General features: G+C 42.4%; 93 protein-coding genes and 2 pseudogenes. 38 read left to right on the top strand and 57 right to left on the bottom strand.

What is annotated here, in order from left to right; all coding sequences use genetic code 11:
• The 3 genes and pseudogenes from ACED29_RS14615 to ACED29_RS14605 form a co-directional block, all read left to right on the top strand.
• Positions 1-183, top strand: a pseudogene (locus ACED29_RS14615) (GNAT family N-acetyltransferase); the annotation flags it as partial.
• Positions 184-753: 570 nt separating this feature from the next.
• Positions 754-1,242, top strand: coding sequence for a GNAT family N-acetyltransferase (locus tag ACED29_RS14610; protein ID WP_371697956.1), 489 nt, complete (start codon positions 754-756; stop codon positions 1,240-1,242).
• Positions 1,243-1,292: 50 nt separating this feature from the next.
• Positions 1,293-1,748: a GNAT family N-acetyltransferase gene (locus ACED29_RS14605; RefSeq protein WP_371697954.1), complete on the top strand. Its 456-nt coding sequence runs from the start codon at positions 1,293-1,295 to the stop codon at positions 1,746-1,748.
• Between the two features lie 1,316 nt (positions 1,749-3,064).
• Here the strand turns inward: ACED29_RS14605 and ACED29_RS14600 are convergent.
• The 6 genes and pseudogenes from ACED29_RS14600 to ACED29_RS14575 all read right to left on the bottom strand — a co-directional run bounded on the left by ACED29_RS14600 (position 3,065) and on the right by ACED29_RS14575 (position 10,354).
• The gene (locus ACED29_RS14600) at positions 3,065-6,199 is read right to left on the bottom strand and encodes an efflux RND transporter permease subunit (RefSeq protein WP_182697689.1); all 3,135 of its coding nucleotides are present in this window, start codon (positions 6,197-6,199) and stop codon (positions 3,065-3,067) included.
• A gap of 12 nt (positions 6,200-6,211) precedes the next feature.
• Entirely contained in the window at positions 6,212-7,726 is a 1,515-nt protein-coding gene (locus tag ACED29_RS14595; RefSeq protein WP_371697953.1) for an efflux RND transporter periplasmic adaptor subunit, read from the bottom strand.
• Between the two features lie 214 nt (positions 7,727-7,940).
• A pseudogene (locus ACED29_RS14590) lies at positions 7,941-8,160 on the bottom strand (heavy metal-binding domain-containing protein); the annotation flags it as partial.
• 105 nt (positions 8,161-8,265) lie between these two features.
• On the bottom strand, positions 8,266-8,634 hold the full coding sequence (locus ACED29_RS14585; protein ID WP_124017393.1) for a hypothetical protein: 369 nt from the start codon (positions 8,632-8,634) through the stop codon (positions 8,266-8,268).
• A 248-nt stretch (positions 8,635-8,882) separates the two neighbouring features.
• A complete protein-coding gene (locus ACED29_RS14580) occupies positions 8,883-9,608 on the bottom strand; it encodes a hypothetical protein (protein ID WP_371697952.1) in 726 nt (241 codons plus the stop codon).
• Complete coding sequence (locus ACED29_RS14575; RefSeq protein WP_371697951.1) at positions 9,608-10,354, bottom strand: PepSY domain-containing protein; 747 nt, start codon at positions 10,352-10,354, stop codon at positions 9,608-9,610. Before ACED29_RS14575 ends, ACED29_RS14580 begins: the two co-directional genes overlap by 1 nt.
• A gap of 525 nt (positions 10,355-10,879) precedes the next feature.
• On the opposite strand from ACED29_RS14575, the gene ACED29_RS14570 reads away from it, so the two are divergent.
• Positions 10,880-11,443 carry a NapC/NirT family cytochrome c gene (locus ACED29_RS14570; RefSeq protein WP_124017396.1) on the top strand — a complete coding sequence of 188 codons (564 nt, stop codon included), beginning with the start codon at positions 10,880-10,882 and terminating at the stop codon, positions 11,441-11,443.
• Positions 11,444-11,523: 80 nt separating this feature from the next.
• Here the strand turns inward: ACED29_RS14570 and ACED29_RS14565 are convergent, their stop codons facing one another.
• Together ACED29_RS14565 and rsmD are read right to left on the bottom strand one after the other, a co-directional pair.
• Complete coding sequence (locus tag ACED29_RS14565) at positions 11,524-11,823, bottom strand: hypothetical protein (RefSeq protein ID WP_371697950.1); 300 nt, start codon at positions 11,821-11,823, stop codon at positions 11,524-11,526.
• A 4-nt stretch (positions 11,824-11,827) separates the two neighbouring features.
• Positions 11,828-12,427, bottom strand: coding sequence for a 16S rRNA (guanine(966)-N(2))-methyltransferase RsmD (gene rsmD, locus ACED29_RS14560; RefSeq protein ID WP_273058949.1), 600 nt, complete (start codon positions 12,425-12,427; stop codon positions 11,828-11,830).
• Between the two features lie 181 nt (positions 12,428-12,608).
• Here rsmD and ftsY point away from each other — a divergent pair, with 181 nt between their 5' ends.
• From ftsY to rpoH, 4 genes are all read left to right on the top strand, one after another.
• Positions 12,609-14,321: a signal recognition particle-docking protein FtsY gene (gene ftsY / locus ACED29_RS14555; RefSeq protein ID WP_371697949.1), complete on the top strand. Its 1,713-nt coding sequence runs from the start codon at positions 12,609-12,611 to the stop codon at positions 14,319-14,321.
• A 3-nt stretch (positions 14,322-14,324) separates the two neighbouring features.
• Positions 14,325-15,011 carry a cell division ATP-binding protein FtsE gene (gene ftsE, locus ACED29_RS14550; RefSeq protein WP_124017400.1) on the top strand — a complete coding sequence of 229 codons (687 nt, stop codon included), beginning with the start codon at positions 14,325-14,327 and terminating at the stop codon, positions 15,009-15,011.
• Positions 15,008-15,973: a permease-like cell division protein FtsX gene (gene ftsX / locus ACED29_RS14545; RefSeq protein ID WP_124017401.1), complete on the top strand. Its 966-nt coding sequence runs from the start codon at positions 15,008-15,010 to the stop codon at positions 15,971-15,973. The genes ftsE and ftsX overlap by 4 nt, the downstream gene beginning before the upstream one ends.
• 263 nt (positions 15,974-16,236) lie before the next feature.
• Positions 16,237-17,094: an RNA polymerase sigma factor RpoH gene (gene rpoH / locus ACED29_RS14540; protein WP_124017402.1), complete on the top strand. Its 858-nt coding sequence runs from the start codon at positions 16,237-16,239 to the stop codon at positions 17,092-17,094.
• 159 nt (positions 17,095-17,253) lie between these two features.
• Here rpoH and menE read toward each other — a convergent pair whose 3' ends face one another.
• Genes menE through menD form a run of 4 tightly spaced genes read right to left on the bottom strand, consistent with a single transcriptional unit; the run spans position 17,254 to position 22,404 of the window.
• Complete coding sequence (gene menE / locus ACED29_RS14535) at positions 17,254-18,756, bottom strand: o-succinylbenzoate--CoA ligase (protein WP_371697948.1); 1,503 nt, start codon at positions 18,754-18,756, stop codon at positions 17,254-17,256.
• A gap of 2 nt (positions 18,757-18,758) precedes the next feature.
• Positions 18,759-19,853, bottom strand: coding sequence for an o-succinylbenzoate synthase (menC, locus tag ACED29_RS14530; protein ID WP_371697947.1), 1,095 nt, complete (start codon positions 19,851-19,853; stop codon positions 18,759-18,761).
• Positions 19,853-20,683 carry a 2-succinyl-6-hydroxy-2,4-cyclohexadiene-1-carboxylate synthase gene (gene menH / locus ACED29_RS14525; RefSeq protein ID WP_371697946.1) on the bottom strand — a complete coding sequence of 277 codons (831 nt, stop codon included), beginning with the start codon at positions 20,681-20,683 and terminating at the stop codon, positions 19,853-19,855. Before menH ends, menC begins: the two co-directional genes overlap by 1 nt.
• Complete coding sequence (gene menD, locus ACED29_RS14520; protein WP_347690449.1) at positions 20,665-22,404, bottom strand: 2-succinyl-5-enolpyruvyl-6-hydroxy-3-cyclohexene-1-carboxylic-acid synthase; 1,740 nt, start codon at positions 22,402-22,404, stop codon at positions 20,665-20,667. The genes menH and menD overlap by 19 nt, the downstream gene beginning before the upstream one ends.
• Before the next feature lie 223 nt (positions 22,405-22,627).
• Between menD and ACED29_RS14515 the strand changes: the two genes are divergently transcribed.
• Positions 22,628-23,461, top strand: coding sequence for an HDOD domain-containing protein (locus ACED29_RS14515; RefSeq protein WP_124017407.1), 834 nt, complete (start codon positions 22,628-22,630; stop codon positions 23,459-23,461).
• A 43-nt stretch (positions 23,462-23,504) separates the two neighbouring features.
• Here the strand turns inward: ACED29_RS14515 and ACED29_RS14510 are convergent, their stop codons facing one another.
• Positions 23,505-23,933: an Lrp/AsnC family transcriptional regulator gene (locus ACED29_RS14510; protein ID WP_124017408.1), complete on the bottom strand. Its 429-nt coding sequence runs from the start codon at positions 23,931-23,933 to the stop codon at positions 23,505-23,507.
• Between the two features lie 173 nt (positions 23,934-24,106).
• On the opposite strand from ACED29_RS14510, the gene yjeH reads away from it, so the two are divergent.
• Complete coding sequence (gene yjeH / locus ACED29_RS14505) at positions 24,107-25,390, top strand: L-methionine/branched-chain amino acid transporter (RefSeq protein ID WP_182697702.1); 1,284 nt, start codon at positions 24,107-24,109, stop codon at positions 25,388-25,390.
• Positions 25,391-25,401: 11 nt separating this feature from the next.
• Here the strand turns inward: yjeH and ACED29_RS14500 are convergent, their stop codons facing one another.
• Both ACED29_RS14500 and ACED29_RS14495 read right to left on the bottom strand, forming a co-directional pair.
• Positions 25,402-25,851 (bottom strand): TerB family tellurite resistance protein, encoded by a 450-nt coding sequence (locus ACED29_RS14500; protein WP_124017410.1) that lies wholly within the window; start codon positions 25,849-25,851, stop codon positions 25,402-25,404.
• A gap of 130 nt (positions 25,852-25,981) precedes the next feature.
• Positions 25,982-26,527 (bottom strand): DUF2780 domain-containing protein, encoded by a 546-nt coding sequence (locus tag ACED29_RS14495; protein ID WP_347690448.1) that lies wholly within the window; start codon positions 26,525-26,527, stop codon positions 25,982-25,984.
• Between the two features lie 169 nt (positions 26,528-26,696).
• On the opposite strand from ACED29_RS14495, the gene ACED29_RS14490 reads away from it, so the two are divergent.
• From ACED29_RS14490 to ACED29_RS14475, 4 genes are all read left to right on the top strand, one after another.
• Complete coding sequence (locus ACED29_RS14490; protein ID WP_124017412.1) at positions 26,697-27,419, top strand: hypothetical protein; 723 nt, start codon at positions 26,697-26,699, stop codon at positions 27,417-27,419.
• Positions 27,420-27,450: 31 nt separating this feature from the next.
• A complete protein-coding gene (locus ACED29_RS14485; RefSeq protein ID WP_124017413.1) occupies positions 27,451-28,899 on the top strand; it encodes a DUF4145 domain-containing protein in 1,449 nt (482 codons plus the stop codon).
• A 350-nt stretch (positions 28,900-29,249) separates the two neighbouring features.
• The gene (locus tag ACED29_RS14480; protein WP_259395618.1) at positions 29,250-29,534 is read left to right on the top strand and encodes a hypothetical protein; all 285 of its coding nucleotides are present in this window, start codon (positions 29,250-29,252) and stop codon (positions 29,532-29,534) included.
• 55 nt (positions 29,535-29,589) lie between these two features.
• Positions 29,590-31,866, top strand: coding sequence for a TonB-dependent receptor (locus ACED29_RS14475; protein ID WP_371697945.1), 2,277 nt, complete (start codon positions 29,590-29,592; stop codon positions 31,864-31,866).
• A gap of 272 nt (positions 31,867-32,138) precedes the next feature.
• On the opposite strand, the gene ACED29_RS14470 is transcribed toward ACED29_RS14475, so the two are convergent.
• Positions 32,139-32,477 carry a hypothetical protein gene (locus ACED29_RS14470; RefSeq protein WP_182723052.1) on the bottom strand — a complete coding sequence of 113 codons (339 nt, stop codon included), beginning with the start codon at positions 32,475-32,477 and terminating at the stop codon, positions 32,139-32,141.
• A gap of 200 nt (positions 32,478-32,677) precedes the next feature.
• Positions 32,678-33,661, bottom strand: coding sequence for a LysR family transcriptional regulator (locus ACED29_RS14465; protein ID WP_182697706.1), 984 nt, complete (start codon positions 33,659-33,661; stop codon positions 32,678-32,680).
• A 126-nt stretch (positions 33,662-33,787) separates the two neighbouring features.
• On the opposite strand from ACED29_RS14465, the gene ACED29_RS14460 reads away from it, so the two are divergent.
• Complete coding sequence (locus tag ACED29_RS14460; RefSeq protein ID WP_182723054.1) at positions 33,788-34,993, top strand: multidrug effflux MFS transporter; 1,206 nt, start codon at positions 33,788-33,790, stop codon at positions 34,991-34,993.
• 82 nt (positions 34,994-35,075) lie between these two features.
• Here ACED29_RS14460 and ACED29_RS14455 read toward each other — a convergent pair whose 3' ends face one another.
• Complete coding sequence (locus ACED29_RS14455; RefSeq protein ID WP_371697944.1) at positions 35,076-36,050, bottom strand: hypothetical protein; 975 nt, start codon at positions 36,048-36,050, stop codon at positions 35,076-35,078.
• A gap of 111 nt (positions 36,051-36,161) precedes the next feature.
• Here ACED29_RS14455 and ACED29_RS14450 point away from each other — a divergent pair, with 111 nt between their 5' ends.
• The 10 genes from ACED29_RS14450 to ACED29_RS14405 all read left to right on the top strand — a co-directional run bounded on the left by ACED29_RS14450 (position 36,162) and on the right by ACED29_RS14405 (position 45,704).
• Positions 36,162-36,773: a tRNA-uridine aminocarboxypropyltransferase gene (locus tag ACED29_RS14450; protein ID WP_371697943.1), complete on the top strand. Its 612-nt coding sequence runs from the start codon at positions 36,162-36,164 to the stop codon at positions 36,771-36,773.
• 5 nt (positions 36,774-36,778) lie between these two features.
• A complete protein-coding gene (locus ACED29_RS14445) occupies positions 36,779-37,162 on the top strand; it encodes a hypothetical protein (RefSeq protein WP_124017421.1) in 384 nt (127 codons plus the stop codon).
• 47 nt (positions 37,163-37,209) lie between these two features.
• Positions 37,210-37,839: a methyltransferase domain-containing protein gene (locus ACED29_RS14440; RefSeq protein WP_371697942.1), complete on the top strand. Its 630-nt coding sequence runs from the start codon at positions 37,210-37,212 to the stop codon at positions 37,837-37,839.
• Positions 37,840-37,925: 86 nt separating this feature from the next.
• On the top strand, positions 37,926-39,035 hold the full coding sequence (locus tag ACED29_RS14435) for a hypothetical protein (protein ID WP_371697941.1): 1,110 nt from the start codon (positions 37,926-37,928) through the stop codon (positions 39,033-39,035).
• Positions 39,036-39,095: 60 nt separating this feature from the next.
• Entirely contained in the window at positions 39,096-39,263 is a 168-nt protein-coding gene (locus ACED29_RS14430) for a hypothetical protein (protein WP_371697940.1), read from the top strand.
• A 58-nt stretch (positions 39,264-39,321) separates the two neighbouring features.
• Positions 39,322-40,605, top strand: coding sequence for a hypothetical protein (locus tag ACED29_RS14425; RefSeq protein ID WP_371697939.1), 1,284 nt, complete (start codon positions 39,322-39,324; stop codon positions 40,603-40,605).
• 132 nt (positions 40,606-40,737) lie between these two features.
• A complete protein-coding gene (locus tag ACED29_RS14420; RefSeq protein WP_371697938.1) occupies positions 40,738-42,051 on the top strand; it encodes an amidohydrolase in 1,314 nt (437 codons plus the stop codon).
• A 63-nt stretch (positions 42,052-42,114) separates the two neighbouring features.
• Complete coding sequence (locus tag ACED29_RS14415) at positions 42,115-43,428, top strand: M16 family metallopeptidase (RefSeq protein ID WP_371697955.1); 1,314 nt, start codon at positions 42,115-42,117, stop codon at positions 43,426-43,428.
• Positions 43,425-44,888, top strand: coding sequence for a M16 family metallopeptidase (locus tag ACED29_RS14410; protein ID WP_371697937.1), 1,464 nt, complete (start codon positions 43,425-43,427; stop codon positions 44,886-44,888). Before ACED29_RS14415 ends, ACED29_RS14410 begins: the two co-directional genes overlap by 4 nt.
• Before the next feature lie 252 nt (positions 44,889-45,140).
• Positions 45,141-45,704 carry a hypothetical protein gene (locus ACED29_RS14405; protein WP_371697936.1) on the top strand — a complete coding sequence of 188 codons (564 nt, stop codon included), beginning with the start codon at positions 45,141-45,143 and terminating at the stop codon, positions 45,702-45,704.
• Positions 45,705-45,725: 21 nt separating this feature from the next.
• Here the strand turns inward: ACED29_RS14405 and ACED29_RS14400 are convergent, their stop codons facing one another.
• The 3 genes from ACED29_RS14400 to ACED29_RS14390 all read right to left on the bottom strand — a co-directional run bounded on the left by ACED29_RS14400 (position 45,726) and on the right by ACED29_RS14390 (position 48,173).
• Entirely contained in the window at positions 45,726-46,061 is a 336-nt protein-coding gene (locus ACED29_RS14400) for a DUF2956 domain-containing protein (protein WP_371697935.1), read from the bottom strand.
• A complete protein-coding gene (trmL, locus tag ACED29_RS14395; RefSeq protein ID WP_124017428.1) occupies positions 46,061-46,525 on the bottom strand; it encodes a tRNA (uridine(34)/cytosine(34)/5-carboxymethylaminomethyluridine(34)-2'-O)-methyltransferase TrmL in 465 nt (154 codons plus the stop codon). Before trmL ends, ACED29_RS14400 begins: the two co-directional genes overlap by 1 nt.
• Before the next feature lie 256 nt (positions 46,526-46,781).
• Positions 46,782-48,173: a mechanosensitive ion channel domain-containing protein gene (locus tag ACED29_RS14390; protein WP_371697934.1), complete on the bottom strand. Its 1,392-nt coding sequence runs from the start codon at positions 48,171-48,173 to the stop codon at positions 46,782-46,784.
• Positions 48,174-48,488: 315 nt separating this feature from the next.
• Between ACED29_RS14390 and ACED29_RS14385 the strand changes: the two genes are divergently transcribed.
• A complete protein-coding gene (locus ACED29_RS14385; protein WP_124017430.1) occupies positions 48,489-48,647 on the top strand; it encodes a YqaE/Pmp3 family membrane protein in 159 nt (52 codons plus the stop codon).
• A 278-nt stretch (positions 48,648-48,925) separates the two neighbouring features.
• On the opposite strand, the gene ACED29_RS14380 is transcribed toward ACED29_RS14385, so the two are convergent.
• The 3 genes from ACED29_RS14380 to ACED29_RS14370 form a co-directional block, all read right to left on the bottom strand.
• The gene (locus ACED29_RS14380; RefSeq protein WP_182723064.1) at positions 48,926-50,320 is read right to left on the bottom strand and encodes an ATP-binding protein; all 1,395 of its coding nucleotides are present in this window, start codon (positions 50,318-50,320) and stop codon (positions 48,926-48,928) included.
• Positions 50,320-51,006, bottom strand: a complete 687-nt coding sequence (locus tag ACED29_RS14375) for a response regulator (RefSeq protein WP_124017432.1) — start codon at positions 51,004-51,006, stop codon at positions 50,320-50,322. Before ACED29_RS14375 ends, ACED29_RS14380 begins: the two co-directional genes overlap by 1 nt.
• Before the next feature lie 116 nt (positions 51,007-51,122).
• The gene (locus tag ACED29_RS14370; protein ID WP_371697933.1) at positions 51,123-52,550 is read right to left on the bottom strand and encodes a cytochrome C biosynthesis protein; all 1,428 of its coding nucleotides are present in this window, start codon (positions 52,548-52,550) and stop codon (positions 51,123-51,125) included.
• A gap of 276 nt (positions 52,551-52,826) precedes the next feature.
• On the opposite strand from ACED29_RS14370, the gene ACED29_RS14365 reads away from it, so the two are divergent.
• Both ACED29_RS14365 and ACED29_RS14360 read left to right on the top strand, forming a co-directional pair.
• Entirely contained in the window at positions 52,827-53,318 is a 492-nt protein-coding gene (locus ACED29_RS14365) for a Spy/CpxP family protein refolding chaperone (protein ID WP_371697932.1), read from the top strand.
• A gap of 223 nt (positions 53,319-53,541) precedes the next feature.
• Positions 53,542-54,411, top strand: a complete 870-nt coding sequence (locus ACED29_RS14360; RefSeq protein ID WP_182697718.1) for a cation diffusion facilitator family transporter — start codon at positions 53,542-53,544, stop codon at positions 54,409-54,411.
• Positions 54,412-54,493: 82 nt separating this feature from the next.
• Here ACED29_RS14360 and ACED29_RS14355 read toward each other — a convergent pair whose 3' ends face one another.
• Complete coding sequence (locus ACED29_RS14355; protein WP_182755927.1) at positions 54,494-55,006, bottom strand: gluconokinase; 513 nt, start codon at positions 55,004-55,006, stop codon at positions 54,494-54,496.
• Positions 55,007-55,143: 137 nt separating this feature from the next.
• Between ACED29_RS14355 and ACED29_RS14350 the strand changes: the two genes are divergently transcribed.
• Complete coding sequence (locus ACED29_RS14350; protein ID WP_371697931.1) at positions 55,144-56,520, top strand: GntP family permease; 1,377 nt, start codon at positions 55,144-55,146, stop codon at positions 56,518-56,520.
• 94 nt (positions 56,521-56,614) lie between these two features.
• Here the strand turns inward: ACED29_RS14350 and ACED29_RS14345 are convergent, their stop codons facing one another.
• The 6 genes from ACED29_RS14345 to typA form a co-directional block, all read right to left on the bottom strand.
• Positions 56,615-57,844 carry a diguanylate cyclase domain-containing protein gene (locus tag ACED29_RS14345; RefSeq protein WP_371697930.1) on the bottom strand — a complete coding sequence of 410 codons (1,230 nt, stop codon included), beginning with the start codon at positions 57,842-57,844 and terminating at the stop codon, positions 56,615-56,617.
• Between the two features lie 214 nt (positions 57,845-58,058).
• Positions 58,059-59,471: a nitrogen regulation protein NR(I) gene (gene glnG / locus ACED29_RS14340; RefSeq protein ID WP_124017439.1), complete on the bottom strand. Its 1,413-nt coding sequence runs from the start codon at positions 59,469-59,471 to the stop codon at positions 58,059-58,061.
• 36 nt (positions 59,472-59,507) lie between these two features.
• Positions 59,508-60,545, bottom strand: a complete 1,038-nt coding sequence (glnL, locus tag ACED29_RS14335; RefSeq protein ID WP_371697929.1) for a nitrogen regulation protein NR(II) — start codon at positions 60,543-60,545, stop codon at positions 59,508-59,510.
• Between the two features lie 139 nt (positions 60,546-60,684).
• The gene (locus tag ACED29_RS14330; protein ID WP_182742741.1) at positions 60,685-61,209 is read right to left on the bottom strand and encodes a DUF4124 domain-containing protein; all 525 of its coding nucleotides are present in this window, start codon (positions 61,207-61,209) and stop codon (positions 60,685-60,687) included.
• A 133-nt stretch (positions 61,210-61,342) separates the two neighbouring features.
• Positions 61,343-61,654 carry a pyrimidine/purine nucleoside phosphorylase gene (locus ACED29_RS14325; RefSeq protein WP_124017442.1) on the bottom strand — a complete coding sequence of 104 codons (312 nt, stop codon included), beginning with the start codon at positions 61,652-61,654 and terminating at the stop codon, positions 61,343-61,345.
• Positions 61,655-61,925: 271 nt separating this feature from the next.
• The gene (gene typA / locus ACED29_RS14320) at positions 61,926-63,737 is read right to left on the bottom strand and encodes a translational GTPase TypA (RefSeq protein WP_124017443.1); all 1,812 of its coding nucleotides are present in this window, start codon (positions 63,735-63,737) and stop codon (positions 61,926-61,928) included.
• A gap of 480 nt (positions 63,738-64,217) precedes the next feature.
• Between typA and glnA the strand changes: the two genes are divergently transcribed.
• Entirely contained in the window at positions 64,218-65,627 is a 1,410-nt protein-coding gene (gene glnA, locus ACED29_RS14315) for a glutamate--ammonia ligase (RefSeq protein WP_124017444.1), read from the top strand.
• 211 nt (positions 65,628-65,838) lie between these two features.
• Positions 65,839-66,309: an Lrp/AsnC family transcriptional regulator gene (locus ACED29_RS14310; protein WP_124017445.1), complete on the top strand. Its 471-nt coding sequence runs from the start codon at positions 65,839-65,841 to the stop codon at positions 66,307-66,309.
• A 114-nt stretch (positions 66,310-66,423) separates the two neighbouring features.
• Here ACED29_RS14310 and ACED29_RS14305 read toward each other — a convergent pair whose 3' ends face one another.
• The gene (locus ACED29_RS14305) at positions 66,424-67,071 is read right to left on the bottom strand and encodes a DUF2959 domain-containing protein (RefSeq protein WP_371697928.1); all 648 of its coding nucleotides are present in this window, start codon (positions 67,069-67,071) and stop codon (positions 66,424-66,426) included.
• 58 nt (positions 67,072-67,129) lie between these two features.
• Positions 67,130-67,354 (bottom strand): hypothetical protein, encoded by a 225-nt coding sequence (locus ACED29_RS14300; protein ID WP_011635820.1) that lies wholly within the window; start codon positions 67,352-67,354, stop codon positions 67,130-67,132.
• A gap of 105 nt (positions 67,355-67,459) precedes the next feature.
• Here ACED29_RS14300 and ACED29_RS14295 point away from each other — a divergent pair, with 105 nt between their 5' ends.
• The 7 genes from ACED29_RS14295 (at position 67,460) to ACED29_RS14265 (ending at position 73,941) form a co-directional block, all read left to right on the top strand.
• Positions 67,460-68,437 (top strand): virulence factor BrkB family protein, encoded by a 978-nt coding sequence (locus ACED29_RS14295; RefSeq protein WP_371697927.1) that lies wholly within the window; start codon positions 67,460-67,462, stop codon positions 68,435-68,437.
• A gap of 5 nt (positions 68,438-68,442) precedes the next feature.
• Positions 68,443-69,426: an alpha/beta fold hydrolase gene (locus tag ACED29_RS14290; RefSeq protein WP_371697926.1), complete on the top strand. Its 984-nt coding sequence runs from the start codon at positions 68,443-68,445 to the stop codon at positions 69,424-69,426.
• A 96-nt stretch (positions 69,427-69,522) separates the two neighbouring features.
• Positions 69,523-69,960, top strand: a complete 438-nt coding sequence (gene dtd, locus ACED29_RS14285) for a D-aminoacyl-tRNA deacylase (protein WP_124017449.1) — start codon at positions 69,523-69,525, stop codon at positions 69,958-69,960.
• Between the two features lie 46 nt (positions 69,961-70,006).
• Entirely contained in the window at positions 70,007-70,501 is a 495-nt protein-coding gene (locus ACED29_RS14280; RefSeq protein ID WP_124017450.1) for a thioesterase domain-containing protein, read from the top strand.
• A gap of 136 nt (positions 70,502-70,637) precedes the next feature.
• The gene (locus ACED29_RS14275; RefSeq protein ID WP_124017451.1) at positions 70,638-71,231 is read left to right on the top strand and encodes an FMN-dependent NADH-azoreductase; all 594 of its coding nucleotides are present in this window, start codon (positions 70,638-70,640) and stop codon (positions 71,229-71,231) included.
• Between the two features lie 587 nt (positions 71,232-71,818).
• On the top strand, positions 71,819-72,430 hold the full coding sequence (locus ACED29_RS14270; RefSeq protein WP_124017452.1) for an SCO family protein: 612 nt from the start codon (positions 71,819-71,821) through the stop codon (positions 72,428-72,430).
• Positions 72,431-72,438: 8 nt separating this feature from the next.
• Positions 72,439-73,941, top strand: a complete 1,503-nt coding sequence (locus ACED29_RS14265) for a methyl-accepting chemotaxis protein (protein ID WP_124017453.1) — start codon at positions 72,439-72,441, stop codon at positions 73,939-73,941.
• Between the two features lie 91 nt (positions 73,942-74,032).
• Here the strand turns inward: ACED29_RS14265 and ACED29_RS14260 are convergent, their stop codons facing one another.
• From ACED29_RS14260 to ACED29_RS14145, 24 genes are all read right to left on the bottom strand, one after another.
• On the bottom strand, positions 74,033-75,259 hold the full coding sequence (locus ACED29_RS14260; RefSeq protein WP_371697925.1) for a beta-ketoacyl-ACP synthase: 1,227 nt from the start codon (positions 75,257-75,259) through the stop codon (positions 74,033-74,035).
• Positions 75,256-75,981, bottom strand: coding sequence for a 3-ketoacyl-ACP reductase FabG2 (locus ACED29_RS14255; RefSeq protein ID WP_124017455.1), 726 nt, complete (start codon positions 75,979-75,981; stop codon positions 75,256-75,258). Before ACED29_RS14255 ends, ACED29_RS14260 begins: the two co-directional genes overlap by 4 nt.
• A 50-nt stretch (positions 75,982-76,031) precedes the next feature.
• On the bottom strand, positions 76,032-76,508 hold the full coding sequence (locus ACED29_RS14250) for a thioester dehydrase (RefSeq protein ID WP_371697924.1): 477 nt from the start codon (positions 76,506-76,508) through the stop codon (positions 76,032-76,034).
• A 31-nt stretch (positions 76,509-76,539) separates the two neighbouring features.
• A complete protein-coding gene (locus tag ACED29_RS14245) occupies positions 76,540-77,742 on the bottom strand; it encodes a beta-ketoacyl-[acyl-carrier-protein] synthase family protein (RefSeq protein ID WP_371697923.1) in 1,203 nt (400 codons plus the stop codon).
• 51 nt (positions 77,743-77,793) lie between these two features.
• Positions 77,794-78,414, bottom strand: coding sequence for a DUF3261 domain-containing protein (locus tag ACED29_RS14240; protein WP_371697922.1), 621 nt, complete (start codon positions 78,412-78,414; stop codon positions 77,794-77,796).
• Entirely contained in the window at positions 78,404-79,666 is a 1,263-nt protein-coding gene (locus ACED29_RS14235) for an NAD(P)/FAD-dependent oxidoreductase (RefSeq protein ID WP_371697921.1), read from the bottom strand. The genes ACED29_RS14240 and ACED29_RS14235 overlap by 11 nt, the downstream gene beginning before the upstream one ends.
• Positions 79,667-82,066, bottom strand: coding sequence for an MMPL family transporter (locus ACED29_RS14230; protein ID WP_371697920.1), 2,400 nt, complete (start codon positions 82,064-82,066; stop codon positions 79,667-79,669).
• A complete protein-coding gene (locus ACED29_RS14225) occupies positions 82,066-82,818 on the bottom strand; it encodes an outer membrane lipoprotein carrier protein LolA (RefSeq protein ID WP_371697919.1) in 753 nt (250 codons plus the stop codon). The genes ACED29_RS14230 and ACED29_RS14225 overlap by 1 nt, the downstream gene beginning before the upstream one ends.
• Positions 82,818-83,249 (bottom strand): thioesterase family protein, encoded by a 432-nt coding sequence (locus ACED29_RS14220; protein ID WP_124017462.1) that lies wholly within the window; start codon positions 83,247-83,249, stop codon positions 82,818-82,820. The genes ACED29_RS14225 and ACED29_RS14220 overlap by 1 nt, the downstream gene beginning before the upstream one ends.
• Positions 83,250-84,812 (bottom strand): histidine ammonia-lyase, encoded by a 1,563-nt coding sequence (gene hutH / locus ACED29_RS14215; RefSeq protein ID WP_371697918.1) that lies wholly within the window; start codon positions 84,810-84,812, stop codon positions 83,250-83,252. It lies immediately after the preceding gene.
• Positions 84,813-84,815: 3 nt separating this feature from the next.
• The gene (locus tag ACED29_RS14210; RefSeq protein WP_371697917.1) at positions 84,816-86,573 is read right to left on the bottom strand and encodes a glycosyltransferase; all 1,758 of its coding nucleotides are present in this window, start codon (positions 86,571-86,573) and stop codon (positions 84,816-84,818) included.
• Positions 86,570-86,959 carry a thioester dehydrase gene (locus tag ACED29_RS14205; protein ID WP_124017465.1) on the bottom strand — a complete coding sequence of 130 codons (390 nt, stop codon included), beginning with the start codon at positions 86,957-86,959 and terminating at the stop codon, positions 86,570-86,572. The genes ACED29_RS14210 and ACED29_RS14205 overlap by 4 nt, the downstream gene beginning before the upstream one ends.
• Entirely contained in the window at positions 86,952-88,319 is a 1,368-nt protein-coding gene (locus ACED29_RS14200) for an AMP-binding protein (protein WP_124017466.1), read from the bottom strand. Before ACED29_RS14200 ends, ACED29_RS14205 begins: the two co-directional genes overlap by 8 nt.
• Positions 88,312-88,863 (bottom strand): hypothetical protein, encoded by a 552-nt coding sequence (locus ACED29_RS14195; RefSeq protein ID WP_124017467.1) that lies wholly within the window; start codon positions 88,861-88,863, stop codon positions 88,312-88,314. Before ACED29_RS14195 ends, ACED29_RS14200 begins: the two co-directional genes overlap by 8 nt.
• Positions 88,863-89,111, bottom strand: a complete 249-nt coding sequence (locus ACED29_RS14190; protein WP_182697739.1) for an acyl carrier protein — start codon at positions 89,109-89,111, stop codon at positions 88,863-88,865. The genes ACED29_RS14195 and ACED29_RS14190 overlap by 1 nt, the downstream gene beginning before the upstream one ends.
• Positions 89,112-89,119: 8 nt before the next feature.
• Entirely contained in the window at positions 89,120-89,374 is a 255-nt protein-coding gene (locus ACED29_RS14185) for a phosphopantetheine-binding protein (protein ID WP_011635842.1), read from the bottom strand.
• A 27-nt stretch (positions 89,375-89,401) separates the two neighbouring features.
• Positions 89,402-90,253 (bottom strand): lysophospholipid acyltransferase family protein, encoded by an 852-nt coding sequence (locus ACED29_RS14180; protein ID WP_371697916.1) that lies wholly within the window; start codon positions 90,251-90,253, stop codon positions 89,402-89,404.
• Entirely contained in the window at positions 90,246-91,007 is a 762-nt protein-coding gene (locus tag ACED29_RS14175; RefSeq protein ID WP_371697915.1) for a beta-ketoacyl synthase chain length factor, read from the bottom strand. The genes ACED29_RS14180 and ACED29_RS14175 overlap by 8 nt, the downstream gene beginning before the upstream one ends.
• Positions 91,008-91,245: 238 nt before the next feature.
• A complete protein-coding gene (locus tag ACED29_RS14170) occupies positions 91,246-92,127 on the bottom strand; it encodes a DUF3014 domain-containing protein (protein ID WP_182697741.1) in 882 nt (293 codons plus the stop codon).
• Positions 92,128-92,396: 269 nt separating this feature from the next.
• Complete coding sequence (gene recG, locus ACED29_RS14165) at positions 92,397-94,472, bottom strand: ATP-dependent DNA helicase RecG (RefSeq protein ID WP_371697914.1); 2,076 nt, start codon at positions 94,470-94,472, stop codon at positions 92,397-92,399.
• 140 nt (positions 94,473-94,612) lie between these two features.
• On the bottom strand, positions 94,613-95,221 hold the full coding sequence (locus ACED29_RS14160; RefSeq protein WP_124017473.1) for a response regulator transcription factor: 609 nt from the start codon (positions 95,219-95,221) through the stop codon (positions 94,613-94,615).
• Positions 95,218-96,312, bottom strand: a complete 1,095-nt coding sequence (locus ACED29_RS14155; protein ID WP_371697913.1) for a sensor histidine kinase — start codon at positions 96,310-96,312, stop codon at positions 95,218-95,220. Before ACED29_RS14155 ends, ACED29_RS14160 begins: the two co-directional genes overlap by 4 nt.
• Positions 96,313-96,389: 77 nt before the next feature.
• Positions 96,390-97,070, bottom strand: coding sequence for a tetratricopeptide repeat protein (locus tag ACED29_RS14150; RefSeq protein ID WP_165870146.1), 681 nt, complete (start codon positions 97,068-97,070; stop codon positions 96,390-96,392).
• A gap of 220 nt (positions 97,071-97,290) precedes the next feature.
• Positions 97,291-98,220, bottom strand: a complete 930-nt coding sequence (locus ACED29_RS14145; RefSeq protein ID WP_182697746.1) for a calcium/sodium antiporter — start codon at positions 98,218-98,220, stop codon at positions 97,291-97,293.
• Positions 98,221-98,376: the final 156 nt, after the last annotated feature.

Here is a 98,376-nt window from a genome sequence, read left to right as displayed (position 1 = left end):
TTTCTAGAAGAGTTAGCTAAACATAATGGTCTCCAGTTGCTAAAGTTGGAGTCAACTTTAAATGCAGCACCTTTCTATCGCTCATGTGGTTTCGCTGGAGAAGAGATCTCTACCTATCATTCTCCAAGAGGTATTAGTTTGGATTGTATTCCAATGGAAAAGTCCTTGGGACAACTAGCATAAAAAAATGCGTCAACCCTATTTGCTATACACATGTTGTGCTGGCGACCGAACATCTGATTGCCATACATTTCCTAATTGCAAACGTTGTTTTTAGAGCGAAAAATCTAAAACGTTTCTGTCCAGCTACGGTTTAGAGTGACCGCACTAAGCAGTTATTGCCCAAAAATGAGTTATAGATTTATATCTATAAAGGTAAAACTAGTTGTATTCCCCATAAAAAATGCCACTTCCAATAGAATAGTCACAGGTTTGCTATAACACTTCAATTTTTACGGAAAGCCCTTGCCATTAGTTAGTCGTTAACGTTTAATCAAAAGTGTTAAGTAATAAACTTTTTAATTTTTACAGAGCTTACGCGTAATGGAAGTCGGGCGAGATCGCGAACGTTTATCGAGCAGCATTAGGTCATTTAACGAGCTTTCGAAGTTCGTTAAATCTCCATAGTTGGATGGTTTCTTGTTTTTTTGCTTGCAAGTTAAGCGTGGAGGTCAAAAAGTAATCACTCATGCGGTTGCCCAGATAATGGAAGGTCACCTCATTAATTTCACTAATATTGAGTATGGTACAAAAATGATAATTAGACATAGTCAGTTGTCCGATCTACAAGGGATAAAATCAATTTATGAGCAAGAACACGCTTATAGCGACACATTGCAACTGCCTTATCAATCTGACTATTTATGGACACAACGTCTAGCCAGCAGTTCAGATAACAACATCAATTTGGTGGCGGTGAAAGATGATGAAATTATTGGTCAAATATCTTTGGTAGTTATGGATAGGCCAAGGCGAAAGCATGTGGCCACATTTGGAATGGGTGTATCAAGCCTATATATAGGTATTGGAGTTGGCTCAAAACTTTTAGAGGCGGCCTTGGATCTAACCGATAACTGGTTAAATGTTACTAGGGTGGAGCTAGAGGTTTATATAGACAACAAATCTGCAATAAGTCTTTATAAAAAATTCGGATTTGAAATTGAAGGAACAAGTAAGAATTACGCCTTTAAAAATGGGAAATATGTCGATGCGCTATTTATGGCGCGCATCAATAAAAATTAATCGGGTCGCTTCGTAGAGAGAGTAATGCAGATTTTGAGTCTAGGTATACTATGATATATAAACTTGATAATTCTAATGACGACGTTGGTAATCAAATTTTTAAAGTTTTTCAAAACTCTTATAAAGTTGAAGCTCAGCTTATTAATGCTTGTAATTTCCCACCACTATCGCGAAGCATTAAAAATATAAAAAACTCAGGAACACTGTTTTATGGTTTTTATGAAAATGGATGTCTCGCAGGAGTCATAGAAGTTGTTGCAAAGGGTAAGCAATTAGAAATAGATAGTTTAACCGTTGATCCAAAGTATTTTAAAAAAGGGATCGCAGGTCAATTGATTAGTTATATTCTCGACTTATTTGAATTTACAGATGTAATTGTAGAAACTGCCGTTGCCAATGATCCAGCAATTAATTTATACAAGAAACATGGCTTTGTTGAGTTTAAACAATGGACACCAGCTCATGGCATTCGAAAAGTCGCAATGTCGTTGAAAAATGCTCTTTAACAAGCCATTCAAACAGGACTTTTCACAGTTGGCTAGGTTCCGCTTCGGTACACATTTTAGCCAACAATTATTTACCTCTTTGTGAGGCGTTACTGATAGAAATTTTAACCTGAAACTTACGAATTAGAATTAATGTTCTAACTCGAAAATGTCCATAAATGATTTAGATTCCTTGATTGAAAAAGCCTAAATTCAGCTTTGAACTTGAGGCCGTTGAAGCCTTTTTTATAAAAGAGTGCGTGAGCTGGCCCGCTAGCTTTCGTGGTACAGGTCGTTCCTTGGCATCCTGCCATCACGACATTCGTGAATCCATTCATATCAGATGTACCATCGGAAGCGATAGCATTTTCACTCTTTATTGCAAGATGGACCGAAGCCGTCTGCAAATGTAGGTCAAAGTTAAATCTGCCCCCCATGGCGACTTTTCGCAGCTGTTGTTTTGTAAAAAGCGAAAATGTTGCAGGGCAGCTGGGCTCATTCTTTTATAAAGAGTAAAGAGTAAAGAGGGAACAGCCGTTGGTTTCCTCTTGGTCTGGTGTGGGCTAAGCGCCACGACGTTAGCGGCCGTAGGCCATAAGTACAAGATATAAAATACTTTGTCATTCCGGCTCAAAAACATTGCCGGAATGACAAAGTATTTAGCCCGTGCAGTGTGGAACCTTGCGATCTTAAGCGTTAGTGATCGTAGGTCTATCTTAAATCCACTTTTGTCCAGAAATAAGTTAACTCATGTTCTTGTATAGCACTTTTACATAGCCATCAATGAAGTTGAATCGAAGAGATAAAATTCAGGTGTAGATAAGCTAGGGAGTATCCCAAATACGGATGTTTTGGTTGAGCCCACAAGGATGTGCTTGCGGCGTCTCACTGGATTATCTGCACTAAAGCCTGCGGCAGGTAATTAATAACATTGAATTAACGATTTAAAACAAACTAGTAAATATGAAATAGGTTGGGCATTACTCGGACGAAAGTTTAACTACCAGCCAATAATGGGCCACAAATAAGTTAGTTTTTTGGCGTAGAAATGGATAAGTAAACTCTGAACTTGAGGACTTTGTACTGCTCAACTAAATCCATAGACATCTTTTACTCTAAGGTAAAAAAGGCCTCAACCGGTTACGTTAAAGCCTAAACCTGCCTAATTTACATCGTCTTTGTCTGAGTTAATAATCGATTAAGCCGAATTTAAGTTCACCAAAGCAAGGCTTATACAACAATCCCCAAGCCATAAGATGACTTGGGGATTGTTTTTGCTGTAAATATTTCTGCTGTAAATATTTGTAGTCTATATCTACTTGGCGTTAACGTTTCCGCTATTGCTTAGGCAACTTGCGACCATATATCAGTAAGTAAATTGCGGGGATAACAAATAGCGATAATAGCGGCGCAGTCACCATACCGCCGACCATAGGTGCGGCAATTTTTTGCATGACTTCATTGCCAGTTCCGCTACCCCACATAATTGGCAGTAAACCAAAAAATATGGTGGCGACTGTCATGGCTTTAGGGCGAATTCGCATTACGGCACCCTCAACTAAGGCGGCAGTTAAATCCGCTCTACTGTGGTAGTTGCCGGCTTGTTTATAGGCCTTAATACTATTATTAAGATATACCTGCATTACTACGCCAAACTCCGCAGCAACCCCTGCGAGGGCAATCATACCGACCGATACCGCAACGGAAAAGTTAAAATCCAGCCCATAAAGTAGCCATGCACTACCTACCAATGAAAAAGGCAAACTTAGCATGATCACCGATGCTTGTATGACCGAATTAAATGTCATCATTAGCAGCATAAAAATCACCGCAATCATTAATGGGATCACCATTTTCATCTTAGCATCAACCCGCTGCATGTACTCGTATTGTCCCGCAAAGCTATAGTTGTAGCGCGGAGGCAGAGTAATTTGTTGCTTAAGTGCCTTTTCAGCCGCAACGATATATTCACCAATAGAAATGTCTTTGAGATCGACAAACACCCATGAGATCAGGCGGCCATTTTCACTGGCTAACATGGGGGCACCATCACTGATGTTGAGATCAGCTAAATAGCTTAAGGGTAAGTATTTCCCTGTTTTAGTCAGCACAGGTAAGTTTTTGAGTTTCTCGATATTATCTCGTAACTCTCGCGGGTAACGTATATTGATGGGATAGCGTTCTTGGCCTTGAATTGACTCACCAATGGTCATGCCACCAATAGCCATTTGCACTACATCTTGGATATCTTTTAAGGTCATGCCATAGCGTGCAGCATTTTTAAGATCTGGGGTAATATCAATATATCGCCCACCGCTACTGCGCTGCGAAAATGCTGACACTGTGCCAGGTAATTGGTTGACTACCGCCTCTATTTCAGCGCCAATACGTTGCAGTTCTTCGACATTCGAACCCGATATCTTTATGCCAACAGGTGTTCTCACCCCAGTAGATAACATATCGATACGAGTTTTAATCGGTTGCACCCAAGCATTGGTCATCCCTGGAATACGCACAGTTTTTTGCAGTTCTGCAATGATGCTTTCTAAGGTTACGCCATCACGCCATTCTGCAGTGGGTTTGAGCATAATAGTGGTTTCGAGCATGGTGAGCGGTGCAGGATCCGTTGCGGTAATGGCGCGGCCCACTTTGCCAAATACCCGTTTAACTTCGGGAACGGTTTTTATTAGTCGGTCGGTTTGCTGCAATATTTCTGCCGCTTTACCCGCGCTGACACTGGGCAATGTGGTTGGCATATAGAGCAGATCACCTTCTTCCAAGGTGGGCATAAATTCTGATCCCATCTGGCTTAATGGGTAGTAAGCACTGAATAGCACAATAATCGCCAATCCAATGGTGATTTTAGGGAAGTTCAGTACCCATTTTAGTAATGGCTGATAGATAGCAATCAATACCCGACTAATAGGGTTTTTACGCTCATCAGGGATTTTTCCGCGGACAAAATAGCCCATTAATACCGGAATTAAGGTGATTGCTAAGATTGCAGATGCGGCCATGGCAAAGGTTTTAGTAAAGGCCAGTGGATGGAATAAACGTCCTTCTTGCGCTTCAAGGGCAAATACTGGAGTAAAGCTTAATGTAATGATCAATAAGCTGAAGAACAGTGCTGGGCCGACCTCAATTGAGGCTTCTTTTACCAGTTGCCAGTGATCTTCTCCCTCAGGAGCCTTACCGTGTTTTTGACGATAATGTTCTAAATGTTTATGAGTATTTTCGACCATCACAATAGAGGCATCAACCACAGCACCAATAGCAATGGCAATGCCGCCTAAGCTCATAATGTTGGCATTGACTCCAATAATATTCATGGCGATAAAGCTGACTAAAATTGAAATAGGTAAGGTGATAATCGCCACTAAGGTTGAGCGGGCATGCAGTAAAAATAGTAGGCAAATAAGCCCAACTACGAGCATTTCTTCAAGCACTTTATGGGTAAGGTTATCGACTGAGCGCAAGATTAAGTCTGAGCGGTCATAAGTGGTGACTAACTCGACACCATCAGGTAGTCCATTACTGATTTGCTCGAGTTTTTTCTTCACATTATTAATGGTTTCAAGGGCATTTTCACCATAGCGCATTACGACAATGCCGCCGACGACTTCGCCTTTACCATCAAGTTCTGCAATGCCACGGCGCGCTGCCGGGCCGGTTCTTAATTGCGCGACATCTTTCATTAATACCGGCGTGCCGGTTTCGGACAAAATACCTAAGGGAATTTCAGCAAAGTCAGCAATGGTCTGGCGATAACCACTTGAGGTGATCATATATTCTGCTTCGGCCATTTCAATCACCGAGCCGCCAGTCGAACTATTGGAATTATCTAAGGCATTTTTAATGGTCATTAAGTCGATTTGATACAAAGCTAGCTTATGCGGGTCGACGACCACTTGATAAGTTTGTTCCATACCACCGACGGTAGCAACTTCAGATACTCCTGCAACACTTTGTAATTCAAGCTTTAAAAACCAATCTTGTAATGAACGTAATTGAGCTAAATCATATTGTCCGTTGCGATCGACTAAGGCGTATTGAAAAATCCAACCTACACCAGAAGCATCTGGCCCAATGCTTGGCGTAACGCCGGCAGGCAGTTGATCTTGGGTTTGAGACAAGTATTCTAATACCCGTGAACGTGCCCAATAAATGTCGGTGCCGTCTTCAAAAATGACGTACACAAATGAATCGCCAAACATTGAAAACCCACGCACCGTTTTAGCACCGGGCACGGCAAGCATGGCCGATGACAATGGATAGGTAATTTGATCTTCAACCAATTGCGGTGCTTGGCCTGGGTATGACGTTTTAACAATCACTTGCACATCGGATAAGTCGGGAAGCGCATCGAGTGGTGTCATGCGCATCGCTTGATAACCCACTAAGGCGATAACGGCCGTGAGTACCAACACCATAACGCGTTGTTTTATTGAAGCACTGATAATTTTTGCTAACATTGTTGTGCTCCTTTAGTGCTGGTGAGCATCTGTCGCAGTGGCGTTTATTGGCGCATTACTTAAACGCTGTAAACTGCCTTGAATACTGGCTTCTGAGTCCAATAAGAACTGCCCTGAAATAACCACTTTGTCATGTTCATTCAGTCCCTCTAAAATTTCGGCTCTACCGTCTGCCATCATACCAATTTTGACTGGCACCGAAGCAAAGCTGGTATCACTGCGCTGCACCACAATACGGTTCTCACGTCCGGTAAGAATCAGCGCTTCAGTTGGTACAGTGAGCACGTTATTTTTAGGCAAACCATATAAGGTCACATCCACTAAGCTACCGGGTCTAAGCTTGTCGTGATGATTATTCAGTTTGATCCGCACTCGCATTGCGCGGGTGACTGGGTCTAATTCGGGGTAGATGTAGTCAATGGTTGAGTCGATATCAAACAGTCCTTGCGCCGCGGCACTCACAGTGACTTTACGACCTTGTTGTAACCAATTTTGTTCGTTTTCAAACACATCTGCAATCACCCATACGCTGTCTAAATTAACGATTTCAAACAAGGTATCACCTGGCTGAATGTACATACCATCGCGAACGGTTAATTTACTGATAAAGCCATCTTGCGGAGCATAAAAAGGTACTTTAAAAATGGTTTCACCGGTTTTTTCTAAGTGCTTGATTACAGAGCTATCGACACCGAGTAGTTCTAAGCGTTTGCGTGCTTTGCGTAATAAACTACTGCCCCGTTTTGTATCTTGTTTAAGGTAGTCTTGTGCTTGGGAATAGTCGTCTTGGGCAGTGACCAGTTCGGGCGAGTACAGCTCATATAAAAGTTGGCCCTTTTTTATTTGTTGTCCCACGTTATTTACCGTTAGCGTTTCTATCCATCCGGTTGCGCGTGTATGCACATGGCCAATCGCATTTTGGTTATATTCTACTGTGCCTATGGTGTTAACTTGGCGAGATAAGCTCGTTCGTTCGACGACATGACTTCGCATGCCTAATGCCTGCTGCATGCCGCCAGATACACCGACCACAATTTCTTGGCTTGGGTCTGTCACGGTCACTTTTTCAAGGTTCATACCACAGATAGGGCAAGTTCCAGGTGCATCGGATATCACATGTGGATGCATAGGACAGACATATTTTACATTGGTGCTATCGCTCTGATTGGCTGTCGGCATTAATTTAGTTACTAATGCGGGTTCAGGTTGACTAAACACCTTATCTGCTTGGTTTTTTTCTACAGAAGCAGCACTTTGCATGTTTGCCATTGGCGCCTGAGTGTCGTCAACTGTGGATTCTTCTTCCTCCTCTTTGACGACGAGAAACATATTACAAATTGGACAGGTTCCCTCTTTATCACTGATCACTTCAGGGTGCATCGGGCAAGTATAGGTTTTACCAGCTTGTACCTGATGCTGGGCATGATCGTGCTCTGCGCCATAAACGACAGGTGATGTCATAGTAATAGGGATTATTACCCCAACAAACGCGCCTAGTAGCACACTAGAAAGTGGTAATTTCTTCATAACAACCTCGATATTCATCATGACGATACTGACGATCGTCATGATGAGAAACACTAAAAACAATTATATTGAACGTACGCAATGCACAAGGATAATCAATTAAACTTGTTTGCTATGCTTTGTTCTACTGGGATAGCGTTTTGCATGTTTGTCATCGGATGCTGCATGTTTGCCATTGGATGATGAGTGTCGCCAGCGCTGGACTCAGCTTGCTCCTCTTTGACGACGAGGAACATATTGCAGATGGGACAGCGTCCCTCTTTATCGCTGATCACTTCAGGGTGCATCGGGCAAGTATAGGTTTGACTGGCTTGCGACTGATGCTGGGTATGATCGTGCTCTGCGCCATAAGCAACAGGTGATGTGAGAGCTGCTGGGATGATGACACCAACGAATGCGCTTAATAGCACGCTAAAAAATGGTAACTTTTTCATAATAACCTCGATATTCATCATGATAATACTGACGATCGTCATGATGATAAACGCTAAAAAACAATAGTATTGACTGTGCTCAACGCACAAGAATGATCAATTGAATTAAGCGATAGGAGGGCGGAACGCAGGAGGGAAAGCGATTGATACACGGTTAACAACCATCGCAAGCGGTGCAGGATAGACCGGAATATTAAGCATCGCCAATGGCATATCAATTAGGTTAGCGGTAAACGAAATAGTCAAACAGTGGTTACAATCCGGACTACAAACACCGGAACCATTACAACAGCTGGTTTGCGGTAACGATGCAGCAATGGATTCATCCACATTATTGACAGCACTTGGCATATCATGGCAATTCTTCATTGCCCCGTGCGTCATAGTTGTTGTGGTGTTGTCAGTGTTAGCGGACATTTTTTGAGCCATTTCTGCATGGGCCATTGGCACCATCAAACTGTCATTAGTCAGCAACCCCTGTCCGACAAGTGCGAACAAAGTGATTATGATGATCCAATAGTTTGACTGCTTTGCTCTCATTTAGCCTTAACCAAGTCGTTTTATGGGGTTAGCTTAACAGACCTTTACTTCAGTAAACATCTTTCAAGTAATAACACATTATATTCATTAATCTGAAAATGATGATAACGCTTTTATGACCATTATCGTGTGATACACATTCCATTTCATTAATTTAGGGTCCACTTAGGTTTAAAACGGCATTATTTACCTTTTAGTTTGAGCCGATACCTGTTGCGCTTGAGCATATCAATCACCCAAATTAATCCACTGAAGGTTAACCATAAAGTGATAAATGCAAACATCATAATAGGGATGTTATTAAAACTGCCTTGATTGGTGTAATCCATAAAGTGCAGCATAAAAAATACATCGGCTAAACGTGTATGTTCATCACTGTGGCCGACGAGTCGACCCGACTGCGCTTCAATATACACGCTGGTGGTAATGTTATCGGCAAAGTTTATCTGCCAAGTGTCATTGTGCTGTTTTGGAAAGTCGTCTAATGGTGGGGTGAGTAAGCGAGTTGAACTGATTTCGGCCTCTCCAGAGTAGGACGCTTTGGCCAGCTGTTGTGCCAATGTGGTATCAATTACGACTGGGTTACCGTCATACGCATCAACTAAGGTGTAGTCATGGTTAAGATTATTGTATAAGCCTTTTTCATGGGTTAATAAGTAGTAAGGCTTACCTAATAAAGTCATGAGGTTCAGTGACACGCTAGGCTTAAATGTGGCCAAAATAGTGCTAGGTTCAAGCAAACGATGAGTTTCTATTACCACTTCAGTGTGAGTATCGTTAAGGTGGGTAAGACCTTGGGCTTTATTGTGATCCATGAGATTAAAATACAGGCCGCTGATTAACCATAGCAGTAACTGAATCCCTACAATGACAGATGCCCATTTATGCAGTTTTCTGACCCAAAGCATTAGGCAACCCCACTGTGTTTACGCTTACTCAACATAGGCTTGCGTTTGTTTTTAGTATGACGTAATACCCTGAAATACGTCAAGGTTAACCCGCTAACGGTAGCTAAAGTTGAGAACAGTGCTATCCAGAATAATAATTGATTATCGATTTCTTCAGCATCGCCATAATCCATCACATGAAAGCGAAACATCCAGTCGAATAAACGCCAAAATGCATGGCGCTTTGCTACTACTAATCCGCTGTCAGCAGAGATATAAATTGATGGTGCGGAAAAGTGGTCGAAATTAATTCGCCACGCAGGTAAGTGGCGAGCACTAAGTTCAAAAGGCGGATTATCGGTCAGTAAACTCACGTCGGTAATAGGCTCATTACCAAGGTAATAATATTGGGCTAATGCAATGGCTGTTGTTTGATTAAGTGGTGATAAACGTTCCCCGGTCTGGGCATTTAGCATTAGCTGCTGAGTTGCTGTTTTGGTCGGAATGGCAAAGCGGTATACGTCTTGTTGCATCAGTTTACCGACGCTTATTTGCTCTGCTTTAGGGTAAGTTTGTAACAGTTTTGCCAATGAATACTCTAGTTTATCGGGGTTGATTTTTGTCTGGGGGTTACTGATCAGCGAATCACCATGAATATAGTCAATATGCATAAACACCATATATGTACCTGTCACTGACCAAATAACGAACTGTAGTCCGAGAAAAAGCATTAGCCATTTATGGAGTGATCTTGCAGTTTTATGCATTCAAATTAACCTTATTATTTTTGTTGGTTTGGTTAAAAAGCGTTTTATGCGAGTCAATCAGGCTTAAATGACCATCGAGTTAGCATTAGCGATTAAGTGACTCATAGTTTGCAGCAATTTATGTTAATCGTGAAGCTAAACAAGTGCTGTCAACGGACGACAATAGCCGTACCTTTATCCAAGAAGATGTATTGACTTAAATTTGCTGTGGTTAATATTTTGCCTTAAGTGTTATCAGCCGCTAGCCAAGGGCGAAGGCTTATAGCCGTAGTCAAATTAGGTGGCTTTTAATTCATTTTTTCGCTCAGCATTATCTTTATTGACCGCTTGGTTAACTAAATTTAGTCATCGATATTTATTTCGGTCATGTATGTGCAAAAGTCGAGACCTAGCTCGCACTTTAGACATTTTTTAGATAAATAATTCTCAAAATAGCGACTAAAATCAATTTTATAATTTCGAATAATCCTAAACTAGACTTATAAATATTAGAAATTCCTTTTTTGCTATTACGGAGATTGAACAATGAACTGGCGTGCACTATTTAAACCAAGCGCGAAGTACTCGATTATTGCCCTTATAGTGGTTGGTGTAATAGTGGGTGTCGTAGGTTATTTCACAACACAACAAACTTTGCATGCAACAAGTACCGATGCTTTTTGTATGACATGTCACCGTGACCATTCGTTAAGAGATGAGGTTATGGCGTCAGCTCATGGTGGTGGTAGAGCCGGTGTCACAGTGCAATGTCAAGATTGTCATTTACCACATGGCCCATTTGATTATTTAGTTAAAAAAATTATTGTTTCTAAAGATTTAATTGGTTTAATGACCATTGATGGCTTTATGACGCAAGAATGGTTAGATGAAAACCGTAAAGAACAAGCTGATTTAGCATTAGAATACTTTCGCGGTAATGATTCAGCTAACTGTCGCCATTGCCACACTCGTATTTATGAAGATCAGCCAGATACGATGAAGAAAATGGCCGTAAGAATGCACAGTATGAACTTTAAAAAAGCACCAGAAGACAGAAAGACCTGTGTCGATTGTCATAAAGGTGTCGCGCATCCTTATCCTAAAAAGTAATGTGCCGATATTGTTAACTAAAAAACCTCGTTAAATAACGAGGTTTTTTTATACCAATGGTTCAGCTTCTCGCCGTTTGATTATTTGTTGATGCTGTTAATAAGCGGGTTAGAGTGCTGTGAATGATACTGCTCAAATAGCGCAAATACTCCCCAAAGCAAAATCGCCCGATAATGTGGCGCAGGCTTGTTGTTACGGGGATTTTTTAAGAATGTGATGAGTACTAGTAGCAGGTGCATCACCGCGGTAATGCAGGCTAATACATTAATAAAGAGCAAAACGTCTGCGCTGAAAATAAACCAGCCGTAAGCCACCAAACACCACATCGACAAAGTAGCCGTTTTACCAATAAGTACAATATCGTTTATTGATATCGGCATTGACTTAATCGGCCGATAATTCGGTATTGTTCGGCTGATATTGGTACAGTCGATAACATACTTGACCTGCCTTTTTTTCTTTTAAGGCAACCCAGGTTGCTGGCACATTGAATGAGGTCAATTCTGATTCGGTTTCGAGATAAATTTGTGCATTAGGATTTAACCATTGATGTTGCATCAATAACTCAATGGTGTTGTTTACTAAATCTTTACGAAACGGCGGATCGATAAACACCATATCAAATCCTGTTGTAGTGCCTTTTGCAAGTATTTGTAAACTATCGCCATTAATAACCTGTGCATTTTGGCATTGCAGGGTGGCAAGATTTTGTTTTAGCTGATTAGCCGCATTTTTTTGCAGTTCAATCATGGTTGCAAAGCTGGCATAACGGGATAAAGCTTCGAGGGATAATGCGCCACTGCCAGCGAAGCAATCAAGTACTCTGGCGCCACGAATATCGTTAGCAAGCCAATTAAATAAGGTCTCGCGCACACGATCGGTTGTTGGGCGTAAACCTTCAAGATCATGTATGGGTAGCTTTCGAGATCGCCATTGACCTGAAATAATCCGCACCTGACCGCTGCTGGTATTTTTTTTAGCCATCTCATCCTCGTGATTTTGCCTGAACAAAGAAAAAAGAAAGTGGTAGACTATGCCACAATCTGAACCGTCGTTATTTTATATCAAACTTGTGATTAAATGTGAGTATTCATCATTTTACTGGTTAGAGATGCAACAAACGGCTTCAACTGAATTTTTAAGCATATAAATACTGGTAGCAAACATGGCAAAGAAAGGTTTTTTTTCCTGGTTTCGTAAAGATAAGCCCGTCCCTGAAGGTGAAGATCAACAACAGCTTGATGTTGATAAACAGCATGACATTGCTACAGAGGCTACTGAACAACCCCAACATGCTGAGCTGCACAAGCAAGCCGATGACACCGCCCGTATAGAAGAAACCGAGCGACTGGAACTTGAGCGTATCGAACAAGAGCGCCTCGAGCATCAGCGTCTAGACAATGAACGCGCTGAGCAAGCTCGTATTGAGGCAGCTCGTATTGCTGCAGAACGTCAGGCCGCAGAAGTGTTAGCAGCCCAAAAGCTGGCAGCCGAACAGGCGGAGCAACAACGGCTTGAGCATGAGCAAGCAGAGCAGGCTCGAATTGAGGCTGATCGTATTGAGGCAGCACGTATTGCTGCAGAACGTCAGGCCGCAGAAGTGCTAGCAGCCCAAAAGCTGGCAACCGAGCAGGCGGAGCAACAACGGCTTGAGCATGAGCAAGCAGAGCAGGCTCGTATTGAGGCTGATCGTCTTGAGGCAGCTCGTATTGCAGCAGAACGTCAGGCCGCAGAAGTGTTAGCAGCCCAAAAGCTGGCAGCCGAACAGGCGGAGCAACAACGCCTTGAGCATGAGCAAGCAGAGCAGGCCCGTATTGAGGCCGAGCATATTGCTGCGCAAATCTTAGCTACTGAAGCGCTAGCCGCCGAGCAGTTAGTTGAACAACAGGCTCCAATAGAGTCGATTGCGTTAGAAGAACAAGATGAGCCTCAAGCTAAACCGCAGAAAGAAGGTATGTTTGCCCGTTTAAAGCGTGGCTTGATGCGCACCAGTGAAAATATCGGTTCAGGTTTCATTGGCTTTTTCCGCGGTAAAAAAATTGATGATGAGTTATTTGAAGAACTTGAAGAACAATTATTGATTGCCGATGTTGGCGTAGAAACGACGACTAAATTGATCAAAAGCCTCACCGAACATGCATCACGCAAACAACTTAAAAATGCCGAAGCACTTTATGATTTAATGCGTGAAGAAATGCAAAAAATGCTCGATCCGGTAGCCGTTCCTTTGGTTGCCGAAAATGCTAATGGCCCGTTTGTAATTTTAATGATTGGTGTCAACGGCGTGGGCAAAACCACCACCATAGGTAAGCTCGCTAAACAGTATCAAAGCCAAGGTAAATCTGTCATGTTAGCAGCGGGTGACACTTTCCGCGCAGCAGCGGTAGAGCAGTTACAAGTATGGGGGCAGCGCAATAATATTCCGGTAGTGGCACAACATACTGGTGCTGACAGTGCTTCAGTCATATTTGATGCCTTACAAGCTGCTAAAGCACGTAAAGTTGACGTATTGATCGCCGATACCGCTGGGCGTTTACAGAATAAAAGCCACTTAATGGAAGAGTTAAAAAAGGTGTTGCGAGTAATGAAAAAACTCGACCCTGATGCTCCCCATGAAGTGATGCTAACCTTAGATGCGAGTACCGGGCAGAATGCCATTAGCCAAGCGCAACTCTTTAAAGAAGCGGTTGGTGTGACCGGCATTACCATCAGTAAGTTAGATGGTACCGCCAAAGGTGGGGTTATTTTTGCGATTGCCGATAAATTTTCTATTCCGATCCGTCATATTGGTGTGGGTGAGCAAATTGATGATTTGCGTACCTTTAACGCCAATGATTTTATTGAAGCATTATTTAGTCAGGATAAAACGGACCAATAATATATGATCCAATTTGAGCAGGTCAGTAAAGTCTATTCAGGGGGCCAAAAAGCCCTTATGGATGTCAATTTTCATCTTCGACAAGGTGAAATGGCCTTTTTAACTGGCCATTCTGGTGCAGGTAAAAGCACTTTGCTCAAATTGATTACCGTGATTGAACGTGCCACGGCAGGTAAGGTGTCTATTAATGGGCATAATATTGCGAATGTAGGGCCGAAACATGTGCCCTATTTACGACGTAATATCGGCATGATTTTCCAAAATCATCACTTGCTGATGGATAAAACTGTCTTTGACAATATCGCCTTACCGTTAGTGATTGAAGGCTTTACCCATGGTGAAATTCGTAAGCGTGTCGCAGGTGCTCTCGACATGGTCGGTTTATATGGCAAAGAACGACATTTACCGATAATGCTGTCTGGTGGTGAGCAACAACGCGTCGGTATCGCGCGCGCTATCGTTAATAAGCCTCCTTTACTGCTAGCCGATGAACCTACGGGTAACTTGGACCCTAAATTATCGATGGATATTTTACGCTTATTTGAGGCCTTTAATGACTCAGGTACCAGCGTGCTTATTGCCACCCATGATTTAGGTCTTATCGCGCGCATGAAATACCGTACTTTTACGCTGCGTGAAGGACGAATGCTTGGTGGGGAACGTTCAGCTGCTGAGGAGAATATGCGATGAGTAAAAAACCGAGTATTACTCAAAGTAAATTACCCTTGAGTGGCCGAATAGTGATGTTTTTTATTCGTCATGTGCAGCAAGGCATGTCGAGTATGGGCGAACTTTGGCGCAACCCAGTATCATCTATTATGACCATGGCTGTATTGGGCGTGAGTTTAAGCTTACCGGCTGCACTGCAGGTATTGGTTAAAAATGCCGAAAATATCACTCAGTCTTGGAACAGTGCCGCAGAAATTTCATTGTTTATTAACAAAGGGCGCAGTGAACAATCTATTCAAAGTTTATTGTCGCGCATTAAAGCTTTTCGTGAAGTTGAATCAGTCACTTACATTAGTCGCGAGCAAGCACTAGAAGAGTTTCAGCGTTTATCTGGTTTTGGTGAGGCGCTGTCATATTTAGATGAAAACCCATTACCTGCTGTAGTTACGGTAACGCCCTCGCTTAAATACTCTAGTCCAACAGGCGCACGTGAGTTATTGGTAAAATTAGAACGCGAATCCGAAGTTGATTTTGGTCGTTTAGACATTGAATGGCTAGAACGTTTGCAAGCATTGCTTAAGTTACTTGAAAAAACCGTGTTAGCGATTGCCACTTTATTGGTACTCGCAGTGGTATTAGTGATTGGTAACACCATTCGTTTGGCGATCATGAATCGTCGAACCGAAATTGAAGTCATGAAACTCGTCGGCGCGACAGAAGCCTTTATCCAACGGCCATTTTTATATACTGGGATTTGGTATGGCGTGATAGGCGGGATTTTGGCGTGGCTGATTATTAATGTGTTAGTGTGGTATCTTGATGGTGCTTTAGCCGAGTTATTGGGTTTATACGGTAGTGAGTTAACGATTCAAGCATTAACATTTTCTGAGTTGATTAAGCTGGTATTACTGGCCTCATTTTTAGGCTGGTTGGGATCGTATTTGTCTGTACGTCAGCACTTACGTAGCATTGAACCGTCATAATAGCAGGCGTATAATTATCGGCAGCTGATAATAAATGAACCTTTGTTCACTTGCTTTGTGGCTACCTTGCGGTAAAAATGTTCACCTAGTTGAACCTTATTTGACATATGATGTCATATAGTTGATAGTTTATCGGCTAAATCGAGTGAGCCTCGTTTCTTTCTCAACTATAGTGTTGTTAGCTGATAGTGTTGTGAACTAACAGACTCGACTCATCGTATTGAGTTAGCTGAAATATATTTTTGAATGTAGTAGGAGAGCGAATGACTTATCAAACGCAATCAATGGCGCTGGCTGTACCACACAGCACTAGCAGTCTAGAAGCGTACATCCAGTCTGTGACCAGCATTAACATGTTGGATGCGGATACCGAGTACGACATCGCCAAGCGTTTACAAGAAAATGGCGATCTACATGCTGCAAAGCAACTAATTATGTCCCATCTTCGTTTTGTTGTGCATGTTGCCAAAGGTTACTCAGGATACGGTTTGCCGCAGGCTGACCTTATTCAAGAAGGTAATATTGGCTTGATGAAAGCGGTTAAACGCTTCGACCCTGATGTCGGGGTGCGTCTGGTGTCTTTTGCCGTGCATTGGATTAAAGCTGAAATTCATGAATACGTGTTGAAAAACTGGCGTATTGTGAAAGTTGCGACCACAAAAGCACAACGTAAGTTATTCTTTAATATTCGTAAATCTAAAAAACGTTTAGGTTGGTTTAGCGACGCTGAAGTGACTATGGTCGCGGAGAATTTGGGAGTATCGAAAGCTGACGTGACCGAAATGGAGTCGCGGATGGCAGCCCAAGATCCGGCTTTTGACTTAACCAATGACAGTGATGATGATAATCATGATTTTGCCCCAGCATTGTATCTAGAAGATCATTCTTCAGATTTGGCCGATCAGGTTGAACATGCTAATTGGGAAGCTGATTCTCAAGCACGTTTATTATCAGCTATCAAAACCTTAGATGAACGCAGTCAGCACATATTACGTGCGCGTTGGTTAGATGACAATAAAGTCACCTTGCAAGAGCTTGCATCGACTTATCAAGTGTCTGCTGAACGTATTAGACAGCTAGAAAAAAATGCTATGAACAAGCTTAAATCTTGCATGGAGTAATACTCCAGCCTGTTTGTTGCTCAATTAAAACCTGCTACGGCAGGTTTTTTTATGGCTAAAATTTGCAGTGTCGTTTACGCGGCATTATCTGTTGCAGGTAACGTGAGTCTAATAAACTGCTATGGCTGATAGCCACTTTGTTTAGGGTATCGCTATGAATTACTGCGCTGTTTTTGATGCGCTTATCTGCGGTTGAATTGCCGCAATAATGCTTTTTCTAGGCACTTTTAACCCACTTGAAACCACATTTTGTGGCCAGACAAAAAACTGCCTAGGACGCTTGAAGCGTGCCAGTGTTGATTCTACTAACTGACTCAGTTGCAAGTTGACAACGTCTATATCGATCGCCATTTTATTATGGTCACAATGGAGGTTATGGTTGCTCCCAACGTTATGGCTATTGTCTACTGCGCAATAATCAATAATAGCGCCAGGTAAGTGACCAAACGTCGCATCGGTTACTGCAAATACAATTGCCTGGGCAACATTAGGATGGCTTAATAACACAGCTTCAATTTGTTCTGGATGAATATTTTCACCGCCACAGATAAACATGTTATCCACTCGCCCTAAAATACTGAGCTGCCCTTCAGGATCTAATTGGCCCTTATCATTGGTACAAAACCAGCCTTGATCATCTAATGGTAAGGTTAACCCTTGCTCGGTTAAATAGCCTAAAAATAAACACTCACCTTTGACGTAAATAACGCCATCTTTCAAGCTAAGCTGTCTTGAAGGTAAAGGATACCCATGATGGCCTAATAAATTCGCTTTCGCTGTGGTAATTTGCGAACTCATTTCTGTCATACCATAGCTAGTGTAAGCATTAATGTTTTGCTGCTTTAGCGTCTCAATAAGTGCGGGTTCTATGACGCCACCACCTAAAAGTAAGGCGCTGACATTGGCAAATGCATCAGGTTGCTGTTGCAGTATCTGAATCGCTTGGGTGGGCACTAATGACACATGAGTAATATGGTTGTCAGTCAGTTGCTCAGCCAGTGGCTGTGCGGAATTTCGTAGCACAATGCAAGCGGCGGCTAAGGTGCAGCGATGAATAATGGCTAAACCACCAATGTGAAACAGTGGCAATGATAATAACCAAGTGTCAGATACCTTAAGAGCAATGAAACTCGCAGACCCTCTGGCGCTGCTCAGATGGTTGTTTAAACAATGGACCGCTGCTTTTGGTGGGCCACTTGAGCCAGAGGTGAGAATAATGTTTGAAGCTATATAGGGTGATATTTCAGCGTTGTGGCTTGCGCCTTGAGTTAAGGTTTTAGGCAGATCAATAACGAGCCAATGGCGGATTTTTATTAGCGTTTTTCTGGAGGGAGTATCGGTCCAGAGCCATTGCAGATCAAAGCGTTCAATAAGCTGATTGATCTGCATATCGGCAAATCTAGGCGACAGAGGTAAAAATACCCACCCAGCATCAACGCAGGCCCAATACAGACAGATCATCTCAATATTATTGTGGGATAAACATGCGACTATGTCGCCTTGCTTGACGCCTTGAGCTTGTAATTGTTGCCCTACATGATGGACTAAACCACTTAAGCGAGCGTAGTTGATCCGAGAGTTCACATCTTGGTCTAAAGTGGTGGCTTCAATGGCAATGGCGTTCGGGTAATTTAACCCTGCTTGATGCAAAGGTGACATCATGATTAATTCACCTTGTTTGAGTCACGAGCTTGGCCTATATGCATCAGCGGCTCTAGTACTTGCTCATTGAGTTGCGGTGATAGTTCTGATGTAGCCAACAGCAAGGGCTGCGTAAAGGCGCTTAATGTATCAAGGCCCGGTGACTCATCAGGGGTTAAAGCTTGGCTTACCAAGCGTAAGTCGTTAATGCCCATATTCGCTTCTAAGCTTGAGCTTAATATACAACGTACCCCCTCAATATGAGCTTGGCTTATCATATTTTGCAATTTCTCCAGCGAACCCAATAACATGGGTTTGATGATTAATGCGCCTAAACCGGGTTGTTGTAAGGCGACATCTAGATCAAACTGAGGCGAGTTGAGTGATTCATCAAGCGCATATTTAATCCCTAATTGGCGATATATCTGTCGATTATCGTTAGGGTTAATGCAAGGCTCTTCAATGTATTCAATTTTGTGTTTGGGTAAGCAAGCTAAAAAGTCGATAGCTTGTTCAAGACTAAAGCCTGCATTGGCATCTAAACGTAAAGTGACGTGCGGTGCGATAGCCAGTATTTGATACACAAATTGGATCTCGCTTGCCATGTCGGTTTGAGCCACTTTAACTTTAACGCTGTTTATGTCGCCTTGTGTTAGGAGCTTTTGGGTCATAACCTCGATTGACATACCATCATAAAGTAATGGAACTACAGCTGATTGTGTATCAGGATTATCGATGCGAATAGGCAATTTATGAGTTAGTTTTGCATCCAATAAGCTCAATGCAAATGCTAGCGATGGTAGCGACATCTGCTGGGCCATGTCATTTAATATCGCCAAGGGTTGATCAATTAAATTTGCTAACACATGCTGCAGTTGCCATTGCACCTCAGCAAGGGATTCTTGGCTAAACCCGCTGATAACTTGGCTATTAATGTCCAAGCCTGACAGTGGCGCGATTTCAACCCAAGCTGTTTGCTGGTTGTTGAGTTGGATCTCGAGCACCAAGCCTTTACGACAATCAATTCGTTGCTTACCTACAGGTAAATAAGGGGTAAGCTCAATTTGATACTGATACAGGCTACAACGGCTGATGGTTAAGTGGTCAAGTAACGACATTATTGCTCCTTTAAACCGGTTAACGGTTCTGGGCATAATAACGCCAGTAAGGTATCGGTAAATAAGTCAGGGTGCAGGCTGTGAATATTATGCCCTGCAGCATGCAAAGGCTTTAGCTGTAAGTGTTGAGCAGAATCGGCGAGTGAAGCCTGCCAATCGATAGCCACTTGTGCAAACTTTTTATCATCTACACCATAAATAAAATGACACGGGCAGTTAAGGCGATCAAGCACCGTTCGACAGTCTTGTTGCAAGCTCAGTGAGGTTGTTATAAAGCAATTAGCCAAGCGTTGAGGATCGTTAATCCGCCGTATAGCGATAAGTTGTTGTTTTTGATGTTTACTCAAGTCGCTAAAAACAGCTTGCTGATACCACAGGCTGAGAAAGTCCGTTATGGGTAAATACTTGAGTTTGTTCGCCCACAGGTTATCGCTTTGTGATCGAGCCGCTTGCTGCTGAGAGTCTTGCAAACCAGGATGAGCAGATTCTAGGGTTAAGCTTAAGAGTGAATCTGCAAAGTCATCGGCAATATGCAGTGCAATTCGCCCCCCAAGAGAATAGCCGAGTAAATGAAACTGCCTATAGCCCATGGCATGTATTTTACTGACGAGCAGCTTTGCAGCTTGGTGCAACCCCGGCGAGTCTAAAGTGTCGATATTCTCGCCATGACCAGGTAAATCAATACAAATACAATGAAAATATTGGCTTAAACGTGGCATTAAAATAGACCAGTCGTCTTTACTGCCCAAAAAACCATGCAGCATCAGTAATGCGGGTAATTGTGGTTGGCCAAAACGACGGATCATCACCATTAGTGTTGTTTCACCCATTGGTTGATTTGCGTTATTTGATCGCTCGCTTGAGTTGGGCTGACATTAACTTCAATGACTGACGCACAATTGAACTCAAAGGCTTCATGATAAGCCTGATTAAACGATTCAATGTCATCTGCTTGTCGATAAGCCAAACCAAACATGGCGGCACCATAGCCAAACTCTAAACCATGACTTAAGCGATAAAAATCATTACGCAGGCTTTCATTAGGCACAGGCAATAAATTAAAGATATTGCCGCCATCATTATTGAGAATAACCAGCACAAATGGTTGAGTCATTTGCTTTAATAATGCCAAGGAATTGAAATCATGCAAGCAAGACAAGTCGCCCATAACTAGGGTAGTTGGTGCATTTTTATCTGCAGCAATACCACAAGCGGTGGCAATTAAACCATCAATACCCGACGCGCCACGATTGGTATAAATTGCCGGTGTGTTAGTGGCAATTGGCGCATACATATCATAGAGGCGAATCGGTAAACTATTACCAATAAACAGTACATCTTGGTCTGTTTGCGCTAAAGCGATTGCACGTATCACTTGCGCTTCACCAAAGGTTGTATTGTCTATTTGTTGTTTCAGTAGCGACTCTAACGACTCATTTAGCGGTAATAATGCTAATGCCCAGTTGGCCTGTGATGAGCGTGGCCAAGGTAGCTGGCATACGGCTTGAACACTGGCTTGAAAAAAGTCTTTGGCTTGATGGGCCGGATCTAAACGATCGCTGTACTTACCTATTTGCCAATAGCTATGCCAATTTTGCTGGGCAATATATTGAATTAATCGTTTGGAAATAAAGCGCCCACCAAACACTAATATCCGCTCAGCTTGTTCAAGTTGTTTGTTGGCTTTAGCGTTTAATAATAACTGATCAACGTGACCAATTACCCCAGGATGCTGGCGCAATTGTGATTGCGCATCGACCAATACTGGCCAGCCTAACTTTTGCCCTAATGCGACGATTTGCTGAGCATTATCCTCTGGAGCTAAAGTTCCTACTATTATCACGCCTTTACCATGAACAAAGCGCATTAAAGTGTCGGTAGACGGTAACTCAGCACTGGCTGGACGAGCATAACGAGTCAGTGGCTTTGTGGTTTCAAACCATTGGTTTAAGGGCGCAAGATACGTTGATGTTGTTACACTAGCCGTTTTCTTCACATGAGCTAATGTGACCAATTCTGCGGGGTATAGAGGCTCGCGGTACATACAATTTATGTGTACTGGTTGATGCTGGTTGGCCACAGCGTGATCAATAGTACTCAGTAATGCACTCGCCGGATAACCCAGATCAGGCGTCGGTAAATTAACTTGCTTGGCGTATTGCGCAAATATGGCGGGCTGAATAATCGCTTGATTAGCACCGCAATCAATCAATTCAGGCGGTCTGTCACCCGATAAAATAATCAACGGCACATGGGTTAACCATGCTTCTACAATGGCCGGGTAAAGGTTTGCCACCGCAGTACCTGAAGTGGTAATGATGGCGACAGGCGCATTGCTGGCCTTTGCCAGTCCGAGGGCCATAAATCCTAATCCACGCTCATCAAAATGAATGTGGCGTGTCAGTAAGGTTTGACTCGCAGCGGCCAATGTTAACGGAGTAGAGCGAGAACCTGGTGCCATACAGACATGCTTAACTCCTAAGCGTGCCAGTTCCTCCAAGATCAATTGACCCCATAACAAATTCATATCGGCGCTGGTTTGTTGTTGCATATCGGCTCATATTACAAATAAATAATCGAATATTAGTGTAACGCTAAGTTAGCGTTACATCTAAGATTTAGTGCAGGTTTTTATCCAAAAATGACGAAAAAAATGCTTAACGTTTCAATCAAACAGCAGCCATATTCGGTCTTGTTTTATTTTTGTTGTACTACAGTTACTAATATGATTTAAATAAGACATTAAAAACAATAACAACAAGGACACTATAAATATGGAATCAGCGGCATTATTAAAACGAGTCGATGAATTACCCCGTTTACCTAAAGCGGTTAGTGAGCTGTTAGATGCGGTAAACAATGACAATAGCACGGTAAAAAGTATTTCTGCGAAAGTTGCTCAAGATCCTTTAATTAGTGCAAGGGTATTAAGACTCGCTAATTCTGCCCATTTTGGGCGAAGCCGCGAAGTAGGCAGTATAGATGAAGCCGTGATCCGCTTAGGCATGCAAACCTTACGAACCTTAGTTATTGCTTCTGCGGTAATTGGTGCCATTCCCAATGTTGATGGTGTTGACTTAGCTGATTTTTGGGGCGAGACATTTGAAGAGGCGCTATATGCGCAAGAAATGGCTAAGCGCTGTGGTGTTCCTCCAGATGAAGCCTTTACCTGCGCAATTTTACATAATATTGGCGATTTATTAATTGCTGTCGTTGAGCCTAAGATGTCAGCTAACATTCGACTCGCAGTGCAAGCGGGTGGGGATAAGCAGCAACTTGAAACCGAATTACTCGGTTTTGACTCTCCTGCTGTCGGGGCATTATTAGCTAAGACCTGGAAATTTACGCCATCATTGGTACAAGGCATTCAATATCAACGAGATCCGTTAGCGGCAAAACCTGCATCTAAACTTGCTTCGGTGATTTATTTATCGCACCAAGTCTTTCGTCACTGGGATGATGATCGAGATGAAGAATCGTTTACCGCTTGGTTAGCCGGAAAGGCCAATCATGAAGCGGGTATCATCAAGATGGATATGGATGGATTAGCCGACCGATTCGATGAATTACGCGGTAAGGGTTTAGAGATAGGTAAACAATTAGCCTAGTCACGACACTTAACTATTAAGCTCTGTTTATACAGAGCTTTTTTTATGCTTGATTGTTAATCCACTCGCTTAATACCACATGAGTTTTTATTTTGACTATGTCAGCCTGAGCATCGATAAATTCACGGATTTCATGCAATCGCTGCATTGAGTTAGCATGTACATAGACCAGTAAATCCATGTCTCCTGTGATGCCTTGGCAGGTAATCACTTCCGGTATTGTGGTAAAAATATGAATCACTTCAGCGCAACGGGCGCAACGATGCTGAATTTCAAAGTAGGCTGATACCCCTTGCTTTTGCGACTCACTCAGTAAAACCTGATAACCACGGATAACACCCGTTTGCTCCAACTTCTTGATTCGTTCTGTCACAGCGCTGCGCGATAAACTCACTTTTTCGGCAATAAACGAAATGCTCTGCCGAGCATTGAGGCGTAATTCGCTTACAATCGCTTTATCAAATTTATCCAATGATTTATATCTCAGTAATTGAGTACTATCGTTCTATTCTGTCATTATGATGGAAAGTTGTCACTTTTCCGTCATTATGTCGGTTTAGTAAAGCAACTTGAGCCAATTAACCCGCAGAATGTTTTGCTGTTTGGCCTTATAATGTCGCCACCTATTTCAGTAAGAATAAAATAATGAATCAAATGAATGCAACAATAGGCCGCTGGCAAGGTGCAGGCTTAATGGCCACCACTTTGTTAGGTACCGGGGTATTTATTTTACCGCAAATGACTATAGAGGTAGCGGGTTCAGCCTCATTATTAGCATGGTTACTCTTAACGGTAGCAATTATCCCTGTCGCATTAGTATTTGGTTTGTTAGCCAGTCGTTTTCCTCATGCTTCTGGTCCTGCTTACTTTATTGAAAAGGCATTTGGTGCAACCGCAGGAAGAACCATTGGACTGATCTTTTTATTAGTTATCCCCATTGGGGCACCTGCTGCAATTTTGATGACCTTTCAATTTTTAGAAGCACTGATATCAATATCAGGGCTAGGTCAATTAGTCGCAGAGTTATTGATTGTTGCTGTGTTATTGCTGCTCAATATTAAAGGTATTCAGGTGTCGGCAAAGTTACAGTTTATGCTGACACTATTGATTGTTGCGGTTGTGGCAATATTATTTGGAGCCAGTGGCTTAAATGTTGGGCAGCTAGAAAACTTTGCCCACAGTAGCCATCCGCAATTTAGTGGGGTGATGTTAGCCATGGGCATTGGTTTTTGGAGCTTTTTAGGCATCGAAGCAATGACGCATTTGGCCAGTGATTTTCGTCAGCCGGACAAAGATTTGCTACCTGCCATGATGATGGGCACGGTATTGGTAGGGGTTATTTACTTAGCCTGCACGTTTTTACTTCTCATGGTGCCAACAGAGGGTGCCGGCTTAGCCATGATATCGGCATTTGATTATTTATTATCAAACACTTTTCTCAGTGGATATGGCGCCTATATTATTGGTATTTTAGGCATAGCCAGCGGTTTAGCCACGGTCAATGTCTATGCTGCCAGTGCCGCCCGTTTATTGTGGAGTTTTAGTAAAGAAGGTATTTTGCCGCGCTATTTCGACAAGTTAAACCCACACGGAGTCCCTTTTAGAGCCTTGTTTGCGATTTTGGGCTCAATGGCGGTGGTGATTGTTGTTACCTATTTTAGCTCGCAAGAATTAGAAGACTTAATTGCATGGAGCAATGGCGTTTTTGTGATTATTTACTTACTGGCGATGTTGTCAGCGGCTAAATTACTCAGTAAACGATATTTGCCATTAGTTATTGCAGGTTGTGTGTTTTGTATTGGTTTGGGCATTGCCCTTGGCAGTAATATGATTTACGCCACGGTATTGGTGTTAGTGATTGCGCCGTTTATGTTTTGGCAAAAAGCCCATCTTACGCGTAAGTATTTAATGAGTAATACCCAAGGCTAATTGGCCATGACTTAACGTATTTCCATGGCGATATTGCGCATTTGAATCAGTTCACTGTGTTTTAAATACAGCAAATCAGCTGTGCGGCGAATAATTTGGTCTTCATATTGCGACAATTCACCATCGGCATAGGCTAATTTCCACATCGCAAGCAGTAGTTTCTGCTTATCTTCAACGCTAAACTGGCTATTGATCTCAGTGGTAAACTCAAATAATGAGGTGGCATTATGGCGGCTGAGTTTAGCTTCATTGATCAGTTCAGAGGCTTCATCTGCACTAATATGTAGTGTATTAACCAGCATTGCGGGTAGCAAAGCGGCTTCCGACGATGCCAAGTGTTCATCTGCATAGACAACTTCAAGCAACAGCGTTGCTGCAGCAAGATTGAGGTGTTTTACCTTGTCTTCTGGGCTACTTTCTTGAGTATGGGATTGGATAAAGTGCTTTAGTTTTGCGATCATAATTAGGCTGTCCAATATTACTGTTCATTTTGATGCTAGCAAAAATGATAATCCCAAGCGAATAGCTTGGGATTAAATTATGTTAACCCAAGTGTTGCTTGGGTTAACAAGTTAGGCTCTTGAAAGCAGGTTATAAGATTGAACCTAGACCTTTCATTAATAAATCCACTGTGCCTTCACCACCACTTTGCTGAAGATAGTTTTTAGCGATATCAACCATAGGTACAATGTAGTCTTTTGATATACCGAGTTTTTCAAAAGCATCATATACCATAGCGCTCCCTTTTAACGAAGAGCCTAAATTACCTGCTTTTGATAATAATCCCGACATACCATTATCCGATGATAGCGCAGGTACTGCAGCCATTAGCCCATCAGCATTGGGGATACTGTTGCTTAGCTGACTGAAATCATTGTTACCTAAATTGGTTTGGGCCAAATTAAGCAATGATCCTAATCCGCCTTCAGCTTGAGTTTGAGATAATCCAAGTTGCGACATAACGCTGCTCACTAATGCACTTGATTGCTCTGATGCTGCTGGCTGTGCAATGGCTTTAGCTTGTTCTGTTGCTGGTTTTTTAGTTATTTCAGTAACGTTATCCAACCAGCCTGCAGATGTCGGTGCCGAGAATATCAATACGGTAACCAGTACCGGTAATGCGGATGCTAATTTCATAGTGAGTGTCCTATCATGCCATTCAATGTCTAAACTTCGGGTCATTTTAGCCTGATTTACATAAATGCGACAGATGATCACGATTTTTGCTCATTAGACTTGTGCAAAATGCTTTTTTTTTGGGTATCCTAAGCGCAATATTTGTCGTTAATAGATTACTGGAACCCACATGTCATTGTTTGCAATTTTGACTGAAGCATTTAACTTTTTTCGAAACCACATCCGTCAGCTTGCCATACTGACATTGCCATTACTATTAATCCAAGTCGCTATCCAACTTTGGCTAGGTAATGAAATGATGCAGGCTGATGCTGAAAATCCACAATTTGGCGCAGTTCATGCTGCGGCAATGATGGTACTGTTGTTAGTATTTTCATTTTTAATTGCGGCTTTAACACTCTATTTAGAGCTACGCTCTCAAGGGCATGATCTTGCGCCGGGACAAATATTGAAGGCTAGCTTGCCATTTGTACCACCATTATTATTAGCTGGTGTATTTTCTGGCTTAGCCATTTTAGCGCCGGTAATGATTTTTGCTGCATTTGGTCCGTTGTGGTTAATTGGTTTATTAGTCAGCTTATATTTGTTTTCTCGGCTTGCATACGTCAACTTTATGGTGGTGGTTGAACGTTTAACGCCCCTTGAAGCGATTAAGAGCAGCTTTAAATTCAGTGGCCCTATCACGATTAAAACCATTGCAGTATTAATGCTATACGTGCCATTGTCTTTATTGGCTGGCATGTTTTCACAAGTCGCGATGCAAGTTGGCTTTCCACTGCAACTTATCGTAGAAGCGACTTTTTCATTCTTAGGTTTGTTTGTTAACATCGCATTGTTTAGATTGTATATGGTCAATCGTAAAACTGCGGATGCTGACATCACCGAGGGATAATAGCTTGTAGACACTCAAAAAGGAGAGACCATTGTTAAATGATATTGAGTTTATTGATGGTTTCTCTACTGAGCTTAGCGACGATTATCGTTTAGCCAAAAGTTATGTCCGTGATATTCCTACTCAAGCGCTAGTGTATATTCGCAGTTTTACCCATAAGCTCACTAGCCAACTCGCCATTCCCCATGGGCTTATTTTCACTAGCCCTAATTTGTACGACCGAATTGAACAATTACATCAAGCACGATTAATCGATCCGCCAGCTGTGCGCGCATTACATCGGCTTCGCAGTGACGGTAACCGTGGTGCCCATCCAGAAAAATACCATTTAACCCAAGCGCAACTCGTGACGATTGCAGAAAAGTCGATTGAGCATATTTTGCAATTGATTAAAAAACTGTACCCATTAGTACAGCAATCAGCACCTAGGTATCAATTTGACGCTTTTGACTCATTTGCTGGGCGTGATTTATGTTACCGCGCAGTGATGGATAACGACGCGCAAGCGCAGTATTTAGTTGGCATGTCTCTAAAAGCCAAAGGCTTAATGCTGCAAGAGCAGGAACAGGCTTTAGCCCAAGTATTACTGGCTCGTTCTACGTTTAATGATGTTGATTCAATGACAGAAAAAACATCAACGCGAAACTCTGCCGCGGACGCGTTTGCACAAGCGGGTTATTGGTTTGCTTTAGCATCCACTCAGGATCAAGCGGCATTATTTGAGCATGGTGTGAGCTTATTACATGGATATTGTGGTCATCCAAATCCAATTGAAGGTGAGCAACTTATTGCTAAGGCTGCCGAAAAAGGCATTGTCGAAGCACAAGCATTACTGGGGTTTTTCTATCTTGTTGGCAGCTCTCAATTTAGTGTTGATCTGATCCAAGCCGAGCGTTTATTAACCCTTGCCGCCAATGCTGAAAATGCTGAGGCCATGTCAAATCTTGGAGTGTTGTTTTATCAAACCCAACAATTTGAAGATGCATTTTTATGGGTGAATAAAGCCGCGAAAGCCGGATATTCTAATGCCCAATATCATTTAGCTTTGATGCTAGTCGAAGGGCTAGGATGCGATATAGACGTACCTGCAAGCCTGCAATGGATGAACGAAGCCGCTGAGCAAGGGCAGGTTGATGCCATGCTACATTGTGGCAGTGATATTTTGCACGATGACAATGCCAGCCAACAACAACGAACTAAGGCCGAACATTACTTACACCAGGCGATTAAGTACGGCCACAATGTGAGTGCAATGATAGAGTTAAGCGTGGCGCTAGCTGACGGTATTTTAGGCCGTATCGATGTAGTACAAGCCGCATATCTACTCACACTCGCTAGAACGCATGCTAATGAGGAACACCGACAAGTCATCGAGCCATTGTGGCAATCATTAGCCATGCAGATTGACAGTGTCATCGCACTCAACCCCACTGAAGAAGAGTTAATTACCTTGCAACAGGCCAAGAGCTTACTTCTGTAAGGTAAGTTGCTGGCGGGCATGATGCTTGAATATCATGGATGTTAATCCGTTAATCCTTTCAACGTTAACACTCTAGCTGCTGATATTACTCACACTACGCAGCTTAATACGCTGGCTAGATAGAGAAAGCCTTCAATGCTGTTATTTGTCTAGAGAGTGCTGAATCATTGTTAACTGAGCAGATTTTTAATGGAATGAGTATTAAATAAGTTTTGTTACTAAAAGCCACTAGACGACAGACTAAAAAATCAAGTAGGGTGAGAGCATAAATTAGGATCTATTAAATCAATCATTCGGATAATAATCCGATTAAGATGAATTTGACCCGTAGAATAATCATGACTCACTCAATGTTTCAGACTCACAAAAAGTGGCTATGGCTACTGCTCGGCGTATGGCTGATTGTAATACAATCATTCGCGCTGCTGCATTCTGCTGAGCACGGTCTGGAACATCAGCATACTCATTGTATTGTGTGCGATTTTGGTCATAACCTAAATGCCGGTCCATCATCTTTGCGCATGCCGCCGATGGGATTGCAACAGCCGGAATATATTGCGCATACACCTTATCAACAACCTAGCTTGTCGGTATTACGTCACTTCAATGTTCGTGCTCCTCCCAGCCTTTTTTAAGCAATATCACAATATAAAAATTTATAATTTTTTGCTTATCTAAAGGAAAGGCACAATGAAACTTGCATTATCTTCTATAGCGCTAGCAGTTGCTGGCGTATGTTCACCGGTTATGGCTGCGCAACTACAAGGCCAAGTCACCGACCCACAAGGCGCACCTATTGTTGGTGCTCAAGTCAGCATTGATGGTGGCCCTCGGACAATGACTAACTCACAAGGTCAGTATCAGTTAACCGTTGCCGATAATAGCCATGTGCATTTGCACGTAAGTGATGATAATTTTAAGCATGTTGATCAGGATTTGCAGATCACTACAGGTGTGATTAAACAGGATGTTTCACTCAAGCAGGCCATAATGGAAAATATCGTGGTCACTGCATCACCTCTTGCGCGTTCGGCACTCGAAAGTACCACACCAATAAGTGTACTTACCGAAGATCAGCTTAAACTTAATATCGAACCCACGCTCGGCGATACCCTAGAAAAACTCCCCGGTGTACAAGCTTCCCACTTTGGTGCTGGGGCCAGTCGTCCTATTATCCGTGGTATGGGCGGCCCTCGTGTGCAAGTACTTGAGAATGGTCTCTCTGTAGGTGACGCATCTACTGTATCTGCGGATCACGCAGTAACCACTGAAGCTGCATCGGCACAACAGATTGAAATTCTTCGCGGTCCTGGCACTTTGCTTTATGGTAACGGCGCAATTGGTGGCGTGGTCAATGTGGTCGATAAGCGATACCACGAGGCGCCTGTCGATGGCGTTTCAGGACAACTTGGTACTCGCTACGATACAGCCAGTAATGGTCGTACATTCAACGGCGATATTGATGGTGGCAATGGTCAGTTCAATTGGCATTTAGATGGTACTCATCGCGTTACCGATGATGTTGATATCCCTGGTAATGCAATTGTCGATATGCCCGAAACCCATGGCAAACTCGATAACAGTAGCTTAAAACTCGATGACTATGCTGCTGGTGTTGGTTATACCGCAGATACTGGATTTGTCAGCGTATCAGGTGCTCGAACCGAATCTAACTACGGTATTCCTGGACGCGGCGAGGCTGATGCTGCGGATATCACCATCGATTTAAAGAAAACTGCGTGGCAGTTACACAGCGGCTTATTAGACCCATTTGCTGGTTTTAGTAAGTTGCGTTTTGATGCTGGTTATACTGACTATCAACACTCAGAAGAAGAAGATGGCGTTGCAGGCACCACTTTCTTTAATAAACAAAGTGAGGCGCGCTTAAGCCTGAACAATAACCCTTGGGGTGAATGGCAAGGCACCATGGGATTGCATATGGTTCACCGTGACTTTTCTGTTGAGGGCGAGGAAGCGCTCACGCCAAACAGTAAAACAGATACTTTGGCAGCTTTTATTGTCCAGGAGCGTAAAGTCGGAGATTTTCGTTTTGAACTCGGTGGACGCATAGAACATTATCGCTTAGCGCCAGAGGGGATGATCTTAGAGACTATTAATGGTGAGCAAAACTATCAAGCTGAAGATTTAGTCGACAATGATTTGACCTTATCGGCAGGAATGGTTTGGGATTTCGCACCGTCGTACAATTTAGGTTTGTCCTTGACTCGAGCTCAGCGTTCTCCAACCGCCGAAGAGCTTTACAGCTTCGGACCTCATGATGCTACGCAAAGCTTTGAGATCGGTTCACAGTTTACCATTGTAAACGGTCAAATTATGACTGACAGTGGTAATAACGACAAAGAGATCGCGAATAATATCGACCTAACCTTACGTAAATTAGAGGGGGCATGGACTGGTTCATTAAGCATGGCTTATAACAGAGTGAACAATTTCTACTACGAGAAAAATACCGGTTTAATTGCCTCTGATATTGTTGGCGCTGATCCAGAAGGTGATTTACCTGTATATCAATTTACCCAAGGTGATGCTGAGTTATATTCACTTGAGGCTCAGGCCACTATCCCATTCAATGATAATTGGTCGTTAGATATGTTTAGTGATTACACTCGCGGCAAATTAGTTGATGGTGGTAATTTACCGCTCATGCCGCCTATGCGTATAGGCTCAACGTTAAACTATGATCAACAGCAATGGCACGCGGAAATTGCCGCGATTGGTTATGGTAAACAAACTGACACAGCAGAAAATGAAACTGAAACCGCAGGTTATGCTTTAGCAAATGCAGCGGTTACCTATCGTTTATACACGAATTCGGGTGATATGTTGCTTTATGTCAAAGGAAATAACCTATTGAATCAAGAGGCAAGACCACATACTTCATTACTTAAGGACTATGCTCCGCTAATGGGCCGTAACGTGATGTTTGGTGTCACTTATAACTTTTAGTCCTTACTGCTTGTATACAAAATTAACTTAATTCTAAAGCGAAGTCTCTGACTTCGCTTTATTTTTAAGTTTGCATTTTGATTTCTTCATCAGCGGCGCAAAGTCCGCTTGCTCACATTTGGGCTATCACGATATTCGCTTCGTGCTAAAGGACTGCTGCGTTTGGCAATTAGCGATAATCAAGATAACAGTTACGTCAACTTAGGCAGCAGTCATGTTAATCAATGATCGCAGCCGCTGATGGATCTTCACTACGCGCAACCTGCGGTTCGTTAATCTGCTTGATGCTCAAACGTACGTCCATTGCGTTGTGATTGATTGGGCTTAGCACGACTGAACATATCAGCGTATGGCGCTGTTTGTTCGCGCTGCACATCCGCACGGCCTTGGTAGATATCGCCTTGTTGGGATTGTGCTTGTTTTCTCTGCAATATTTTTTTACCTAGCAACTGTAAAGTAATAAAGCTTAATAAGCCTAACAACAATAAAAACGGTAATAACACTATGGTGGTCAATGCGATGGCAAACAGCATTAGTAATGTCAAAATAGGGTTCATGCTAGTGAACCTGTTTTTCAAATTGGCAGTGTGGAATGATTGATTAAATCTCATAGTAGCTCCTGGGTACACTTAGCCTGAAAATGGGGTCTAAAAAGGTTACCTATAAATCAGTAACGATGAATTAAAGTACAGTTTGCATTGCTGAGACATAATATGTCACGTTAAATTCGGTTAATGTTTACGCTTTGGCGCTCAACTATTTAAGGTAAATACTTGCTAATGACCCGCTTGAGCGGGATTGAGTAAAAGTATCAGTAATCATTTTTACTCATGTGTTGATTCGCGATAGCTCGTTCGACACTGTTGAAAATAATATTACGAAACCATTGATGCCCTGGTTCTTGGTTATTTCTTTCATGCCATAGAAACACATAAGCCATTGGCATAAATTCAAACGGTAAGGGAATAGAAACCAGTGAATAGAGTTTTTGAGCATGATGAGCAAAACTTGATGGCAAGGTAAAAATTAAATCAGTATTCGCGCAGACGCTGGCCGCACCATAAAAGTCTGGTACTGTAGTCGATAGATGACGATGTAAGCCTAAATTGGCCAGATGATAATCGAGAGCCCACCAATCGTTGCCTTCACATCTAACCTGAACATGAGACATGTTAAGGTAGTGAGCTTGATCCCATTGACCCGCTTTTACTTGCTGTAAAATAGGATGATCTTTACGCACTAGGCAAACTTGATGGTCGTTAAATAGTGTTTGTGATTCTATACCTTCGGGTACTTTTTCAATATTGACATCAGTTTGTGGATAAATATCTCTGCCAGCCAGGCCAAAATCGATTTGCCCTTGCTGTAGATCTTGCATAGATTTTTCGGTCCAGACATAAGAATCTAATTTTATTGAAGGTGCTTGTTGCAATAGTGGCCCGATAAAATAGGGGATTAAGGTTTCATAAGCACTTTCAACCATAGATAATGAGAATTGGCGGTTACTGGTCGCGGGGTAAAAAGTGGGAGGCTGGGTAAGTTGATATAAGTTTTGCAGCACTAATGGCAGTTGCTGTCTTAATGCATCTGCATGAGCCGTGGGCTTTAAACCGTGTGCTGTGCGTTGAAATAGTGGGTCATCTAATGTTTCTCGCAAACGATTTAAGCTTTTACTCACCGCCGATTGACTAACATGCAATCGATGAGCTGCTCGAGTAACACTTTGCTCCTCAAGTAATACTTGGAGAATGACTAATAGATTAAGGTCGACCCGAGCCAGATTGTCTAAATTCATGTGATATTCTCAAATGGAAATTCACTTTGGATTTTATATCATTTTCGTTCATACCTCCATTTGGCTTATTATAACGCCCTATTAAGGGTGACCTTTGTGCATTAAAAATTTAAGAGAAAGAAGTTTATGCGTCGTAACCTATTGCCACTGTTAATGTTTATGGTGCTATTAAGCCCATTAGCTATTGATATTTATCTGCCGTCTATGCCTGCAATGGCATTGGAATATGGTGTCTCTAACAGTGAAGTACAGTCCACCTTAGTGTTATTTTTATTTGCGATGGGTGTAGGGCAAATTTTAATTGGTCCACTCGCCGACCGTTTTGGTCGTAAACCTGTCGCGTTATTTGGGATTGTGCTTTATGGCATTAGCAGTTTATTGGGTGCTTACTCGGTTGAATTTGAATGGTTGCAGATTGCTCGAGTTTTTCAAGGGTTAGCCGCATGTTCAACCTCTATTGTGGTCTTTAGCGCGGTACGTGACTGCTATTCCCGCAAAGAAAGCGTGTCGATGTACAGTTATCTCAATGGTGCCATTTGTGTGGTGCCCGCGCTGGCTCCAACATTTGGTGGCTTATTAGCCTTACAGTTTGGCTGGCGTTCTACCTTCATTTTTATGGCTTTGTATGCCATTTTTGTGTTGTTTTTAGTGGGGTTCCGTTTCCCTGAAACGCGTCCATTAAATACCGACAGCACAGGACCTTTATACCGTTGGAGTCGTTATAAGCCGGTTATTGGTGACCCACATTTTATGTTTTATGCCAGTTGCTGCATGATCGCGATGGCATCGATATTATGTTACGTGTCGTACTCACCTGTGTGGATAATTGGTCACTTAGGCATCTCAGAATTAACCTTCAGTGGTCTGTTTGGCCTTAATGCTGCCATCAATATTGTCGCGTGTTTTGCCGCTCCAGTGTTGGTTAAGCGTATTGGGAATAGACCTGGCGTAGTGGTAGCTTTGTCGTTAATGCTGCTTGCTGCGGTTATTGAAGCAGCGGTTTACTTTGCCGGTCCACAAGCAGGCTTAGCCGCCGCAATAGCGTTTATGGCTCCGATGATGATTTTGTGTGTTGGCTTTGCTATTTTACTTGGCCCTGCAACCAGTATGGCATTGTCAGCTTTCGGTGAGAGAGCAGGTACTGCGACGGCTATGCTGGGATGTATTCAAATGAGTGGGGCATCAATACTGACGGCGTTGATCCAACTAACCGATATACCTGCGCCTTATGCAATCGCACTAGTGATGGGCGGTTTTAGTTCGGTATTACTGATTATTATGGCAATGAATCGCTTAAGTCATTTGCATCAAGAACAATTACAACACGATTAATTAAGCTTTAGTAACATCACCTTTAACCCGCAGAATGCTAACCACATTCCGCGGGTATTTTTTTGCCTCAATATGGTGAGACTTAAAAGCGGGCGTTAATTGCTACGCCAAAATTAGTTTCTGAATCACTATTATATTCACTATTCTCGAAATAATGTTCTAGCGAAAACTTAGCCGAGAACACATCTGAAAAATGCCAAAAATAGCGGGTGTTTACGGCAGTGATACTTTCAGTTTCATTGGGGCTGTAGTGAGTAGAATAGTCAATATCACGGAAGTTAATTTCGCCATCTATATTTATTCGGACGTAGCTCGCACCCACTGACCATGCTTTATTAATATACCAATCTGCCAACACAGCAACAGTATAATTGTCGTAATCATCGCTTCTTTTATCATCTTGCGCGATAACCTGGCCTAAGCTATCAATGTAGATTCCTGAAGTATTGTAGATATTTTGTTCTGCAATATAATGGTACTCACCAGTGATAAACACTCCAGTTGTTGATTTTAACGGGATAAAGTGCTCGTAGGTTAGACTGATAACATCAGTATCTTCGCTGGCATAATACTCAATTTCATAAAAATCTGATGTTACACTGTCAAGTTTAGATTCTGACTTTGTGCTGTAACCTAGGGTTAATGCAGAGTGGTCGGTAAAAAAAAAGCCCAAATTAACATCGTATATTGTGTCACTATCCATGACTCTGTAGATAGCGTCATTATCGAAATTAAGCTGATTTACCCCAGCGCCAACAAACCAGTTAGAGTCGAAAACATACTGGCCAGATATATTGTATAAATCTTGGAAGTCAATGGTGGCATAACGCGCTGAAATAGTTGAGCCTTGATTAAAGAACGCGGCTAATTCGTAGGGTTTTTCAGCTTGTTCAACCGCTTTAAAATAATAGTGATAATTGGCGTTAACTAGGCTATCCGCTTCACCTGATGAGTCTAAAAAACCGATTTCTGCTTCGTGATGGTAGGCATTATTTTGAGCGGCATAAACGGAACTTGTAGCAAATGCGAGCATTAATGCCACAGACATCTTTGTCATAGTTCTTGTCATAATTCCTGTCATAATAGTGGTTCTTCCTTGAGATGTTATGGTGTAAAGCCAAGCATATTGAACTTAACTTTACATGTTTGCAACAAGATAAGACAAAAAATGAGCAGAAGTTATTGTATATATTGCCAATACCCACAGTCGGCTTGCGTGTGTCATGCGATCAAACAGGTATCTTCAAATACCGAGGTAGTGGTGATGCAGCACCCATCTGAAGTGGGTCATGCTAAAAATACCGTGAGGTTATTGAAGCTGGTGATGCCGCAGATGAAAATTTACGTGGGTGAGGCTGCCACGGACTTTATTGAGCTGCAACATTATTTAGCTGCGCAAACGAAGCCGATTTATGTGGTTTACCCTAATGAGCACAGTCAAACTGTCGTCGAGGCTGGAGCGAGTGAGGCGGCGATTATTATTTTAGTTGACGGTACTTGGCGTAAAGCATACCGAATGTTGCAGCTCAATCCGTGGTTACTTAATTACCCTTCATTGCATCTAGAATGTGAAGATGAGTCGCAATATGTTATTCGCAAAGCGAAACGCAGCGACAGCCTGTCAACCCTCGAAGCGGCTGCCTACACTCTGGTTGCATTAAATCCTGCAGCAGACATTGCGCCAATATTTGCAGTGTTTAACGCAATGGTGCAACATAAGTTAACGGCTATGCCTGCTCTGGTTCGTGAGCGTTATAACGGCGATAAACTCAAAGGATAGACCATATGAAAAATCGGCTGATAGGCTCATTGATTTTGCTCGTTACTGCGAGTTCATTGGCGTTCGTTACCGTCGCAGCAGATAAGCCACATAAAAAAATGACTTTGGCTGAAAAGGGCGAGCAAGCACGTCAAGAGTCGGCTGAACTTGAACAAACACAATTGCAAAAAGCGCGTGAGGCTGCCAAAGCCACCGCGGAACGTGAACAAAAAGCATTGGCAAAAGTGCAGTCTAATGACTGGGAAGCACAACAGCTCGAAAAAGCCCGAGTCCAATCTGATGAGCGTTTAACCCGTCAGCAAAAGTATTTACAACAGGCGCAAGAGGCTGCAACTCAAACTCGCAAAATCCCTAAAGAAACCAGTATTGAGCCTGTTCAATCTGAATAGTGTGAGTGCGTTAATTATCTGTATTTGGCTTATTTTGGAGCATCCCTTTGTCGTCTTGTCCTTTATGTCACCATGACACCGTAGCTTTTCATCAAGATAAAAAAAGAGCTTATGTTCGTTGTCCGCAATGTTTTATGGTATCGGTTCCAACGGCGTTTTATTGGGATGAAGCCGCTGAGAAAGCTCACTACGATTGCCACCATAACGACTTTGCCGATGCGGGTTATCAACATTTTTTATCCCGCACCTTAACTCCGTTATTGACCCGCGTAAAACCAAATGCAAATGGATTAGATTTTGGTTGCGGCGAAGGGGCGGTATTAAGTCAAATGGCTGCAAAGCACGGTATTAACGTTGCTAATTATGATTTGTTTTATCACCCAGATACTCGAGTACTAAGTCAGCAGTATGATTTTGTCTGTTTAACCGAAGTGATTGAGCACATTGCCGATGCACAGGCGTTAGTCGAGCAATTAAGCCAATTAGTGCTCCCAGGTGGCATATTGGCCGTGATGACCAAGCGGGTGTCGGACCTTGAGGGATTTATCAACTGGCACTATAAAATCGACCCGACTCATATTAATTTTTACGCCCTAGAAACCTTTGAATGGATAGCGCGGCAACAAGGCTGGCAGCTTGAAGTGATCGACAGCGATGTAGTTTTTTTGAATAATTAGTCTAAAAATAAATGTTGACATTTGAATTAATGAAAGTAGGTTAAATAATAGTTAATGGATGACGAATTTAATTTAAAGGATATAACATGGTTGATGATAGTTCTGAACTGGCTTATTATAATATGAATTTCAAAAGCATTTTTTCATCTAAAATGAATGCTACTGAAATTGATGCCATTTCTCATTCTGCATTTGAAAACCGTGAATATCAAAAAGAAATTTTTAACAAAAGATTGTTTAATTATTCAGAGAATTTTACTCAAGGTGATTACTCTATTGAACCTGTTATGTCTGGATGGGATAAAGAATTAATCCTAGGTTATATAAACGAATATGGTGGTGTGTTGTGCGCACTCTTTCATTTTGGATCTCATAGGCATTTTTTTGTTGATGCTGCTAGTTTAAATATACCTACAGTAGCCCCTATAGCGGGTAAATCATATTATGATATGAAAGACTTGATTTCTAAAAGTTCAGTCGAACATGCAAGTAAAGTAAAGTTGCTGGAAGTTGAGGGCGATAAAGTCAGTTTAGATCTAATTCGTAGTTTAAAAGAAAAGAGAGTTGGCGGTATTTATGTTGACGGCAATATGGGTCCTGAATCTTTTTTAAACAATGACGGTTGTATTAGTGTAGTTTTTTTTGGAACTGAGCTATCTGTAAAGTCTGGAATAGCAAGGTTGTCATTATTGTTGAAGCTTCCTATATTGCCGGTTTTCTGTAATAGTATTGGTGGTCAAGGTTTTATTGAATTCGCCGACTTAATAAAACTAAAAGAATCATCTAAGACGAGAGCTGCATACATTAATGATGTAATGCAAACACTTTATTCATCATTAGAGTCAAAAGTTTCAAATTCACCGGAATCATGGGAATATGCACTATGCTTACATCGTTGGGTGATACCTAAGACAGATTCTGTTACACAGATATTAAGTGAAGAACCAGCTAAAATTAAATTTGTTAGAGAAAACTGGTCCGTTATCGTAAAGGGTGGCGAGTCGTATTGGTTTAATGCACTCACGACTAAAGGTGTTAAAGTTCCTGTTGAGTTAGAGGGTGTTTTTAAAATATTATCCGATAATAATTTTACTGATTGGTATCCATTAAGTTTAACGATAAAAAAGTTGGGTTATAATTCAATGGCGATATTGAATTCCTTAATTAAAAATGGTTTTATCAAAGTATTAGAATAATAATTAAGTGCAGTTGCACTTGTTAACCGGGTGAAAGCCCAATAAGAAAAGGAAAAACTTATGCAAAATAATAAGACTCTTGAAGAGTTCCAAATCTGTGAATTAGAAGATCGCGTCGAGTTTGGTTTGTGCGGCGGCGGCCACCCAGGTAGTCCAGGTGGCGAAGCGCCTGGATCTCCAGGTGGTGGTGGTTGTAGTGGTGTTGGTGATGAATGTATACCAAAATAATTTAAATTATTTTAATACCGTAACTTAAGTTACGGTATTTTACTGTAATGGGTTTATCATGAAGTTTTTATTAAATGCTGAAGTTGATTTTTTTCCATCACATGACTTAAGTAATAATCATCCTTGGTTATGTATTGTTGCCTCTGATGATGGGAAAGACTTTAGGTTTTCATTGCCACAGCATATATATAAATTTATTTTAAGCTTTGATAGCCCAACAGATATAGAGAGTTTAAAGTTAAGAGATGATTTTGATGGAGTTGATGAGGATGACTGGGGGAAATATAGTGTTCTGCTGCATGAGACTTTAGTTCCAAGGGGTATACTTTTATCTGAGAGTAATGGTTATTTAAAGCCTGCTTTGATAAAAGGTAAGCCTTTTTATATGCAAATGCAATTAAGAGTGTTTAATAAAAATGCCGTAAATAGTATATCTAACCCTTTGCAGTTTTTTTTTAATACTAAGTTTATTAGTACAGTGTCATTTTTGGCAATAATTACTCAGTTAATATTTTATTTTTATTATTTAAAGATTGATAGTAGCGTTTTTTATCTAACATCATCAGAACAAATTATGACAATTGCGTTAGTTGGCATTGGTTTGTTATGTCATGAGTTCGGCCATGCTGTAGCGGCATACAAATCTGGTTGTAGAAAAGTTGAAATAGGTGTGGGTTGGTATGTCATATTTTTTGTTTTTTATGCTGAGCTCTCAGAGTCCTGGCGGTTGAAAAGAAAAGAGCGATTGTTGATTGATTTTGGTGGGATTTATTTTCAGTTAATATTTACTGCTTTGCTAATAGCAATCGTATTTAAAAATGACTCCCCTATTATATTAAATGCAATACTGATGTTGAACATTTCTTTTTTATGGAATTTAAATCCTTTTTTTAGGATGGATGGATATTGGATTGTAAGTGACTTATTAAGTGTCGAAAATTTGAGGGGGAAATGCAGTAAAGAATTTGAGATATTTTTATATTCAGTAATTAACTACTGTTTTAGATTTGATGATAATCTACGTCATAGTTTTAATTATAAAGTTTTAATTTATTCTTGTATGGCTAATGCTTTCTTCTTTTTTATGGTTTATTCAATTTCAAATAGCTTTTTTTCTTACTATGCTACAGAAGTTTTTAACATGATTTCTATGTTTAGTTTCTCGCAGTTATTAGCCTTACCATTAATGGATGCGATTGTGCTAGTTTTTGGTGATTTATTTAAAGTGTTTTTTGTTGTCTTTGTTTTTATTTTTTCATTTAGTTTTATTAAATCATTTTTTCTTTTTATTCATCGATTATTTACGATGATTTTTAATAGTAATCCTCGAACTATTCCATAATCGAAAAGTATTGTATTAAGTACTTTGAATGGTAATAAATTGATACAATTGAAGCGTTATAAAATCTGTAAAGTATTTAACAAAATTGTCATTTCAAGGTAGTTTTGTTGTACTCATATAATAACCAATGGAATGGACATGCGCCTGACCTCTCTCGCTTTAGTATTTGCAAGCTTATTTGCCTCCAGTGTTTATAGTGCATCAACCGTAGCAAGTGTGCCCAATGCCGCAGAGTTAAGCGCTGAAGTTGAAAGTAAAGTGATTGCATGGCGCCGCGATTTTCACCAACATCCTGAATTATCTAACCGAGAGTTTCGTACCAGTGAAGTGATTGCAAAACACCTTAAGTCCTTGGGACTTGAAGTGCAAACCGGTATTGCCCATACCGGCGTGGTAGCGATACTCAAAGGCGGTAAGCCTGGGCCTTTAATTGCTTTACGTGCCGATATGGATGCCTTACCCGTAACTGAAGTCGTTGATTTGCCTTTTGCATCTAAAGTCACCGATACTTATCGCGGTCAAAAAGTTGGCGTCATGCACGCATGTGGTCATGATACTCATGTTGCCATGTTGATGGGCGTTGCCGACAATTTAGTTAAGGTAAAAGACAGTTTGGCTGGTGACGTAATGTTTATCTTTCAGCCTGCCGAAGAGGGTGCTCCAGAAGGTGAAGAAGGCGGCGCAGAGTTAATGCTCAAGCAAGGTTTATTCGCCAAGCGTAAACCCGATCAAGTCTTTGGAATGCACGTTACGTCGAGTATGCCCTCTGGCGTAATAGGCTTGCGTTCTGGCCCTGCGATGGCAAGTGAAGATTCATTTACGATTAAGGTTACTGGCAAGCAAACCCACGGCTCGCGTCCTTGGAGTGGTGTTGATCCTATTGTGGCATCAGCGCAAATTATTAACAGTGTGCAAACCATTATTAGTCGCCAAGTTGATATTACCAAAGCACCTGCAGTGGTGAGTTTTTGGGCCATTAATGGTGGAATTCGATCGAATATTATTCCCGATGAAGTAGAGCTCATCGGAACCATTCGTACCTTTGATCAACAGATGCGTGCCGACATTAAAGTTAAATTGGCCGAAGTGGCTGCTAATGCGGCTAAAACCCTAGGTGCTACGGCGGTAACTATTATCCAATCTGGTTACCCAGTAACCGTTAATAACCCAGAATTAGTCAGTAAAATGCGCCCTGTTATTGCTTCTGTGGTGGGTGACAATATGTTAATAGAGCCCGGGCTAATGACTGGCGCGGAAGACTTTTCGTATTATGCGCTGCAAACGCCGGGGATGTTCTTTTTCTTAGGTGTGACACCAGCGGACCAAGATATCAGTCAAGTTGCCAGCAACCACTCACCCGCATTTTATGTTGATGAAAGTGCCTTGAGAGTAGGTGTGCAAACCATGACGCAAGTTGCCTTAACCGCATTAAGCGTCGCACAATAAAACCCATTTTAGATAAACCTGTGGATGATAGCTCAAAAGGAGCGAGATATGACCCGTAAGATAATGGCGTTGCTGATGACGATAGGCGTACTGAGTGCGCCTGCCGTGTTAGCAACACAAGCTGAAGACATCAATAGCTTTACCTTAGACAATGGCATGAAGATTATGGTGCTGGAGGATAGCTCTATCCCTAATGCCAACATGTATATTTTTTGGAAAGTCGGTTCGCGTAATGAAGTGCCTGGCATTACTGGCATTTCACACTTTTTTGAACACATGATGTTTAACGGTTCTAAAAAGTTTGGCCCGAAAATGTTTGATCGCACAATGGAAGCTGCTGGTGGCGCGAATAATGCCTACACCACAGAAGACATGACAGTGTATACAGATTGGTTTCCTGCTAATGGTTTAGAAACCATTTTTGATTTAGAAGCTGATCGCATTGCCAACCTCGATATTAACTCTGAGATGGTAGAAAGCGAGCGTGGTGTGGTGCAGTCAGAGCGCACTACCGGGCTGGAAAACTCTAACTGGCGCACGATTCAAGAAGCGCTAAAAAGTGTTGCCTTTGCTGCACATCCATATAGCTGGTCAGTGATTGGTTATGAGTCTGATATTGCTGCTTGGACCTTAGAAGATTTACAGCAATACCATAAAACCTACTATGCCCCGAACAATGCGCTAGTGGTCATTACCGGTGATGTGAAGTTAGCTGAAGTGAAAGCATTAGCTAATCAGTATTTTGCGCCTATTCCTGCCCAAGCACCGCCAAAAGCAGTGCGTACTATTGAACCGCAACAGAATGGTGAACGCCGAGTCTTTGTTAAAAAAGAGTCTGTGAGCACACCAAACATTATGTTGGCTTACCATGTACCCGCAACTAGCCATGCTGACTACTATGCATTGGATTTGTTAGCGTCAATGCTCAGTGAAGGTAATAGCTCACGCTTTTATCAAGCCTTAGTCGACAAGCAATTAGCGGTTGCTGCCGAAACTTACATGCCGATGTCGTTCGACCCTAATTTATTTTATATTTTGGGTGTGGCGAATGCAGGCGTGAGCGCCGAGACGTTAGAGCAAGCCTTAATTGAGCAAATTAACCTTATTGCCACCCAGGGTGTGACTCAACAAGAGCTTGAAAAAGTCAAAAATATTAAGCTAATGGATTTTTACCGCACCATGGAAACCATTAACGGTAAAGCCAATACCTTAGGCACATACGAGCTGTATTTTGGGGATTACACCAAACTGTTTAATGCCCCAGAAGCGTATAACAAAGTGACTCCAGCTGACATCCAGCGTGTTGCACAAACCTATTTAATTAAAGCGAATCGAACTGTCGGTGTGCTCGCTGCGACTGAGGAGTCTGACAAATGAAAACTATAGCTCACACCCATATTAACCTATCGTTATCGGCCATCGCGTTAACTTGTAGTTTAGCCATAAGTGGTTGTGCGACTTCGCAGCAATCAACGGCCGATAGTGCCTCTACTAGTCCAAGCGCTGTCTCGGCGAGTTTTGTGATGCCAAGCTACCAATCTGTCACCCTAGATAATGGTTTAAAAGTGACCTTAATGGTACAAAAAGAAGTGCCACTAGTGACCATTGATGCCGTGGTTAAGGCCGGGGCGGTGAATGATCTTACCTCTGGTATGGCGTACATTACCTCACAAAGTTTAATGCTAGGTGCTGCGGGCCAATCTAAGGCAGACATAGAGCAGCAACTAGACTTTATGGGTGCCAGTATTGATACCAGTGCCGATCTAGAAGGCAGTTATATTCGTGCCAATATGATGAGCAAAGATGTCGATACCGTGCTCGCTATTTTTAGTCATGTATTACGTCAACCAGACTTTGATAGCGCCGAATTTGATAAGCTAAAACAACGTGAAATCGTCGGTTTGTCTCAACAAAAAGAAAGCCCTCGGGCCGTGATCGGGCGCTACTTCAATAAGTTAGTTTTTGGTGAACATCCTTATGCTAATCCGGTATCGGGTAATAGTGACACTATCGCTAAACTGTCTGTTGCAGAGTTACGCGCTTTTCATAAAGGCTACTATCAACCAAACAACATGACCATTAACGTGGTGGGTGATTTTGATGTCGCTGAGATGACCGCCAAGCTTAATAAAGCCTTTGGTGATTGGCAGACCACAGAAACTGTGGTTCAACCTGACTTAAGCCAAAACTTACCGACATTAACTCAGCCGCATGTATTGTTGGTCGACAAGCCTGATGCAATTGAAACCACTTTTTTAATTGGTGGCGTGGGTATTCGTTATGACAACCCAGATTATGTTGGCTTAACTGTCGTTAACACTATTTTAGGTGGTCGTTTTACCTCATGGTTAAATGATGAATTACGCGTCAATGCTGGTTTAACTTATGGTGCTCGTTCTGGTTTTAGCCCTTATGCGCAATCTGGCGTTTTTCAAATCAGTACGTTTACTAAATCATCAACAACAAAAGAAGCCATTGATTTAGCCTTAAAAACCTATGCTCGACTATGGGAAAAGGGCATTGATCAAACCACTTTAGATTCTGCTAAAGCCTATGTGAAAGGCCAGTTTCCACCTAAATATGAGACCAGTGGTCAATTAGCTGGTTTATTGTCTGACATGTACTTGTATGGTTTTAATGATGATTTTATTAATCAATTCCAAGCCAAGGTTGATGGGCTTACTGTTGCAGATACACAACGTTTGATTAAGCAATATTTCCCGCAACAAAACTTACAGTTTGTGTTGATTGGTAACGCTGACAACATTGCTGATGTTGCAGCGCAGTATGGTGAAGTCACTAAAGTCGACATCACAGCTACAGGCTTTGGCCAGTAGTTGCGAGTCAGTTAGTTAATTCGTAATATCCTATGATGGCTCACATAAGTGGGCCATTTTTTATGGATCTAACTGATAATGTGATTAAATTTAGACGCTAAACGTTAGCAGCTAAGTTCATCGAGTAAGTTCATTAACTCAATTCTTTGAGTCAATGAGATCGCTGCGCCTAAATAGAGGCCGATAGGGTTAGTTATATTGAGTTTGGATTGTTTGCGATGTGAAAGGATATGTTAATAAGAGGGGGGGTTGATGAGCGCAAAATATCGATCAATAATAGCGTTGACAGCGATCTTGTTACTAATGCATTCAACGGCCTCTTATGCAGGCAAAGTGACTTTAGATATATTTTGTAGTCAATTAGCTGGCGAGTGGCAGGGCAATGCAGCTAATCCTAATACAGTTGCTAACAAGGTAAGTACTTCGGTAATGTGTTCGGCTGATCAACGGAATTTATACATTAGTGTTAGCCGTGGTAGCCGCTTTTCAAACAGCGAGACCTGGTGGTTTAGACAACAAGAAGATCATATTTTATTGCTGTATGCCAATGGCGTCACCGACGATATATCACAACAGCTGACCCTGTATGAGCAAGCGGGCAGTTATTCATTTCTAGGTAAAGGTGAAATAAATCAGCGTCCTGCATTAGTGCAGTTACAGTTTGATCCCGTGATTGCTGATGCAGAACCGACAATAAAAGGCTGGCAGTGGCAGCAAAACGCCCATTATTTAGATGATGACAGTGATCAGTATCAGGTCATTAGAGCCATTAGTTTACTTAAACCGTCGGCAGAGGTTGCGCCGCCGACAGATTAGAAACTAATTTAAATCATTCAATTAGCGATAAAATAGATAAGCTGCAAATCCTGCCCAACTCAAGAGTAATAAGGCGGCTAACGACCATGTTAGAGGGTTGAATAGACTCTCTTGCTCATTGTAAGAAATATCCGCATCATCATTGCTTGGAATCGCATGTTTGTTTTTCTGTTGCTGTTTACGCGCTTTATCACGTTCCCGAGCTTTCGCTTTTTCACGTTTTTTGTATTCCGCTATCCCTTTTTCAATCCCCGCGGCAATCAGCTTAGTTTGTTCTTTAACTTGTCCAGGCTTTTGAGTGGCCTTGGCAATTGCTAAAGCATCATTTTGGGTTTCTGGGGATAGCGTTTTCTTCATTATTCAGCGCCTGCAAAATCCAGTTGACGCCATGCTTCGTAGCTAATGATGGCAACTGAATTTGATAAATTTAAACTACGACTATTGGCGGTCATTGGGATACGTAATCGCTGCCCCAGTGGGGTTGCATCAATAATATCCATTGGTAAGCCACGGGTTTCAGGGCCAAATAACAAGACATCATTTTCTTGGAAAGCAATTTGAGTATGAGGACGACTACCTTTAGTCGTACAGGCAATAATCCGTTTTCCTGCCATCGCCTCTAAAAACGCGGCATAGTCTTTATGGCGAGTGACGCTGGTCATATCGGAATAATCAAGTCCAGCGCGACGGAGTTTCTTTTCTTCGAGATCAAAACCCAATGGCTCAATCAAATGTAACTGTGAGCCATTGTTGGCACATAGACGAATGATATTTCCGGTATTTGGAGCAATTTCGGGTTCATAAAGGGCAATATGAAACATAGCAACCTTAGGTACGAAGCATAAAAAGAGGGACGAATTATACCTTAAGCAAGGTTTTTCTGCGAGACGTTATCAATGCCGACTTGGTGAAATGGGCGGTATAGCACGAATGATCATCCTTGATGAAGACTTGGCGCCAACTGTATTTGAGGCCGTCACAGCTAATTAAAGAACAGTTATTTATTGATACTTTAGCAGCCGATTTTACTGCTGTTATCGCCAATATTAGGCTGAATATAGGTTGTGAACATCGTTATTAGATAATATTAGCACCATTCTCTGGATCGCGAGATTGCGCTGCCTGTCGGCGTATATCATCAGTATCGCTGCTGATATCAACGCTCGCATCATCATGGACTTCATCGGATAACTCCGAAATCTTTTGCTCATTTGGTAAATTAGCTTGCTCCGTTATTGGTTGGCCACTTAACTGAGTTTGGTCTTGCTGATGTCTGCTGGAGACCAATTGTATCCCTTGAGGGAAAATGCGTTCGCGAGCATCATCTGGCATGCTGATTTTATTCGCTTCATAAGCGCGCACCAGTAAGCGCATTAAAATTGAAGCCACTTTTGGAACACTATGAGTTTCTGCATTAACCCAAAAATACACTTGCAGGTTAATAGTGGAAGAACCTAGGTTGGTTATCAGTACCTGCGGTTCAGGATCTGCTAGTACGCCGTGGTGAGCCATCATGATCTCCATGGCGATGTCCTGAGCCTTACGAATATTGGTATCGTAGCCAATACCAATCATAAAATTGCCCCGTATTCTTGGGTTTGCGGTCAGGTTTTTAATCACGTTTTTATAAATTGTGGCATTGGGAATTTGGATGTGGTTGCCATCGTAGTCGACTAACGTAGTGGCCCTTGCGGTGACTTTTTTTACAATGCCTAATTGACCTTCCACAGCAATGACGTCGCCTAATTTGAACGGGCGCTGGACACTGAGCAGTAAGCTGGAAATAAAGTTTTCGGCGATGTCTTTAAAGGCAAAACCTAAAATGAGACCTATTACCCCAGTGCTACTAATAATGGCAACGGCAAACTGAGTTAAGCCGGCGAGACGCAAAAAGATATACAGCCCTAATAATATGATCAGCATACTAAAGCTGCGCTGCATCACTAAACGAATAAGTTCACTCTGTGTGACCCAAGTTAAGGGCTGAATAAGCAGGCGAGCAATAGGGCGAGAAAGCCAAAAGAGTAGCAAAAATATTGCCAGTCCTAGGGCTAAGCTGGGCAAATACTGTAAGGTTTTGGCCCAAAACTGCCGTGCATCTTGCTGCAGAGGAGCTAAAGATAACGGCTCCATAGCGCGTAATTGAATATTATCTACAACCTGAGTCACACCAGGTAAGGCGGCGATGGTTTGCAGTATGCGTTCTTTACTGGCTTGCTCGGTGATGGAGCCATGCAGATTGACGACAGAGCCTTGTATTTCAATGTCGATTGCACTGCTTGGATCGTTAATTTGTATGAGTTGTTTCACCGTGTTGGGCGAGGGGGCTGCCTGGGCATAAGTAGGCGCAAAGCTGGTCAAGCAAACAAAAGTAGTGACTAAACTCCATAGGAGAATCCATCGACTTAATGTTGAGCATGAGCGGTGGTTGCAATGAGGAATGCTATTTAAAAAAAATCGACAAATCATAAGATTACCCGCAAGGTACAAGCCCGTCTTTATTCAATATTAGCAAATAATCGTCACCGACACCAAAGCTTGTAAGCGTTATCCGCTAATGTTTTTGCAGTATGCAAAAAGGGCTTTTTTCTACTAAAGGCATACTAATAAGTCAATATATGCGGTGTTGTCGTTGTTTAAAAAATGATGCTCATTAAGGGTAATAATAGCAACACTTGCAATAGTGGTCTGGTAATTGCGTTGTACTTTATGACCATCAATGCAAGTTAGTTAATACACGCTGGGGGGAACCGCTAACCTCAGTCATTCAAAATGGAGAATATCATGGATTTATTACGTATTATAATCGCAATTTTACTGCCGCCACTTGGGGTTTTTCTACAAGTAGGGCTAAGTAAAACCTTATTATTAAACATAATTTTAACCTTGCTAGGCTACATTCCAGGGATAGTTCACGCAGTATGGGTGATTGCTAAACGTTAGTAGCGGTCAAGATAAGTATGCCTAAAGGTTAAGCGGCTCAGGCTGCTTACATTAATCGGAAAATGTTGCCAGTTAAGGGTAATTTTTACCTAAATACATGCTTATCGTTGAATTGCTTTTCTATTAAATGTTTACAACGTTAATTTAGCTGTGTCGTTTTATGAAACTGAGCTGTTATTGATGTTTGCTTGTTCCCTGCGTGTGCAGGGGTTTTAGATAATGCCATTATTCAGGACGATAAGCATGCACAGGTGAAGTTGTTGCCTTTATTAGCTAGCCTAATTTACCGGTAAACTGATACTCAGTTTAAGGCCTTGGCGCTTGCCCGTCGGGCCAATCAGATTTTCTGCCACTATGCTGCCCTGATGTAGCGTAATGGCAGCTTGGGTGATTGCCAAGCCTAATCCCCAACCGCCACTTTTTCTGTCTCTTGCGGTATCTGGGCGATAGAAAGGTTTAAAAATAGCTTCAAGCTCTTTGGGGTCGATACCAGGACCGTCATCTTCAACTGTAATGAGTATATGTTTACCCGCCTGGACCGCACTGATGGTTATTTGACTGTTGGCATAGCAAATTGCATTACGCAGCAGATTTTCTATGGCGCGCGAGAGTGTCTTTGGGTGAAGAGGTAATTGCAGTGCCTCTGGTATATCAATTTGTAATAGCTTTCCTTGCTGCTCCGCTTCAAATTCAGCGTCATCTAACACTTGGCTTAATGACTCGGCTAATTCGAGCTCGATTTTATTTTCATGGCTGGCCAAGCTAACCCGAGATAGGGTAAGTAACTCACTGATTAATGCTTCAAGCTGTAAAGCTTCATAGCCAATACGTTCTAGTTCTTCACTTTGCTGACCTTTTTTACGGCCGAGGGCCAAGGCTAATTGCAGTCTAGTGAGCGGCGTGCGCAGTTCGTGAGAAATATCACCCATTAATCGTTGCTGATTGTTAATCATGGTTTGTACTGCGTCAGCCATGCCATTGAACGCTTGGGCTAACTGGCCCATTTCATCACGTCTACTCGCTGTGGCTGCATCAACTCGGCTCGATAAATCACCTCTTGCGAGGGCATTAGCGCTGTGTTTAAGCGAGCGTAATGGTTTACCTAAGTACCACGCCAGCAAACCACATAATAACCCAGATAATAAAATGGCTAAGCCTGCTGTGAGTAATTTATTATCGGCAAAGAATAAAAACCATGGCCGAGGATGACTATCGGGTAAACGGCCAAATAACTGATAGGCTTTATCATTGACCTCAAAAGAATAGGGGCCAAAAATAAATTCATCTCTAAATTGGTGGCTAATGGGCTGATCTGCCTCTTCTGCCATCAACTGAAAACGTCTAAATTCGCGTGATACTCGTTGAGTATTTAATACTTGTCCTTCGCCGTCGGTTAAATATACCCGCATAGGACCATGGTTGCGGCTTCCGTCCTTATTGCGACTACGATGCAGACGTTGGAGGCTTTTGCCTTCGAGTAACTGTGGTTGCTGTTGTATTCGTTCAGCGATGTTTTTTAGCACCTGCTCTAAGCTAGGTGGTAAAGGTGAGCGATCATGGCTTTGCTGTAATAGCGGTAATAACGACACTAGAGCAATAATTAACGAACTGCATAGCCAAAAGCCGAGCAATAATTTAAAAAACAGCCGATTAAATGGATTGTTTTTCAGCATTACGGTATCCAAATATAGCCTTTACCGCGGAGGGTTTTAACTCGTGGGCGGCCGTCTTGGCGTTCAGGTAATTTTTTACGTAAGTTAGATAAATGCATATCTAAGCTACGGTCAAATGGCATTAATTTTTTGCCTAATACATTTTCGCTTAACGAGTCTTTGGTCACCAGTTCGCCAGATTTTTCAACTAAATTGAACAGCAAGGAAAATTCGGTACCAGTAAGGATAATCAGTTGCTCATTGCAATAGGTTTCTTGGCGGGTCGGATCGAGTCGTAAATCACCAAACTGCATCATTTCATGGGCTTGGCTATCTTGTTGGGTGGTTTGTGCACGCCGTAATATGGCACGAATTCGAGCGACTAATTCGCGATCATTAAACGGTTTTGGTAAGTAGTCATCGGCGCCGATTTCAAGACCGACAACCCGATCGATTTCATCACCGCGGGCGGTGAGCATCAATACTGGAGTTTGTTTACGCTGCCGTAAAGCCCGCAATACTTCAAAGCCATTAAGCTTGGGTAGCATAACGTCAAGAAGGATTAAATCGAAGTCTTGCTGTTGTGCCATCATCAGCCCTTGCTCACCATCGTAAGCTTGGCTTAGTGCAAATCCTTCTAACTCAAGTAATTGACTGAGTAGATCGGATAAACCAATATCATCGTCGATAAGTAAAATGCGATTCATAACTGTCCTCTGGCACAAAGAAAATCTGTATGTTGACGTTAACATACAGATTTTTCGATCAATTGAGCTTATCTCATGCCAAGATTAAATCATATCAACATTGCACAGTTTTACATTTACCCCGCTTTATTTTGCACTATGTAGCGTTTAATTCTGGCAATGATAAAGGTCAATATAATTGAGCCGAGGATCAGGCCGACCGAGAAGACCGCATTTTGTAGAGCATTAGGATTAAACACTAACATGCTGCCTAAACCTAACATCATTATGCCTGACATCAGTTTAAGCACTTCACCCTCTTTTTCGGTGAGTTTGCGTTTACCTAATGTCATTGAGAAGACAATCACAATAGCGGCCAGTGGTATAACGTAAACCACATTATAAGCGATGAGGTATAAGTAACGTTGCATGGTATCGAGATCTGATAATGACAACACTGAGGTGTAAATCATTGGAAAGCCTGCGGTGCAGAGCAGCTCGTAGGTATTAGCTAAAATTGCCAGAATAGTTGAACCTAAAATCATTGTTGGTAATGAACTGGCTTTAGATAATTTCCCCATACGCTTAATAAGCGAACCACGGTTTTCCACCGACATGGATAAGCTAACGTCGCCTCGGCCATAAAAGTAATCTTTTATATTGACGATTGCTGCTATCAACGCCAATACCCCCGCACAAGTGATAATGATACCGCCATCACCGCCGCCGAGAACTTGGAATAAGTTAAGCCAGGCGCTCATAAATACAAAGTAGATAAGACCGGAGAAAAATACAAAAATACCGCCCACCAACAGCATACGTTTGCGGCTGCCAGCATTCACCATAATGCTCAGTAAAAATAGCAGCACGAAAAAGGCGCACGGGTTAAAGGCATCAACACCTGCTAATACTAGGGTTAGAACCGGCAATGACATTTCTTCTGGATGTACAGCGCCAATGAGTGGAATGTCGACAGGCTGAACCGTTGGCGCAGGGGCTATGTCGCTGGCTTGGTCAAATGACATACCACATGAGCCTTCGGCTTGTGGATCGTCGCTATTGTCACTACAGGTTTCAAACAGTGGTGCGCTTGCAACTGGCGCAGCTCCGAGGAAATCATCAAGCTTATCACCAATGTCTGCTTTACCACCTTGGCGTTGGTAGCAGTTAACCAAGCGCTCTAGAATGAAACGTCCAGTCACTTCATGGCTGTTATAACCCACTACGGCCTCACCACAAATAGCAAAGTAGGGCACCGATTTGGGTTCAACACCTGTTTTTTGACCCATTTCCATGAGTTTATCAACATTGCCGGGTTCACTAATGACGTAGTCGTGTAATTCGATCCAGTCAAAACGTTCGCCTAGAGCATCAATAAAAGGATGGGCTTCACGACAATGAGGGCAGGTTTTCGACCAAAAGAAATGCAGCTTTACCACTGGCTGCTGGTTTTGCTGAGTATACCAAATTGAGTTGTCTGTTGAGGCCACGGTACTGGCTATTGAGCTTGGAGCTAATATCAATACACAAAGAAGTAACAGTAATTGGCCAATCAATCGGTTCATAATTTATTCCATTAAAGCGCTAATAGTTAGATTTTATGCCCTAATATGATTACTGTAAGGATCAAGTCTGAATTACGTTAACTGGCTCGCATTACTGGGGTTTTTATCATTCAATATGCCAACTTGATCATGAATTACTGGCGCTAAAGTGCTATGAAAAACCTTCTTTACATAGGTTTACTCTGTCTTAACCCTCATTGACATTGCATTCGGTAAACTGAGTATCAAATCTGCTGAGGCAGACAATAAATCCCATACATACCGAGGAACTTAACAATGAAAACATCATCAATCATCAAAACGAGTTTAGTGGCCTTAGTGGCAAGTTCAGCGTTCTTAGCCAGCCAGTTATATGCAACAGAGACTACTGATAACACGGTAAAGACAGAGAATGTCGCCGCTAAAGGTGACCGATATCATGGTCATAAGGGTGGCATGCATAAAATGCTACGCATGTTAGATTTAACGGATTCACAGCGAGCTGATGTCAAAGCCGTGTTAAATAAATATCAAGGTAATCGTCCTGAGCGCCCAACGAAAGAACAGCGAGCTGCGCACCGAGCTGACATGCTAGCGTTAATCACTACCGCTGGTTTTGATGAAGCGAAAGCCACTGAAATGGCCCAAGCAAAGCAACAGCAACACATGCAAAAAATGTTGAACCACTTAAAAATGCAGAATGAAATTTATCAACTATTGACCCCTGAACAGCAACAAATGTTTCAAGATAACTTTCAACAAGGTAAAGGCCACAAGCCACGTCGTTAATCAGTTGCTAGCTCAGCATGGTTAAAGCAACATAATCGCCATTACCTTTGGGTAATGGCTTTTTAGTTAATGCCTATATGGAGTGGCATTGTCTCCGTTGCGACTTTATATAAGGTCTTGGTGCAATTTAAGATTATTTAATAAAACATTACCCAAAACAGCCAGCTAACTTGCTATAGTAAGGTCTGTTAAATTATCTGTAAAAAGAGTCGACAACGTCTTTATGAGTACATCATCTGAATATGACTTTTGGGTCAAATTAGCGAGCCGCGCTTCAGTCGCTACAGCACTGTGCCTTATCGTGATCAAATTATTGGCTTGGTTGTATTCAGGCTCTGCCAGTATGTTGGGGTCATTAACGGATTCATTTGCTGATGCACTCGCGTCGATAGTTAATTTTATTGCCATTCGATATGCCATTGTTCCTGCGGACAAAGATCACCGATATGGTCACGGAAAAGCTGAGCCATTAGCGAGTTTGGCGCAAGCTGCGTTTATTTTAGGCTCGGCGTCGCTGTTATTATTGTATGGCGGCGAAAAGTTAATTCATCCAGTACCAGTTACCAATGCCATGAGTGGTATCGTGGTGACTATTATTGCGATAGTCATGACATTTGCCCTTGTTTTGTTGCAACGACATGCTTTGAAAAAAACTAAGAGCTCGTTAGTTGAAGCTGATTCATTGCATTATAAGTCGGACTTATTATTGAATGCGGCTGTGTTGTTCGCCCTAATATTGGCGCAATATGGCTGGTGGTGGGCCGATGGTTTGTTTGCGGTGTTCATTGCATTTTTTATCGGTAATCAAGCGCTTGGGTTAGGTTATCGTTCAGTTCAAAGCTTGCTTGATCGCGAATTAGACACTGAGACTCGTGATAAAATTAAAGCCTTAGCTAAGCAAGATCCTCGCGTCCAAGGCATTCATGATTTACGTACTCGCCAGGCTGGGAAAACGACCTTTATTCAGTTGCACATGGAATTAGCGGGTAACTTATCATTGCATGATGCCCATGAAATAGCAGATAAAGCAGGCTTGACGATTAAAGCGGCGTTTGATGATGCAGAGGTGATTATTCACCAAGATCCGGTGTAGAGAGATTAGAGAATCGCAATCAATGCCAGCTCAACAATATTTGTGTTTAAGCTGGCACAGGTTAGCGTTCAGACGTGTTAGCTTAAAATCCCTGATCACGAAATTGTGCTAAAGCTTGCTGCACTATGTCTGTAATACTGGCATCAATATCGACGGTTACCACTAATGGTTCATTAGTGGGTTCTTCTAATGTGGCAAACTGACTATCGACCATGTTCTGTTTCATAAAGTGGCCTTTTCTTGCCATTATCCGCGCCAAAATCAGTTCATAGCTACCCTTTAAATATAAAAATCCGACCTGTTGATTACCTTTACGGATTTGATCTCGATAAGATTGTTTGAGTGCTGAACAGCCAATGATCACCGTTTTATGTTGGGTTTCAAATTCGAAAGCCAAATCTCGAATACGTGATAACCAAGGTGCCCTATCGGCATCGTTTAGGGGTTCTCCTCGAGCCATTTTTTCTATGTTGGCTTGCGGATGCAGATCATCACCGTCTACAAAAGTGGCATTCATCACTTTTGCTAACAGTTCGCCTACGCTGCTTTTACCACATGCGCACACACCCATTACAATAATGCATTTCCCTGTCATTTTCTTACCATTCCTTAATATAAGCTTATATAATTAAAGGCTTATTTTTTCAGCTCAGTTTATGCCTTGAGTTTACTGATCTCATTGAGGTTTGTGAATTCGAATTAGCACTCTCATTAATCTCTTTGGAATATAGTATGGACACAATAGTACCAACCGCAGACCCGACTTACTTGCTGATGATCGCTGCGCTAGCCATTATCGCGTTATTAATACTGATTATTAAAATGAAACTGCACGCTTTTGTGTCATTAACATTGGTGTGTGTGGCAACAGCACTGGCCAGTGGTATTAACAGTGATCAAGTGGTGCCAACAATGATGGCGGGTTTTGGTGGCACTTTAGCTTCTGTTGCCTTGCTTGTTGGTCTTGGCGCTATGATAGGGAAGATTTTGGAGGTAACTGGCGGTGCGAAAGTGCTTGCTGATAGTTTAATTTGCCGTTTTGGTGAAGAAAAAGCCCCATTAGCCTTAGGTATTGCTTCGTTATTATTTGGTTTCCCAATATTTTTTGATGCCGGCCTAATTGTGATGATGCCGATTATTTTTAGTGTAGCTAAACGCTTTGGCGATTCACCTCTTAAGTATGCTTTACCGTCTGCCGGTGCATTTGCCGTGATGCATGCGTTTGTTCCTCCACATCCTGGACCGGTAGCGGCTGCGGATTTACTCGGCGCTAACATTGGTTTATTACTCTTTGTTGGCATGATGGTGGCGATCCCCACTTGGTATATTGGTGCTTATTTATTTGGGTTATATGCGGGTAAAAAATTTGATATTCCCGTGTCAAAAGTGTTCCTCAGTACAGCTCCGATTATCGATGTCGATAAGATCCCGAACTTTGGCACGGTAATGTCGATTTTGCTGTTACCTGTGATACTCATTTTTATGGACACTGGGCTAAACACCTTAGCCGTTGCTGGCGTTATCGATGGTAAGTCACCATTAGTTGAATTACTGCGAATGCTGGGTAAGACGCCAATTGCATTACTGATTACCTTATTAGTATGTTTAGTGGTATTTGCCAAAGACTATGGTATGCAACAGCTTGAGAAATTGTGTGGCGACTCATTAGGGCCTATTTGCGCGGTTATATTAGTGACGGGTGCCGGTGGCATGTTTGGTGGCGTATTACGTGCAAGTGGAATTGGTCAGGCATTAGCGGATGCATTGTCACATACAGGTATGCCACTAATCGTTGCGGCATTTGTCATTGCCACCTGTCTTCGGGTGGCACAAGGGTCGGCAACCGTCGCATTAACCACAACAGCGGCGTTAATTGCGCCTATGGTAGCGGCAACCGCTGGATTAAGTGCTTTGGATTTATGTTTTATTGTTATTGCCATTGCTGGTGGTTCAACGGTGTTATCACACTTTAATGATTCCGGTTTTTGGTTGGTTGGACGTTTAATGGGAATGGATGAAAAAACCACCTTAAAAACGTGGACCGTTATGGAAACCCTACTGGGTACTATTGCCTTTATCATTGTGGGTTCACTAAGCATATTGTTGTAAATATCAGCCAGTGATTGGGTTGATATTTTCGATACTAAAAAGCCGCAGTAGCGGCTTTTTGTTCATGTAATATAGTGTGTTGATCGCTTTTATATTATGTAAAAACAAGTTGATTAGTGATTTGGGATCGAGCTTGCTCTAATGCTGAATCTGCCCGCAAAATAAAACTGTCGATAGTATCATCGGCTTGCCAGTTCGACACGCCAACACTGGCGCTAAAACGAATAGGCTTATTGGTTTCTGGTTCTATTAGCGATGTATCGTCGTTGCTATGGCGAATATTCTCGGCAATATTTAAGACTATCTTTTTGCTATTAGCTTGGATGATGGTAATAAACTCATCACCACTCCAACGAGCGATTAAGTCGACTTCACCTAGATTGTTTTGGCAATGTTGAGCAAAATTAACTAAGGCTTTATCACCCATTTTATGGCCAAATAAATGATTAATTTGCTTTAAATCGTCTACGCCGATCAATAAACAATAAAGGTGCTCACGTTTAAGATTGGTATCGGTTATTAATCGCTGACTAAAATGCAATAGCCCTCGTCGATTCAGCACCTTGGTAAGGTAATCAATATAGATTTCCTTATTGAGTAAGTCCTTTAGCAAATAAGATTCAGTAATATCGATCATGGTCATTTGAGTGGCGGGTTGTCCCTCCCAACTGATAACAGTCTCCAGTATTTTTACCCATATGAGACGACCACTTGAATGCAAGCACTGGATATCGACAGTCTGAGGTGTAATGGTATTGGCTAGCAATGCATTGTTAGCCTCTATTCGCTGTGCTTGATAACTAGGTTCAATGATACCCATAATCGATTTGAGTGACATAATGCTTTGACGATTAGGGTAACCAAGTAGGGTCGCGAGTGTTTCATTACAATATAACGGGCTAAAGTTGCGATGCACCAAAACACCTTGCACCGATCCATTGGCTAACTGTTGATAGCGATGCTCACTTTGTACAACAGCTTGTTTGAGTGTGGTGACTTCGGTTAAATCAACAATCGTTATTTGCAGTGCTGTTCGACCTTGCCATTCGACAAGGTGTTCAATGGCTAATACATTAATCGTCATACCAAGACGGTTACGATTAATATAATTTCGCACCTGAGGCTTTTCGATTCCACTCATTAATGCATAGTAAGTGTGTGCCGCGAGATCCTGTAGTTCAGGATCGATTAACTCTAAAATACTTTTCAGCGCTAAGATTTCTTTAGCAGTTTGATAACCGAAGATTTTTGCATAACTATCATCTGCATACAGTGGTATAAAGTCTTGATGAATAACCACACCAAAAGGAGCATCAGAATTCACAATCTGTCCTTAGTTGAATATTACATTTTAGGCCGCAATTTTCATGGTACGTATACTATTGCTTCTGCAGCCAAGTCAATGCCATGTGTAAATGCGGTAACGTCGACTATTTGAGATCATGTTTTATATTAGAATTAGACAAAAATAGTGCTGCCACAGCAATAAGCTTAACAATGTTATAACATCATTATGGCTATATTGTGTAGTTCTGCTTTTAGTCCATTGATAGCTCTTTTAATTTACGAGTCAGAGTATTTCTTCCCCAGCCGAGGCGTTTAGCGGCTTCTTGTTTATGGCCTTGAGTATGTCTTAACGCTGTTTCAAGTAAGATACGCTCAAATTCAGGCTGAACTTCAGTTAATAAATCACTTTCACCCGCAGCAAGCTTTTCATCAATCCAATCTGTTAACGCGGTTTGCCAATCACTTGCTCCAGCTGTTTTCTGTTGGCTGCTAACCGGATCTTTGAGTAATTCTGGTGGTAAATCCTGTGGTAATATTTCTTGTCCAGAAGCCATTACAGTTAACCATCGACACGTATTTTCCAGTTGTCGCACATTGCCTGGCCAAGGTAAATTAGCCAGTTTTACTGCGGTGGCTTTGGTTAATATTTTGGGCTCTACGCCAATTTCTTTTGCTGCTGTGGTTAAAAAATGATTAGCGAGCTGGGCAATGTCTTCACGACGCTGTGATAATGGCGGTAGGTGAACTCGAATCACATTGAGACGATGAAATAAATCTTCACGGAAGGTGCCTTTTTGTACCAATACTTCAAGATTTTGGTGGGTTGCAGCAATAATGCGAACGTCCACTTGCACAGCTTGATGGCCGCCAACACGATAGAATTGTCCATCAGCAAGTACTCGTAATAACCGAGTTTGCACATCGATTGGCATATCACCAATTTCATCTAAAAATAAGGTACCGCCATTGGCTTGCTCAAAACGACCTTGGCGCACATTCGCGGCACCTGTAAATGCTCCTTTTTCGTGACCGAAGAGTTCTGATTCAATCAAATCTTTTGGGATGGCAGCCATATTAAGCGCAATAAAGGGTTTTTCCTTACGCGGGCTGTGTTTGTGCAATGCCCCGGCAACGAGTTCTTTACCTGTACCTGATTGACCATTGATCAATACACTAATTGACGAACGAGATAAGCGACCTATGGCCCGAAAAACTTCCTGCATCGCTGGTGCTTCACCAATAATTTCAGGGGTTTTAATCGAAGTATCTATCACCGGCTGAGGTGTTTGCTCTGTGGCATGAGTCAGTGCGCGTTCTACTAAATTAATCGCCTCGTCGATATCAAACGGTTTGGGCAAGTATTCAAATGCACCTGCTTGATATGCGCTCACCGCACTGTCTAAGTCAGAGTGAGCTGTCATGATGATCACTGGAATATGCGGATAATGCAGCTGTAAGCGATCCAGTAAGGTTAACCCATCAGTCCCTGGCATACGGATGTCTGACACTATGACTTGTGGTTGAGATGCCTCTAAGGCTTGCCATAAAGATTCTGCAGCAGCAAAGCTGGCTGTTGACAGTGATGCGCCTTTAAGAGCTTTTTCGAGTACCCAACGGATCGAACTATCATCATCGAGGATCCAAACTTGTTCACTAATGTTCATGTTACTACCTCATTCTGCCTACATAGGGCATGCTAGTTATTGTAATGGCAGATTAATAATAAATTCGGTATGACCTGGAACCGAAATACAATCGATGCGACCGCGGTGTAATCGGGCAATGTTGTGTGCAATGGATAAACCTAATCCAGACCCTTCATCCCGACCGGTAACCATAGGGTAAAAAAGGGTATCCAATAGTTCAGATGGAATACCTGGGCCGTTATCAATAATCGACAATGCAAGTACCACTTTATAGCGGTGGGTTCCAATCGTGACCTGATGCTGGGTGCGAGTGCGGATAACAATATCTCCGCCACAATGCTCTAAAGCCTGAATGGCATTTTGGACAATATTCAATACAGCCTGTTGCATTTGATCTGAGTCCATTTCAATGTCAGGAATGGACGGGTCGTAATCTCGTTTTAAATGGATATTCTCTGGCAGCGCCATTTCAATTAGTTTAAGCACTTTTTCAATGACTTGATGAATACTTTGTTGTGTATGCTGTGTCGGACGTTGCGGGCCAAGTAAGCGGTCTACTAGATTACGCAACCTATCTGCTTGTTCGATGATTAAGGTGGTAAATTCTTTTAAATCAGGTGAAGTTAGTTCTCGAGACAATAACTGTGCCGCACCACGAAGGCCGCCCAGTGGGTTTTTAATTTCATGAGCTAAGTTACGGACCAAAAACTGTGCAGCTTGCTGTTGCGCGTCCATATTCAGCTGTTGATGAATACGCCGTTGTTGATCCACTTGACGCAGTTCTAAGATGCTGAGGTTATTATCATTTTCAATTGGCATCAAAGTAATATCAACAGTGTGATGCTGACCATCAAGGGTAATCAATACGGCAGTATTAATGGTGAGCCCTTGGCCGGCATTAACGGCATCGCGCAATAACTGTGGCTCAACTCCCATAAGCTGATAAAGTTCAGGAAGCGTTTGTTCTAATAGCTTGTGGTTACCGACCCCCAATAATTGTTCAGCAGCAGCATTGGCATAATATGGCTTGAGCTGATTATTAATAACCAGCACAGCGGTAACTAAGTGATTGAGCAGGTTATTTGTGTCCATTAGCCGTCCTAGTATAGGGTTGCACTATCATATTGCACCGAATTGGTGCAATTCGCAACCCGAAACACACAAGCTCTCACTAAGATAAGTAGTCACACATATTTTTTTAAGTTAATGAATAAACTGATTTTTATCTTATTTACTTGGACTTTCTTGCGGGTCCAAATACAGATGCTTGGTGAAGAAATATCTTTCTAGGAGAGCTTGATGCAAGGACTTTGCCGCTTTGTGTTACAGCATTAACAACCAGTGAGTGTTCACCTCGGTTAATGCCGGTTAATGTAAATATATTTGATGCTTGAGGTGGTGCAGTGACAATACCATCAACCAATAATGTCATCATCACACCGCGAGGCAGTTCCGGAGAGACACTTACTGATACGGTGAACGCGCCGTTATTATCTCGAATCGTTGCCTCTTCTTGAGGAGAAGTGATTGAGATTGAGTAGCTAATTGGGGCTTCTTTTGGCTCAGTGGTGTTGATTTTGGTGGGAGTGTTAATGGTAATATTATTCTGCGTATTTTCTTTTAGATCAACAGCTTCAGCATTCTTTTTCGCTTCATCTGAGTAATGCACTTTACCATTTTCATCGACCCAGCGGTAAACGGTTGCGAGGCTTTGAGCGCTTAATAATAATAAACCAATAAGGATGAGAATACGCATAATGCACTCCATAAAACGATAGTTTCAATTAGAGTAGACGTTTTTATAAAAAAAATCAGCTTAAACTGTGTTGTTTAAGCTGAATGTAAGCGGGCACTATTAAATCAATATTGTTTATTAAGGTGCAATAACCCTATATATATTGGCAGCAGTACTCTGAAATTTGTGCCGTACGGATACTAAAGCTCACATTTGGTGCAAGCTGAAAGTGAGTACCTGTAGCATAGACTGCCCATTCAGTTTGACCAGGCAATAACACTTCAAATTCGCCTGAGATGACCTGCATTATTTCACCTTGAGCAGTAGCAAATTCATATTCACCAGGCAACACAACACCTAAAGTTTGTTTACTGTCATCAGCCAACACCACACTTCTACTAATCACTTTACCGTTAAAATACACATTGGCTTTTTTAGCGACGCTTACCTGTTGCAACATACTCATATATTCTCCTTAAAAATCATCTTGAGTCGAATCTATCTGCGTTTACGTAAAATATCTAGTTAAATGTTTTCATCTTGTATCATTAGCGTCGCTTCGCTGCTAGGGCGTGACTGCGTCACTGCTAGAGTTGCTTCGCTGTTAAGCTGTTGACTTTATAGCCTCTAGCAGCGCAGCGTCCTAGGCTGCCTGTATAGACCAGGCAACAAAAAGCCCAGATGCAGGCATCTGGGCTTTTTAGGTCTTAATGAGTGTTGCCACTCATTAATGGTAATTAACTGCGGTTATTACGCTTACGCTCGTTTTCAGTTAAGAATCTCTTACGAACACGGATGTTCTTAGGAGTTACTTCAACTAATTCATCATCATCGATGAATTCAAGAGCTTGCTCAAGTGTCAGTGTAATAGGAGTCGTCAATACTTGTGCTTCATCAGTACCTGATGCGCGCATGTTAGTTAGCTGCTTACCTTTCAAACAGTTTACTGTCAAATCGTTAGAGCGAGCATGAATACCCACTACTTGACCTTCATACACTTCAGCAGCGTGACCAATAAACATACGACCACGGTCTTGTAATGCGAATAAGGCGAATGTTAGTGCCTTACCTGTTGCGTTTGAAATCAATACGCCGTTAGCGCGTTGACCAATATCGCCACCTTTGTGTGGACCGTAATGATCAAATGAATGATAAATTAGACCAGTACCAGATGTTGCAGTTAAGAATTCGGTTTGGAAACCAATTAAGCCACGGCTTGGGATAACGAAGTCGATACGTACACGACCTTTACCATCAAGCTGCATGTCTTTCATTTCGCCTTTACGGACACCTAATTTTTCAATTACGGTACCTTGATGATCTTCTTCAACATCAACAGTAACTGTTTCGTATGGTTCACATAACTCACCATCGATTGTTTTTAGAATAACTTCTGGACGCGATACAGCTAATTCATAACCTTCACGACGCATGTTTTCAATTAGAATCGATAAGTGTAATTCACCACGACCTGAAACGCGGAAACGGTCTGGACTTTCTGTTTCTTCAACGCGTAGTGCTACGTTGTGAACTAATTCAGTCTGTAAACGTTCAAGAATGTTACGTGAAGTAACGTACTTACCTTCTTTACCCGCGAACGGAGAAGTGTTTACTTGGAATGTCATCGTCAGTGTTGGTTCATCAACAGTTAACGGTGGCATTGCTTCTACTGCATTCACAGCACAGATAGTGTCAGAGATTTTAAGCTCGCCTAAACCTGTGATGGCAACGATGTCACCAGCATTTGCAATTGGTACTTCAGTACGATCAAGACCCATGTAACCTAATACTTGGCCCATTTTACCGTTACGTGTCTTACCGTCAGCGCCAATAATGGTCACTTGTTGGTTAGTCTTAACGCTACCACGGGTAATACGCCCAATACCGATAACACCCACGTATGAGTTATAATCGATTTGAGAAATTTGCATTTGGAATGGCGCTTCTGCATCAGCATCTGGGAAAGACACTTTCTCAACGATAGTTTGGAATAGCGGCGTCATATCATCGCTCGCTACATCTGGATCTAAGGTTGCAAAACCATTTAATGCCGAAGCATAAACGATTGGGAAATCGAGTTGTTCGTCAGTGGCACCTAAGTTAACGAATAAATCGAATACTTGGTCAATAACCCAATCTGGACGAGCACTTGGACGGTCAATTTTGTTGATAACAACAATTGGCTTAAGGCCTTGAGCGAATGCTTTCTTGGTTACAAAGCGAGTTTGTGGCATAGGACCATCAACTGCATCAACCAATAGTAATACTGAGTCAACCATAGATAGAACACGTTCAACTTCACCACCGAAATCGGCGTGGCCAGGAGTATCTACGATATTAATACGGTAGTCGTTCCACTGGATGGCTGTGTTCTTTGCCAGAATGGTGATCCCACGTTCTTTTTCAAGATCGTTAGAATCCATAACCCGCTCAGTAGCTTCTCCACGAGATGCAAGGGTTCCTGACTGCGCCAACATTTTGTCAACCAGGGTTGTTTTGCCATGGTCAACGTGGGCAATAATGGCGATGTTACGTAAATTCTCTAGCACGGATAAACCTCTAAACCAGCAAATAAAAAAAAAGGATCTAACAGTAGTTATAGGTTATAGCTACTGTAAAAAAGCGTGCCATTCTACTTCACAGCAGCTTTTGTAGATAGGATTATTTTTGAACACTTGTAAATCTATCGCTTGCTATGGATTAAAAAACAGCATAAAACGTTTATATATTAAGCATAACCATACTGTAATACAAAAATGTGACATTGTTTAAAATAGCCATATTTACAGGGTGCACTATTATGGACTTTTGCACCATGATGAAACATAGTGGTGCTCGAAGATGGTGCAGATTTATTTTTTTGAAGATTTGATAGAAGTCTCATATCAATAAAATCAATTAGTTAGCGAAGTGGCATGAATATCGCTTATTACAGACCATTATGCACAGATTCGTTTTCCAGATGCACCATCTGGCGAATACCAAGATTATATTAAGGGACAACCCTTTACCCTACCGGAGGCTTGAGAATGTCAGTTGAATCAGTTTTAAAACAACTTGTAGAGTTAGAAGTTAAGTTTGTAGACTTACGCTTTACCGACACTAAAGGTAAAGAGCAGCACGTTTCTATTCCTTCTCATCAAGTAAATGAAGAATTTTTTGAAGACGGTAAAATGTTTGATGGCTCTTCAATCGCAGGCTGGAAAGGCATTAATGAATCTGACATGGTACTCATGCCTGATCCTACAACGTTTGTACTTGATCCTTTTACTGAAGAAACAACCGCACTTATTCGTTGTGATATTTTAGAGCCTGGTACCATGACAGGTTATGATCGCGACCCACGTTCAATTGCAAAAAAAGCTGAGCAGTATCTAATTTCTACTGGTATCGCAGATACAGTATTGATTGGTCCAGAGCCTGAATTCTTCCTATTTGACGATGTCCGTTTTGGTACTGACATGTCAGGTTGTTTTGTTAAAATTGATGCTAAAGAAGCTTCATGGAACTCAGCTAAAAGCTATGAAGAAGGTAACACTGGTCACCGTCCAATGGTGAAAGGTGGTTACTTCCCAGTTGCGCCAGTTGACTCTTCACAAGACTTACGTTCAGCAATGTGTTTAGTGCTGGAAGAAATGGGTCAAGTGGTTGAAGCGCATCACCATGAAGTGGCAACAGCCGGTCAAAACGAAATCGCTACGCGTTTTAACACATTGACTAAAAAAGCGGACGAAATTCAAATTCTTAAGTATGTCGTTCATAATATGGCTCATGCTTATGGCAAGACGGCGACATTTATGCCAAAACCAATCGTTGGCGACAACGGTAGTGGTATGCACGTGCATCAATCTTTGTCTAAAGATGGCGTAAACTTATTTGCTGGTGATAAGTATGCTGGTTTGAGTGACCTTGCTCTTTATTACATTGGCGGCATCATTAAGCATGCTCGTGCATTGAATGCATTCACTAACCCAAGCACTAACTCTTACAAGCGTTTAGTGCCACATTTTGAAGCGCCAGTTATGCTTGCGTATTCTGCTCGTAACCGCAGTGCTTCAATTCGTATTCCAGTGGTACCAAGCCCTAAAGGTCGTCGTATCGAAGCGCGCTTCCCTGATCCACATGCAAACCCATATTTAGGTTTTGCAGCATTGCTAATGGCTGGTCTTGACGGTATTCAAAACAAGATCCACCCAGGCGAAGCGATGGATAAAGATCTATATGACTTACCTGCTGAAGAAGCGGCTGAAATTCCACAGGTTGCGACTTCATTAGAAAACGCACTAGAAAATTTACAAGCGGATCATGAGTTCTTAACTAAAGGCGGCGTGTTCAGCGAAGACTTTATTCAGTCTTATATTCAGCTTAAAACAGCAGAATCTGAGCGTGTAGCACGTACTACTCATCCACTTGAGTTTGAAATGTACTACAGCTTGTAACGACTCAATTGCTTCGGCAATAAATCAGTCAACAAAACCCGATAATCACTTATCGGGTTTTTTTATGTTAAAAAATAACAATATTGTCAGGCTTATTTTTTGTAGTGCGCAATTGTTTGATATTTTTGTGAATAACGTAAGTTTTTAGAGGATTTCACTCAAGAGTGTGATATTTATACCGTTAATCACTCACTCAAAAACGATGTGTTCAATGGATAAGAAAGACCTCAAGCTATTAGAAATACTGCAACGTCAGGGCCGAATGGCTGTTTCTGAATTAGCCGACAAGGTTAATATGTCAGATACTCCTTGTTTGCGACGAGTCAAAAAGCTTGAACAAGATAAGGTTATTTTAGGTTATGGTGCGCAAGTTGATCCGCTAAAGGTAGGCTTGAATGTGGTGGTTTATACATCGGTTCGTTTAACTGAGCATACTGATCAATCAACCGCATTATTTGAATCTACTATGGCGCAACTCCCACAAGTGATGGAGTGTGCAGTAGTGACTGGGGCGTATGATTATGTGCTCAAAATAGTTGCTAAAGACTTAGTTTCCTATGAGCACTTCATCAAGAAATCTCTTGGTAACCTCAAGTTTGTCGCGAGTATTGAAACCACTGTGGTACTAAAGCAAATTTTTAGCCGCACTGCGTTACCGGTAGATGAATCGCCGATCGATTGATCTACCCTTGAATATCAATCAGTTCAACAATCTCCAAAGCAGCTGTCAGAACATCATAGATGACGAATGTAGAGACAGTGCTTTTGGGTATTGAATTGATGTTTTTGCTAATGGCTAGCCTTGCTCCATTGACTCAATAAACTTATTTGATTCAGCGATTGATTTGTTCATGTCGTTAATCAGGCTGGATATGTCGGTTTGTAAATTGGCAAAATCGCCTTTAATGGCCCCAATCGCTTGCGCGTTTAGGTTATGTTTTAAATACAACATATTGTCTTTCATTGCCGTTAAAATGGGTGGCATTTTGGCTTCGGCACGACGCATGCTTTTGACCAGTGAGTTATATGAACGCTTGGTCTCATTGAGTTTGTTGGTGCTGTTGCGGCGTAAACTGGCTTTGCTAATTTCTTCGATTTCAGTTTGCCATTCGTCAAATAATGCATCAGCGACATCTTCGACTTTCTCGATGCGATTGCTGACTTCATCAGCTGCAGATTGAGCTGACTCATACTCATCTTTGGCTTTATTGTAGGCATCTTCTAAATCACCGCCATCAAATGCCAATAATGACTGCATTTCTGCCAACGCAGAGCTAAACTCCTTTTGAGCGTCTTGTTGCGACTCTTTAGCGCTTTGTACTCTATCAACCATAATGTCGCGCTTGTGATAGCCGACTTTTTCCATTGCACTGTAGTAGGCGCTTTGACAACCGCTCAACAGTAAACTGCTACTTAATAGTGCCAGTGATATCCATTTTTTCATCAATGTGTCTCTTTTATTGTGTGAGGCGAAAAAGACTTCGCTGAGGTTAATTATTTGATTAACTGCCTGATTTAAATTTTGCAGCGTCGATGATGCTCCACAAATGGAATAGACCACCAATGATTGCAGGGATCACCAGCACAAAAAAGAAATAGCAAACGGCAGTAATGCAGAAAAATAATAAAGCCGCTAAGATACGCCCTTGTAAAAGCTGCCCTAAACCCGGGAAAAACAAACTCGCGACAGCAGCGAGCACATTGCCCGCCGAACCTTGTTGTGACATCAATTTGCTCCATTATTCGATGGCTAATATGTTATAACATTGTACGAAGTTAGTGACTTAATACAAATGTTATCTCCACTAACGAGGTATTAAATAAGGATTATTATGCCCAAAAAGTTTAATTACAGCCCTATTGTGGCTTTTTTGAGTGGGATTTGGCAGTTTCTACTCCATCTCAAACAACGGCTGACAGAAGATCAAATTAATATCCGCGCAGGGCATTTAGCTTATGTGACCCTGCTGTCATTGGTGCCTATGATCGCCGTCACCATGTCGATGTTATCGGCTTTTCCGGTGTTTAAAGGCATTAGAGGTAACATTGAAGGGTTTATTTATAATAATTTTATCCCTGCTGCAGGTGATACGGTTCAAGTTTATATTAATGAGTTTGTTGCCAATGCATCTAAAGGCACCTTTGTCGGTATTATTGCGTTAGTGTTCGTTGCTATTATGCTGATTTCCGCTATTGATAAAGCGCTCAATAATATTTGGCGAATTACTGATAAACGCTCATATGTTGTTTCTTTTTCAATGTATTGGATGGTATTGACCCTAGGTCCCGTGCTTATTGGTGCTAGTTTGGTGGCAACCTCATATGTTGTGTCATTAGAGGTGGTAACTGGCAGTGAGTTGTCTGGATTAGTGCCGTGGATTGTTGAACGCCTGCCGTTACTGTTTTCTGCGGCCTCAATATTACTGTTGTACATGGTGGTACCGAATAAAAAAGTGCAGTTTTCACATGCCTTATTAGGGGCCATTGTTGCAGCAGTTTTGTTTGAAGCCGGTAAAAAAGGCTTTGCGTTTTATGTGACTCAATTTCCAAGTTACGAAGCGATATATGGGGCGCTGGCGGTTATTCCTATTTTATTTGTTTGGGTATATTTATCGTGGATTATTGTTTTGCTTGGTGCTGAAATTACCGCGGCTTTACCAGAATATTTAGAGGGCTTATCTGTCATTGCAGAAGATCTTAAAGCCGAAATATTTTCAGAGACTGAAAAGCAAAGCCTACACAATGTGCATGATCCTTTAGTAGTTGATAAGCCGTCTACTGGATCGGTTTCCTCAATTGATAAGTATTAATCTTGATGACTGAATTACCGCTATTTATTCAACAGCGATTTGTTGATGTGGGTAACAGTCATCAATTACATGTTGCTGAATATGGTTGCGAAAAGGGCCCCGCATTATTGTATTTACACGGCGGCCCGGGTGCAGGTTGTTGCCGGAGTGAGCTAAGCTTATTTGTTAGTACAGGGTTTCATATTTATTTTGTTGACCAACGCGGCGCGGGACGCTCGTTACCATCTGGGTGTCTATTGCACAACACAGTAATGGATTTGGTGGCTGATATTGAAACGCTAAGGTGCACCTTTGATGTTGAGCAATGGTATTTAGCCGGAGGTTCTTTTGGCGCGACATTGGCTTGGTTGTACAGTGGTTTGTATCCTAGCCGCGTGATCGCTCAAGTGTTATGGGGAATGTTTATTCCCTCTCAACTTGGCATAAATTGGTTATATGGACCTAATGGTGCAAGCCAGTTTTTTAACACTCAATATGCACGATTCATTGATGTTCTTGAGCCCAAGCTTACAACGGCTTTACCACAGGCCGATACACATAGTCCGGCCGTAGCTATTGATCACCTTATGAATGCTTACCAAGTTGTTCTCAATCATCATAATCCACAAGTAGTTGAAAATGCAGTGCAACACTGGCTTATGTGGGAATATGCATTAGCGCAGCCAAGTCAGTTTATGGGCGAGGTAGCCCAACCGTTAAGCTGCGCGAAAATAGGCCATCATTATGTGCAACAGCATTTTTTTGATGTGTATAGCCAATTTAAAACACTTGCAAGCGCTATTGAGGCCACAACAGTATTAATCCAAGGTGAATATGATTGGGTTTGTCCTCAACATATACTAACGGCGTTTATTGAAGAGTGTGGTCATCAATCTATAGATTATCAGCATGTTAGCGCGGGATATCATGCCTTAACGGATCAAGCCGTTTTTCAAGCCGTTACCCAAGCCATTTTACGTCTAGATAACGCGGCATCTAAGTTCAGCTAATAAACAGCTTCATTTAATAATAATTTGTTAATGTTGTTCTATTTAATATGATGTTATCCAAAAAGTGTCGCCAAATAGAATATTTTTAGGATGGTTATGATTGCATTAATTCAACGTGTTAAACGCGCATCAGTCTCGGTAGACGACGCAATAGTCGGCAAAATTGACCAAGGCTTGTTAGTGCTACTCGGTGTGGAGCGCGAAGATAATATTGATAAAATGGCTAAATTAGCCATGAAAGTCATTAACTATCGGGTGTTTAGTGATGAAAATGGCAAGATGAATCTAAATCTGGCTCAAGTTGGTGGCAAATTATTAGTGGTGTCACAATTTACCTTGGCAGCTGATACTGGTAAAGGTTTAAGACCGAGTTTTTCTTGTGCCGCAACACCCGAGCAAGCAGATAGTCTTTATCTGGCTTTTGTGGAGTATTGCCGTCAACAAGGGGTTATGACCGAGACCGGTCAATTTGGTGCAGATATGCAGGTCGAGTTGGTCAATGATGGCCCTGTAACCTTCAATCTGCAGGTATAGGACAGTTCTATTGTCATCATAGATCAACCATCGGAGGGATGCCGTTATGATTGATATGTCGTTCACTGAAGCACAATCAGATGCTAAGGTGACAGCCTTGCTCAAAACCTTGTGTGAAACTTGGCACAACACTATTCCTGTCAGTAAATTTATGGGGATTACTCCAGTATTATTCAATGGCGATAGCTTAAAGGTGACCGCACCAATTGAGCCCAACATTAACTTACATCACACCATGTTTGCTGGCAGCATTTATACTTTAATGACCCTAACTGGATGGGGAATGGTGTGGTTACAGCAGCAGTTGTCACAAGCTCATGGCGACATTGTCTTGGCTGATGCGAAAGTAAGGTATTTGAAGCCTGTTACTAAACAGCCTTATGCTAAAGTGATTTGGCCTTATACTGATTTAACTCCATTAACTCGAGGTCGACGCGTCAAGATGACTTTAGAGGTCGCCTTGTATTGCGATGAGATCATGTGCGCTACGTTCACCGGCCAGTTTGTGTCTTTGCCACAACAATCATCTAGTGTAGATTGAGTTAATATCTTTCTATTTTATCGAATGTTATTGCGAAATTAATGCACTTTTCTTCTTTTTTATAGACTAATATACTGGCTCAATTGGTCAGGCGTGTAGCCATATGACCTAACAAACATATGGGTGAGACTTAACAATGGCAAAAGTATTAATTTTAAAATCAAGCGTTCTAGGCAGTTATTCACAATCTTCAGCATTAGTTGATTATTTAAATCAACAATGGAGCAGCAAAGGTGCGCAAATTACTGTGCGTGATTTAGGCAGTGAACCAGTACCAATGTTAGATGGTGAAATTGCTTCTGGTCTTCGTGGTGGCGATGATTTGTCTGAGCGTCAATTAGCTGCATTAGCCCTATCGAACGAATTAGTGGCTGAAATTAAAGCTCATGACACTATTGTTATTGCTGCACCAATGTACAATTTTAGCATACCAACTACGTTAAAAAGTTGGATCGATTTCATTGCCCGTGCTGGCGTAACTTTTACTTATACCGATACCGGCCCAGTTGGCTTGATTGAAGGTAAGCGTGCCATTATAGTGACCACCCGCGGCGGGGCTCATAAAGGTGGCACCACAGATCACGTAGTGCCTTATTTAATCACAGTACTTGGTTTTATTGGGATTACTGATGTTGAAACCGTTTATGCTGAATCATTAAACATGGGTCCAGATGCTGCAGAAGCTGGCATAAGCCAAGCTAAAAAAGCGATTGACGCTATTACACTCTAAGTTAACCCGAGTTCAGGTTAAGTTAAGTCAATTTTCGAGTGAAGAGCACCTAAACCCATTGCGGGTTTAGGTGTTTTTTTATGCTAATTGTGTCTATTACCTTTGATAGGCGGTTGATCTATTTTTGGTTAAATTTTTTCGAGATTAAAGCGTGTTAAGCGAGGCGATTGCTGCCTGGCAATTTAAGCAAAATTCGCTCAACAATGAGTAAAATACTTTTAGTTGACCCTTTGGTAACCTTGTTGGCCATTTCTACAGCGTTATTGGCTTTTTTATATAGCGTAACGACACAACGAAACTAGATCACTCACGGTTTGAGCTATGGACCAATAGTTTGTTGCTAAAACAGCCTTCATAGCTCAACAGACTCTAGATTACTTCTGTTACTGAGCATTTGCCTTTGTGATACTTATACTACTATTAAAAAATTAATTTACTCATTGAATGAACCTAAAGCTCATTTTGAACCGTATTGTGGCGGCTATGGCACAAAATGTAATAGGCTCACTTATTAATGATGCCTGAGGGCGCTATGGGCAAATATAAAATAGTGACTATAATGATTTTATGCTGATTGATATGAACTTATGCATTTAAAAAGAGTAGCGATTGCAATAGTGCTGATTTTTATCACCTTAGGTCTTGTGCCTATATTGATGGTGGTTAGCCAATGGTCTGCCAATGAGCAGGCATATGGCATTAGTAGCAATGACAGCGAACAGCTGAGCTTTAGTTGGCAAGGCGTTGACAAGCACATTCATCACTTTCCTGCCTCTTCTGCAGGATACACTTATTTATTTATGGGTTTTTTATCGTGCTCTGAAATTTGCCCGATAAGGATCCAACAAATGATGCAATTGGAGCAACACATACAGCAGGATGCTTTGTTAACTGGAGCTGAGGTGCAATTTATGTTTGTGACGATTGACCCCAACAATGACACTCTGGCAGTTCGTAAAAGCATAATAGATGATATCTCACCGCGTTTTGTGAGTGCGTCATTGTCTGACGATGCTTTACAGCAACTGGATAGACGTTTATCTGAGAATATTAACCTTGAGCTCGCCAGCATTAATCATGTCGGCAAGTTGTTTTTATTGTCGCCTAATGGGGCGGTCAAGCGGATCTACACGTCCCAGCAGCTTTCAACTCAAAAAATGTTGCTTGAACTTAAGCAAATTATTTCCTCTGAAACTTAGGTATGTCTATGAGTGATAAATACACAATTGAACTGTTAAAAAAACACGATTCACACATATATCAAATTTTAATGTTGCAAGCACCATTACTGTTTATTAGCGGTTTCTTTGGCGCAAAAATGCTGACTTTCAGTACCTTTTCGGCAGTCGCGATTTTAGTCATAGTACAACTTAGCTATAGTCTGCTAAAGGGGACTGAGTTATTTGCCATTGTTGGTGCGGTGATCATGATGACCGTCTCGGCGTTGCTGATCCAAAGCCAAATGGGCATGATTGAAATGCATTTTCATATTTTTGCTTCTATGGGGGTGTTTTTAATTTACTTACGCTGGCAGCCTTTACTGGCCTCGCTTCTTACCGTTGCAGTACATCATATTGGCTTAACCTATATTCAGCTGCAAGGAGTGAGCTTGTTTGATACTCCAGTGATGATATTTGCCGGCGATTGCAACTGGACCATCATGTTGGTCCATGCATTATTTGCTGCAGCCGAAACCTTTATTCTTATTCGTATTGCCTTTTTTATGCGCACCGATGCCGTTGCCAATCAACGTATTGCCGGTGCCATAGAGCAGATATCGTCTAATAAAGATTTATCGATACGCTTATCTTCTGCTGACACACCAGCGGAGATATCCTTTAATTTAATGCTCGAAGAGTTGTCGCAGCTATTTAATGACTATCGCGATATTGCCGTCAAGATGGGCAGTACTTCAGATAATTTGATGAGCTTGAGCGAGCAAGCTCAGCAGGGGGTTCAACAGCAAAATGCTCAAGCTGGAATTATTGCCGAATCGACTCAACATGTGATCGATAGTTTTCAGCAAATGGCTCACGATAGCCAAGTTTCAGCAGATCAAGCAAGAGAGGGGGCAACCTCAAGTATTGGTGATCGTCAAAGTGCATTAAATATCATGAAAGACATGCAGGCGCTAGAAACCAATATGACTGAAGTGACCGAGTCGATGACTGATTTAACTCAAGATGTCACTTCGATCACCACTTTACTTCAGGCGATCCGCAGTATTTCAGATCAGACTAACTTACTGGCATTAAACGCAGCCATTGAAGCGGCGAGAGCGGGTGAGAGTGGCCGAGGTTTTGCGGTTGTGGCAGATGAAGTTCGTACTCTAGCAAAACGGACTAGTCAATCGACCGATAGCATTGAAAAAGTGCTCAGTCGTTTGAATGTCAGCATGTTAAAAACCGTTGAGTCAATGGATCAAGGTAGGCAGCGTACGAGCCAAAATGTACAGCATACAAATAATATTGCCCAAGGGTTAGATCAACGTTCTGGTCAGATTGGCCAAGTGGCGACTTTGAGTAACAATGTGGCTAATGGTACCCAAGAGCAAGCGGGTAGACTGACTCAAATTGGTGCGGAGATTTTAGATAATGCCAAAGCGGTAGTGCTGCTATCGGAACAGGTGCAAAAATTGGCCGGTGGAGCGGTAGAGATGAAACGAATCACCGAAGATTATCAAGCTAAAGCAGCTGCTTATAAAGTGTAATCCACAGTAAAACAGGCGAATGGATAACTTTCGCCTGTTTTATTATTTGCTTGTCGCAGACAGCAAGTTGGGCTTATACAGCTTGCTGCGATCAGCGCCAGCGTTTAAAGATTAATGAAGTATTAATGCCACCAAACGCAAAGTTGTTGCTCATAATATAATTGGTGTCTATGTAGCGTATCTCGTCTTTAATATAATCGAGTTGTGCGCACTCAGAGTCAATATCCGTGAGATTAAGCGTTGGCGCAAACCAACCCTCATTCATCATTTCGATACTGGTCCAGGCTTCCAATGAGCCACAAGCTCCTAGAGTATGGCCGGTATAACTTTTAAGTGATGAGATTGGCGTATTAGCGCCAAAGACCGCATAAGTTGCAGTCGTTTCGGCTACATCTCCCCGATCTGTCGCCGTACCATGAGCACTGATATAGCCAATTTCTTGTTCGGATAATTTGGCATCCGTTAAGGCTAAACGAATCGCCACTTCCATCGTTTTGGCATTGGGTTGGGTGACATGCTGGCCATCTGAGTTTGTGCCAAAACCAATTAACTCAGCATAAATTTTAACGCCACGCGCTTGAGCATGCTCAAGCTCCTCCAGTATTAGTGTACACGCACCTTCACCGATAACTAAACCGTCTCGTTGGCTGTCAAATGGGCGTGGTGTTAGCTCTGGTTGATCATTTTTGGTGCTGGTGGCAAATAAGGTATCAAATACTACCGCTTCAGTCGGGCAAAGTTCTTCAGCACCGCCGGCCAACATAATCGTTTGCATACCGTACTTAATCGCCTCGTAGGCGTAGCCTATGCCTTGGCTAGCTGATGTGCATGCACTACTGGTGGTATGAATTCGGCCCTGTAAGCCAAAAAATACCCCCACATTGACTGCCGTTGTGTGCGCCATCATACGGATATAGCTGGTGGCGGTTAAGCCAGACATTTCGCCGGTTTTTAACATCTCACCAAATCCAATAATGGGATCGGTGCTGCCAGTTGATGAACCATAAGCGACTCCAACTTTGCCAGAATTAAGAATAGGATCATCTAATAACCCTGCATCCTCTAACGCTAATTCACTGGCTCGAGTGGCCATTAGAGACACTCTACCCATGGAGCGAATTTTTTTGCGTGAATAGTGCTTAGGAGTAACAAACTCTGTGACTGGTGCCGCAAGACGAGTATTTAAGCCTGGGTATCTGTCCCATTCATCCATGCGAATGACACAATTATGTTTAGCTAATAGGCTCGCTTTAATTTGCTGCCAGTCTTGGCCTAATGCGGAAATGCCGCCAATTCCAGTCACGACCACACGCTTCATATCATGCCTCCATTAACTGAGATCACTTGACGAGTAATATAGGCGGCATCATCTGACATTAAAAAGTTAGTCAGGCCCGCTATTTCACTGGGTTTACCCATGCGTTTCATCGGCACTATTTGGTTAACCATTTCGGTTGGAATATCGCTGACCATATCGGTTTCAATTAACCCTGGGGCAATGCAATTAACAGTAATTTTGCGCTTTGCCAATTCAAGAGACAGCGCTTTAGTGGCTCCAATGATCCCCGCTTTTGAGGCGCTGTAATTGACTTGACCACGGTTGCCTGCAATGCCAGATACTGATGCGAGAGTGATAATGCGCCCACCTTTACGCGCTTGTACCATCGGCATCACCGTTGGGTGAATAACATTGTAGAAACCATCAAGATTGGTGTGGATCACGCTATCCCACTCCTCTTCGGTCATGGCAGGAAAGGCGGTGTCACGGTTGATGCCAGCATTCAGAATTACCCCGTAATAAGCACCATTTGCGTCAATGTCCGTTTCGATAGCAAGCTTAACTGCCTGGCGGTCAGCAATATCAAATTGCAATACGCTAACTTGAACACCAAGATCTAATAAGGTTTTTTGTACTTGCGCCACTGCGGCATGATTGCTGTGAAAGTGCAGCGCAATATCAAAGCCATTTTCGGCTAATTTTATCGCGATGGCTTTGCCTATTCCTCGGCTTGAACCGGTAACTAATACTCTGTTATTCAAAATGTCTCTCCGTGATTTATTCGAGGAACTCCAATAGGATGTAAAAAGGTTTATTGATCATGCTTAGCCGTGGCTTGGCTTTCATCAATATAAGCTTGGGTATCTTTGGGTTGGAACACATTGATATTGGCTTGTGCTATTAAGGTATCTTGATGATAAATATGGCAATCAAATACCGCTAATCCCGACTCTTCTTGGTACAGTCTAGTCACTTGAGTGCGATATGACTGGCCTAAGGTAAAAGTGTCTATATGCATTTGTAGCTTGCGGGTACCGAGTAAAAAACCGGCGAGGATAGCTTCGTTGTCTAGTCGTGCTTCGATGCCTGCTAATGCCGCCACGCTTTGAGCCATATACTCTATCGCAACATAATTAGGCACCCCATTGATTGTGCTATTAAAAAAAGCACTGCTAGGGCTAATATAGGTTTCTGTGGTTAGGCTATCTGGACGATGCTCTAACAGCTTATCGATTAAGATCATCGGCGCACGGTGCGGAATAAAATTGCTAACATCTTGCGCTAACATAGCAGCATCGGCTGTGAGTGTAGACCTGAAACTAGGCATCCTTTCGACAAAAAATCAGGCTGGCATTACTACCGCCAAAGGCAAATGAATTGCTCATAATGAAATTGAGCTCACGGAGCCCAGTATTACTGTGGGCATTAATCAAGGAGATTTGCGGGTCGTTATCATCAAATTGGCCATCCCAAACATGAGGAGGTAGGCGCTTACTATGATTAAGAGGACTTAATAACAAATAGCAAAAGGCTGCTTCAATGGCTCCAGCAGCTCCCAAGGTATGGCCAGTTAGTGGTTTAGTTGAGCTACACAGTGGTGATAAATGGTTAAATACCGCATTTATTGCGCGAGACTCCATGGCATCATTTTTAGGTGTGGCAGTGCCATGCAGATTGACATAATTAATCTGCTGCGGCGAAATATTAGCGGCAGATAGCGCCAATTGCATAGCGGCAATTGCGCCATGTCCTTGGGGGTGTGGCGCTGAAATATGATGTGCATCGGCAGACTCGCCTATGCCCGCCAGCATTACATCGCTTTGGCCGCGTTCTAAAGTGAATAAGGCTGCACCTTCACCAATATTGATCCCATCGCGATGTCGACTGAATGGATTACAATGACCTTTGGATACCGACTCTAATGCAGCAAAGCCATTAACGGTTAGTTGGCATAAACTGTCTACGCCACCCACAATCACCATATCGCATAAATTGGCATTGAGTAATCGTTGGGCACTGGCAAACACTTTGGCGCTTGATGAACACGCTGTAGAGACGGTATAACAAGGGCCTGATAGCGAAAATAACTGCTTAAGATACTCACTAGTACTGCCCAGTTCCTGCTGTGAATAATGGTAGCTTGGCGGGAAATTGCCATGTTCAAGCTTATATTTTAACGCCGCTTCGCCTTTAGAAATACCTGAGGTACTCGTGCCTAACACGACGCCAATCCGATCGGCTCCAAAACGTTGCTTGGCTTGCTCGACGGCTGGGATAAGCTGCTGAGCGGCGATGTTTAATAAACGATTATTCCGACAAGCAAACAGGCTTAAATGATCGGCGATAGCGATTAAACGTTTATCATCAACGCAACCGACTAATGTGGGCGCATTGAACAGCAAATTATCGCGCCATTGCATGGCACTGACATCACCATTAATGAGACGTGGCAACACTTCTTCAGGCGAGTTGCCCAGAGGTGTACACAATCCAATGTGAGTTATTGCAATGCGACTATTCATATTTGCTTATATGGCCTATTTATCACTGTCTGTTTATTGGTGGCACACTGATTATTCAATCGGGTTAATTTGCAGGTGAATATCAGCTGCATCGATGTCGACATTCACTTGTGCCAACCAAGGATCAATATTGTTGTACGTTAATGTTATTGATGCGCCATTATCATCGACCAGTTGCTTACATAGTGCCATATCACAGGATATTGTTATCAAGTTTCCACCACTCAATTGTTGATTAACTTGCTCTGTTGGCCAGTAAATTAACTGCATTATTGCCATCAAGTATTCTGCTTTAAACTGTTCACCCAATAACAAACTTTGCTCACTTTGCAGAGTTTGCCCATCGTACACTAGAGTGAATAACGCTTGCCCAAGCGGGGCTAATCCCACTAATGTCATCCGTTGTGAATTAACGTCAAGCTGGGTTAATAACTCATGGCTATCTTGGCCACGGGTAAAGTTAACCATTTGAGTTAAATTAATGTCTTGATGCTGAGCATCAGTTAATACCGACGAGGTTGGATTTAAGCAATATTGTGCTTCACTCGTTAGAGGGACACAAGTTTGTCTGGCTATTTGCTGGCTACAAGCGGTTAAAAAGCTTAGCAGAAACAGGGCCACAACACGGCGTGATAACACATCAATAAAATGCCCAAATAAGTTAAGCAACATTGGGCTCCCGACATAACTCGACAATGGTATTGAGGCGGCGTTCAGACTCTTTTACAAATGGGTTATTCATGTCCCAAGCATAGCCGGCTAAGATTGAGCAAATCATTTGTTTAATGGTGTTGTTAGCTTGTTGATAGAAAATGACATCTTGAAATCGACCATCATACCAAGCTTGGACATAAGTTCTAAAGGTATTGACCCCTTGCATTAATGGCTCTGAGTATTGGCTATCCCAATCAATTTTTTGGCCATTAAGTTGCTTATGTAAACATGCTACAGCCATAGACGCAGATTGCATTGCAATCGTTACCCCTGATGAAAATACCGGATCAAGAAACTCGCCTGCATTACCCAGTAAAGCAAACTTGTTGGTTGCTAAAGTGGTGACGTTGGCTGAATAACCTTTTAGGGTGGCACAGGGCTGAACGATATTAGCCTTAGTCAGCAAGCGTTGCAGTACCGGTTCTTCATTGATGATAGCTAACAACTGTTGTTCAAGACTACCGGATAAATGTTGGAGTAAATGCGGCTCAGCGACCACCCCAATTGAACACCGATTATTGCTAAAAGGGATTAACCAGTACCAAATATCCTTATGCTTGGGGTGCACGCTAATGAGGATCTTATTGCGATCAAAACTAGGATCGCTGATGTTGTCTTCAATATGGGTAAAAATAGCACTTCGTGGGGGTAAAGTTGACGATTGTTCTAGGTTTAACAATCGTGGTAATACTCGACCAAAGCCACTGGCATCAAGCACAAATTTAGCATTCAGCTGATACTGTGATCCTTGCTCGTTGGTTACCGTTAAGCGAGGATCGTGAGTTAAATCAATTGCATCGACTTGATGCCCAAATCGAACCTCAACCCCTTGGCTTATTGCTGTATCAGCTAAGAGTTTATCAAAATCAGCCCGCTGAACTTGAAAGGTGGTACCCGGGCCTGGAGTAAACTTATCGGTAAAGTCGAAGGTGGTATAGCGACCTTGGTGGCTAAATGCTGCGCCGTTTTTAAACTGAAACCCAGCATTATTAACGGCTTCGAGCATGCCGGCTTGTTCAATAAATTGCATGCAACAGGGGAGTAAGCTTTCGCCAATTGAAAAACGCGGAAAATGTTGTTTTTCAATCACCACAACGCGATGGCCCTGCTGGCGTAACAAGCTTGCGGCTATAGCACCTGAAGGGCCGGCGCCAATGATGGCTACATCAACATCCATGTTGCTGATTTTATGTGTCTGATGGCTTAACATTTACACTGTTTTCCTTGTGATAAATGAAATAAATGGTGCGAGTAAAAAGGAAAAACTGATCCCAAATAATAATGTAAGACCAAAAAAGTGAATCGCATGAGTTTGACTCAGCGCCAGCAAACCAAAAGCCAATAGTGTTGAACAGGCTGACATAAAGATAGCCATCATGACTCCGCGACTGGTGTGTTTGGCTTCGGCGAAAAAGAGACTGTAATCGATACCAATTCCCAGCACTAAAATAAGCGCTAAGGCGTGAAACAAGCTAATGCTTGAGCCAACTAAGCCTAAACACGCCAGGGTGAGCAGTACTGATAATGCGGGTACCGAAACAATGGCTAATGCCAGTTTAATGCCGTATTTAATACTGAAGAGTAGGCAGGCCAAAGCAAATACCCACACTAGTAACTGCAATGTTAGTTGACGATATTGGCCCATTAAAGCCGATATATCACCGACTTTATCAATTAACTGCACTTGCCCCAAAGACCAATCGTGGCGAGTCAGTCGTTGCTCAATAGAGGTTAATGAGTGAATGCCACCTAACAATACAATTGCGCCATATTGCTGGGTTTGGTCTGTGGTCGATACAGCACCAAGCCATAAGGCACGTAAGTCATCATTGGCTAGGGCTAACACCTCTTTTGGGGTTAGATATTTTGATTTTGCATGATCAAGTTGTCTCAGCAGGCTGGCATTTATGTTGTCATCTAGGCCCATGTTGCTAATGATTTCGTGCAAATGTTGCTGATAAAGTTGTTGTTGTAACTCATAATTGTGGCGTTGACTGGCAATGCTGGGCATAAAGCGGCTTAGGCTAATGGCTTGGTCTAACTCGCCATCGCTAATGGCTTGATTAAGCACAGGTGTCAGTTGTTCTAAGGTTTGCAATAAACCTTGTTCATTGTTACTGCTGACTAAAATAAATTGGTTGTCTGTGCCGCCGCTAAGTAGTTGTCTAAGCTGGTTTTCTTCTGTGGTGATGGCTGCAGGACTTTGCTGTAATTGGCGAATATCATCATTAGAGTCTGCTTTGGATAAGCCAAAAAATAATATAGCGGTTAAACACAGCAGCAGTGCCGCTATGGTGGTTTTTTGCCACCATTGCGGCGCAGTAAAAATGCGTTTTAATAACGTTAGATAACCTTGGGCTAGGGTTAATCCAGGTGTTGGTTTAAGCGCATGGTTGCCCAATAATGGGAACACCAGTAGTAGGGTTAGGTACGCACCTATTAAGCCAGCGGCGCAAAATACTGCCACCTGTTGCATCCCAGGAAACGGGGTAAAACCAATAGCGATAAAGGCACTGGCACTGGTAGCAAGAGCGAGAGTGAGCGCCGGAAAAATACGCCTTAAGGTGTCACTGGCGTTGTCATTGGGGTGAGCCTGTTTTTCACAGTAAAAGTGAAAGCTGTAATCAATCGCTACGCCAATTAAGCTGGTGCCAAATACCAATGTCAGTAAATGCAGCTCGCCAAAAAGGCTTAAGGTGGCGACTAGCGCAAACACCACACCGCTCGTTAAGGTAAGTAGTGCCGCGAATAATGGCATCACCGATCGAAATGCCAACCAGACCAATAAGATAATCCCCAACATGGAAATTAAGCCAATGCGGCTGATCTCTTGTTTGGCTGACTCGGTGGCAGCAATGGCATGAAATAACGCCCCCGCCTTAAGAAAGCTCACTTGGGAATATTGCTGGTTAATGTGACTCAACGCAGATTCCAATGCTTGAATTTGCTGTTGCTGAGCGTTGGGGCTAAAGGCGCTGTCACGGCCTTTGGCCATCACTATCGCCGCCACACCGTCGGCAGTATCTGTGAGTAAAATACCCTGTTGGCTGCGCAGCGCATTATTGGGCGATAACGCCAGTAAGTTGGCTGGAAACATCAGTAATGGATCATTGCTGAGCAGTTGGCTGTTGGCAAAACCAAATGTGCTATAAAGTTGGCTTTGGGCTGCGTTAAGCAGTTGGCGCCAATTATCGGTTTCAATGGCCTGCGCTTGCTCTGGTGTCAGTAGGCCAAAGCGATGTTCGAAGTAGACTTTAGCTAAGTGTTGTAGATTATCATCTGCGTCGCTGCGAACGGCAGTAAAGGGCGATTGATTTGATTGATTGAGCGATGTCATCAGCTGCTTGGCTGCGCCGATAGCTTGGGTTTCGTTTGGGGCAATTACCGCAATATACACTTGATTAGCCAGTTGCTGTTCTACCTTGTTTAAGGCTTTCTCGGTAAGCTTATCTTGTTGTAGGTGCGGCAACATGGCCAAAATATCAGTCTGAATATGTGCACCTTGCTGCCATTGCACAAAGCCTGTGACTATCATTGCTAGCAGCAATACTCCCCATAAGGCAAAACGCCCAATGGGAGATAACACTGCATTAAGCGATAATCGAAGCATTATTGATTGGACTCACTGCCAAGGCTAAAAAGCTCGAGTTCAGTTGTGCTGAGCGGCCCTTGCTGGGCATCAAGAAATTGAATTTGAGTATAATCGCTGATATCGGCCTGGCTGCTGGTGATGATTAATGAGCGTAATAGAGTATCGCCACTGAGCGTGATATTGCCCATGGATGCGCGTAGTTGTGGGTCTTTAGCTTGCAAGCCGAGTTGCCATGGCGTGCCTGCGTTGTAATTAGCGGGCATAAATAAGGTGAAATCCGCACTTAAAGCAGCAATATTACCCGCCATAATTGCTTGCAGTAACCGCGGTACTTGCTGTGCGATTGGACTACCACTGGCCATAGCATTAAGTTGTTGCACCTTGCCTTGGCTGTTTTGCTGAATTAACTGCTGATCTTTTAGCACCATCAAGGTGCTAAATGGTCGCAGCTGCTGCCATACTAACCCTTGCGTCGGACTAAAAATAAATTGTCCCTGGCTGAGCAAGGGCTTTTTTAGCACCTGTAAGTGACGCTGCTGAATAAACTGCCCTCTGGTATCAAGTTGTAAATTCAGTTGTTGCGCTAGCGCACTGAGGGCCTTTGTGGTGGCGGGTTGAGTATACAACGCCTGAACATCTGCCAGTTGTGCTTGAGTCAGTGGTTTATTACTGCTTGCTAGTGAATGTTCATTGGCGGAAATACTGCCAAGAGGCAAACAGAGGCAGATCACTATCCAAACCTGAGTAAACATGCCTTTGCGAGAATTCATTAAGCTTGGCTCACATCAAGTAATCGACGAATTTTTTCCTGAAATACTTCAGGGGTGACAAAGCATAATTCTTCGGTCGTAATATCTACCGCAGCTTGAATGGTATAGCCTTTCGTTATCCGCGCATTGGTTTGGGCATCAACAATTTGGTAGTTAATGCGTAAACGATTTTCCCATTCAACAATGGCGGCGATCACTTTGATTTTTTGATCAAAAGTGCTGCTTTTAACATACTTTACTTGCACATCGACAATCGGCCATGCATAACCCGATTGTTGCATAGTACGGTAGTTATAACCGAGTTTATCCAGCAATAAGCAGCGCACAACTTCGAAGTAACGTAAATAATTACCATGCCAAGTGATGCCCATCGAATCAACATCGTGAAACGGGATCACCATGTCCATTTCGGTCAGTAATAAACCTTTCATTTAGCACACCTCCCACAGACCCAATTGAATCTTTTCCACTGTTTGGCGCAATACCGTCTCTAAAGGACGGTCTTCGGTTAGCAGTTCAAAATCTTCGCTTACTTGGGCTAAGGTCGTTGCAAGAGAGGGGGTTAATGAACTCGCATCGAGTTCTTGCTGCATAATACGCAGTTGAATACCTTGGCTCATGGCTAACAATGCCGCGGCAGCGACTTGTTCTGTGAGCTGTAAAATACGCATACAATCACGTGCAGCTATGGTGCCCATGCTCACTTTGTCTTGGTTGTGACATTCTGTTGAACGTGAAAACACGCTGGCTGGCATAGTGTTTTTTAATGCTTCAGCAGTCCATGCTGATACGCCAATTTGCACGGCTTTAAAACCGTGATTAATTGCACGGCGATCACCTTCTGCAGCAGATAAATTAGCCGGTAAGCCATTGTTAAATTTAGGGTCCATCACTAAGGCCATTTGGCGATCGATTAAGTCGGCGATATTGGCTACGGCATTTTTCATCGCATCCATGGCAAAGGCAATATGGCCACCATAAAAATGGCCACCATGGAGAATATGTTCACCTTCGGCATCAACAATCGGATTATCGTTAGCGCTGTTAAGTTCGGTTTCAATAAACTGACGCATAAAGGGTAGAGCATCTTGCAATACGCCGATGATGTGCGGTGCACAGCGGATAGAATAACGGTCTTGTAGGCGGTCTGAATTTCGGGGATGCACATGATGATTTAAGTCCTCACGGATCCAACTGGCAATCTGGTTTTGACCTGGGTGAGGCTTGGCGGCAAATAAAATTTCATCAAAATGGTTTGCGTTACCTTTGAGCGTTAACGATGCCATGGCGGTTATCCGGCTTGATAGGCGGGTTAAATATTGCGATCTGTCATAGGCTAAACAAGCAAGTGCCGTCATAACCGCAGTACCATTCATTAATGCGAGACCTTCTTTAGGGCGCAAGGTTAATGGCATCATGCCAAATTGTAGATAAACATCTTTAGTCGCTTGGCGTTTACCTTGGTAAATCACTTCACGTTCGCCAACTAATACCGCAGCAAGATAAGATAATGGGGTTAAATCGCCACTGGCGCCGACCGAGCCCTCTTGGGGGATCACCGGAGTAATATCATTGTTTAAGAGCCACTCGATGCGTTGTAGCAGTAAATAACTTACACCTGATTTGCCCACAGCCAGTGAGTTTAAGCGGCAAGCCATAATCGCGCGGGCTTGCATCGGGCTAAATACATCGCCTAAGCCACAGCCATGGAAGCGGGTTAAGTGCAGCGGTAATTCGTGGACTAAATCTAAGCTAACATTAACTGTACACGAGTCGCCGTAACCCGTTGTCACGCCATAAACCACACCTTCTTCATGGAGTACGCTGTCAATAAAGCGTGCACCTTTTTGAATATATTCAACATAGTCAGCAGTATCTGTCAGTTTGACCGCAGCGCCTTTGGCTATAGCCACCACTTGCTCAATACTAAGATAGCGTTGGCCTAAATGCACTGTGCTGTCGGCGGTTGATGACATTGAAGATGAATGGCTCATGAATTATCTATCCTGACTGGGTAAATGGGTTGCGCTTGAGGGAGAGTGCTGAGTATTACGCCATACCAGCTCGTCTTTGCGCCAAAAATCGAAAAAGTTAAACCATTGCATCGGAGCGAGTTGGGCAAAATGCGCTAAGCGTTGGCTGTATTGGCTCATGGCGTCGGTTAAGCGTTCAATTCGACCTGTACGTGGACCTTTTAAGCTGTCGCTTAGATGTTCAACATGTACTTGATAACGGCCATGCTGACGAATACAAAATAAGGTGTAAACCGGGCAGTCGAGTAAGCTTGCTAAAATAAATGGCCCTTGTGGAAACGCTGCATCTTGGCCTAAAAACGGTAAATAGGTTACACGGCCTTGGCTGCTCGACGAGGTGCGGTCAGCGGCAATTACCACAATTTCACCTTGGTCGATTTTTTGCTGCAGTAACATGGCAGTACTCGGATCGAGCTCGTTAACATGGATTAAATTTAGGCTACTTTGTGGATTAAGCTGCTGTAGAACCTTATTAAAATTTTCCGCATTTTGGGTTAGCACCATCACATTCACTTTAACATTTTGCTGGTGGACAGAGATAGCGCGGCACAGTTCCATATTACCTAAATGCGACACAATTAATACGGCGCCCCTGCCAGTAGCCGCTTGATCTGCGAGTATTTTACGGTCGTCAAAGTCGACTTGGTCTAGATTTATCCGGTTACACCAAGCGTCAATTCTATCGAGGGCGGCATTACCAAAGGCAAAAAAATGTTTGAGGCTATCGCGCCAATTGACCTCGCGACTGAGATGAGGGTGATTGGGTTGTTGCTGTTGCACTCGGCGTAAAAAGTCTAATGATGCGAGTCGAGATGTTGAGCCAGTGAGAAAAAAATAACAAATTACTGGATACATAACCGCTCGGCACAACCAATGCCCGCCCAAACGATAGCATTGGGCTAACAGCTTAATCCCCCAAAAACTGCCTCGCTCGGTCATTGTGGACCAATGTTTTGGTGACTGAACTTGAGTTTGGGGCGACTCTTTTTGCTGCAAAAACCGTGTGCTAATAATACGTGGTCGACGCGCTAACATGCCAAAAAATAACTTGGTGTGCATCCAGCTGATGCGCACATTATCCTGAACGCCTTGAAAGTGACTGATGCCATCTTCAGGATAGATGACTTTGGTTGGCACCTGCACGACGGCAGTGCCTTGCCAGTAAAGCTTGACCATGATCTCAATATCAAAGTCCATCCGTTCGCCTAACGCGTGCTGGCTAAATAATTGCTCAGTCGCAGCGAGTGGGTAGATCCGAAAGCCACACATAGAATCTTGAATATCAAAACTTAAGGTTTCAACCCACACCCAAAAATGAGTGATATAACGCCCGTATAAACGCCCTTTAGGCACAGACTCATCATAAATTGGTTGGCCAGATATTAATGCTTGTGGGTGCTGCTCACTGGTCGATATCATTAACGGAATGTCGTCTAAATTATGCTGACCATCAGCATCGACCTGTAATACATGACTAAAACCATCACGATAAGCTTGGCGCAGCCCGCTAGTCACTGCGGCTCCTTTACCACGATTAAACGGATGACTAATAAGTGTTACCCAGGCAAATTTTTCCACCATGGCGTGTAATAGGTAACGAGTTTCATCTTGGCTGCCATCATCAACCAAATAACATTGCAGGTTGAATTTTGCCAACTGTGCGAGGGTTTTCTCTATGGCGATATGATGATTGTAATTAGGAATAACCAAGGCGAGCTTCATGAGTCACTCTCAATATTGGTTGCAGCATTAACCCATGCGGGTTTGATAACAATGCGCCCAGAAGCAAAGCGTTTATCTTGATCGCGGTAACTAAAAATCAGTTTTGCTTTTTGCGCTTGGTGTTCAATCACCAAATCAACATAGGTGTCGGGTAATATGAGTTGCTGAAACTTAAGTACTTCTAATGTGGCAACCGTAGCGGAATAGCCAAATGCCTCGCAACCCAATTTGACCGCCCAATCGACTAGAGTTATCCCAGGTAATACAGCTTGCTCTGGGAAATGGCCCTTAAAAAAGGCTAAATCTGCACTAATAAATAAGCGCCAATGATAGCTATTATTATCGCCTTCATGGCTAATGATATGAGGTAATTCGGACTTAATCATGACTAAATAAGGCTACAATTTCTGATTGGGTACGCTTGCCTTGGCTATTGAGCGGCAAGTTTTCTGGATAGCGCCAGCGTCTTGGTAACGTGATGCGCTCAAACTGACTCAACAAATGGCTTTTTAATGCATTATTAACTGCCAATTTGCCTTCGTCCTTTAGGGTTTGCAAGCCTAACTCGCTTAAACATATTGCAGCACCTAACATGGTCCGCGGCTGTTCTAATACCGTGACCGCAGCTTCGCGCACAAAAGGATGCGTTTGCAGTAAATGCTCAACTTGGGCTAATGACAAACGTTTTTCTTCAATTTTTACAATGCGGTCAAGTCGGTGTAATAAACGGAACTGACCATCATTTACCAGTTCAATTTTATCATCGCATTTTAACCATTGAGTCGGGTCGTCTAAATAGACTGACTGCAACATTAATGCTCCGTCTTGTGGCGCGATATCAATATTGACTTGGTTAAAGGCTTGCCATGGCTGCTGAGGTTGCAGCTGGCGGCGATAGGCAATACCGCCAGTTTCAGTACTGCCAAATATTTCAATCGGTAATTGATTAAAACAGTGCTTAACCGCCTGGGCTGCCTCAAAGTTTAACGGGCCACCCGAGCTAAAAATTAAGCTAGGAATACGTTGTTGCCTTTGGTTTTCAAGTGCATCAGGTAAGCGAGTCAATTGAGCAGGACTACTGATTAAACATAAATTTGGCATAATAGCCAAGTAGTAGCTTAAGGTTTCTGGATAGTCGATTTGTTCGCTTAAGAATGCGCGGCTCGCAGCCAAAGGCCAGAGAATTTTAAATAATAAGCCGTAGATATGTTGATGCGAAACCGTTGAAACGACTGAGCAATGAGGTAAATGTTCGGCGAAGGTGTGTTCAAGAATGCTGACTTCAGCATCCAGTTGTTGCAAGGTTTTCTTAACCGCTTTCGGTTGACCGCTACTGCCTGAGGTGAATAAGATTAATTCCCCCAAGGTTTCTGTTTTCGGCCAAGGTGCAGCGGGTAAACTTAATTCTTTTTTTAGCGCAATGTACTCACGCACCTCACATAGAGGCCTGTCGGCAATAATGGCATCAAATTCATGATTAAGTTGGCTCAAGGTGCCACCTTGGGTGTTGGCAGGTAATATCACTTGTTTACCCGCCAACAATGCCGCGCATAAACCTGCGGCAAATACGTCACTGTGCTTGGCGGCAAGCAACCAACGCTTCGCTGTACTTTGGCTCAGTTGCGCATGCAGATGAGCAACTTGGGCACAAAATAATGATCCCGTCATGATGTCATGATGATCAAAGCTTATCAGCTGCTGAGAGGCCGGCCCTGTTGCTAACCAATTGAGTAAAAGTTTATTCATGTTTTTTCAACCAAAAACGACGGTAAATCCATTCTCCACTGAGCAGCATACCCATAAGCAGATAAGCTATCAGTCCGTTGTAAAGTGTCCATATTTCAATACTGGTTGCTATGGCCGTATAGGCAGCCACGGCACCATTAATAATAAATAACCCACACCAGAGTATGGTAATAGTGCGTAAGTAAGTAATCGCGGAGTCTGGCAAGTCAGGCTCTTTTAAGCGCGCTAAACGTTCAATCATGCTTGGGCCATTAATCAGTGAATAACCAAATAGTCCCAACATACTCATATTTATCACCACTGGATAGAACAATAACCAGTCGTGACGCTGAGCAATAAAACTGGCTGCAGTTAATCCTATACCAATCAATATTGGCAGCGTCATGGATTTTACTTGCTGTTTATTGATAATAAATCGCATTATTAACGATAAGCATAGTAATAAGGCGATTGTGCCCGGTGGTAAATATTGCAATCCAAAGTACACAGCTAAAGGATAAGTGATAATAACCAAAGTTGTGATAATCAGTAGGACTAAGCGCATTAGCTTTTAATTAAACCTTCAATGGCATTGACGATATCATCGACGCTTCGCACTGCTTTAAAGGCTTCAGGCTGAATTTTTTTGCCGGTCTGCTGCTGCAATTTAATCACCAAGTCAACGGCATCAATACTGTCTAAATCCAGATCTTCGTACAAAGTGGCTTCGAGGGTGATATCTGCCGCATTTATTTCAAAGTCTTCAACTAAAATAGCGCTAAGCATTTCGAGTATTTGTTCACGATTTTGCATGCTAGCTCCTAAACACGTTGAGATTCAATAAAGCTAGCTAAGCTAGCAACACTGAAAAAGTGTGCTTTAGTTGCATCTGAATTGGCTTCAATTTTGACATCAAACTCTTTCTTAATCGCCAAGCCCAACTCTAGCGCATCGATTGAGTCTAACCCCAGACCGTCACCAAATAAGGCCGCGTCAGTTTCGATATCATCGACAGTGACATCTTCTAAATCTAAGCAATCAATGATCAGTTGTTTTATTTGGTTGTGTAAGTTCATTATTTGTCTTTCTTATCAGTATGGCTATCAATTGAACTTGATAGGTTGTTTAAGTGTATCAATGTAAAACTGCTGCAAGTCGCGCGTCAGCTGCCGAGCCATTTTGGCTTCATTACCCTGTTGAGCATCATACCGCAGGTATGGGATGCTTGTGCCAATTTCTACTGACATATTGATGGTTTGTCGCGGTATTTGGTACCAAGGTTGTTGTTTGGTTAAGCCGGCAACATCGGTTCTTAATACTACAGGTAAAATATCTGTTTGGGTGCGAAGCGCAATATTGGCGGCGCCACGAGCAAATGAGTTAACGATATTACCAGTTAATGTTCGGGTACCTTCTGGAAAAATAATTAAGTTAGTATCACGATTTAATACCTGCAAGCAGTCGTGCAGGAGCCAATTGACTTCGCGATTGGGAATATACCCTACACTGGCGAGTACGCCGCGAAAGAATGGATTACGCCATAAACCTTGTTTGACAATACAGCCCGCATTAGGCATCAAGCTAATTAATACCACCACATCCACTAATGTGGGGTGATTAGCGATAACAATTTTCCTTTTAGCGTGTTGCAGTGCTTCGATATTCTTAGTACTCACAGCAATCACCCCAGCAAAACTAAGCATGGCGACAAATATTCTAAACATCCAGCTGACTAATCGTTGCACTCTTGCAACTCGCATTTCTGGTTTAGTGGGCCAAAGTTGTAATAGAGGTAAAATAGTTAATGAACACAATAGGCCACCTAAACCAAAGGTAATATAACAGCCAACTCCAGCTAACCAGCGAGGAATATATCGCACTCCGCTGAGTTTCGGTGCGGGTGTTTTTGTTGACTCAATAGCATCAGCATGTGGCATCTTGTGTTGATCAGTCATGGTGTTCAAGCGACCAATACCAATGGCACAATTTACCTTGAATATTTTTTGCGCTAACAATATGGTGGATTAACTCGCTTAAACTTATATTTTTTTGTCCCTGTGGATTAGCGACATCCAGTGGATAATCAGACAAGCTCAGTGTTGTCCGTTGAGGCGCCTGTTTTTCAGCGTGGCAACCTATGTGATCTTTTGGTGCAAGATACAATCCCAAGGCGAGGGGCAGTTCGACTTCGTGAGTAAATTCGCTGTATATCGGTGGCACAGGATCGTCACCAAAAATGACTAATAAGGGCTCTGGAGATTGTGCTAATTGGGCATAGGCTTCAATAAGTGCTTGAGAAAGGGTTTGTTCACCAGCAGCAATGGATGTAGAGGCTGTAGTGTTATTATTTACAATGCCAAAAATACCACTGGCAGTATTATGCACTGACTGACTAAAAGCCATTGGCGATAAAGCTTGCTGCTGGGTAATGTCATTAAGTAAGCCTAATGTTCTCGTGAGCTCGCCATGACGAGATGAGAAAATGCTCCGACAATGCTCTTCTGGCTGGCATTGGTGAGCTGCTGTTAGCATCATTTTAGTTAAACGACTAAAACGACGACGTTGCATGGCCGGAATGTGCTTTAAAGCTGGCGAGTCGGGCTTAGGCGTCAAGTTGCCATTTGGCTGTTGCCATTGTAGCCAACTTTCTGTGGTTTGAAAGTTTGGTGACCATGCCCCCCATGATAGAAGCTCAAATACTAACTGCATGACTTTCCCTCTATAACTGCCAAGCTATCCTTATTTAACAGTCAATAATCATTTAAATAATAAAGATTAGTTAACCTTAGCGATTGTACACTGAAGTTAATGTAGATAAGAAGTCATGCAAACTAAAAAGCCTAATAGTGGAGGGGATTAGCTAAGGTGATGGCTCAATAAAAAACGCGACATATGTCGCGTTCATTTTTGATAGCTTAATCTGCTAGGGTTACTCGTCGATATAAGCTTATTTGTTTGGAAAACTTTGTTGTAGCTTTTTGACCGCAGCTTTAATTTTACGAGTATTGTCAGGTCCCATACGGATCAACAGTTTTTGTGCACTGGGCAACGCTTCAAGGTTAGGATCAACGTATTTATAGTTCACACTGATTGATGAAAGCTCAATAGGGTCTTCAATAATCGGGGCGCTAGCAACCATGCTAAAAGCTTGCTGCATACGCTTATCAAAATCAATATCACTGTAACCGAGTTCAGTAAACGCTTCAGCAAAGAGTGGTTTTAATTCAATGTAAGTAGCGACTAAATCTTTATCGTTCAAGCCTTCGATGAAATTCGCATACAAATCATATCGATGATATCCATCTGGATTAAGATAGGTTTTATTGGTTATCTCGCTCACAGTAAATTGGGTATCAGGGCCTTTTAACGGGCTTGCTTTATGCACGATATCACCTTGGGCTAGGTTATCAACAAACACCACAAATTGGCGAGCAATGTCCTTTTTCAAGATCATCGGCGCAATTTTCATACCGTTGGCAATGGCTAATGTTTTTGCTTCAACAAAATCATCAGATTCAGCTAATACTGGCAGAGGCTCTGCCACTGCAGCAGACGATTCAGATTCTCCAGCGGGAACCATATCATCAACAGTGCTAACGTTTTGCGGTTCTTCAATCGGCGCTTGTTCTATTGGCACCTCTGGTACTGATTCTGGCAGTTCAACTGGCGTCATGACAACCGGTTCTAATTCTTCGGTATCATCACTCGTAAAATAGAAGTAACTGCTGGCGCCTAATAGCGCGATAACGGCTATAGCGATTAATAGCATGTTAGAGCCAGTTTTTTCCGTGGCTTGTGGGGTAATTCTATCTTCTTCATTAACTTGCATTTCAATTCCTTGGCGTTATAGCTAATCGATACAAAGATCTAGATGGAGTCGAAAAATTCTGCATGATACTAATTACATTCAATAACTAAACAGTTGCGGAGGACTGATTTCAAATCGCTTACACTGCGTTAAAGCTTTCGCTTTGCTTGCAGTAAGGTGATCTCCGCTAGCTGACTAGATAACAAACACAATTTATATACCATTTTGCAATATTCGGCCCACTTGTCTAGTGATAACTGATGATAATGAACAATATATTATGATCTATATTACGCTTGGACATATTGTTGTCTATCACCGATCCAGCGATGAATGATAGCATCTACGTTTTGTGGCACTTGCTGGTAAACATGAGATGCTAATTTTTGAGTTGGTGCAATTAAGTGTTGATCACGAATCAGATCAGCAATTTTAAGATCTGCCAAACCGGTTTGTTTGGTGCCAAGCACTTCGCCTGGACCTCTAATTTCTAAGTCTTTTTGAGCAATAACAAAACCATCATTACTGTCTCTGAGTACGCCTAAACGTTTGGTGGCCGTTTGTGATAACGGGGCTTTGTAAAGTAATACACAATGGCTAGCTACAGCCCCACGGCCGACTCGACCTCTTAATTGGTGTAACTGCGCTAGGCCTAAGCGTTCAGGGTTTTCGATAATCATTAAACTGGCATTAGGCACATCAACGCCAACTTCTATGACGGTGGTGGCGACGAGTAAGTTCAATTCACCTGCTTTAAATTGCGCCATGATATGTTGTTTTTCAGCGCTTTTCATTCTTCCATGGATCAAGCCTATTTTCAGTTCTGGTAACGCTATGGCGAGTTCTGTGGCAGTGTCTTCAGCCGCTTGGCATTCAAGTACTTCAGACTCTTCAATTAAGGTACAGACCCAATAAGCTTGGCGATTATCGTTTAATGCTGCTTGTTTTACACGTTCAATCACTTGTTCTCGGCGACTGTCGGCAAGGGCTACTGTGGTTACGGGAGTTCGTCCTGGAGGCAGTTCATCAATGGTCGAGGTATCAAGATCGGCATAAGCGGTCATGGCTAAGGTACGCGGAATTGGCGTAGCAGTCATTATGAGCTGGTGTGGATGGAAGCCTTGGCTGACACCTTTTTCTCGCAAGTCTAGGCGTTGATGCACACCAAAACGATGCTGCTCATCAATAATAATCAGCGCCAGTTTGTTAAACACCACCGCTTGTTGAAATATCGCATGAGTTCCAATAACCATTTGTGCAGCGCCAGAAGCGATATCTTCAAGTGATTGAACCCTAGCTTTGCCTTTTAATTTACCCGCCAGCCAGCCGACTTTTAGCCCAAGTGGTTCGAACCATGCTGCAAAGTTGCTGGCATGTTGTTCGGCGAGTAATTCAGTCGGTGCCATCATGGCCACTTGGTAACCGTTTTCAATTGCCTGTAATGCCGCCAGTGCCGCCACCAAGGTTTTACCTGAACCCACGTCGCCTTGAACTAAACGCATCATCGGCGTTGGATGTTGAATATCTTGGCTGATTTCGGTGACAACCCGTTGTTGAGCTCCAGTGGGTTTAAAAGGCAGTTGCGCTAGAAAAGGCGTTAGTAACTGGCCTGTTGCTGGCATTGGCACCGCGGCATCTTGGTTACTGCGTTGGCGTAGTTGCAACATGCTCAGATTATGTGCCAGCAGTTCTTCTTGGATTAATCTTTGTTGGGCAGGATGCTGACCTTGTTCTAATTCAAAAGGTGATACTGAGCTATGGGGGCGATGCAAAATATGCAATGCATCACGCAGGCTAATATTGTTTGGCTGTAATGCACTGGGCAGCAACTCAGATAATCCACCTTGGTCCAACATCGCCAAGGCTTGTTGTGTTAATTTTATCCAACTGGCTTGTTTTACCCCTTCAGTCGTCGGGTAAATCGGCGTTAGGGTGTCGCTTAATGTGACAGATTCACCAGGATGAATAATTTGATATTCGGGGTGAACAATTTCTTTATGATGATTGCCACGGCGTATTTCACCGTAAGCCCGAATGCTGGCGCCATTTTCCATGGCATTACGTTGCGCCATAGAGAAATTAAAAAATCGCAGGCTCATCATTCCGCTGTGGTCACGGACATTACACACTAACATGCGCCGCCGACCTTGCATGATTTGAGTCGACTGAATTTCTGCTTCTATGGTGCCATAACTGCCAGGAGGTAATGCGGCAATAGCATGGATTTGCGTACGGTCTTCATAACGCAGCGGTAAATGAAACAGCACATCTTGTACTGTTTTAATACCTAACTTAGCCAGTTTTTCCGCAACCTTTTTAGCAACGCCTTTAAGGTCGGTGATCGGAACAAGATCCAGTCGTAGCAAATTGTGCTCACCTAAATTGATTACCAAAGATGTAAAAATTATAGTGATTTCAAGCTATCAATCTCAAATCACTGTAATTATATACAGATGTTTAAGGTATCTTAGCAGACTTTGCATACAAGGCAATATTAAGCCACTAATTACAACCAACCCTTTTGCTTGGCAATTCTGGCGGCATCAATTCGGTTACTGGCATTGAGTTTATTAATGGCTTCTGACAAATAGTTTCGTACTGTACCTTCTGCAATAAACAACTGACTGGCAATATCGCTGGTTGATAAGCCTTCGCTTGCCAGACGCAGTGCGCGCCTTTCTTTGTCGTTGAGAGGATCTATTTCACCAATAGCGGTGAAAGCCAATTCTGGATCGATGACTCGTTTACCCGCCATGACTTGTTTAATCGCGTTAATTAAGTCATCAGAAGGTGCATCTTTTAATAAAAAGCCCCCGACACCGTATTCTAATGCTCGTTTGATATAACCCGCTCGGCCAAAGGTGGTCAGAATAATCACTTTGGTCTGACTGCGTTGCTGTTGCAACCATAGGCTCAGTTCTAAACCTGATTTCCCAGGCATTTCAATGTCGGTAAGTAGCAGGTCAAACGAATCGGTTTTAAGTTGTTGCATCGCTTTATCGCCATCTTCGACTTCGACAATCTCTATTGCATTTAAGCTATCACATCCTAATGTGAGTAACGCGGCGAGAGCGCCTCTTACCATGGCTTGATCTTCGGCTAATAGAATTTTCATCTAACGGACTCACTTAGTGGCAATTGAATACTCACTTTATAATGGGGAATTAATTGATAGTCGATGGTGCCATGTAGCAAGGTTACTCGCTCTTGAATACCGGTTAATCCGTTGCCTTTAGTGATGGTTTTAACCGGTACATTCTCGATAAAGTTGATTTTGAGGCAATTTGGGCTTTGTTCAATACGCAGGGTGCAATGTGTTGCGTGGCTGTGTTTTATGGTGTTATTAATCAACTCAGTTAACAGCAAGCTGATTTGCGATTCAATGAGTTCACTGAGTTTAGGGAATGTTCCTTCTATGCTGACAGCAATAGCGTTATCTCTTAACGTATTGGCTAAGGTGTTTAAGGTATGCGTCAAGCCTTGATGTTTATAGCCCGATACCGTGTGGCGAATTTGGCTTAAACAGTCTCGAGTTATCACGCTCACTTGATGAATTTGCTGCTGCGCTAAGTCGATTTTACCTGAGGCGATGAGTTTGTCTGCCAGTTCAGCTTTTAAGGCGATGGCGGCTAAGTGGTGCCCCATCACATCATGTAAATCGCGGCCAATACGTTCGCGTTCTAATGCGGTAGCTAAATTGGCGACTTCATCTTTTGATTGTTGTTGCTGGCGTTTGATGCGTTGGCGGTTTTGTTCAATTATCCCAAACACTCCCACCCCTAAGCAAATTCCCATACCATAAAAAGTAAAGAAGTAGCCTGTGTAATCCATGCTAATATCGATCACTAAAAGCAAAATACTCAGTCCGATAAAACTCAATATGGCAGTACGAAGTGAGTAGAAAAAACCAATAAAGAAACAGCAAAAACTGAACAGTGATATGGCGCCACTGCTAACAAATGATGAGGCTATTGCTGTGACAAACATTAACCCAATAGGTTTGAGGGCTCGCTTTTTGCTACTGTTATAAGCCCAGAAATAACCGATAATAAATGGCACTAATAATAAGATTGCGATCGTAATGTTTAACCATTGACCGTGCATGAAATACAATGGAATAAAGTAAAAACCTAAGTTTATGAGGTAAACCCAAGCGGTTTTTTGCTCATAACTCTTTTCGTTGGGTATTGTTAAACCGAGTGTCATAGTGCCTCCTAGCGCAGTTAATCATAGAGTAACTGCGCGCTAACTCAAACCTATGCGAGTAATAATAAACTGGTCGATTACTGCTTTACTGTTTGTTGGTTTAACAGATATCTTGCCCAACCATACTGAGGGTCAACTTCAATGGCGGTTTGCCAATCTTGTAAAGCACCGTTTAAGTCGCCTTGTTCTTGTTTAGCGAGTCCGCGCCAAGTATATGCTTCTGCATGTCCCCAACAGATTTCATTACAAGGCTGCTCAAATTGACTAATTGCTTGGGTTGCTAATGTTTGCGACTTGTCGAGTCCGCCACCAAATACGCTAGGGGTATAAAATGCATTAATTGCTCGCACTAAACTGACGCGCGGATTGTTAGGTTCCAGATCGTTTGCTTGTTGAAGTAATTGTGCCGTTTTCATTCCTAATACAGCACCTTTGCTATTATCAAACGAGATTTGCATTCCGTATACCGCAGCAAGTAGCGCTTGTGGGTCTGCAGATGGGTCTTGGTCTAAAAGAGACTCTAGTGTTTGCTGAGCATCGTTTAATGAATCTGTAGCGAGTTGACGTTGACCCATTATGTTGGCAGTAATGGCTAGACGATAATCAGCATAGGCTTTTTCATAATCAATAGCCTGTTCACTGTATTGGCTGAGTTCATTGATGTTCATGGTGTTGGCAGCAGCATCAATATCGCTAATATTAGCAAAGCTAGCTTGGCTGACTAAGGTTAAGCTGGTGATCAGTAGTAAGGTTTTCATGGTTATCTCCATTTACGTTTCCCCCAATCAAGATGTTGTTGGGATAGGTGTAGTATGGCGATAGGCTGGGGTTATTCTTAGACACAAAGGTCATCAATTGAAGATGACAAATGTCATGTATTGTCAGGATCTCGTATTAAATATGAGTATAGGCTTACAAAGTGTTATGAAAAGACCGAATGAATATTCGGCCTTTAGTATGAGTAATATTGTCGATAATTTAAACCACTTGCATCACTAAATAACTGGTGTAGCCAAGGTAACCAGCTAATAGCACTCCACCTTCACGACGACCAATACGTAAACCGCTCCAAGCAAACGGCAATACCATAAACGCAAAAATCAGCATAGCGATAAAATCAACTTCGTTAAATCCGGCAGCGGATACTGGGTGAATTAATGCTGTCGCGCCTAAAATACCGAGTACGTTGAAAATATTAGAGCCAACAACGTTACCGATGGCAATGTCACTTTGACCTTTAAGAGCCGCCATCACCGAGGTAACGAGTTCTGGCATACTGGTGCCAATAGCCACAATAGTTAAGCCAATGATGACTTCACTAATGCCAAACTGCTTGGCTAAATCAACAGCACCATCCACAAATAATATGCCACCACCGACTAACATTGCGATTCCAGCAATAATTAATGCGATTGATAATCCTGGGTGTTGTGGATTGGTATTAACATCAACATCTTCTGGATTATTTTTGGCGCTGACATAACTAAAGACTAAATAACTAACAAGTGCACCAAATAAGATGGCTCCGTCGATAAAGCTGACTTCACCATCAAGCAGCAAAAACCACATTAGTACTGACGCGCAAATCATAATAGGAATATCGCGCTTAACCATTTGAGATTGCACGGTAATAGGGCGAATAAGGGCGGTGATGGCTAAAATTAAACCGACATTAACAATGTTGGAACCGACAACATTACCTAAGGCAATCCCAGGATTACCTGCTAATGCCGATTTTACACTCACCGCTAATTCAGGGGCGCTAGTGCCAAATGCCACAATGGTTAAGCCTATAATGAGCGGCGCAATACCTAAACGCAGCGCTACGGCACTGGCTCCGCGCACAAGAGCTTCTGCGCCAAAGGTTAAAATGATAAAACCGCCGATAATATATAACGCAATGAACATGAGTCTCTGCCTAATTAATGGGTATGCAACGCTATGTAAACTCTGCATAGTTGATGGCGCGTATATTGACAGAATATGTCAAAAAAATACACGCATATTGCGTAATGCCGATCAGTTAAGCGGTAAAACGAGAAAATTTAACTGATCGGTTGACCG

It is taken from the genome of Shewanella sp. 5S214 (assembly GCF_041439795.1).
Lineage (GTDB): Bacteria > Pseudomonadota > Gammaproteobacteria > Enterobacterales > Shewanellaceae > Shewanella > Shewanella vesiculosa.
The sequence above is the reverse complement of the archived record's forward strand: the minus strand, read 5'-3'. Positions and strand labels throughout refer to the sequence as shown.

Coding starts and splice junctions, on each gene's coding strand:
- ACED29_RS14145 (WP_182697746.1), bottom strand. CDS start 98,220: ATGTTCATTGCGTTATATATTATCGGCGGTTTTATCATTTTAACCTTT.
- rpoH (WP_124017402.1), top strand. CDS start 16,237: ATGACTTATCAAACGCAATCAATGGCGCTGGCTGTACCACACAGCACT.
- ACED29_RS14575 (WP_371697951.1), bottom strand. CDS start 10,354: ATGCATAAAACTGCAAGATCACTCCATAAATGGCTAATGCTTTTTCTC.
- ACED29_RS14435 (WP_371697941.1), top strand. CDS start 37,926: ATGGTTGATGATAGTTCTGAACTGGCTTATTATAATATGAATTTCAAA.
- ACED29_RS14150 (WP_165870146.1), bottom strand. CDS start 97,070: ATGAAAACCTTACTACTGATCACCAGCTTAACCTTAGTCAGCCAAGCT.
- ACED29_RS14365 (WP_371697932.1), top strand. CDS start 52,827: ATGAAAACATCATCAATCATCAAAACGAGTTTAGTGGCCTTAGTGGCA.
- ACED29_RS14190 (WP_182697739.1), bottom strand. CDS start 89,111: ATGCAAAATCGTGAACAAATACTCGAAATGCTTAGCGCTATTTTAGTT.
- ACED29_RS14450 (WP_371697943.1), top strand. CDS start 36,162: ATGAGCAGAAGTTATTGTATATATTGCCAATACCCACAGTCGGCTTGC.
- menE (WP_371697948.1), bottom strand. CDS start 18,756: ATGATGTCACCTTTGCATCAAGCAGGGTTAAATTACCCGAACGCCATT.
- ACED29_RS14155 (WP_371697913.1), bottom strand. CDS start 96,312: ATGACACTCGGTTTAACAATACCCAACGAAAAGAGTTATGAGCAAAAA.
- ACED29_RS14275 (WP_124017451.1), top strand. CDS start 70,638: ATGGCAAAAGTATTAATTTTAAAATCAAGCGTTCTAGGCAGTTATTCA.
- ACED29_RS14220 (WP_124017462.1), bottom strand. CDS start 83,249: ATGAAAGGTTTATTACTGACCGAAATGGACATGGTGATCCCGTTTCAC.
- ACED29_RS14490 (WP_124017412.1), top strand. CDS start 26,697: ATGTCATTGTTTGCAATTTTGACTGAAGCATTTAACTTTTTTCGAAAC.
- ACED29_RS14170 (WP_182697741.1), bottom strand. CDS start 92,127: ATGCAAGTTAATGAAGAAGATAGAATTACCCCACAAGCCACGGAAAAA.
- ftsE (WP_124017400.1), top strand. CDS start 14,325: ATGATCCAATTTGAGCAGGTCAGTAAAGTCTATTCAGGGGGCCAAAAA.
- ACED29_RS14375 (WP_124017432.1), bottom strand. CDS start 51,006: ATGAATCGCATTTTACTTATCGACGATGATATTGGTTTATCCGATCTA.
- ACED29_RS14385 (WP_124017430.1), top strand. CDS start 48,489: ATGGATTTATTACGTATTATAATCGCAATTTTACTGCCGCCACTTGGG.
- menH (WP_371697946.1), bottom strand. CDS start 20,683: ATGGGTGAAACAACACTAATGGTGATGATCCGTCGTTTTGGCCAACCA.
- ACED29_RS14455 (WP_371697944.1), bottom strand. CDS start 36,050: ATGACAAAGATGTCTGTGGCATTAATGCTCGCATTTGCTACAAGTTCC.
- ACED29_RS14415 (WP_371697955.1), top strand. CDS start 42,115: ATGGCGTTGCTGATGACGATAGGCGTACTGAGTGCGCCTGCCGTGTTA.
- ACED29_RS14160 (WP_124017473.1), bottom strand. CDS start 95,221: ATGAAAATTCTATTAGCCGAAGATCAAGCCATGGTAAGAGGCGCTCTC.
- ACED29_RS14495 (WP_347690448.1), bottom strand. CDS start 26,527: ATGAAATTAGCATCCGCATTACCGGTACTGGTTACCGTATTGATATTC.
- ACED29_RS14240 (WP_371697922.1), bottom strand. CDS start 78,414: ATGTTGCTTAACTTATTTGGGCATTTTATTGATGTGTTATCACGCCGT.
- ACED29_RS14205 (WP_124017465.1), bottom strand. CDS start 86,959: ATGATTAAGTCCGAATTACCTCATATCATTAGCCATGAAGGCGATAAT.
- ACED29_RS14500 (WP_124017410.1), bottom strand. CDS start 25,851: ATGATCGCAAAACTAAAGCACTTTATCCAATCCCATACTCAAGAAAGT.
- ACED29_RS14470 (WP_182723052.1), bottom strand. CDS start 32,477: ATGAGATTTAATCAATCATTCCACACTGCCAATTTGAAAAACAGGTTC.
- ftsX (WP_124017401.1), top strand. CDS start 15,008: ATGAGTAAAAAACCGAGTATTACTCAAAGTAAATTACCCTTGAGTGGC.
- glnG (WP_124017439.1), bottom strand. CDS start 59,471: ATGAACATTAGTGAACAAGTTTGGATCCTCGATGATGATAGTTCGATC.
- ACED29_RS14465 (WP_182697706.1), bottom strand. CDS start 33,661: ATGAATTTAGACAATCTGGCTCGGGTCGACCTTAATCTATTAGTCATT.
- ACED29_RS14580 (WP_371697952.1), bottom strand. CDS start 9,608: ATGCTTTGGGTCAGAAAACTGCATAAATGGGCATCTGTCATTGTAGGG.
- ACED29_RS14185 (WP_011635842.1), bottom strand. CDS start 89,374: ATGAACTTACACAACCAAATAAAACAACTGATCATTGATTGCTTAGAT.
- ACED29_RS14235 (WP_371697921.1), bottom strand. CDS start 79,666: ATGTTAAGCCATCAGACACATAAAATCAGCAACATGGATGTTGATGTA.
- ACED29_RS14515 (WP_124017407.1), top strand. CDS start 22,628: ATGGAATCAGCGGCATTATTAAAACGAGTCGATGAATTACCCCGTTTA.
- ACED29_RS14595 (WP_371697953.1), bottom strand. CDS start 7,726: ATGAAGAAATTACCACTTTCTAGTGTGCTACTAGGCGCGTTTGTTGGG.
- ACED29_RS14195 (WP_124017467.1), bottom strand. CDS start 88,863: ATGCGCTTAGTCCTACTGATTATCACAACTTTGGTTATTATCACTTAT.
- ACED29_RS14410 (WP_371697937.1), top strand. CDS start 43,425: ATGAAAACTATAGCTCACACCCATATTAACCTATCGTTATCGGCCATC.
- ACED29_RS14370 (WP_371697933.1), bottom strand. CDS start 52,550: ATGAACCGATTGATTGGCCAATTACTGTTACTTCTTTGTGTATTGATA.
- ACED29_RS14405 (WP_371697936.1), top strand. CDS start 45,141: ATGAGCGCAAAATATCGATCAATAATAGCGTTGACAGCGATCTTGTTA.
- rsmD (WP_273058949.1), bottom strand. CDS start 12,427: ATGGCTAAAAAAAATACCAGCAGCGGTCAGGTGCGGATTATTTCAGGT.
- ACED29_RS14610 (WP_371697956.1), top strand. CDS start 754: ATGATAATTAGACATAGTCAGTTGTCCGATCTACAAGGGATAAAATCA.
- ACED29_RS14305 (WP_371697928.1), bottom strand. CDS start 67,071: ATGAAAAAATGGATATCACTGGCACTATTAAGTAGCAGTTTACTGTTG.
- yjeH (WP_182697702.1), top strand. CDS start 24,107: ATGAATCAAATGAATGCAACAATAGGCCGCTGGCAAGGTGCAGGCTTA.
- ftsY (WP_371697949.1), top strand. CDS start 12,609: ATGGCAAAGAAAGGTTTTTTTTCCTGGTTTCGTAAAGATAAGCCCGTC.
- dtd (WP_124017449.1), top strand. CDS start 69,523: ATGATTGCATTAATTCAACGTGTTAAACGCGCATCAGTCTCGGTAGAC.
- menC (WP_371697947.1), bottom strand. CDS start 19,853: ATGTCGTTACTTGACCACTTAACCATCAGCCGTTGTAGCCTGTATCAG.
- ACED29_RS14460 (WP_182723054.1), top strand. CDS start 33,788: ATGCGTCGTAACCTATTGCCACTGTTAATGTTTATGGTGCTATTAAGC.
- ACED29_RS14480 (WP_259395618.1), top strand. CDS start 29,250: ATGTTTCAGACTCACAAAAAGTGGCTATGGCTACTGCTCGGCGTATGG.
- ACED29_RS14260 (WP_371697925.1), bottom strand. CDS start 75,259: ATGAAGCGTGTGGTCGTGACTGGAATTGGCGGCATTTCCGCATTAGGC.
- ACED29_RS14250 (WP_371697924.1), bottom strand. CDS start 76,508: ATGTTAGCGCAAGATGTTAGCAATTTTATTCCGCACCGTGCGCCGATG.
- ACED29_RS14420 (WP_371697938.1), top strand. CDS start 40,738: ATGGACATGCGCCTGACCTCTCTCGCTTTAGTATTTGCAAGCTTATTT.
- ACED29_RS14390 (WP_371697934.1), bottom strand. CDS start 48,173: ATGATTTGTCGATTTTTTTTAAATAGCATTCCTCATTGCAACCACCGC.
- trmL (WP_124017428.1), bottom strand. CDS start 46,525: ATGTTTCATATTGCCCTTTATGAACCCGAAATTGCTCCAAATACCGGA.
- ACED29_RS14295 (WP_371697927.1), top strand. CDS start 67,460: ATGCCCAAAAAGTTTAATTACAGCCCTATTGTGGCTTTTTTGAGTGGG.
- ACED29_RS14175 (WP_371697915.1), bottom strand. CDS start 91,007: ATGCAGTTAGTATTTGAGCTTCTATCATGGGGGGCATGGTCACCAAAC.
- hutH (WP_371697918.1), bottom strand. CDS start 84,812: ATGAGCCATTCATCTTCAATGTCATCAACCGCCGACAGCACAGTGCAT.
- ACED29_RS14310 (WP_124017445.1), top strand. CDS start 65,839: ATGGATAAGAAAGACCTCAAGCTATTAGAAATACTGCAACGTCAGGGC.
- ACED29_RS14265 (WP_124017453.1), top strand. CDS start 72,439: ATGAGTGATAAATACACAATTGAACTGTTAAAAAAACACGATTCACAC.
- ACED29_RS14400 (WP_371697935.1), bottom strand. CDS start 46,061: ATGAAGAAAACGCTATCCCCAGAAACCCAAAATGATGCTTTAGCAATT.
- ACED29_RS14475 (WP_371697945.1), top strand. CDS start 29,590: ATGAAACTTGCATTATCTTCTATAGCGCTAGCAGTTGCTGGCGTATGT.
- ACED29_RS14245 (WP_371697923.1), bottom strand. CDS start 77,742: ATGAATAGTCGCATTGCAATAACTCACATTGGATTGTGTACACCTCTG.
- ACED29_RS14280 (WP_124017450.1), top strand. CDS start 70,007: ATGATTGATATGTCGTTCACTGAAGCACAATCAGATGCTAAGGTGACA.
- ACED29_RS14425 (WP_371697939.1), top strand. CDS start 39,322: ATGAAGTTTTTATTAAATGCTGAAGTTGATTTTTTTCCATCACATGAC.
- glnL (WP_371697929.1), bottom strand. CDS start 60,545: ATGGACACAAATAACCTGCTCAATCACTTAGTTACCGCTGTGCTGGTT.
- ACED29_RS14290 (WP_371697926.1), top strand. CDS start 68,443: ATGACTGAATTACCGCTATTTATTCAACAGCGATTTGTTGATGTGGGT.
- ACED29_RS14605 (WP_371697954.1), top strand. CDS start 1,293: ATGATATATAAACTTGATAATTCTAATGACGACGTTGGTAATCAAATT.
- ACED29_RS14210 (WP_371697917.1), bottom strand. CDS start 86,573: ATGAAGCTCGCCTTGGTTATTCCTAATTACAATCATCATATCGCCATA.
- ACED29_RS14430 (WP_371697940.1), top strand. CDS start 39,096: ATGCAAAATAATAAGACTCTTGAAGAGTTCCAAATCTGTGAATTAGAA.
- ACED29_RS14350 (WP_371697931.1), top strand. CDS start 55,144: ATGGACACAATAGTACCAACCGCAGACCCGACTTACTTGCTGATGATC.
- ACED29_RS14300 (WP_011635820.1), bottom strand. CDS start 67,354: ATGTCACAACAAGGTTCGGCGGGCAATGTGCTCGCTGCTGTCGCGAGT.
- ACED29_RS14355 (WP_182755927.1), bottom strand. CDS start 55,006: ATGACAGGGAAATGCATTATTGTAATGGGTGTGTGCGCATGTGGTAAA.
- ACED29_RS14445 (WP_124017421.1), top strand. CDS start 36,779: ATGAAAAATCGGCTGATAGGCTCATTGATTTTGCTCGTTACTGCGAGT.
- ACED29_RS14330 (WP_182742741.1), bottom strand. CDS start 61,209: ATGCGTATTCTCATCCTTATTGGTTTATTATTATTAAGCGCTCAAAGC.
- ACED29_RS14570 (WP_124017396.1), top strand. CDS start 10,880: ATGAACTGGCGTGCACTATTTAAACCAAGCGCGAAGTACTCGATTATT.
- ACED29_RS14225 (WP_371697919.1), bottom strand. CDS start 82,818: ATGAATTCTCGCAAAGGCATGTTTACTCAGGTTTGGATAGTGATCTGC.
- menD (WP_347690449.1), bottom strand. CDS start 22,404: ATGCAACAACAAACCAGCGCCGATATGAATTTGTTATGGGGTCAATTG.
- glnA (WP_124017444.1), top strand. CDS start 64,218: ATGTCAGTTGAATCAGTTTTAAAACAACTTGTAGAGTTAGAAGTTAAG.
- ACED29_RS14230 (WP_371697920.1), bottom strand. CDS start 82,066: ATGCTTCGATTATCGCTTAATGCAGTGTTATCTCCCATTGGGCGTTTT.
- ACED29_RS14600 (WP_182697689.1), bottom strand. CDS start 6,199: ATGTTAGCAAAAATTATCAGTGCTTCAATAAAACAACGCGTTATGGTG.
- ACED29_RS14200 (WP_124017466.1), bottom strand. CDS start 88,319: ATGAATAAACTTTTACTCAATTGGTTAGCAACAGGGCCGGCCTCTCAG.
- ACED29_RS14325 (WP_124017442.1), bottom strand. CDS start 61,654: ATGAGTATGTTGCAACAGGTAAGCGTCGCTAAAAAAGCCAATGTGTAT.
- ACED29_RS14360 (WP_182697718.1), top strand. CDS start 53,542: ATGAGTACATCATCTGAATATGACTTTTGGGTCAAATTAGCGAGCCGC.
- ACED29_RS14380 (WP_182723064.1), bottom strand. CDS start 50,320: ATGCTGAAAAACAATCCATTTAATCGGCTGTTTTTTAAATTATTGCTC.
- ACED29_RS14270 (WP_124017452.1), top strand. CDS start 71,819: ATGCATTTAAAAAGAGTAGCGATTGCAATAGTGCTGATTTTTATCACC.
- ACED29_RS14565 (WP_371697950.1), bottom strand. CDS start 11,823: ATGCCGATATCAATAAACGATATTGTACTTATTGGTAAAACGGCTACT.
- ACED29_RS14180 (WP_371697916.1), bottom strand. CDS start 90,253: ATGACTGATCAACACAAGATGCCACATGCTGATGCTATTGAGTCAACA.